This is a genomic window from Streptomyces sp. NPDC101225 (genome assembly GCF_044767585.1).
Classification (GTDB): Bacteria; Actinomycetota; Actinomycetes; order Streptomycetales; family Streptomycetaceae; genus Streptomyces.
The window spans coordinates 170,518-283,040 of record NZ_JBIWOE010000004.1 but is presented as its reverse complement, the minus strand read 5'-3'; the positions used below and the strand labels follow the sequence as shown (position 1 = coordinate 283,040).

Sequence of the window (112,523 nt, the reverse complement as noted above, 5' to 3'; positions counted from 1 at the left end):
TGCGCGTGCTTGACCCGGGTGTCCACCACCAGCAGCCGCAGGCCCTCGGCGGCCAGGTCGAACGGGATCTGCCGCTGCGTCAGGTCCCGGGTGTCGAGGAAGAGGGCGTGGCCCTGCTCGCAGCAGGCGGAGGCCGTCTGGTCCATGATCCCGGTGGGCGCGCCGACGTAGACGTTCTCGGCGCGCTGGCACAGGCGGGCCAGCTGCCCGCGCGGCAGCTCCAGGCCGAACAGGTCGCCCAGCGCCAGCGCGATCACGACCTCCAGGGCCGCCGAGGACGACAGGCCCGCGCCGGAGGGGACCGTCGAGGCGAGGTGGACGTCGGCGCCGGTGACCGGGTGACCGGCCTCGCGCAGGGCCCAGACGACACCCGCCGGGTACGCCGTCCAGTTCCGGTCGCTCCCCGGCGCGAGGTCGTCCAGGCGCAGTCGGACGACCCCGCCCTCGACATCCGCCGAGTGCAGGCGCAGCACGCCGTCCTCGCGCCGCGAGACGGCCGCGACCGCGGTGTGCGGCAGCGCGAAGGGCATCACGAAGCCGTCGTTGTAGTCGGTGTGCTCACCGATGAGGTTGACCCGGCCCGGTGCCGCCCAGACGCCCTCGGGGGCAGTCCCGTACAGCTCCTCGAAACCGTCCCGCACCTGCTGTGCCCCCACTAGCGCTCCCTTGCGATGCTCTGCGCGAACTCCCACGCGTCCGCGACGATTTCGGCGAGATCCGCACGGGAGGGGGTCCAGCCCAGCCTCTCGCGGGCGGTGGCGGCCGACGCCACCAGGACCGCCGGGTCGCCGCCCCGGCGCGGTGCGACGACCTCCGGGATCGGGTGGCCGGTGACCCGGCGGACGGTCTCGACGACCTCGCGGACCGAGAAGCCGTTGCCGTTGCCCAGGTTGCAGATGAGGTGCTCGCCCGGGGTGGCGGCCCGCAGCGCGAGCAGATGCGCCTCGGCGAGGTCCGCGACGTGGATGTAGTCGCGCACACAGGTGCCGTCCGGGGTCGGGTAGTCGTCGCCGAAGACGGAGATCGCCTCGCGTCGGCCCTGGGCCACCTGGAGCACCAGCGGGATCAGGTGCGACTCGGGGTCGTGCCGCTCGCCCTGCCTGCCGTACGCGCCCGCCACGTTGAAGTAGCGCAGCGAGACCGCGCCCAGGCCGTGGGCCGCCGCCTCGCCGGTGATCATGTGGTCCACGGCGAGCTTCGAGGCGCCGTAGGGGTTGGTCGGCGCGGTGGGCGCCGACTCGGTGATCGGGACCTCCTCCGGCTCGCCGTAGGTGGCCGCCGTGGAGGAGAAGACGAGGGTGCGCACGCCCGCGTCCCGCATCGCGCCGAGCAGCGCCAGGGTGCCGGCGACGTTGTTGTCCCAGTACTTCTCGGGCTGCGCGACCGACTCGCCGACCTGGGAGAAGGCGGCGAAGTGCAGGACCGCGTCGAAGGAGGGGTCCAGCCACTTGGCGGCGTCGCGGATGTCCCCCTCGATGAAGGCGGCACCGGCCGGGACGCCCTCCCGGAAGCCCGTGGAGAGGTTGTCGAGCACGACGACCTCGTGGCCCGCCTCCAGCAGATGCTGCGCGACCACACCGCCGACGTAGCCCGCTCCGCCCGTCACCAGGTACTTACCGCTCATCAACTCGCTACCTCTCGCAGTCGCTCGGCCGCGCGCTCCGGCGGCACGTCGTTGATGAACACACTCATGCCGGACTCGGAACCCGCGAGGAACTTCAGCTTGCCGGAGGTTCGGCGGATGGTGAAAAGCTCTAGGTGGAGGGCGAAGTCGTCGCGGTTGACGCCGTCGAACTCCTCCAGCCCGCCGAACGGGGCCTGGTGCCAGGCCGAGATGTAGGGCGTGGGCGGTTCACCGCCCCCTTCCTTTCCGTCCCGCCCGTCGAAGATCCGGTCGAAGCGCCTCAAGAGTTCCAGATAGACCTTGGGGAACTCTGTGCGCGCCGCCTCGTCCAGCGCGAGCAGGTCGGGCACCCGGCGCCGGGGGTACAGGTGCACCTCGTACGGCCAGTGCGCGGCGTACGGCACGAAGGCCACCCAGTGTTCACCCTCCAGGACGACCCGCTCACCGGCGCCCTCACGCTCCACGACGGCGTCGAAGAGGTTCTCGCCGCCGGTCGCCTCCTTGTGCGCGGCGAGCGAACGCAGCATCAGGGCGGTGCGGGGCGTGGTGAAGGGGTACGCGTAGATCTGGCCGTGCGGATGACCCAGCGTCACGCCGATCTCCGCGCCCCGGTTCTCGAAACAGAACACCTGCTCCACGGAGGGGAGATGCGACAGCTCGGACGTCCGGTCCGTCCACGCCTCCAGCACCAGGGCCGCCTGCTCCTCGGTCAGGTCGGCGAAGGAGGCGTCGTGGTCGGAGGTGAAGCAGACCACCTCGCAGCGGCCCGAGTCGCCGGCCAGGGAGGGGAAGCGGTTCTCGAAGACCACCACGTCGTAGGAGGAGTCCGGGATCTCGCTGAGCCTGCCGTTCCGGGACGGGCACAGGGGGCACTCGTCGGCCGGCGGATGGTACGTGCGGCCCTGCCGGTGCGAGGCCACGGCGACCGAGTCGCCGAGCAGGGGGTCGCGGCGGATCTCGGAGGTGGTCACGGTCCGCTCCAGCGGGCGCCGGTCCACCGCCTCGCGCACCTGGTCGTCGCGCAGGTCGTAGTAGATCAACTCGCGACCGTCGGCCAGGCGGGTCGAGGTCTTCTTCACTGCGGACTCCCTATCCGAGCCACCCACTCATCAAACATAAGCGAACACATTGGAACACGGGCACCCCCACCAGTCAACATCACAATCCAACAAAGAGCATCAACAGAAGTGTTCAATTTCTGAACACAGGGGCGTAGGTTCCGCCCTGGATCAGTTCACGCAACGAAGCGAGTCTTTATGCAAACCCCCACAAATCCAGCCGTGCAGCTGGCCGCCGAGCTACGACTCCCCACCAACGGGCTCGACTACACGATCCTCGGCATCTACTTCGCCGTGGTCCTGGGCATCGGCTTCGCGGCCCGCCGGTCCGTGCGGACGAGCCTCGACTTCTTCCTCTCGGGGCGCTCCCTGCCCGCGTGGATCACTGGTCTCGCCTTCATCTCGGCCAACCTGGCCGCGACCGAGATCCTGGGCATGGCCGCGAACAGCGCGCAGTACGGCGCCTACACCGTGCACTGGTACTGGATCGGCGCCATCCCGGCCATGGTCTTCCTGGGCCTGGTCATGATGCCCTTCTACTACGGAAGCAAGGTGCGCTCGGTCCCCGAGATGCTGCTGCTGCGCTTCGACAAGTGGGCACACCTGCTGAGTTCGATCCTGTTCGCCTTCGCCGCGATCCTGATCGCCGGTGTGAACCTGTACGCCCTCGCCATCGTGGTCGAGGCCCTGCTGGGCTGGCCGCAGTGGGTGGCGATCGTGGTCGCCGGCGCGTTCGTGCTGGCGTACATCACGCTCGGCGGCCTCTCCTCCGCGATCTACAACGAGGTCCTGCAGTTCTTCGTGATCCTCGCGGCGCTCATCCCGATCGTGGTGCTGGGCCTGAAGAAGGTCGGCGGCTGGGGCGGTCTGACCGACAAGCTCACCACCGCGCACGGGGCGAACTTCACCACCGCCTGGGGCGGCACCGGCATCGGCAGCACCAACCCGCTCGGCGCCAACTGGCTGACGATCGTGCTCGGCCTGGGCTTCGTGCTGTCCTTCGGCTACTGGACCACCAACTTCGCCGAGGTCCAGCGCGCCCTGTCCGCGAAGAACCTCTCCGCCGGCCGGCGCACGCCGCTGATCGCCGCGTACCCGAAGATCTTCATCGTCTTCCTGGTGATGATCCCGGGCCTGGTCGCCGCCGCGCTCGTGCCCAAGTTCGGCACCTCCGGCTCCGGCTACCAGTACAACGACGCCATCCCCTACCTGATGCAGGAACTGCTGCCCAACGGCGTCCTCGGCATCGCCGTGACCGGTCTGCTGGCCGCGTTCATGGCGGGCATGGCCGCCAACGTGTCGTCCTTCAACACGGTGTTCACCAACGACATCTGGGGCCGCTACATCGTCAAGGGCCGCGAGGACGGGTACTACGTCCGCTTCGGCCGCCTGATCACGGTGATCGGCGTCTGCGCCTCGGTCGGCACGGCCTTCCTGGCGTCGTCGTTCTCGAACATCATGAGCTACCTCCAGACGCTGTTCTCCTTCTTCAACGTGCCGATGTTCGTGGTCTTCATCGTCGGCATGTTCTGGAAGCGCGCGTCGGTGAAGTCCGGCTTCTGGGGTCTGCTGGCCGGCACGGTGGCCGCGATGGTGAACTACTTCGTGATCTACAAGCAGGGCATCATCGACATCCCCACCGACCAGGGCGCCAACTTCGTCTCCGCGATCGTCGGCTTCGTCGCCGGCGCGGTCGTGATGTTCGCCGTCTCCCTGTTCACCGCGCCGAAGCCGGCCGAGGAGCTCCAGGGCCTGGTCTACGGCACCCGCTCCCCCGGCATGGACGAGGCGCCCGCCGAGGGCGACGACGCCTGGTACCGCAAGCCGGCCCTGCTGGGCTGGGGTGCGATCGTCATCGCCGCCGCCTGCTACATCCCGTTCTCGATCTGACGGCATCCGACTGAGGAGTGCGAACCACCATGACCGATCAGTCCGGAAACCCCGGATCCTCCGGCTACTCCGACAAGGACGTCCAGCGCGAGGTCGGCGAACTGCAGGAGAAGTCCGCGACCGCGGCCCGCATCTTCGACCTCCGCCGCATCATCGGCGGCCTGTTCGTGCTGTACGGGGTCATCGTCACCATCACCGGCATCACCGACGACCAGGCCGCCATCGACAAGGCCCAGGGCGTCAACATCAACCTGTGGACCGGCATCGCCATGCTGGTCCTCGGCGTCTTCTTCCTCGTCTGGCTGAAGCTGCGGCCGACGCCGCCCCCGACGCCCGACATCGCGCCGGGACCGGACGACGAGCCGGCCGCGCCGGTGAAGTGACGGCCACCGGGGCCGGAGACCGGTGCCGCGGCGCTACGACGCGTGCGGCCCCGGTTCCGGCTCCGCCGGCGGCGAGTGCGGCACCGGGCCGGCTCTGTCCAGCAGGCCCGTCCGGGCCGCCAGGGCCGCCGCCTCCAGACGGGAGCCGACGCCCAGCTTCATCAGCACGCGCTGGACATGGGTGCGGGCGGTGGAGGGGGCGATGCCCATGCCGGCCGCGATCAGCCGGGTGTCCTCGCCGTCGGCGACCCGGACCAGGACCTCCACCTCACGCGGGGTGAGCATCTGGAGCAGGCGCTGGCCCTCGTCGTCGGGCTGCGCCGCGGGGTTGAGGAGTTCGCTGAAGGCCCCCTGCAGCAGCTGCGGAGCCACGGCCGCCTCCCCCGCCCGCGCCTTCATGATGGCCCGTTCGACCCCCTCTATGCGCTCGTCGTGGCGTACGTAGCCCGAGGCGCCCGAGGCGAAGGCGGCCGCGATGCCGCGCGGGCTCGGTACCGGGCCCAGTACCAGCACCGCCACCTGCGGCCGCTCCCGTTTGATCTTCACCACCGGGTCGAAGATGCCCGGCTCGGCCGGTGTCGCCGTACCCAGCAGGCACACCTCCGGCGCGCGCGTGATCACCAGCTCCGCCGCCCCCGCTGCGGGCGCGGCCGCGGCCAGTACCCGGTGCCCCCGTAGCTTCAGCGCCGAGGCCAGCGCCTCGGCGAGCAGTCGGTGGTCGTCGACCACCATGAGCCGCACTCCCATCGAGCAACCCCCCAGTCCCCCCAATGGATCCCCACGGAATGCGCCACTGTGGATTCCCACCGGTCCGCGCGGAGAGAAGCCCCCTCCCGGCTCCCCCGCTCTTCATGCCCCCGGAAGCTACACGCTTGTTCGACGAAGCGCTCCCCCTACTGGAGAGAAGTGCCCCGGATCGACGGAAATTCTGGCATTCGAGGACGATGCGCGGTACGCGCACGGCCCCGCCCCTGAGCAGGGACGGGGCCGTCGCGGCCGGGTGGCGCGAGGCGTCAGCCGGAGGTGCCGAAGGCGATCGCCAGGTACTCCTTGTCGCCCGTGCCGGACGGCTTGTCCGCGTAGACCCCGGCCATGTACAGGTGGCCCTGGCGGTAGAGAAGTTCGGAGTACTCCGGTGACATACGCGTCTCCGCGTCCCGCACCTGCTCCGTCGAGGGGTTCTCCAGCAGCTTGGTCTCCTTGAAGGAGCCGCCGTCGATGCTGACGATCTGGCCGCCCTTGTCGTACGGCGGGCGCTTGTAGGCGATCACGTTGGCGCCGTCCATGCGCAGTGGCGTGATCGTGTAACCGTCACCGGCGTCCGCGCGCTGTCCGGTCTGCTTGCCGGTGGACAGGTCGAAGGCGACGATCTCGTTGGTCTTGCTGTAGTCTCCGGTGCCGTCGTGCTCCTCGGTCGGGATGTACAGCCTGTCCTTGCCCACCGCGATGCCGGTGCACGCCTCGATCTTGGTGATGCCGTCGCACTTGGCCGCGAACTGGTCGCCCGGCGCGGAGATCCGGGTGATCAGCTTGCCGGTCTTGTTGTCGACGGAGAAGAAGTCCGAGATGCCGCTGCCGTCGCCCGCGGTGTCGCCCACGTCCGCGGCGACCACCAGCGGGTCGGTCGACACCACGGAGGCGTACTCGATGCCCGAGGTCATCTTGTACTCCGAGATCACCTTCCCGGACTTCGGGTCGATGGTCTGGATGTGCAGCTGACGCTGGTCGTAGGAACCGCACTTGCGCACCGCCACCAGCTTCGCGCCGCCGCCGTACCCGGCGTCGTAGCAGCTGTCCGTGGGCTTGGGCGCCCACAGCGACTTGCCGGAGGTGATGTCCCAGGCGGCGCCGCCGCTGGTGCTGCCGGCCGCGACGGTGTTCGCGCTGACCGTGACGTTGTCCAGACTGATGGGCCGGTCACCGGAGTTGACGGTCTTGGTCCACAGCATCTTGCCGGCGTCCAGGTCGATCGCGGAGACCTTGCTGCACCCGGCCGAACTGTTCTTCGCGGGCATCTTGGGCTGGTAGACGACGGCCGTCTTGCCGTCCGCCGTGGTGTGCGTGCTGGCCTCGCACACCGGGCCGGGCAGCGGGATCGTCCACAGCTTGGTGCCCTTGTCGGGGTCGTAGCCGTTGATCTCGGCGACGCCGGCCTTCACGTACGCCTTGCCGGTGAGCCACGAGCCGGAGACGACGGTGCTGTCGTCCACCTTGGGCTCGGGGACCTGGAACAGGACGTGGGAGGCGGGGTCGGACGGCACCTTCTCGTCGCCCGTGCCGGACGCGCCGCCGGTGCCGCCCTTGGCGTCCTTGCCGCCGGTGCCGCCGCTGGAGCCGGCGGTGTCGTCCTTCTTGCCGTCGCTCTTGCCGGACTTCGCGTACCAGACGCCGCCGCCCACGATCAGCGCGATCGCGACGACCGCGGCGACGATGATGGCCAGTTGCGCGTTGATCCCCTTGCGGCCGCCGGGCTGCCCGGCCTGCGGCTGGAGCGGCACGGTCGGCTGCGGGTAGCCGTAACCGGGCTGCCGGCCATAGGGGTTGGGGCTCTGGCCGTAGGGGTTGGGCTGCTGGCCGGGGTAGCCGTAGCCCGGCGGCGTCTGCGGGGGCTGGGGCGGCTGCTGGCCCTGCGGCGCCTGCGGATAGCCGTAGCCGGGCTGCTGACCGGGCGGCGGGGGCGGCTGCGGGGCCTGGGGCGGCTGCGGGGCGCCGAAGCCCGGCTGCTGCGGGGCCCCGAAGCCGGGCTGCTGCGGCGGCGTGGGCGGCTGCTGGGCCGGCTGCTGAGGCTTGTCCAGGGAGGGCGGCGGGTCCTGCGGCGGGCCGAAACCACCCTGCTGGGGAGGCTGGTTGGGCGGCGGGGGCGGGGGCTGGGTCATGACGTGGGTACCTCGGGGAGGGACGGCGGGGACGCTGCGGGCGGAGGAGGAGTCACTTGCCGTAGGCGAGCATCAACTTCTCCTTCGTGTCGTCATTGCCGTTCAGCCGGGTGGTCGAGAGGTAGAAGCGCCCGTCGACCCAGTCGAAGTCCTTGGAGAAGAAGCCGTTCTCGACCCGCGCGGCGCCGGAAGGGTTCTGCAGCAGCTTCACCGGCTTGTGGCCCGAACCGGTGGTCGCGATCGACACGATCTGGCCACCCGCGTCGTACGAGGGCTCCACGTAGGCGATGAGCTTGCCGCCCTCGGTCTTGACCGGCAGCATCGATGCGTCCGCCGGGGACTTCACCCGCCACTTCTCCTTGCCGGTGGCGAGGTTGATCGCGACGATCTCGTTCGCGCCGGTGGTCGCGTCGGTCGGCAGGTAGAGGGTGGTCGCGTCGGAGGCGACGCCCTTGCAGCCCTGGAGATCACGCTGGAGGATCGCCCAGCCGCACTCGGGGGCGAACTTCTCGTCGAAGCCGACCTGCGACTTGAAGGTGCCGTCGGAGTTGAAGGTGGAGATGTTCCACGCCTTCTTGTCCTGGTTGGTGCTGTAGACCACCAGCGGGTCGACGGAGTACGTCCGCGCGACCGTCCAGCCCTTGTCGAACTTCCGTGTCCAGGTGGCCTTGCCGGTCCTCGGGTCGAGCTCCTGCATCTCGTCGTGCTCCTTCGACCCGGTGGCGTCGCAGGAGGACACGGCGATCAGCTTGCTGCCGCCCGCGAAGGCGGTCGGGAAGCAGGCGTCGCCGTACTTCTGCTTGTCGAAGAGCTTCTTGCCGGAGTCGATGTCGTAGGCGACACCGGACTGCGAGCGGCCCACCATCAGCGTCCTGCCGGTGACGGACAGCGAGACGGTGATGGTGGTGTCGAACAGCGCGCCGTCGGTGAGCTGGGTCTTCCAGCCCTTCGCGCCGGTGTTCAGGTCGACCTGCTGGAGCTGGTTGCACTTCGCGCGGTCGCTGGTGCCGCTCTCGTAGGCCACCACGATCTTGTCGTCGGACGACTGCTGCGGGGTGACCGCGCAGATCTTCTGCGGGAAGGTGATCGGGTCCCATGTGGGGTTGCCGTTGCCGACGTTGTAGGCGACGAGCTCCTTGTACGCCGCCTTCACCGCCGCCTTGTCGGTGATCCACATGCCGGGGGCGTCGGCGCCCGAACCGGGCGCGTCCGGAGCCGTCTTGTACCAGAGCACCTTCGCCTCTCCGGGCCGGCGGCCGGAGTTGAGGTCCTCGGAGTCCGAACCGCCGTCGCCGCTGCCGTCACCGGGGTTGACCGGGGCGCCGGCGGTGGGCTTCGGGTCGTCGCTCTTGTGGGCGACCGGCTTCTTGTCGTCGTCCCCGCCGCCGCTGGTCACGGCGAAGACGGTGCCGCCGATGACGGCCAGCGCGGCGACGGCCGCACCGACGGCGAGGCCGGGCCGGCCCTTGAACGGGTTCTTGGAGCCGGAGCCGGGCGGCGGGGTGCCGGGCCCGCCCGGGAACTGCGGCTGCGGATAGCCGTAACCGGGCTGCCGGCCGTACGGACCGGGCTGCTGGGGCGAGCCGTAGGGACCGGCCGGCGAGCCGTAGGGGCCGGGCTGGGCGTACGGGCCCGCGGGCTGTCCGTACGGGCCCAGCTGCTGCGGCGCCTGAGGCGCCTGGGGGTAGCCGTAGCCGGGCTGGGGGGCACCGGGCGGCGGGGACTGCGGGGGCGGCGGCGTCTGGGGCGGACCCTGCGGCGGCGGTGGGGTCTGCGGAGCTCCGAAACCGCCCTGCGGCTGCGGCGGTTGCGGCGGCTGGTTGGGCGGCTGAGTCATCAGCGCGTCTCCCCCTCGTTCACTGATTTTTAGCCACGCCCTGAGGTACGCGATGACCCAGAGTCGTACTCAGAAAGTTCTCAGACGGCCCTTTCTATCACTCGGAACCGACACCGCACCGGGCCGTCCCACCCCCTGTTCCCAAGGGAGGACCGGCCTGTGACGCCGCTGTTATGCGCCTTCACGCACCCTTCACGCGTCCTCGGCCAGTTCCAGCCAGCGCAGCTCCAGTTCCTCCCGCTCGCCGGTCAACCCCCGCAGCTCCGCGTCCAGTTCGGCCACCTTCGCGAAGTCCGTGGCGTTCTCGGCGATCTGCGCGTGCAGCTTCGCCTCCCGCTCGGAGACCTTGTCGAGCTGCCGCTCGATCTTCTGCAGCTCCTTCTTGGCGGCACGCTGGCCGGCCGCGCTCCTCTCGGGGGCGGCCTTCTCCGCGGCCGGCGCGGTGGCCGCGGCCACCGCCTCCTCCATCCGCCGGCGCCGCTCCAGGTACTCGTCGATGCCGCGCGGCAGCATCCGCAGGGTGGCGTCGCCGAGCAGCGCGAACACCCGGTCGGTGGTGCGCTCGACGAAGAACCGGTCGTGGGAGATGACGATCATCGAGCCGGGCCAGCCGTCGAGGACGTCCTCGAGCTGGGTCAGCGTCTCGATGTCGAGGTCGTTGGTCGGCTCGTCGAGGAAGAGGACGTTGGGCTCGTCCATCAGCAGCCGCAGCAGCTGGAGCCTGCGCCGCTCACCGCCGGAGAGGTCCCCGACGGGCGTCCACTGCTTCTCCTTGTCGAAGCCGAACGTCTCGCACAGCTGACCGGCGGTCATCTCCCGGCCCTTGCCGAGGTCGACGCGCTCGCGCACCTGCTGGACGGCCTCCAGGACCCGCAGCTGCGGGCTGAGCTCGGCGACCTCCTGGGAGAGGTAGGCGAGCTTGACCGTCCTGCCGACGGCGATCCGGCCGCCCGCGGGCTGCGCCTCGCCCTCGGTGCGCGCGGCCTCCGCCATCGCCCGCAGCAGGGAGGTCTTGCCGGCGCCGTTGACCCCGACCAGGCCGATCCGGTCGCCGGGCCCGAGCTGCCAGGTGACGTGCTTGAGCAGCACCTTGGGGCCCGCCTGGACGGTGACGTCCTCGAGGTCGAAGACGGTCTTGCCGAGCCGCGAGGAGGCGAACCGCATCAGCTCGCTGCTGTCGCGGGGCGGCGGTACGTCCTTGATCAGCTCGTTGGCCGCCTCGACCCGGAAGCGCGGCTTGGACGTACGGGCGGGGGCGCCGCGCCGCAGCCAGGCGAGCTCCTTGCGCACCAGGTTGCGCCGCTTGGTCTCCTCGGTGGCGGCGATGCGCTCGCGCTCGGCGCGGGCGAAGACGTAGTCGGAGTAGCCGCCCTCGTACTCGTAGACGGCGCCGCGCTGCACGTCCCACATGCGCGTGCACACCTGGTCCAGGAACCACCGGTCGTGGGTGACGCACACCAGGGCCGAGCGCCGCTCGCGCAGGTGCCGGGCGAGCCAGGCGATGCCCTCGACGTCGAGGTGGTTGGTGGGCTCGTCGAGGACGAGCAGGTCCTGCTCCTCGATCAGCAGCTTGGCGAGGGCGATGCGGCGGCGCTCGCCGCCGGACAGCGGTCCGATGACGGTGTCCAGGCCCTGCGGGAAGCCGGGCAGGTCGAGGCCGCCGAACAGGCCGGTGAGCACGTCGCGGATCTTGGCGTTGCCCGCCCACTCGTGGTCGGCCAGGTCCCGGATGACCTCGTGGCGGACGGTGGCCCGCGGGTCGAGGGAGTCGTGCTGCGTGAGGACGCCCGCGCGCAGCCCGCCGGAGTGGGTGACCCGCCCGGTGTCGGCCTCCTCCAGCTTGGCCAGCATCCGGATGAGGGTCGTCTTGCCGTCTCCGTTGCGCCCCACGACCCCGATCCGGTCGCCTTCGGAGACGCCGAGGGAGACGCCGTCGAGGAGGGCACGCGTGCCGTACACCTTGCTGACGTTCTCGACATTGACCAGATTGACGGCCATTTCTCTCCTGCCCCGGGGGTCGATCGACCTTCCAGGGTAGTCGGCACGGGGCGCCGTCCCGCACGCGCGGCCGGTCGCCGCCGTCAGCCGCCCAGCACGGTCGCGCCCGGCGCCGGCCCCGCCGCCGTACGCACCGTCCGGCAGGTGCCGGACGTGGTCAGCGCCTGCGCCACCTTCGCCGCCGCCTCCCTGTCCCGGGCGAGGAACGCCGTGGTCGGGCCGGAGCCCGAGACCAGCGCGGCCAGCGCACCGGCGTCGCGGCCGGCCGCGAGGGTGTCGGCGAGCTCGGGGAAGAGGGAGAGGGCGGCGGGCTGCAGGTCGTTGGAGACGGCCGCGGCGAGCGCGTCCGCGTCGCCCTTGGCGAGCGCCTCGGCGATCTCCTGGGAGGCGACGGGCTCGGGGATGCGGGCTCCCTCCCCCAGCCGGTCGAACTCCCTGAAGACGGCCGGGGTGGACAGTCCGCGGCCGGCCATCGCGAAGACCCAGTGGAAGGTGCCGCCGACCTCGAGCGCGCGCAGCTTCTCGCCGCGCCCGGTGCCCAGCGCCGCCCCGCCGACCAGACCGAACGGCACATCGCTGCCCAACTCGGCGCAGATGGAGAGGAGTTCGGCCCGGGACGCGCCCGTCCGCCAGAGCGTGTCGCAGGCCAGCAGCGCGCCCGCGCCGTCCGCGCTGCCGCCGGCCATGCCGCCCGCGACCGGGATGTCCTTGGCGATGTGCAGGTGGACGTCGGGCTCGATGCCGCGCCGCTCGGCGAGCGCGAGAGCCGCGCGGGCCGCCAGGTTGGTGGTGTCCAGGGGCACCTGGGCGGCGTCGGGTCCCTCGCAGGTGACGCGCAGCCCGTCGGCGGGGGTCACGGTGACCTCGTCGTAGAGGCCGACGGCGAGGAAGATGTTGGCCAGGTCGTGGAAGCCGTCGGAGCGGGCGGCGCCCACCGCGAGCTGGACGTTGACCTTCGCGGGGACGCGGACGGTGACGCTCACTGCTGACCGGACTCCTTCTTCGGGGGTTCGGGGGCCGTCCCCCGCGATGACGCAGCCTCGGCGATGCGGGCGAACTCCTCGACGGTCAGGGCCTCTCCGCGAGCCTGCGGCGACACCCCGGCGGCGACCAGTGCCGCCTCCGCCGCCGCGGCCGAGCCGGCCCAGCCGGCGAGCGCGGCCCGCAGCGTCTTGCGCCGCTGCGCGAACGCGGCGTCGACGACGGCGAACACCTCGCGCCGCGACGCGGTCGTCTTGACCGGTTCGGCCCTGCGGACGAGCGAGACCAGGCCGCTGTCCACATTCGGCGCGGGCCAGAAGACGGTGCGCCCGATGGCGCCGGCCCGCTTGACCTCGGCGTACCAGCCGGCCTTCACGGACGGGACGCCGTACACCTTCGAACCGGGCGCCGCGGCGAGCCGGTCGGCGACCTCGGACTGGACCATGACCAGGGTGCGCTCGATGCTCGGGAAGGTTTCGAGCATGTGCAGCAGGACGGGCACGGCGACGTTGTACGGGAGGTTCGCCACCAGCGCGGTCGGGGCGGGCCCGGGCAGCTCGGTCACCCGCATCGCGTCGGAGTGGACCAGCGCGAACCGCTCCGCCCGCTCCGGCATCCGGGCCGCGACGGTGGCGGGCAGCGCCCCGGCCAGCACGTCGTCGATCTCGACGGCGGTGACGCGGTCGGCGGCCTCCAGCAGCGCGAGCGTGAGGGAGCCGAGCCCCGGCCCGACCTCCACCACCACGTCGTCCGGCCCGACATCCGCGGTGCGCACGATCCGCCGGACCGTGTTGGCGTCGATCACGAAGTTCTGGCCGCGCTGCTTGGTCGGCCGGACGCCGAGGGCCGCCGCGAGTTCACGGACGTCTGCGGGGCCCAGGAGGGCGTCGGGGGCGGGGCTGGTGCTCACGGCGACAAGGGTACGGGGCGGCGCCGGGGCGCCGCTCACCCGTGCAGCCGCGCCCCGCAGTGCGGCCAGGGGTTCGCCCCGCGGCGCACGTACAGCTTCTTGGCGCGCAGCGTCTGCTCCTGCTCGGAGGCGTCCTGCGGCCGCCCGCTGCCGCCGAGGCCGCGCCAGGTCGGGGAGTCGAGCTGGTAGAGCCCGCCGTAGGTGCCCGAGGGGTCCACGGCGTTCGTCCGCCCGCCGGACTCGCAGGCCGCGAGCGCGTGCCAGTTCAGGCCGTCGGTGCCGTGCACGGACGTCGGCAGCGGCCTGGTGCCCACCTTCACGACCTCGGACCGCGGCTCACGCACCACCTGCGCGTCGGTCCGGCGGGGCTTCTGCCGCACGCCGTTGACGGTGCGCAGGGCGTACGTGACCCGCCGCAGGCCCGGCCGCCCGGCCCGCTCGACGACCTCCGTGCCGCGAAACAGCGAGGAGTCCTCCACCCGCTGCACCTTGTACGGGATCGCCTCCTCGCGGACCTCCTTGCTGCCCCTGATGCGCAGCACGGTGACGGTCTGCCCGTCCCGCGGGAAGCTGTCCCCGGGGACGGAGGTGGTGTCCTGGCCGTGCAGGGTGATCCCGGCCTCCTCGACGGCCTCCCCCACGGTCGCCGCGTTGGTGCGGATCGTGCGGGCACGGCCGTCGGCCATGACCGTCACGGTGCGTTCGGTGCGCACGTCGAGGGAGAGCCCGTGCCGCCCGATGGGCAGGGAGCGCGAGGTGGACAGGTAGGCGCCCTCGGCCCGCACCCCGAACTCCCGCAGCGCCTCCTGCACCGTGTGGGCCGTCGTCCACACCTCGTGCCGGTGGCCGTCGAGGGTGAGCCGTAGGGGCCGGCCGTAGTGCACGGAGACCTCGTCGCCGCTGGCGAGCCTGGTCCCGGGGGCGGGCTCGACCACGTCGTGCGCTCCCAGCGCGACGCTCTCCTGCGCGAGCAGCTCGGTGACGTCGTCCGCGAAGGTGTGCAGGGTGCGCGGCTTGCCGTCGACGGTCAGCTCGACCGCCTTGTCCTTGGCGACGAACGCCGCGGTGCCGCCCGCCAGGAAGGCGACGACCAGCGCCTGGGGCAGCAGCCGGCGCACCGTGCCGTCCGCGCGCTCGCCGGAGCGCGGCCTGCGCCGGCGCGCACCCCGGCGACCCGTCGCGGCCCGCGTGCCGCCGGTCCCGGGCGCGTCCTCGCCCGCCCGGCTGCCCGGCTGCTGCGGAAGCGCCGCCGCGGGCGCCTGGGCGGATCCGGGCGCCTCGTGGGCGGGCCGGTCGGTGTCGCCGTACGCGCCGGGCATCCCGTAGGCCAGCGTCTGCGCGCTGTGCACGTCGAATCCGGCGTACTGCGGCGGCCGGTACGCCGGGCCGGGCCCGTGCGCCTCGAACGTCCCGTACGCCTCGTACGTCTCGTACTGCGACTTGCTCACGCCGACACGCTCCAGGGGCCGAGGGGTCCAGAGGGGTCCGGATCGGGCCACCAGAACCTAGCGGAGCCGGTGTCACTCTCCAAAGCGGCGCAACCGCACAGGGTGACGGCGGGGCCCGGAATCACGGCCGTCGGTGTGATCGGAAGGTTATGAACCATCCACCCTCAGTAGCCGAAGGCGCGGGCCGTGTTCGCCGCCAGGGCTGCCGCCAGCGCGTCCTCGCCGATGCCGCGCACGGCCGCCATGGCGCGCACCGTGACCGGAATGAGATACGGGGCGTTGGGCCGTCCGCGGTACGGGGCCGGTGTCAGGAAGGGCGCGTCGGTCTCCACCAGGACCAGCTCCAGCGGCGCCACCGCCAGCGCGTCCCGCAGGTTCTGGGCGTTCTTGAAGGTGACGTTGCCGGCGAAGGACATGAAGTATCCGGCGCGGGCGCAGATCTCCGCCATCTCGGCGTCGCCGGAGTAGCAGTGGAACACCGTCCGCTCCGGCGCGCCCTCCTCCTTGAGGATGCGCAGCACGTCGGCGTGGGCGTCGCGGTCGTGGATGACCAGGGCCTTGCCGTGCCGCTTGGCGATCTCGATGTGGGCGCGGAAGGAGGCCTCCTGCGCCTCCTTGCCCTCGGGCCCGGTGCGGAAGTGGTCCAGGCCGGTCTCGCCGACGCCCTTGACCTGCGGGAGCGCGGCCAGCCGCGCGATCTCGGCGAGTGCCTCGTCCAGTGCCGCCGTCCCACCCGGCTCACGCGCACCCTGCCGGGACCAGCCTCCCTCGGGTTCGCCGTGGACGATGCGGGGCGCCTCGTTCGGGTGCAGGGCCACGGTCGCGTGGACGGCGTCGTGCGCGGCCGCCGTCTCGGCGGCCCACCGCGAGCCCCGCACGTCGCAGCCGACCTGCACGACCGTCGTCACGCCCACCGAGGCGGCCTTCGCGAGCGCTTCCTCCACGGTGCCGGACTGCATGTCCAGGTGGGTGTGGGAGTCGGCGACGGCCACCCGGAGGGGGTCCGGGAGGGGCGGTGCCGCGTTCTTCTCACGGGGGCCGGAGCTGTTCGAAGGCATGCCCCGATCCTACGAAAGGGGCATGCCCGCCCCGGCGCCGGGAGCGGTCAGCCCGCCTTGCGCTGGAAGGGGTGCAGGAGATCGGACAGGTGCCAGTGGTGGTGCTGCGGCTCGGCCTCGGGCGCCTGCGCGGGCCCGGCCTCCGTCTGCGGCGTCTCGGCCTGCTCCGGCGTCTCGGCCGTCTTCGGCATCTTGACCGGGCCGGTCTGCGGCGGCGTGCGGTGGTACTGCCGCTGCTCCGCGTCGCGCGCCGCCGAGACCCGTCCCGGCCGCATGATGCGTACGGCGTGACCGTCGCAGTTCTGGCAGGTCGGCTTGGACAGCGGAGAGGGGACGACCTGGCCACCGGTCACGTACATCACGAACTCGTGGCCGTCCGTGTCGGTGTGGTGTTCTATCTCGTACGACTGCTCCCAGCCGTGCCCACAGCGCATGCAGGCGAAGGAATACGACTCGTGCACGACTGCGGTCGCCGTACCGCGGCGGCCGAACGGCCCTGCCATCTCACTCATGCCAGCTCCTCTTGTCCGCTGGACACAGGGACGGGTGCGTCCCTTCGACCAGTGGACGCTTCTACCGGCGCGAATGCATCAGACCTGTCGACTGTTGGAGCCGATTTGGACTTTCCTTGCCATACCGGCCTCGGTCACGAAGCCTGCGCTTTGCATTACACGATAGTCCTTTGCCTGCCCGCGGGGCGCGCGCTCAAGCGAGGTGCGCCCCGCTCAGGGGCCCTGCGCGCCACCTCACGCACCACTCCCGGCAGCCGCGTTCTTCGCAGCCACAACCGCGTCGAACACCACCCGCTTGGGCAGCCCGGCCTCGGTGGCGACGGCCGCGATCGCCTCCTTGCGCCGCTCGCCGGCCTCCTCGCGCACCCGTACCCGGCGCACCAGCTCGGCGGCGTCGAGCTCCTCCGGTCCCTTCTCGGGCGCCCCCTCCACGACCACGGTGATCTCGCCGCGCACGCCTTCGGCCGCCCACGCCGCCAGTTCGGCCAGACCGCCCCGTCTGACCTCCTCGTACGTCTTGGTCAGCTCACGGCAGACGGCGGCCCGCCGCTCGGCGCCGAACACCTCGGCCATGGCGGCGAGGGTGTCGTCGAGCCGGTGCGGAGCCTCGAAGTAGACGAGGGTGCGCCGCTCCCCGGCGGCCTCCCGCAGCCGGGTCAGCCGCTCCCCGGCCTTGCGCGGCAGGAAGCCCTCGAAGCAGAACCGGTCGACGGGCAGCCCGGACAGGGCGAGCGCGGTGAGCACGGCGGACGGGCCGGGGACGGCGGTGACCCGGACGTCCTTCTCGACGGCGGCGGCGACCAGCCGGTAGCCGGGGTCGGAGACCGAGGGCATCCCGGCGTCGGTGACGAGCAGCACGCGCGCGCCGTTCACCAGCTCCTCGACCAGCTCGGGCGTACGGGCCGACTCGTTGCCCTCGAAGTACGACACGATCCGCCCCCCGGGCACGACCCCCAGGGCCTGCGTCAGCCGCTTCAGCCGCCGGGTGTCCTCGGCCGCGACCACGTCGGCCCCGGCCAGCTCCTCGGCCAGCCGGGGCGGGGCGTCCGCGACGTCGCCGATGGGGGTGCCTGCCAGGACAAGGGTTCCAGTCACGCCCCCATCCTCCCAGGGCGCGGGCGGGGCGGACGCCCGCGGCCCCCCGCGCGGACCTTCACGAACCGGACGCGTACGGGCCCGTTACCGCCCATGCACGGGACTCACACAGCACGGTTCCCTACGATGGCGCGGTGACCAGTACCGCGTCCTCCCCGGACACCCGGCAAGGCCAGGCCCGTCAAGACCAGCGGCCGTCGTGGCAGCAGCGGCTGCGCCGTTTCGGATACACGGCGGGGCCCAGAAGCGACGTACGGGAGCGTCTGGTGCCGCCGTACGTCGAGGCGAGCCCGCGGCTGTGGCAGGTCCTGGGGGTGCCGCCGGCGCTCGCCGAGCGGATCACGCGCTGGTCGGGCTGGGGCGGGCCGCTGCTGGTCACGCTGATGGCGGGCGTGATGCGGTTCTGGCACCTGGGCAGCCCGAAGGCGGTGATATTCGACGAGACGTACTACGCCAAGGACTCCTGGGCGCTCGTCCACCGCGGCTTCGAGGTCAACTGGGACAAGAACGCCAACGACCTGATCCTCCAGACGCACGGGCACGTGAAGATCCCGACCGACGCGGCGTACGTCGTGCATCCGCCGGTCGGCAAGTACGTCATCGGACTCGGCGAGCTGATCTTCGGCTTCGACCCGTTCGGCTGGCGGTTCATGACCGCGCTGCTCGGCACGCTGTCGGTGCTGATGCTGTGCCGCATCGGGCGCCGCATCTTCCGCTCGACCTTCCTCGGCTGCGTGGCGGGCGCGCTGATGGCGGTCGACGGGCTGGCCTTCGTCATGGCCCGCACCTCGCTGCTCGACGGCGTGCTGATGTTCTTCGTGCTGGCCGCGTTCGGCTGCCTGGTCATCGACCGCGACCGGACCCGGGAGAAACTCGCCGCCGCGCTGCCGGCCGACGCGGACGGCCGGGTCCGCCCGGACGCGCACACGGCGCGGACGACCCGCTTCGGCCTGCGCCCCTGGCGCTGGGCGGCCGGCCTGCTGCTCGGCCTCGCCATCGGCACCAAGTGGAACGGGCTGTACATCCTGGTCGCGTTCTGCGTGATGGCGGTCCTGTGGGACGTCGGCTCGCGCAGGGTGGCCGGCGCGCGGCACCCGTACAGCACGGTCCTCATGCGGGACACGGGCCTCACGACGCTGGCCATGGTGCCGGTCGCGATCGCCACCTACCTGCTGTCCTGGATCGGCTGGATCCTCTCGCCCACGGACGGCTCCGGCGGCTACTTCCGCAACTGGGCCGCCACCGACGGCAAGGGCGGCATGTGGACCTGGCTCTTCCCGGACTGGTGGCGCAGCCTGTGGCACTACGAGCACGAGGTCTACAAGTTCCACGTCGGCCTCTCCTCGCCGCACACGTACATGTCCAACCCGTGGAGCTGGCTCATCGACGGCCGCCCCGTCTCGTACTTCTACGAGTCCCCCTCGCCCGGCACGGACGGCTGCCCGGCGGACGCGGGCGACAAGTGCGCCCGCGAGGTCCTGGCGATCGGCACGCCGCTGCTGTGGTGGGTGGCCTGCTTCGCGGTGCTGTACGTCCTGTGGCGCTGGTTCTTCCGCCGTGACTGGCGCGCGGGCGCGATCGCCTGCGGCATCGCGGCCGGCTACCTGCCCTGGTTCCACTACCAGGAGCGGACGATCTTCTTCTTCTACGCCGTCGTCTTCGTCCCGTTCCTGTGCCTCGCGGTGGCGATGCTCCTCGGCGCGATCATCGGCCCGCCCGGCTCCGGCGACACCCGCCGCGTGGCGGGGGCGACGGGCGCGGGCGTCCTGGTCCTGCTGATCGCCTGGAACTTCATCTACTTCTGGCCGATCTACACGGGCACGGCGATCCCGATCGACCAGTGGCGCTCGCGCATGTGGCTGGACACGTGGGTCTAGCGGGGGCACCGACGGCTTTGCGGGAAGGCGCTAACGATCGGGGAACACCTGCCCCATGCGCCACCTCCACCGCGTAGGGTGCCCGGTGCGGGACTCTTCTTGAACATGTTCAGAAAGAATCCCGCACATCACTGGGGAACGGGGAGGGGGCCCTTTCATGGGCAAGGGGGTAAAAGCCGCGGTCATCGGCAGTGTCTTCGCCGTGATGGTGGGAGGCGCCGGTTACGGCGCCTACAACATCGTCTCCGCGCTGAACGGCGACTCCGCGGGGCCGGGGGCGAGCGGGACGTCCGTGAAGACCGGGCCGCCGAGCGGCGGCGAGGTCAAGGAGACGTCCAGGAAGTTCTTCGCCGCCTGGGAGAAGGGGCGGGCCGCCGAGGCGGCGACGTACACGAACAACGGCGCGGCGGCCGAACCGCTGCTGACCGCCTACGGCCGGGACGCGCACATCAAGGGCGTGAAGATCACGCCCGGCACCGCACAGGGCGCGACCGTGCCTTTCACGGTCAGGGCAACGGTGTCGTACGACGGGAGGTCCAAGCCCCTGTCGTACGGCAGCGAGCTCACGGTGGTGCGCGGGCGGACCACCGGGCGGGCCCTGGTCGACTGGCAGCCGTCCGTCGTCCATCCCCGGCTCCAGAAGGGCGACTCCCTGGTCACGGGTGAGTCGGCGAGCCCCGAGATCGAGGCGGTGGACCGCGGCGGCGCCGTCCTGACCAAGGACGAGTACCCCTCGCTCGGCCCGATCCTCGACGAACTGCGCGCCAAGTACGGCGACGACGCGGGCGGCACCCCCGGCGTCGAGCTCGCCGTCCGGCACGACGCCGCGGACTCGGCCGACACCACGCTGCTGACGCTGGCCGCGGGCAGGCCGGGCAAGCTGCGCACCACGCTCAGCGCGAGCGCCCAGGCGGCGGCCGAGCAGGCGGTGCAGAAGTACGCCGAGTCGTCCGTGGTGGCCGTCAAGCCGAGCACCGGCGAGGTGCTGGCCGTCGCCAACCACCGTGACGACGGCTTCAACGCGGCCTTCCTGGGCAAGCTCGCGCCCGGCTCCACGATGAAGATCCTCAGCGCGGCCACGCTCATCGACAACGGCATCACCAGCATGAACGGCCCGGCGCCGTGCCCGAACGAGGCCGTGTGGCAGAGCCAGACCTTCCACAACCTCAAGAACATGGCCCCGAACGAGAAGGCCACCCTCGCCGACAGCTTCGCCCGCTCCTGCAACACGGCCTTCGTGAAGTACGCGGACGAGGTCAAGGTGGACTCCCTCACCCAGGAGGCCGAGAACCGCTTCGGCCTGGGCCGGGACAACTGGAAGACCGGCATTCCGTCCTTCGACGGCTCGGTCCCGGCCTCCGGCGGCCCCGACACGGCGGCCAACATGATCGGCCAGGGCCAGGTCCAGATGAGCCCGCTGAACATGGCGTCGGTCACGGCGACCGCGATGACGGGCCGCTTCCGCCAGCCGGTCCTGGTCCCGCCGAAGCTCGACGGCCGGGCGATCGCCACCGCCCGGGGCCTGTCCGCGGGGACGGTGGCCCAGCTGCGCGCCATGATGAACCGCACCGCGACCAGCGGCACCGCGGCCGGCGTGATGGCGGGCCTGAGCGGCAGCATCGGCGCGAAGACCGGTTCCGCCGAGGTCGACGGGCAGTCGAAGTCCAACAGCTGGTTCACGGGTTACCGGGGCGACGTCGCGGCCGCGGCCATGACCCAGGACGGCGGTCACGGCATCGACGCGGCGGGCCCGATTGTCGCAGCTGTGCTACGGAGTGGCGGCTGACGTCACCCGTACAGGACGGGACTCTAGGCTGTTGCCGTCGTTGGACGGGTGGACGAGGGCAACGGGGACCCTGGGGAAATTCGCGGAGGATCGAAGGCAGTGGGCAACAGACGGCGCGTCGTCGAGCGACGGAAGACCAAACCCGCCGTGGTCGGCGGGATGATCGCCGTGGTGGTCGTCGGCGCCGGCTTCGGCGCCTATGCCCTCTACGGCGGCGGTGCGGCGGCGGACGACGGGACGGGCTCGACGTCCGCGTCCGCCGACCACAAGCACGTCAAGACCGGACCGCTGTCCGCGGCCGAGGTCGACACGGCCGCTCACGGATTCCTCACGGCCTGGCAGCAGGGCAAGGTGCCGCAGGCGGCGGCCGTCACGAGCGACGTGAACGCGGCCACCGCCCTGCTGACCGGCTACACCAAGGACGCCCACATCACCGGTGTCACCCTCACCGAGGGCACCCGCACCGGCGACAAGGTCCCCTTCTCGGTCAAGGGCACGGTCTCCTACAAGGGCACCAGCAAGCCGCTGGCGTACCGGAGTTCACTGACGGTGGTGCGGAACAAGGCGACCGGCAAGCCGCAGGTCGACTGGCACTCCGCGGTCGTCCACCCCGACCTCAAGGACGGGGACACCCTGGTCACCGGGGAGTCGGGCACCCCGCCGGTCAAGGCCTACGACCGTGACGGCGGCGAGCTGACGACGGCCAAGTACCCCTCATTGGGCCCGGTGCTGGACGGACTGCGCGAGAAGTACGGCAAGATCGCCGGCGGCAAGGCGGGGGTCGAACTGCGCGTGGTGCGCGGCAAGGAGTCCGGCAAGGCCAAGCTCTCCGACAAGACGCTGCTGGCGCTGAGCGAGGGCACGCCCGGCAAGGTCAAAACCACGCTGAGCCCGACGCTCGAGGCGGCGGCCGAACAGCAGGTCGCCGGCAAGCCGAGGTCGTCCGTCGTCGTCATGCGCCCCTCGACGGGCGAGATCCTGGCCGTGGCGAACAACAGCCACGGCTTCAACGTCGCCTTCCAGGGGTCGCTCGCCCCCGGCTCCACGATGAAGGTCGTGACGTCGACGATGCTCTTCGAGAAGGACCTCGTCCACCCGAACGACTCGCACCCCTGCCCCAAGACGTACAAGCTCGCGGGCTGGACGTTCCACAACGACGCCGGGTCGGAGATCAAGAAGGGCACGTTCAAGCTGTCCTTCGGGGCCTCCTGCAACAACGCCTTCATCGACTTCTCGCCGAAGCTGTCCAACAGCGACCTCACCCGGGAGGCCCAGCAGGTCTACGGCCTCGGCCTGAACAACTGGGCCATCGGCGTCCCCAGCTTCGACGGCTCGGTCCCGGTGCAGAGCGGCGCGCAGATGGGCGCCTCGCTGATCGGCCAGGGCGGGGTGCGGATGAACCCGCTGAACATGGCGTCGGTCTCGTCGACGGTGGCCGCCGGCAGCTTCCACCAGCCGTACCTGGTCTCCCCGTCGGTGGACAACCGCACGCTGGCGAAGGCCGCGCGCACGATGTCGTCGACGACGCAGGCCGAGCTGAAGGACGTCATGTCCTACACGGCCCGGTACGGCACGGCGGCCAAGGCGATGGCGGGCCTGGGGTCGGGCTGCGGCGCCAAGACGGGGTCGGCCGAGGTCGACGGCCAGGAGAAGCCGAACGGCTGGTTCACCGCCTACTGCGGCGACCTCGCGGCGTCGGGCGTCGTCCAGGCGGGCGGCCACGGCGGCGACACGGCGGGGCCGATCGTGGCGGCGCTGCTGCGGATGGGCGGCTGACCAGCGGCCGTCAGCGGGTGACCGGCGCCGCGGCCATGTAGGTGCGGCGCAGGAACCGCAGCAGGGCCTTGCTCTCGAACTGCACCACCGACACGCCCTGCGGCGAGTGGAGTTCGACCACCGCCTGCACCCGTCCGCACGGCCAGACGCGGACGTCCCCGGCGCCGGCCGGGGCGCGCAGGCCCTGCTCCAGCAGCGAGCGCGAGAACGTCCACTCGTGTGTCCCGGGCAGGCCGACCCGTACCGAGCGGGGGTCCGCTTCCGGGTCGTAGCGCAGGACGACGGGGACGGACTGGTCATCCGGTATGACCGCGTCCGTGACGATGTGGGCGCGTGCGTACTGTTCGACTACAGACATCGTGAGCCCTCTCACGCTGCGTGACCTGTATGGAAGCTGTCCGTCCACCCCTTCCCAATGTCCCATATTTTCCCGATCACGCTCCCTGGCGGCGGTGCATCTCACACGCACACGCACACCATGCACGACCCCCTCGCTCTTGCAATTGGTTCGCAATAAGCATCTATCATCGAACGGTGCATGTGCCTGACGGATTCATCAACGCTCCCATCTCCGCCGTGACCGGCGTCGCCGCCGCGGGCGCGATCGCCGTGAGCCTGCGCGGCGCGCGCCGTGAACTCGACGAGCGGACGGCGCCGTTGGCCGGGCTCGTGGCCGCGTTCATCTTCGCCGTCCAGATGCTGAACTTCCCCGTCGCGGCGGGAACCAGCGGCCATCTGCTCGGCGGCGCGCTCGCGGCGATCCTCGTCGGCCCGTACACGGGCGTGCTGTGCGTGTCCGTGGTCCTGCTGATGCAGGGCATCCTCTTCGCGGACGGCGGCCTGACCGCACTCGGCGTGAACATCACGGACATGGCGCTCGTCACCACGGTCGTCGGGTACGCCGTCTTCCGCGGCCTGGTCAAGGTGCTCCCCCGTACGCGCCGCTCGGTGACCGTGGCGTCCTTCGCCGCCGCGCTGCTCTCCGTGCCCGCCGCCGCCGTGATGTTCACCTTCCTCTACGCGATCGGCGGCACCACCGACATCGCCGTCGGCAAGGTCGCCACCGCGATGATCGGGGTGCACGTCCTGATCGGCATCGGCGAGGCGGCCATCACCGCCCTCACCGTGGGCGCCGTCGTCGCCGTACGCCCCGACCTGGTGTACGGCGCGCGCGGACTGCAGCGACGGCTCAAGCTGCGGGTGAACGGCGAGCTGGTCGACGCGCCCACCGCGGCGGCGCCCGTGGCGGCCCGCGCCTCCCGCCGCGGACTGTGGGTCACCGGCCTGGTGGCCTCGCTGGTCCTCGCCGGGTTCGTCAGCTTCTACGCCTCCGCCAGCCCCGACGGCCTGGAGAAGGTCGCCCACGACCAGGGCATCGACAAGAAGGCGGGCAAGCACGCGTCGTCGGACTCCCCGCTCGCCGGCTACGGGGTCAAGGACGTCGCTGACGCCCGCCTGTCCGGGGGGCTGGCGGGCGTGATCGGCGTCGGCGTGACCGTCGTCGCGGGCAGCGGCGTGTTCTGGGCGGTGCGCAGGCGACGGAGCACGGACGCCTCGCCCACGGCCGTGGAGAAGGTCTGACATGGGCGCGGGGCACGCGCACCGGCTCTACCGGCACGGGCACTCGCCCGTGCACGCCCTGCCGCCGCACACCAAGCTGGCCGCGGCCTTCGCCTTCGTGGTGGTCGTGGTCTCGACGCCGCGCGAGGCGATGTGGGCGTTCGCGCTGTACGCCGTCCTGCTGGGCACCGTCGCACACCTCGCCCGCGTGCCCGCCGGATTCCTGCTCAAGCGGCTGCTGATCGAGGTGCCGTTCGTCGCGTTCGCCGTCCTGATGCCGTTCGTGGCCGAGGGCGAGCACGTCGACGTCCTGGGTCTGTCGCTGAGTGTGAACGGCCTGTGGGGCGCGTGGAACGTGCTGGCCAAGGGCACCCTGGGCGTCGCCGCGTCGGTGCTGCTGGCCGCCACCACGGAGCTGCGCGAACTCCTGCTGGGGCTGCAGCGGCTGAAGCTCCCGCCGCTGCTGGTGCAGATCGCGTCCTTCATGATCCGCTACGGCGACGTCATCACCGACGAGATGCGGCGGATGCGGATCGCGCGGGAATCGCGCGGGTTCGAGGCGCGCGGCGTCCGCCACTGGGGCGTGCTCGCGAAGTCGGCCGGCGCCCTGTTCATCCGCTCCTACGAACGCGGGGAGCGCGTCCACCTCGCCATGGTCAGCCGCGGATACGCCGGATCGATGCCGGTGATCGACGAGGTGACCGCCTCCCGGGCGCAGTGGTCGTACGCGCTCGCCCTCCCCTTCGCCGCCCTCGTCGTCTGCCTGCTGGGATGGACCCTGTGAGTACTCCTTCGCTCGAGGTCTCCGGCCTCGCCTTCGCCTACCCCGACGGTCATCAGGCGCTGTTCGGCGTGGACTTCGCCGTCGGCCGCGGTGAGCGGGTCGCGCTGCTCGGCCCGAACGGCGCCGGCAAGACGACCCTGGTGCTGCATCTCAACGGCATCCTCACGGGCGGCGCGGGCACGGTGCGGGTGGCCGGACTGCCCGTGGACAAGCGGCACATGGCCCGCATCCGGCGCCAGGTCGGCATCGTCTTCCAGGACCCGGACGACCAGCTGTTCATGCCGACCGTCCGCGAGGACGTGGCGTTCGGCCCGGCGGCGGCCGGGCTGAAGGGGCCCGAGCTGGAGGAGCGCGTCGACCGGGCGCTCGCGCGGGTCGGCATGGCCGGGTTCAAGGACCGGCCCCCGCACCACCTCTCCTTCGGGCAGCGGCGCCGGGTGGCGGTGGCGACCGTGCTCGCCATGGAGCCGGAGATCCTCGTCCTGGACGAGCCCTCCTCCAACCTCGACCCGGCCTCCCGCCGCGAACTGGCCGACATCCTGCGCTCGCTGGACGTCACGGTCCTCATGGTCACGCACGACCTGCCCTACGCCCTGGAACTGTGCCCCCGCTCCCTGATCCTGAGCGACGGCGTGATCGCGGCGGACGGGAAGACGGGCGAACTCCTCTGCGACGAGGAGCTGATGCGCGCCCACCGCCTGGAGCTGCCGTTCGGCTTCGACCCACGCTCCGTGACCATGGGTGCGTGACGCACAACACCGTCATGACGCCCCTGCCGGGCCGTCGGCGCCGGGGAATCGCAGGCCGTGTGCGGGCGTTGCCCCCACAGTCACAGGTGAACCGGAGGGATGTACGCGTGGACGTCAAGGGTGCGGTGGCCGAGGGCTTCGAGCCGGTCCGGGAAGCGTTCGCCCGCAACTTCGAGACACTGGGCGACCGCGGCGCGGCCGTGGCCGTCTACCGCGACGGGCACAAGGTCGTCGACCTGTGGGGCGGCACCAAGCACGTCGACGGCACGGGTGGTGCGCAGGCCTGGGAGCACGGCACCGCCCAGATCGTGCGCTCGGCGACCAAGGGCGTCGCCGCCGCCGCGCTCCTCCTGCTGCAGCAGCGCGGCGAACTGGACCTGGACGCGCCGGTCGGCACCTACTGGCCGGAGTTCAAGGCGGCGGGCAAGGAGCGCACGCGGGTGTGGCACCTCCTCGCGCACCGCGCCGGCGTCCCCGCGCTCGACCGTCCGCTGACGCCCGCCGAGGCCCTCGACCCCGTCCTCGGCGCCGAGGCCGTCGCGGCGCAGGCACCGGCGTGGGAGCCCGGCACGGACCACGGGTACCACGCGCAGACGTACAGCTGGCTGACGGGTGAGCTGGTGCGGCGGGTCACCGGCCGCGGGATCGGCGAGTGGATCGCGGACGAGATCGCCGCACCGGCCGGCGCGGACCTGTGGCTGGGGCTGCCCGCGTCCGAGGCGGCGCGGGCGGGCCGGGTGGGCAAGGTCGAGCCGCCCGCGGACCCGCACGGCCTCAGGACCCGCCCCAGGCGCGCCGTCGCCGAGGCCTACGCGGACCCGGACTCCCTGACCTGCCGGGCCTTCGCCGCGATCACCCCCCTGCCGGACGAGAACGACCCCGCCTACCGCGCCGCCGCCCTGCCGGCCTCCAACGGCATCGCCACGGCGCAGGGCCTGGCCCGCTTCTACGCCTCCCTGATCGGCGAGGTGGACGGCGGCAGGCGGCTGTTCACCCCGGAGACGGCCGAGCTGGCGCGCGGCGAGCGCAGCACGGGAGCGGACCGCGTGCTCGTCGTCCCCACCCGGTTCGGCCTCGGCTACATGCTGCACGGGGCGGCGTCCCCCCTGCTCTCCCCCACCTCCTTCGGCCACCCGGGCCGCGGCGGCGCCCTGGGCTTCGCCGACCCCGCCTCGGGCATCGCCTTCGGCTACGTCACCAACGGATTCCGCAAGAGCGTGACGGCGGACCCGCGGGCGCAGGCGCTGGTCCGCGCCGTGCACGCCGCGATATCCGCGTGAGCGGACCGGTGCAGGCGCGGCTCAGACGTTGATCGAGTGCGAGGTCCGCCCCGACGCCGAGTCGATCTCCCCGTGCGCCTTGGTCAGCAGCTGCATGGCGAGTTCGTTGAGCGCCCGCGCGCCCGCGATCTCCTCGCCCACCCGCGGCTGATTGGCATCGGAGTCGTGCCGGCTCGCGCGGCCGTGGGCCCGGATCTCGCTGCCGTCGGACAGGCGCACCATCGCGACCGCACGGGTGTGCTGGTCGTCCTCCTGGAATTCCAGCTCGACATGCCATCCCACTGCGGTGTGCATCATGACGATCACCTCCGGAAGACCTGCTTCCAGGGTGCTCCTCGGCGGCCCGCGGCGCCTACCCGGCGTGCAGCATCAGCCCGATCCCGGCGACCAGCAGCCCGGCCGCCGCGACCCTCGGCGCCCCGAACCGCTCCTTGAAGAAGACGGCGCCGATCGCCGCGCCGACGATGATCGAGGACTCGCGCAGGGCCGCGACCGGTGCCAGTTCGGCCCTGGTCTGGGCCCACAGGACGAGGCCGTAGGCGAGTACGGACAGGGCGGCGCCGAGCAGGCCGAGCGGCGCGAACGGCCTGAGCACCGCGGCGGCGTCGCCCCGCCACCGGTGCAGCGCGTACGCGGGGAGCGCGATCCCCTCCAGCGCCATCAGCCAGGCGATGTAGCCGAGCGAGGAGCCGGAGGCGCGGACGCCGAGGCCGTCCACGACCGTGTAGCCGGCGATGGTCAGGCCGGTGGCGAGGGCCGCGCCGACCGCGGCCCAGTCCGGCCGGCGCCCGCGCAGTCCCCACAGGGCCACGCCCGTCAGCCCGGTGCAGGACACGGCGATCCCCGCGGCCGCCCAGCCGTCCGGCACCTCGTGGGCGAACAGGGCGGCCAGGAGCGTGACCACGAGCGGCGCGGTGCCGCGCGCGATCGGGTACGCCTGCCCGAAGTCACCGAGCCGGAAGGACCGCATGAGCAGGACGTAGTAGGCGAGGTGGATGACGGCGGAGGCGCCGAGATACGGCCAGGCGCCGGACGCGGGGAACGCCGTGAACGGCACCAGCAGCAGCCCGATGAGCATGCCGCCGCCGGCGATCAGCGTGAACCCGACCAGCTTGTCGGTGATCCGATGGGCGATCGCGTTCCAGCCGGCGTGCGTGACCGCGGCGACCAGGACGGCCGTGGCCACCAGCGGCGTCACGAGGTGCGCTCACGCACGTCCACGAGGGTGGCGCCGGCGTGGGCGACCAGGTCCTTGGGCTCCATGGGGAACACGGCGTGCGGGTTCCCGGCGGCGGCCCACACGACGTCGTGCTCCAGCAGCGAACGGTCCGCGAGGACCCGCGTCCTCGTTCGGTGCCCGAAGGGCGGTACGCCGCCGATGGCGTACCCGGTCGCCTCCCGGACGACCTCCGCCTTGGCCCGCGTGACCTTCTCCGCGCCGAGTTCCTCGCGCACCCGCTCGACGTCCACCCGCGAGGCCCCGTCCATCAGCACCAGCACCGGGACCCCGTCCGCCGCGAAGATCAGCGACTTGCAGATCTCGCTCAGCTCGCACCCGACGGCGGCGGCCGCCTCCACGGCGGTGCGGGTCGCGTCCGGGAAGCGCCGGATCCTGCTGTGCAGCTCGTCGAGCCCCAGCTCGTGCAGGGCGGCGGTGAAACGCGGATGGGCTCCGGAACTGTCCAAGGCATCGACGCTCGTCATGCACGGCACGCTAGCGGTCGGTGCACGGGGCGGGCGACCGGGTTTCGGCCGCCCCGTGCACCGGTGGGGTCTCAGGCCCCGACCAGCTCCCGGTCCTCGTCCGGGTCCGGGTCCGCGTCCGTGTGCGGCTCCTGGTCGCGCAGGCCCTCGCCCTCCACGTCCACGTTGGGCAGCGCGCGGTCCAGCCACTTCGGCAGCCACCAGGCCCGCCTGCCGAGCAGGGCCAGGACCGCCGGGACGACGGCCATACGGACGACGAAGGCGTCGAAGAAGACGGCGATCGCGAGGCCGAAGCCGATCATCTTGATCATGGACTCGCTGGAGCCGATGAAGCCGGCGAAGACCGCCATCATGATCACCGCCGCGGCCGTGACCACCCGCGCACCGTGCCTGAAGCCGGTCACGACGGCCTGGCTCGGCCGCTCGCCGTGCACGTACGCCTCCCGCATCCGGGTCACGAGGAAGACCTCGTAGTCCATCGCGAGACCGAAGACCACGCCGACCATGAAGATCGGCATCATCGACATGACCGGGCCGGTCTCCTCCACACCCAGCAGGCCGGACAGCCAGCCCCACTGGAAGACGGCCACGACCGCGCCCAGCGCCGCCGTCACCGACAGCAGGAAGCCGAGGGCCGCCTTCAGCGGGACCAGGATCGAGCGGAAGACGACGATCAGCAGCAGGAAGGCCAGGCCGACCACCAGCACCAGGTACGGGATGAGGGCGTCGTTCAGCTTCTGCGAGACGTCGATGTTCATCGCCGTCGAGCCGGTGACCAGCACCGTCGCGTCCGTGTCGGCCTTGATCCCCGCGCCCGCGCCACGGATGGAGTGGACCAGGTCCTCGGTCGTCGCCGACGACGGCTTGGAGTCGGGGATCACGGTGATCGTCGCGGTGTCGCCGGCCTTGTTGTACGTCGCCGGCGTGACCGTCGCGACGTCCTTCAGGCCCTTGATGCCGTCGGTGACCCGGGCCACCGCGGCCTTGGGGCTGTCGCTGTCCTGTGCGTCGACCACGACCATCAGCGGGCCGTTGAAGCCGGGGCCGAAGCCCTCGGACAGCAGGTCGTAGGCCCGGCGCTGCGTCGTCGACGTGGGCTGCGAGCCGTCGTCGCCCAGGCCCAGCTCCAGCGAGGCCGCCGGGACCGCCGCGGTGCCCAGGCCGAGCACGCCCAGCAGCAGGACCGCCACGGGGCGGCGTACGACGAAGCCGGCCCAGCGGGTGCCCATGTTCGGCCTGCCCTCGGCCGCCTTGCGCGCCGCGCGCCCGCCGCCGAGCAGCCTGCTCTTCTGGCCGGCCGGCTTCACCTTGCGGCCCGCGTACCCGAGCAGCGCCGGGATCATGGTCAGCGCGATCAGCACCGCGATCGCCACCGTGCCGGCGGCCGCCACGCCCATCTTGGTCAGCATCGGGATGTCGACGACGGAGAGTCCGACCAGCGCGATCACGACCGTCAGGCCCGCGAAGACCACCGCGGAGCCCGCCGTGCCGGCGGCCCGGCCGGCCGCCTCCTCCCGCGCGCGGCCCTCGGCCAGTTCGGCGCGGTAGCGGGAGACGATGAACAGGGCGTAGTCGATGCCGACCGCGAGGCCGATCATCATGGCCAGGGTGGAGGTCGTCGAGCCGAGGTCCAGCGCGTTCGCCAGCGCCGTGATCGTCGAGACGCCGATGCCCACGCCGATGAGCGCCGTCAGCAGCGGCAGTCCGGCCGCGATCAGCGAGCCGAAGGTGATGACGAGGACGACGGCGGCGATCGCGATGCCGATGACCTCGGTGGCGCCGGTCTCGGGGGTGGTCTGGAGCGCGTCGCCGCCGATCTCGACGGTCAGCCCGGTGGACCGCGCGTCCTTTCCGGCCTGTTCGAGGGCGTCCCGTGAGGCGTCCTTCAGCTCCATGCCGGAGACCTTGTACTTCACCGACGTGTAGGCGATCGTGCCGTCCTTGCTGACGGCGTGCGCCCGGTAGGGGTCGCTGACGGAGACCACCTCGGAGCCGTCGGACAGCTCCTTCACCGTCTTCTCGACGGTGGCCTTGTTGCCGGCGTCGGTCATCTTCTCGCCCGCGGGCGCCTTGAAGACGACGCGTCCGGTCGCGCCGTCGGCGCTCATCCCGGGGAAGCGCTGTTCCAGCAGGTCGAAGGCCTTCTGGGCCTCCGTGCCCGGAATGGAGAAGGAGGAGGAGCCGGCGGCGGGGGCGCTGGCCGCGCCGACGCCGGCGAGCGTCAGCAGCGCCACCCAGAACAGGACGACGAAGTGCCGTCGCCTGAAGGCGAACCGGCCGAGTTTCTGGAGGAACGTGGCCACGTGGGCGTACTCCCGGTCAGGTCGTGGGGTCGATCAGGGCAGGGGTGATCAGCCCGGCGGGGAGGCAGGGATGACCGACCCGACGACTTGAGCGGTGACGTCAGGTACTCGGAAAGGTGGTGAGGGTGCGGGGAGTTGTCAGGCGCCGAGGGCGGGGAGCACCACGGCGTCGATGTACGAGAGCAGGAACTCCTGCGTCGGCGGCTGCTCGTCGATGAGGCTGCGCGCGGCGAACCCGCCGATCATCATGTGCATCACGTAGTCGATCGCGGGGTTGTCGGCGCGCACCTCGCCCCGGTCGATCGCCCGCTGCAGCACACGGCGGAACTCCGCCATCTCCGGCTCGATCAGATGCTCCTTGAACGCCTTCAGGAGATCAGGGCTGCCGTGCACCGCCATGGCCAGGCCCCGCATCAGCGCGGAGTTCTGCTCCATCTGGCAGTCGTCCGAGCGCAGCGTGAGGGCGTGCAGGTCGCCCTTGAGCGAGCCGGTGTCGATGTCGGCGAAGCCGCCGGGCTTGTTGTGCCGCACCGCCTTCGCGACCAGCTCGGCCTTGCCGCCCCACTGGCGGTAGAGCGTCGCCTTGCTGGACCGCGTACGGGCCGCCACGGCGTCCATGGTGAGGGCGTCGTAGCCGACTTCCCTGAGCAGGTCGAGCACGGCCTCGTACAGCTCGGCCTCTCGCTCGGGCGTGATGCGACTGCGACGCGTCGTCGCGACCTCAGTCATGCCACTCACCTTCCGGCTCGGGGTGCGTCGTGTTCGTACTGCATCGAAGATACCCCCAAAGATAGCGAAACGAAACCGTTTCGTACGTGCGGTGGGTCACGTAGGTGAAGGGCCCGTAAAGAACGGCCGCAAGAAAGACCCCGCAAGACCCGTCGCACGAGTTGCCCGGCCCCATCCGGCGGAAAAGCATGGGGAGGTGAGCTATCTGCGCCTGCCGCACCTGAGCGGCGACCTGTTGTGCTTCGTGGCCGAGGACGACCTCTGGCTGGCCCCCCTCGACGGTGAGGGCCGTGCCTGGCGCCTCACCGTCGACCGGACGAAGATCGGTCATCCGCGCTTCTCGCCGGACGGCCGCCACATCGCGTACACGAGCTGGCGGAGCCTGGTCCCCGAGATCCACCTGGTGCCCGTCGAGGGCGGACCGGGCCGGCAGCTCACCTACTGGGGATCGCCCGACACGCAGGTGTGCGGCTGGAGTCCCGGCGGCGCGGACCGCGGCGGCACCATCCTCGCCGTCGCCTCCCACGGCGAGCCCTTCTCCTACTTCACCTGGGCCTACAAGGTCTCCCCCGACGGCACTCCCGGCCGCAAGCTGCCCTGGGGCCCGGTCTCCGACATCCAGGTCGCCGGCCTCGAAGGGGAGCGCAGGACGCTGCTGCTCACCGGCACCCCGCCGCACGAGCCGGCCTCCTGGAAGCGCTACCGGGGCGGCGCCATGGGCCGCCTGTGGCTGCACGGCGAGCGTCTGCTGGCCGACCTGGAGGGCCATCTGTCCTCCCCCGTGTTCGCCGGCGGCCGGATCGCCTTCCTCTCCGACCACGAGGGCGTCGGCAACCTCTACTCCTGCGCCCACGACGGCTCCGGCCTGCGCCGGCACACCGACCACGACGCCTTCTACGCCCGGCACGCCTCCAGCGACGGCACCCGGGTGGTGTACCAGTGCGCCGGCGACCTGTGGATCGTGGACGACCTCGCGGCCGACTCCGCACCGCGCCGCCTGGACGTCCGGCTCGGCGGGCCGCGCGCGGGACGGCGCAGGTACCAGGTACCGGCCGCCGAGCACGTGGACGGCATCTCGGTGGACGAGACGGGCCGGGCGAGCGCCGTCGTGGTCCGCGGCAGCCTGTACTGGCTGACCCACCGCGACGGACCGGCCCGCACCCTCACCGACACCCCGGGCGTACGGGTCCGGCTGCCGGAGACGCTGGGCGCGTCGGGGCGGGTGGCGTACGTGACGGACGCGGAGGGCGAGGACGCGATCGAGATCGCCCAGCTGCCGCGGGCGACGGGTCACCGCGAGCCGCGCCGGCTGGCCTCCGGCAAGCTGGGCCGGGTCCTGGAGCTGGTCTCCGACCCCCAGGGCGAGCGCCTCGCGATCGCCTCCCACGACGGACGGCTGCTGCTGCTCTCCGTGTCCGCCGACGCGGACGCGACCGCCGCCGAGGGAACGCGGGAGACCGACACGGACGCCCACGAAGGCACCGGGCAGGCCGACACGACCGCCGCCGAGGGGTCACGAGCGACCGGCGCGGACACCACCGAACGAACACACCAGGCCCACACGGCGTCCGCCGAAGGAACACGCCAGGCCCACACGGACGCCGCCGAGGGAAGGCAGCAGGCCCACGCGGCGTCCGGCGAAGGGGCCCCGGACCCGGACGGCGAGGTGACCGAGCTGATCCGCTCGGCCAACGGTCCGGTGCGCGACCTCGCGTTCTCGCCGGACGGCGCCTGGCTGACCTGGTCGCACCCGGGGATCGGCCGCTCGCTCCGGCAGATCAAGATGGCCCGGATCCCGAACGCCGGCGAGCGGCTGGTCGTCGACGTCACCGACGGCCGCTTCGAGGACGAGAACCCGGTGTTCACCCGGGACGGCCGCTATCTCGCCTTCCTGTCCTGGCGCGGCTTCGACCCCGTCTACGACGTCCACACCGGCGACCTCTCCTTCCCGCTCGGCTGCCGCCCCTACCTGGTGCCGCTGAACTCGGCCACCCCCTCCCCCTTCGCGCTGAACCCGGAGGGCCGCCCGGCCGCCGGCGGCCTGGACCCGGTGGAGAACGAGTCGGGCGGCGACGGCGCGGTGACCGTCGAGGTCGAGGGCCTGGAGAGCCGGGTCACCCCCTTCCCGGTCACCGCCTCCAAGTACTCGGCCCTGCACCCGGTGGCGGGCGGCGGCCTGGTCTGGCTGCGCTGGCCGATCTCGGGCGCGCTCGGCGAGACCTTCGCCAACCCGGACGACACCACCGGGCGGCCGACCCTCGAACACTTCGGCATCAGCAAGGCGAAGAAGGCCGAACTCGTCGACCACCTGGACTGGTTCGCGGTCAGCGGCGACGGCAGCCGGCTGGTCGTGGTCGACGAGGGCGACCTGCGCGCCACCCCCTCCACCGAGTCCGGCGACGGCGACACGACGGTCTGGATCGACCTGCGCCGCATCCTGCACGAGGTCGACCCGCCCGCCGAGTGGCGCCAGTCGTACGAGGAGGCGGGCCGCCTCATCCGCGCCTACTTCTGGGAGCCGGGAATGGGCGGCGTCGACTGGGACGCGATCCTCGCCCAGTACCGGCCGCTGGTCGAACGGGTCGCCTCCCCCGACGACTTCGCCGACCTCCTGCGCGAGGTGCTCGGCGAACTGGGCACCTCGCACGCCTACGTCTCCGCCGCGCGCCGCAACGAGGGACCGCCGCACTACCAGCGCCGGCAGGGCCTGCTCGGCGCCAACCTCGTGCGGCGGGACGGAGGCTGGGTGGTCAGGCGGATCCTGCCGGGCGACTCGTCCGACTCCAAGGCGCGCTCGCCGCTGGCGGGCACGGGCATCCGGGAGGGCTCCGTGCTCACCCACGTCGACGGCCGCCCGGTGGACCCGGTGGCGGGCCCCTACCCGCTGCTGGCCGGCTCGGGCGGCACGACGGTGGAGCTCACGTTCCGGCCCGCGGAGGACGCCTCGGGCCGTGCGCGCCGCGTGGCCGTCGTCCCGCTCGTCGACGAACGGCCGCTGCGCTATCAGGACTGGGTGGCCAAACGCCGTGCGGTGGTACGCGAGTTGAGCGGCGGCCGGTGCGGCTATCTGCACATCCCGGACATGGGCGGCTCCGGCTGGGCCCAGTTCAACCGGGACCTGCGGATGGAGATGTCGCGGGCCGCCCTGATCGTCGACGTGCGCGGCAACGCGGGCGGCCACATCAGCGAGTTGGTGGTCGAGAAGCTGACCCGCAGGATCCTGGGCTGGGACCTGACGCGCAACGCCCAGCCGGTGTCGTACGCCTCCGACGCGCCACGCGGCCCGGTGGTCGCGCTCGCCGACGAGGCGACGTCCTCCGACGGCGACATGATCACCGCCGCCTTCAAACTCCTCGGCCTGGGACCGGTGATCGGCCAGCGCACCTGGGGCGGTGTCGTCGGCATGACCGGCCGCCACACCCTGGGCGACGGCACGGTGATCACCGTCCCGATGAACGCGGCCTGGTTCGACGCCTACGGCTGGGGCGTGGAGAACAAGGGCGTCACGCCGGACGTGGAGGTCCTGCGTGACCCGCTGGACTGGGCGGAGGGCCGTCACGTGGAGATGGACCACGCCGTCCAGCTCGCCGTCGACCTGCTGGAGTCGATCCCCCCGGCCACGCCCCCGGACCACAGCGACGTACCGGACCGGTCCCGCCCCAAACTGCCGCCGCGGAACGGTTCCTGACGGGGCGCGGGGAACCGCGCACGGAACGCGGGAACGGGGCGCCCCGGGAAACACGGGGCGCCCCGTCACCGTCGGCCGAGGCCGAGCGGAGCTACATGTCGTAGTCCTGGTCGAGGCGTTCCTGCTCCTCGTGGCGCGGGCGCTCCGGCTGCTCGTCACGCATGCGCTCGCGGCCCTGCTGACCGCGCTGCTGGTCCGGCCGGCCGTGGCCGTGCTCGCGGCCCTGCTCGCGGCCCTGCTCGCGACCGTGCTCGCGGCCCTGCTGGGCACGCTGCTTGGCCTGCTCCTGCATCCGCTCCGCCTTGTCCTGGAACTGGTCCTTCATACCCATGTGGGTTCACTCCCGTGGTGGGTGGGGGGTCAGGCCCTTGATCGGGCCCCGACCAGATTCACACGGGCGGACACACTCCGCATTTCGATCAACTACGGTGCGTAGCGCGGGACTCCTCGTCCGCCTCCCCGCCTGCGCCGACGAGTCCTGTGCGCATCCCCGTCAGCCGGTCCGCGAAGCGCTTCATCTCCCGCCGGCCGACCGTTCCGATGAGCCCGGGCAGATATCCGCGCACCCCCTGCATGCCGCGCAGCCACCACTGCCCGTACACATGGCTGGAGCGCCGCTCGATGCCGGCCACGATCCGGTCGACGGCCGGGCCCAGCGGATACGTCTTGTTCGACGGCCACGGCAGCCGCTGCCGCAGCTCCCGCATGACCTCGTCCTGGTCGGCGCCGCGCACCATGTCGGTGTCGGTCCAGGACAGGTAGCCGACCCCGACCCGCACGCCCTTGAAGCCGACCTCGGCCCTGAGGCTGTGCGCGTACGCCTCCACACCGGACTTGGAGGCGCAGTACGCGGTCATCATGGGCGCCGGCGTGATGGCCGCCAGCGACGCGATCTGCAGCAGATACCCCCGGCTCTCCATCAGCACCGGCAGGAAGGCACGGGCCGTCACCGCCGAGCCGACGAGGTTCACCTCGATCACCCGGCGCCAGGACTCCGGGTCGGAGTCCACGAAGGGCCCACCGGTCGCGACACCGGCGTTGGCGACGACGATGTCCACCTTCCCGAACCGGTCCTTGACCTCCCGCGCCACCCGGGCCATCGCCACATGGTCCGTCACGTCGGCGTGCCAGTGATCGCTCTCGCTGTGCAGCCGTTCGGAGACCTGCTTGAGGGCGTCCGGCTCCAGTCCGACCAGTGCCACCTTGGCGCCGCGCGCGGACAGCTTGCGGGCGAGCAGCTCCCCCACCCCGCGGGCCGCCCCGGTGACGACGGCGACCTGCCCCTCCAGGCTGACCTTGCTCATGCGCCCTCCTTGATCGTTGCGTACGTCACCACGAGCTCCCGGATCCGGCCCGTGACCAGCTCCGGCGCCTCGACGGGCGTCATGTGGCCGAGCCCCGGCAGCTCGGTGCTGTCCACGCAGTTCGGCAGCGCCGCCACCAGGGCCCGCGCCTGCACGGGCGGGGTGAGCCGGTCGGCGGTCCCGACGACGACGGCCGTCGGCACCCTCAACTCCCTTACTCCGTGGTCCAGATCGAGCAGGTCCAGCACCTGCGACCAGGCGTGCCGCACCCCGGCCGGGCACGCGTGCACGATCCGCGCGCACGCCTCCACCATGTGCGGCGCCGAACCCGGCCCCATCGTCCCGTACTTGAGGACGCGGCGCGCGACGGGCGTGACCGGCCCGAGCGGCGCCCGGACGCCGAGGATGTGCTTGGTCAGCCAGGTCCGCAGCCGGCCCGCCCTGATCGGTACGACGGTCGACTCCGCGACCAGCCGCGACGATCCGGTGCTGCACAGCAGGACGGCCGCCGCGTGCTCGCGGAAGACGGCCCGTTCGGCCGCCGCCATCACCGTCATGCCGCCCATCGAGTGGCCGGCGATCACGACCCGCTCGCCCGGCGCCAGGGTGGCCTTCAGGACGGCTTCGAGGTCGTCCGCGAGCGCGTCGGTGCTGCAGGTCCGGGCCGCCGGGCTGCGCCCGTGGCCGCGCTGGTCGTAGGCGATGACGCGGTGGTCGGTGGCGAGGTCCCGGATCTGAGCCGCCCAGAAGGCGGTGGAGCAGGTCCAGCCGTGGGCGAGGACGACGGCGGGTGCGCCCTCGGGTCCGTGCACCTCGACGTGGATCCGGGACCCGTCGGCGGAGTCCACCGTCAGTTCGCGGGCGGGGACGGGCGGGGCGTACGGGCCGGAGGCGACGTGCATCAGACGGTTCACGCGTCCACCCCCGCGGCCTTCTTGGCGCCCTTGGCGCCCTTGGCCGCCGTCTTCTTCGCGGGCGCGTCCTCGTCGGGCGCGTCCCCGGCCGGCGGTGCGGGCGCGCGCAGGAGTTCGTACTCCGCGAGGTCCACCTTCCGCGTGGCCCGCCTGAACTCGGTCGTCGTACCGGGCCAGATGGTGGTGTTGCGGCCGCTCGCGTCGAGGTACCAGCTGGTGCAGCCGCCCGTGTTCCACACGGTGCGCCTCATCCGCTCCTGCACCCGGCGGTTCCACGCGGAGACCGCGCTCGGGCGGGCGTCCAGCGCGGCACGGCCGCCGAGGACGTCCAACTGCCGCAGGTAGTCGGCCATGTAGTTGAGCTGGGACTCGATCATCAGGATCATCGACGAGTTCCCGAGGCCGGTGTTGGGCCCGATGATCGTCATCCAGTTGGGGAAGCCGGCCGCGGAGGCGCCGCGCAGGGCCTCCATGCCGCCCTTCCAGACCTCGGTGAGCGTCCTGCCCTCGGCGCCCACCACCCGCTCGGCGATCGGCATGTCCGTGACGTGGAAGCCGGTGCCGAAGACGATCGCGTCGACCTCGGTCTCGGTGCCGTCGGCGGCGACCACGGTCGACCCGCGGACCTCGCTCAGCCCGCCGGCCACGACGTCGACGTTGGGCCGGGCGAGCGCCGGGTAGTACGTGCTGCTCAGCAGGATCCGCTTGCAGCCGATGCGGTAGTCGGGGGTGAGCTTGGCGCGCAGGGCCGGGTCCTTGATCGACCGCGCGATGTTCGCCTTCGCCAGCCTCTCCACGAAACCGAGCTCGTCGGGGTGCTTGGTGAACGCCTGGACCTGCAGCTCCCGGATGCCCCACAGCAGTCCGCGCCGGGCCTGCGTGGTGAAGGGCAGCGCCCGGTGCAGGGCCCGCTCGGCGCCGCTGATGGCGCGGTCGACGCGGGGCATGACCCAGGCCGGGGTGCGCTGGAAGAGGGTGAGGCTCGCGACCTCGGGCTGGATGGCGGGCACGATCTGGATCGCCGACGCGCCGGTCCCGATCATCGCCACGCGCTTGCCGCGCAGGTCGTAGTCGTGGTCCCAGCGGGCGGAGTGGAAGACCTTGCCGGGGAAGGAGTCCAGGCCCGGGATGCCGGGGATCTTCGGGTCGGACAGCGGGCCGGTGGCGGAGACGACGACGTCCGCGGACAGCCGCCCGCCGCTGGTCTCGATGTCCCACCGCAGCTGCTCCGCGTCCCAGGTCATCCGCTTCACCTCGGAGTCGAAGCGGATGTGCGGGCGCAGGTGGAAGACGTCCGTGACGTGCTCCAGGTAGGCGCGAATGTGCTCCTGCCCGGAGAAGGTGCGCGGCCAGTCGGGGTTGGGTGCGAAGGAGAACGAGTAGAGATGCGAGGGCACGTCGCAGGCGCACCCGGGATAGCTGTTGTCGCGCCAGGTGCCGCCCACACTGCCGGCCCGCTCCAGCACGACGAAGTCGGTGATCCCTTCGCGCCGCAGCCGCACCGCGGCCCCCAGCCCTCCGAACCCGGACCCGATCACCGCCACCCGCACATGCTCGTGTTCGGCCATGCCGATGCCCTTTCCCGCGCGACTCTGCCAGTGAACACTGGCGCAATGGGGAGAGTAGAACAGCGGCGTACTCATGGGTAGGGGGTGAGCCGGGAAAGTTACCGGCGGTACAACATAGGGTGCGGTCGTGACCGAGAAGCGTGAGTACCGCATGGAGGAACTGGCCAGGGAGGCCGGCATCACGGTGCGCACCCTGCGCTTCTACCGCGAACGCAAGCTGATCCCGCCGCCCCGCCGCGAGGGCCGCATCGCCTGGTACGACGAGCACCACCTGGCCCGCCTGCGCACGATCGCGGCCCTGCTGGAACGCGGTCACACCCTCACCGGCATCGCGGAGCTCGCGGAGGCCCTCGACCACGGCCGGGACGTGGCCGACCTGGTGGGCATCACCCCCACCGAGGAGGAGCCGGTCCGCCTCACCCCCGAGGAACTCGCCGCCCGCTTCGAGGGCGAGGTCACCCCGGACAACCTCGCCGCCGCCCTGGACCTCGGCTACCTCGGCACCGACGGCGAGGAGATCGTCCACATCAGCCGCCGTCTCCTGGACGTCTCCTCGGCCCTGGTCCGCGAGGGCATCCCCCTGGCGGAGGTCCTGGCGGCCGGCGCCCGCGTACGGGAGCACGTGGACGAACTGGCGGAGATGTTCGCCGACCTGGTCCTGCGCCACGCCGAGGAGAAGGACCTCCAGCGCCTGCGCCCCCTGGCCCGGAGCGTGGTGGAGGCGGAGATGTCCCTGGCGCTGGACCGGCAGCTGCGGAAGCGGGCCGGACAGGCGGACCGGGCCCGGGAGCCGTGAGGACCGCCGCGACCGCCCCCGGGAACCCTCAGAGGTCGTAGACCACGGTCACCGGCGCGTGGTCCGACCAGCGCTCCTCGTGACTGGCCGCCCGCTCCACGACCGCCTTGACGGCACGGGCGGCCAGGCCGGGGGTCGCGACGGCGAGGTCGATGCGCCATCCGGTGTCGTTGTCGAAGGCCCGCCCCCGGTACGACCACCATGTGTACGGCCCCTCGGCATCGGGATGCAGCGACCGCACGACGTCGACGTAGCCGCCGTCCGCCGCGTCGAAGACCCGCCCCAGCCAGTCCCGTTCCTCCGGCAGGAAGCCGGAGTTCTTGGTGTTGCCGCGCCAGTTCTTGAGGTCGGCGCGCTGGTGGGCGATGTTCCAGTCGCCGCAGACGACGACCTCACGGCCGTCGGCGGCGGCGCGCACGCGCAGGGACTTCAGGTGGGCGAGGAACTCGTCCATGAAGCGCAGCTTCTCGTCCTGGCGCTCGGTGCCGACCTCGCCGGAGGGGAGGTAGAGGGAGGCGACCGTGACGCCCGGCAGGTCGACCTCCACGTAGCGGCCGCTGGTGTCGAACTCCTCGGAGGCGAAGCCGACCTGGATGCGTTCGGGCTCGCGGCGGGTGTAGAGGGAGACGCCGGCGCGGCCCTTGGCGGCGGCCGGCGCGTGCACCACGTGCCAGCCGTCGGGCGTGCGCACGTGCTCGGGCAGCTGCTGCGGCTCGGCGCGCACCTCCTGCAGGCAGAGCACATCGGCGGAGGTGCCGGCGAGCCACTCCACGAAGCCCTTCTTCGCGGCGGCGCGCAGGCCATTGACGTTGACGGAGGTCACAGTGAGCACCCGGGAACGATACCGGCACACTGGACGGGGTCCAGATACCGAGAATGCATAGGTGTACGGTAAGCCGAATGAACATACGTCGCGTCGCCTTCGACCACCCCGACGCCGTGAAACTGAACGACGAGGTACAGGCCGAGTACCACGTCCGCTACGGCGACGGCGGAGACGCCACCCCCCTGGACCCGGCGGACTTCGACCCGCCGAACGGCGTGTACCTCATCGTCTACGACGAGAACGACGGCCCGGTCGCCACCGGCGGCTGGCGCGCCCAGGACTCCAACGGCGAGGGCAATCTCGACGGCGACGCCGAACTCAAGCGGATGTTCGTGGTGGAAAGGGCGCGCGGCCGCGGCCTCGCCCGGCGCGTCCTGACCGCCCTGGAGGACGACGCCCGCGCGGCCGGCCGCCTGCGCATGGTCCTGGAGACGGGCACCAGGCAACCGGAGGCCATCGCCCTGTACACCTCCAGCGGCTACGAGCCCTGCGGGAAGTTCGGCTACTACCGCTTCCACCAGGAGAGCCGCTGCTTCGCCAAGCCGCTCGGAACGCCGTAGCCGGCTCCCGAGGCCCGCCGGTCACTGACGGGGCATCAGCACAACAAAGATCCCGCCCGATCTTCCGATCGGACGGGATCTCATCAACTGCCCCAGGTTTCCCTGAGGAGTTGTTGCGGTGGACCTGAGGGGATTTGAACCCCTGGCCCCCTCGATGCGAACGAGGTGCGCTACCGGACTGCGCCACAGGCCCTTGCAACGAGTGAAACTCTAGCATCCCGATCCGGGTGCTTGAAAATCCGTTCCCGGCCGCCCGGCGGCTGCGGCACAGGTCGGGCGGGTGGTCTACTCGTTGGCTGCCTTCGGCCGCTCGCCGTCCTCGTACTGGTCGAACAGCGGCGTGCGCCCCCGCTCGCGTGCCCGCCGCGCGGAAGCCGCGCGGCGGGCGTCACTGCGCCCGTCGTCGTCGGCCCTCTCCTCCGCGGCGGCCGGCTCCGCGGCGGCCTCGCGTCCGGCTGCGGCGTCGGCCCGCGCCTCCTGGTCCCGGGCGACCGGGCCCGACCGCGCCGAGCTCCAGGCGTCCGGCGCCCCGAGGTCCACGTCCGAGGTGGCCCGCGGCGCGACCGGCGCGGTCACGTACGTCGGCAGCGGCACCGGCACCGGGTCCCAGCTGTCGCCGTGACCGGGCCGCCGCTGCCGCTCACGCTGCTGGTCCACCCACTCGGCGTGGTCGGTCTGCTCGACCAGGGCCCGCCGGTCGGCGGCGAGCGCGGACAGCCCGGGGTCGGCCTCGTGCTCCGGTCCGTCCTCGGGTTCATCGGAGTCGGTCTCGGTGCCGGCCGGGCGGCGGCGCGGCTGCCGGGCGCGCTCATGGAGCCGCTGGGCCGCGACCTCGGCGCGGCGCCGGTCCATCTGGTAGGCGAAGCGCCGCCGTTCCTGCGAGCGCAGGTAGGCGATGTAGGCGCTGAGCAGCACGGCCGGCACGCCGGGCGCCCAGAGGAACGCGAGCCCGCCGACCGCCGCGACGACCGCGCCGAGCGTGAACGCGACGAAGAGCATCACGGTGGTGCGACGCCGGCGCGCGAGCACCTTCGAACGCCGGGCGCGCGCCGCGGCCGCCTCCTCCGAGGGCGTACGCCGGGCCGGAGGGGCGCCTTTGCGCGTCCGGGCCGGGGGCTTGGCGGTGGCCGGGCCCTTGGCGGGGGCCTTGGCCTTGGCGGGGGCCTTGGCCTTGGCGGGGGCCTTGGCCGGGGCCGGGCTCGGTGCGGGCGCGGGCACTTCGGCGCGCACCTGCTGACGGGCCGGAGGCATGGCGAAGGCCCGGACGTCCACCGAGTCGGTGACCGCGCCCGGAGCTTCGGCGCTGGGCTCCCCCTCCTCGGTGGAGCGCGCCCGCAGGTCCTTGGCGTACCGGCGCTCCATACCCGCCCGTCCGGACAGCAGCCGGATGGCGGTGCTGAAGCGTTCCGTCGGACGGGCCTCGTTCAGCTCGTCCTGCCTACGGAGCCACATCGGCACCAAGTAGGCGGCCCAGGCCCCGACAATGACTGCGTAGATGAGGCCGCTGCTGCTCACGCCTCACACGGTAGAGGGGTTTGCGTGAGGCCATCTGCCAATTGAGCCGGTGTGTCGCACGATCTGGCTGATATTTCGAACTTTTTTTGTGACCGATGCGATCAGCACGCCACCGCGGCCGTGAATTTAATGCCTCGAGGTGGTCGCCGTCCGATCAATTTCGAACATTTATTCAATTTCTCGGGCCTGTGCGGGATTCTGCCGTGTACGTGCCCGCTGCCAGCGGTTGAGCAACCCGTCGGGCACCTCTTCCGCGGTGAGCGCGAAGACGAGGTGGTCACGCCAGGCGCCGTCGATGTGGAGATAACGCGGCCTCAGGCCCTCCTCGCGGAATCCGAGTTTCTCCACGACCCGGCGGCTGGGCCCGTTCTCGGGGCGAATGCAGACCTCGATGCGGTGCAGTCCGACGGTGCGGAAACAGTGGTCCACGGCCAGTGCCACGGACGTCGGCATCACTCCGCGGCCCGCCACCGACTCGTCCACCCAGTAGCCGATATGCCCCGAGCACATGGAGCCCCAGGTGATTCCGGCAACCGTCAACTGCCCGACCAGACGGCCCTGATACTCGATGACGAAGGGCAGCATCCGGCCCGCGTTGGCCTCGGAGCGAAGGTGGCGGACCATCTGCCGGTAGGTCGGCCGGTGCGCGATCGGACCGCTCGGCGTGGGCGGCGGAATCGTCGCCTCCCAGGGCCGCAGCCAGTCCCGGTTGCGCCGGTTGACCTCGCGCCAGGCCCGCTGGTCGCGCAGCTTTATCGGCCGGAGGACGATGTCGCCGTCCACCAGCACGACGGGCCAGGAGGGGCTGTTCAGCTCGCACCCCCACCGGTGGCCGCGGGTCTGGGGTGGTCGCCGCCGCGGATCTGGTCGACGGCGTGCACCAGCAGGGGCTCCAGCACGGCCAGGCCGTCCTTCACCCCGCCGGTGGAACCCGGCAGATTGACGATCAGCGTGCCGCCCGCCACTCCGGCCAGGCCCCGGGAGAGCGCGGCGGTCGGCACCTTCTCCCGTCCGAACGCCCGGATGGCCTCCGCGATGCCCGGCACCTCGTGGTCGATCACGCCGCGGGTCGCCTCGGGGGTGCGGTCGGTGGGCGAGATGCCGGTGCCGCCGGTGGTGACGATCACGTCGTAACCGGCCTCGACGCCGGCCCGCAGCGCGGCCCGCACGGGGTCGCCGTCGGGGACGACCTCCGGCCCGTCGACGGCGAATCCGAAGCCCTTGAGGCCGGCCGCGACCGCGGGGCCGCCCTTGTCCTCGTAGACCCCGGCGGCGGCCCGGTTGGACGCGGTGACGACGAGTGCGCTGTAGGGCGCGCGGAGCGCGCCGCCGGCCGACGGGTCCCGTGTCATGTCCGGCTCCAGTCACCCGACTTGCCGCCCGTTTTCTCCTCCACGCGCACGTCCGTGATGACCGCTCCCTTGTCGACCGCCTTGACCATGTCGATCACGGTGAGCGCGGCGACGGAGACGGCGGTGAGCGCCTCCATCTCCACGCCGGTGCGGTCCGTGGTCCGCACGGTGGCCAGGATCTCCACGGCGTCGTCCGCGACCGACAGATCCAGTTTCACACCGGACAGCGCCAGCGGGTGGCACAGCGGGACGAGGTCCGGGGTGCGCTTGGCACCCATGATGCCCGCGATGCGCGCGGTGGCGAGGGCGTCCCCCTTGGGCATCCCCTCGCCGCGCAGCAGCTCGATCACGCGGGGGGAGACGAGGACCCGTCCGCTCGCGCGGGCGGTGCGCGCGGTCACGTCCTTCTCGGACACGTCGACCATACGGGCGGCACCCGCCTCGTCGATGTGTGTCAGTCGGTCCTGCGTACTCATGGTCTCTGGCGCTCCCGGTCACGGCCCGGGCGCGGTGCGGCGCGCGGGCCTGTCGTGCGCGACACGGTACCGCCAACCAGGGGCGCTCAGCCGATCAGGACCACCTGGACCTCGGTGCCGGGCTCGACGGACTCGACGTCCTCAGGGACGACGATCAGCGCGTCGGCGTGCGCGAGGGCCGCGACCAGGTGGGATCCGGCGCCGCCGACCGGGGTCACCGAGCCGTCGGCGTACCTCGCCCGCAGGAACTGTCTGCGGCCCTTCGGCGAGGTCAGCGCCTTGCCGGCGGTCAGGGTCGCGCGGGTGGTCGGCCGGTGGACGTCGGTGAGACCCATGAGCGTGCGGATCGCCGGGCGCACGAACAGCTCGAAGGAGACGTACGACGACACGGGGTTGCCCGGCAGGGCGAGCAGCGGGGTGTGGTCGGGGCCGACGGAGCCGAAGCCCTGGGGCTTGCCGGGTTGCATGGCGATCTTGCGGAAGTCGATGCCGCTGCCCGCCTCGTCCTCGTCGCCGACGTGCGACAGCGCCTCCTTGACGACGTCGTACGCCCCGACGCTCACCCCGCCCGTGGTGACCATGAGGTCGGCGCGCACCAGCTGGTCCTCGACGGTGGCGCGGAGGGTGTCGGCGTCGTCGGCGACGGCGCCCACGCGGTAGGCGATGGCGCCCGCGTCGGTGGCCGCGGCGGTGAGGGCGAAGCTGTTGGAGTCGTAGATCTGGCCGCCGGCCAGCTGCTCGCCGGGCTGGACGAGTTCGCTGCCGGTGGAGACGACGACCACGCGCGGGCGCGGGCGCACGCGCACCGTGCCGCGGCCGATCGCGGCGAGCAGGGCGATCTGCGGCGGCCCGAGGACCGTGCCGGCCTCCAGGGCGCGGTCGCCCGCCTTCACGTCGCTGCCCTGGGCGCGGACGTGCGCGCGTGCCTCGGCGGGCCGGTACACGTGCACCTGGCCCTCGGCTCCTTCGGGGGCCAGGCTGCGGGCGCGCATCCCGCTGGCCGGTCCCTCGCCGAGGCCTCCGTCGGTCCACTCCACGGGGACGACGGTCTCGGCGCCGGGCGGCAGCGGGGCGCCGGTCATGATGCGGGCGGCCTGGCCGGGGCCGACCCGGACCAGGTCGGCCTGGCCCGCCGCGACGTCCCCGACGACGTCCAGCACGGCGGGGAACTCCTCGCTCACGCCCGCCACGTCGGCGACCCGCACCGCGTACCCGTCCATGGAGCTGTTGTCGAACGGCGGCAGCGAGACCGGCACCATGACGTCCTCGACCAGGACGCAGCCCTGCGCGTCCAGGAGCTGCAGATCGATCGGTTCCAGAGGACGGACGGCGGTGAGGATGTCCTCCAGGTGCTCGTCCACCGACCAGAGGTGGTCCTGGCCGGTGGTGCGGGGCGCGGCGCTGCTCAACGTGCTACATCTCCTCGGCTACGTAACTGCGAAGCCAGGTCCGGAAGTCCGGGCCCAGGTCTTCACGTTCGCACGCGAGTCTGACAATGGCACGCAGATAGTCGCCCCGGTCGCCGGTGTCGTAGCGGCGGCCCTTGAAGACGACGCCGTGCACGGGACCGCCGGCCTTCTCGTCCTGCGAGAGCTGCTGCAGCGCGTCGGTCAGCTGGATCTCTCCGCCGCGGCCCGGCTCGGTCTTGCGCAGTATGTCGAAGACGGCGGGGTCGAGGACGTAGCGGCCGATGATCGCGTAGTTGGACGGGGCGTCCGCCGCGGCGGGCTTCTCGACCAGGTCGTGGACCTTGACGACGTCGCCCTCCTCGGTGGGGTCGACGGCCGCGCAGCCGTAGAGGTGGATCTGCTCGGGCGCGACCTCCATGAGCGCGACGACGCTGCCGCCGCGCTGCTCCTGCACCTCGACCATCCGCTTGAGCAGCGGGTCGCGCGGGTCGATCAGGTCGTCGCCGAGCAGTACGGCGAAGGGCTCCTGGCCGACGTGCGGGGCCGCGCACAGCACGGCGTGACCGAGTCCCCTGGGGTCGCCCTGCCGCACGTAGTGCATCGTCGCGAGGTCGCTGGACTCCTGGACCTTGGCGAGCCGGCCCGCGTCACCCTTCTTCTGGAGGGCGGACTCGAGCTCGTAGTTGCGGTCGAAGTGGTCCTCGAGAGGACGCTTGTTGCGGCCCGTGATCATGAGGACGTCGTCGAGGCCCGCGGACACGGCCTCCTCGACCACGTACTGGATCGCCGGCTTGTCGACGACCGGCAGCATCTCCTTGGGAGTGGCTTTGGTGGCCGGCAGGAACCGGGTGCCGAGGCCTGCTGCGGGGATGACAGCCTTGCTGATCCTGGGGTGCGACTGGGTCATACCGGCACCCTATCCGGTGCCTTTGCTCGGAATTCGAGGCTCCGGTCAATTGGCTCTCATATGAGCGCATTAGGAAGGGTACGGGTGCTGCCAATGAGCCACCGCGGACGTGCGGCCGAGCCTGACAAGCGAATGTTGCGGCGAGAGCTCCTCGCGGTGAGAGGCAGGTTGACGGCGGATGACGTCCGTGAGGCCGCGGCCGCGCTGGCCGCGCGCGCGCTGGAGCTGCCCGAACTGGCGGGCGCCCGCACGGTGGCGGCGTACGTCTCCGTCGGCGGCGAGCCGGGCACGCTCGCGCTGCTGGACGCGCTGCGCGCGCGGGATGTGCGGGTGCTGCTGCCCGCGCTGCTCCCGGACAACGACCTCGACTGGGGCGCCTACGCCGGCGAGGGCTCCCTCACGCAGGTCCGGCACGGCGGGAAGATGGCCCTCTTCGAGCCCTCCGGCGAGCGCCTGGGGCCGGACGCCGTGACCGGCGCGGACGTCGTGCTGCTGCCCGGACTCGCGGTCGACGCGCGCGGGATGCGGCTGGGGCGGGGCGGCGGCTCGTACGACCGCGTGCTCGCGCGGCTGGAGCGCGCGGGTGCCCGTCCCGCGCTGGTGGTGCTGCTGTACGGCTCCGAGGTGGTCGAGCGCGTCCCCGAGGAGGAGCACGACCGGCCGGTGCACGCGGTGGTGACGCCGTCGGGGGTGCGCCGCTTCCACGGCGGCGCATGACGCGAACGGCGCATGACGGACGGCGGTTGACGGAAAAAGGCCCTCCCGCGCGCGGGAGGGCCTTCGTTCAGGCGCTCACGGTTTCAGCACCAGGCTGTCGCTCGTGTCCTTGGCGACGGCCCGGGACGTGAAGTCCCAGTCGAGCAGTTCGCCCTCGGCCCACTTGCCCGTCTGGTCGACGTAGTGGGCGCTGTAGGCGTGCCCCGAGGCGCCGGTGAGGTTGATCCACTTCGACTTGTCGAGGTCGCCCAGGTTGACCACCATGCGCATCGACGGAACCCATACGACGCCGTAGCCGCCGGCGGCGTTCCAGCCGGAGGCGTTGACCGCCGCCTCGCCGCCGCTGAGCTTCCAGGGGCCGCGGTTGAGGATGTACTGGAGGAAGCCCGGGCCGTCGGTGCCCAGGGTCTGGTTCTTCAGGAACAGGCGGTGCAGCCGGCCCCAGCTCCAGGTGTCGATGTCCTTGCCGAGCTTGGCGGTCAGCTCCCAGCGGGCGTCGATCATCGCGCGCTTGAACAGGTCGTCGCGGTTGTCCATCGCGCCCGGCCGGGTGCCCGACTTCGGCGTGGTCCACCAGGCGCTCTTCGGGTCGTTCATGAGCTTGCGGACCACTTCGAACCAGCGGTCGCCGCCGTCCGGCTGGGCCTGGTCGGCGTCGCGCTGGCCGCACTCGCGGACCTTCTGCGTGTCGTCGGCGGGCCCGGTGGTGCTGGCGGGCTCGACCCACAGGCACTGGCCCTTGACCCGCAGCTCCTTGGGCAGCTTGTTGCCGAAGGCGAGTTTGAGGATGTTGCGCCAGACCGCGTTGAAGTAGGCGGCCGCCGCCGAGTCGGCGTCCTGGGTGTAGTCCCAGCCCTCCAGCAGCTCCTGCGCGTCCTGGACGTCCTTGTCCCCGGTGTCGATCTTCAGCAGCGTCGGCACGAGCAGCTTGGCGATCTCGCTGCTGTTGTCGAGCTGCATCTGGCGCATGTCGTCGGTGGACATCTTGCCGCCGCCCTTGATCTTCGACTCGATCAGGTCGGTGATGCGCTGGCTGCGGGTGCCGTAGCCCCAGTCCGTGGTCAGGGTGTAGGGGTACTTGTCCCGGTCGATCACGGCCTGGTTGGCGGTGACGATGTAGCCGCGCTCCGGGTTGTACTCGTACGGCAGCGCGCTCCTGGGGATGTAGCCGGTCCACTTGTACCCGGAGTCCCAGCCCGGCGCGGGGACCGAGCCGTCGTCCTTCTTCGCGCGCGTGGGGATCTTTCCGGGCAGCGTGTAGCCGATGTTGTCCTTGTCGGCGTAGATCAGGTTCTGCGAGGGCACGTCGAACTTGGCGGCCGCGGAGCGGAATTCGCTCCAGTCGGACGCCTTGTCCATGGCGAAGACGGCGTCCATGGTGGTGCCCGGGTCGAGCGCGGTCCAGCGCAGCGCGACGCCGTAGCCGTCGCTGCGGTCGGGCGCCGCGGTGTCGACGGTGGCCTTCTTGCCGACCTTCACCAGCTCGTCGTCGCGGTCGGAGAGCAGGGGCATCCCGTCGGCGGTCTGGCGCACCACGATCGTCTTGGACTTGCCGCCCGCGACCTTGATGGTCTCCTCGCGGGTCTTGAAGGCCTTCGTGGCGCCGTCGTAGAGGTAGCCGTCGCCGGTCAGCTTCTCCAGGTACAGGTCGGTGACGTCGACACCGGAGTTGGTCATGCCCCAGGCGATGTCCTGGTTGTGGCCGATGACCACGCCGGGCATGCCGGCGAAGGTGTAACCGGTGACGTCGTACTGGCACTTGCTGGAGACGCTGCGGCAGTGCAGGCCCATCTGGTACCAGACGGACGGCAGCGAGGCGGACAGGTGCGGGTCGTTGGCGAGCAGCGGGTGACCGGTGATGGTGTGGCTGCCGGCCACCACCCAGGAATTGGAGCCGATGCCGTGGCCGTTCACCCCGACGGCCGTGGGCACGTTGTCCAGGACCTTGTAGAGGCCCGCCAGCTGGCTGTCGAGGGCCGAGCCCGACGACGTCGTGGCGGACGAGGCGGACGTTCCCGTCGTGCCGCTCGTGGAGGTGCCCGTCGTGCCGCTCGTGGACGTGCCGCCGGCGGACGAGGAGCCGTTCTGCTGGAAGGCCCCGGCGATCTCGCTGTACTGGCCCTCCTGGACGATCGCCTTGTTGCGGCTGTAGGGGTAGGCCGGATACAGCTGGGCGATCTGCTTGGCGTCGAGCCGGCTGGTCATCAGGGCGCGGTCGATCTCGTCCTGCATGTTGCCGCGCAGGTCCCAGGCCATCGCCTTCAGCCAGGAGACCGAGTCGACGGGGGTCCACTTCGCGGGCTTGTAGTCGTTGGTGAAGCCCAGCGCCGCGTACTCCAGGGAGATGTCCCTGCCGTCCTTGCCCTGCAGATAGGCGTTGACGCCCGCCGCGTAGGCCTGGAGGTACTTCTTGGTGGAGGCCGACAGCTCGGTGTCGTACTCCTTCTGCGCCACCCGGTCCCAGCCCAGGGTGCGCAGGAACTCGTCGTTCTTGACCTGGCTCTTGCCGAACATCTCCGACAGGCGCCCGGCGGTCATGTGCCGGCGCACGTCCATCTCGTAGAACCGGTCCTGCGCCTGGACGTAGCCCTGCGCCATGAAGAGGTCCGCGTCGGAGGAGGCGTAGATCTGCGGGATGCCGTAGCCGTCGCGCTTGACGTCGACGGGGCCGGACAGACCGTGCAGCGTGAGCGAGCCCTTCGTCTGCGGGAACGACGCGCGGACGGTACTGATGGACCAGTACGCCCCGTAGGCGACGCCGGCGATCAGCGCCAGGACCAGGACCAGCACGACCAATCGGGCTTTGCGCCCCTTCTTCCTGCCGGACTTGCCGGGCTTGTCACCCGTTGTGGCGGTGGTGTTCGGGGGCATCGCTGTCCTTGCTGTCCTAACGCGAGCGGCAGACGGGCTGTGACGTCGAGTGGGCGCTGGAGCAACCATAGGCGCAGGGCCTTGGGGCCCTTGACGCGGAGTGGGGAACTCCGGTGCGCGGGCGTTCGATCCCGCCAACCGGAGCGTCAAGAAATCGTCAAGAGTTAGGTAAGGTAACGAAGTACTTGGATGCGGAGTCCCCTCGCTTCGTGTCCTATGAACATGAGCCCGCGCGCGGGATGCCCGCGGGCCAGGGAAGGGAACGGCCGCTGACAGTCCACCATCTCAACCAGCTACTGCTCGTCTGCTCGCTCGTCCTGCTCGTCGCCGTGGCAGCGGTCCGGATCTCCTCGCGCAGCGGGCTCCCCAGCCTGCTCGTGTACCTGGGGATAGGTGTCGCCATGGGCCAGGACGGCATCGGTGACATCCGCTTCGACAACGCCGAACTCACCCAGGTCATCGGCTACGCGGCCCTCGTGGTGATCCTCGCCGAGGGCGGCCTCGGCACGAAGTGGAAAGAGGTCGGGCCCGCCCTGCCCGCCGCCTCCACCCTGGCACTCGCCGGCGTCGCGGTGAGCGTCGGGATCACGGCGACGGGCGCGCACTACCTGGTCGGGCTGGAATGGCGGCAGGCGCTCATCATCGGGGCGGTCGTCTCCTCGACGGACGCGGCGGCGGTCTTCTCGGTGCTGCGCCGCATCCCGCTCCCCGCGCGCGTGGCGGGCACGCTGGAGGCGGAGTCCGGCTTCAACGACGCCCCGGTCGTCATCCTGGTGGTCTCCTTGTCCACGGCGGGCCCGGTGTCCCACTGGTGGGTTCTGCTCGGCGAGATCGCACTGGAACTGGCCATCGGCGCGGCCATCGGGCTCGCGGCGGGCTGGCTCGGCGCCTGGGGCCTGCGGCACGTGGCGCTGCCCGCCTCCGGCCTCTACCCCATCGCCGTCATGGCGATCGCCGTCACGGCGTACGCGGGCGGCGCACTGGCGCACGGCAGCGGCTTCCTGGCGGTCTACCTCGCCTCGATGGTGCTGGGCAACGCCAAGCTTCCGCACTGGCCCGCCACCCGCGGGTTCGCCGAGGGGCTCGGCTGGATCGCCCAGATCGGCATGTTCGTCCTGCTCGGCCTGCTGGTCTCCCCGCACGAGCTCGGCGACGACATCGTGCCCGCGCTCGTCATCGGCCTGGTGCTGACCATGGTGGCGCGCCCGTTGAGCGTGGTGCTGTGCCTGGTGCCCTTCCGGGTGCCGTGGCAGGAGCAGACCCTGATGTCCTGGGCCGGGCTGCGCGGCGCGGTCCCCATCATCCTGGCGACCATCCCGATGGTGGAGGGCGTCGACGCCAGCCACCGTATCTTCAACATCGTCTTCGTCCTGGTCGTCGCCTACACCCTGGTCCAGGGGCCGACCCTGCCGTGGCTCGCGCGCGTGCTGCGCCTGGGCGAGAGCGGCGAGGCCGCCGACCTCGGCATCGAGTCCGCCCCGCTGGAGCGGCTGCGCGGGCATCTGCTGTCCGTCGCGATCCCCGAGGGATCGCGGATGCACGGCGTCGAGGTGGGCGAGCTGCGGCTGCCCGCCGGGTCCGCCGTGACCCTCGTCGTGCGCGAGGGCACGTCCTTCGTCCCCGGCCCCACGACGGTGCTGCGGCGCGGCGACGAACTGCTCGTGGTCGCCACCGACCCCGTACGGGACGCCGCGGAGCGCCGGCTGCGCTCTGTCGGGCACGGGGGCAAGCTGGCCGGCTGGCTGGGAACGAACGGGACACACGGCCGACAGGCCGGTCACTGAGTCCCTGTACGATGAAGGCACACCCCTGATCGAACGACTCTGCCTGATGCAGAGCTGACGCGACCGTATGGCGGCCGTGGCGCCCACACTCCGGGCGGCCTCCGGTATCTACCGCAGTCCGCACCAGAGGACAGCTCTCGGCGCCCCCGCACGGGCGTGCCACCAGGCGGCAGAAAGGCACGGGCCGTGGCATCCACGGTCACCCGACGGCCTGGCTACGGACAGCTGCTGCGCACCCGCGGCGCCTGGACGTTCCTGGTCCCCGGCTTCGCGGCGCGCCAGCCGTTCGCGATGCTCACCCTCTCGATCGTGCTGCTCGTGCAGCACACCACCGGCTCCTACGGCGCCGCGGGAGCCGCCGCGGCCGTCACAGGCGTCTCCATGGCCCTGTGCGCGCCCTACGGCGGCCGTCTCGCCGACCGCTACGGACAGCGCGCCGTACTCCTCCCCGGCGTCCTGCTGCACGCGCTGTCGGGCCTGACGCTGACGGCGCTCGCGCTGAGCCACGCACCCCTGTGGGCGCTGTTCGCGGCCGCCGTGCCGACCGGTGCCTCGGTGCCGCAGATCGGCCCCATGGTGCGCGCCCGCTGGGGCGTGAAGCTCCAGGACTCGCCCCTGATGCACACCGCGGCAGCCTTCGAGTCCGTCACGGACGAGCTGACCTTCGTCCTCGGCCCCCTGCTGGCCACCGCGCTGTGCACCACCGTCGCCCCCGCCGCGGGCCTGGTGACGGAGGCCTCGCTCACGCTGATCGGCGGACTGCTGTTCGCCGCGCGGAAGAGCACGCAGCCCCCCACCGCCACCGCCCGGCACGCGCGCGTAGAGCACGTCTCCGCGCTGCGCGCCCCCGGTGTGCGCGTGCTGGTCGTGGCCTTCCTCGGTATCGGCGCCGTCTTCGGCGGCATGCAGGTCTCACTGGCCGCCTTCACCGAGTCGATCGGCGAGCCCGGCCTGAACGGCGTCCTGTACGGCGTCTTCGCCGCGGGCAACATGCTCTCCGGCATCGTCTGCGGCGCCGTCGCCTGGAGGGCGGCCCCGCAGCGGCGGCTCGTCGTCGGCTACGGCGCCCTCGCGCTGGCCGCCTCCGGGCTGTGGACCGCGCACTCGGTACCGCTGCTGGCCGGGCTCGGCCTGCTCGTCGGCATGTGCATCGCGCCTGCGCTGATCACCGGCTACACGCTGGTCGAGGGCCTGGTCCCGGCCGGCGGCCGCACCGAGGCCTTCACCTGGCTGACCGGTGCCGTGGCACTCGGCCAGGCGGTGGCCGTCACCGTGGCCGGGCAGCTGGAGGACCGGCTCTGGGCCGGCGCCGGATTCCTGGTGCCGGCGGGCGGTACCGTGCTCGCCTTCGCGACCCTCGCCGCTCTGCGGTCCCGGCTGACACCGCGCCCGCGCAGCCTGACCGTCGCACGTGGCGTCGGTCACCGCGCGCCGGTGACGGTGGACTGAATCCCAGGAATACGTCACTATGGACCATCGTTAGCACTCACTGAGTAAGAGTGCCAGGAGGAAGACAGTGCCGACCTACCAGTACCAGTGCACCGAGTGCGGCGAGGGCCTCGAGGCGGTGCAGAAGTTCACCGACGACGCTCTCACCGAGTGCCCCAACTGCGGTGGCCGCCTGAAGAAGGTGTTCTCCGCCGTCGGCATCGTCTTCAAGGGCTCCGGCTTCTACCGCAACGACAGCCGCGGCTCCTCGTCGAGCAGCTCGCCGGCGTCGAAGTCGTCGAAGTCCACCGAGTCGTCGTCCTCCTCGGAGTCCTCGTCCTCCTCGTCTTCCTCGTCCTCCTCGACGGCTTCCTCCTCGTCCTCGGACGCGAAGTCGAAGCAGTCGAGCACCAGCGCCTCGTCCGGCAGCAGCGCCGCCTAGGACCCACCTGACACGTCCCACGGGACCCCGCCGTCGTACGACGGCGGGGTCTTCGGTGTTTCCGGTGCGGCCACCGGTGCTCCCGGTACTCCCGGTGCTTCCGGTGCTTCCGGTGCGGCGGCCTCCGGTGTTTCCGACGCCCCTCTGTGCGCGCCGACGGGGCCGGATACTGTTCGGACCATGGCGAACGCAGAGATCGGTGTAATCGGCGGCTCGGGCTTCTACTCGTTCCTGGACGACGTGACCGAGGTCCAGGTGGACACCCCGTACGGACCGCCCAGCGACTCCCTCTTCCTCGGTGAGGTCGCCGGCCGACGGGTCGCGTTCCTGCCCCGCCACGGCCGCGGCCACCATCTGCCCCCGCACCGCATCAACTACCGGGCCAACCTGTGGGCGTTGCGGTCGGTCGGCGTGCGGCAGGTGCTCGGCCCGTGCGCGGTGGGCGGACTGCGGGCCGAGTACGGGCCGGGCACGCTGCTCGTGCCGGACCAGCTGGTCGACCGGACGAAGTCCCGCGCGGGGTCGTACTTCGACGGGCTGCCGCTGCCCGGCGGCACCCTGCCGAACGTGGTGCACGTGTCCCTGGCCGACCCCTACTGCCCCGTCGGGCGTACGGCCGCCCTCAAGGCCGCACGCGGACGGGACTGGGAGCCGGTGGACGGCGGCACGCTGGTCGTCGTCGAGGGCCCGCGCTTCTCGACCCGGGCGGAGTCGCTGTGGCACCAGGCGCAGGGCTGGTCGGTGGTGGGCATGACCGGCCACCCCGAGGCGGCGCTGGCCCGCGAACTGGAGCTCTGCTACACGTCGATGACCCTGGTCACCGACCTCGACGCGGGCGCCGAGACCGGTGAGGGCGTCTCCCACGACGAGGTGCTGCAGGTGTTCGCCGCCAACGTGGACCGGCTGCGGGGTGTGCTCTTCGACGCGGTGGCCGCGCTGCCGGCGAACGAGGACCGGGACTGTCTGTGCACGTCGGCGCTGGGCGGGATGGACCCCGGGTTCACGCTGCCGTGAAGCGGGGACGCCCTGACGCCCTGACGCCGTGACGCCGTGAAGCGGGGACGCCGTGACGCCCTGACGGGCTCCGGGCGGGCCGTGGGGACCGGCGGGACGAGGAGCCGGAACTTGCCGTTCGGGTGAGGGAGTTGTCCACAGTCTGCCGGTGGTCCACCGGTCCCGGCAGAGATCGGCGCGACGCCTCATCGTGGGTCTGCAGGCCCGTTCCCGATGCAGGTGGTGATCCGCATGCCGCTCTCCCCGCTGCCTCCGCAGTCTCCGCTGTCTCCGTCCCTCTCCCCCGTCGCTCCGCTCCCCCCGCCCCTCTCCCCCGTCGCTCCGCGGCCCGGCTCCGACACCCCCGCCACGTGCGAGGTCCCGCACTTCGCGCCCGTGCGGGTGCGCGGCGGGCGGTACGGGCTACGAGGGCTGTTGCGGCACCGCAGGCGGGCGGTGGCCGCCGGGCTCGCGGTGACCGCGGCCGCGCTGGTGGCGGCGGGGCCACGGGACACCGAGGGAGCGCGCGGCCATCCGGTCGCCGATCCCGTACGAAGGCACCGGACCGTCGAGACGGTGTCCGCACCGGTGCGGATCGCCGACGGCGCCACGGTCGCGCTGCTGCGGCCCGGCGACCGGGTCGACGTGGTGGCCGCCCCGGAGACGGCGGCGGGCGGCGACGCCCGTGTGGTCGCGCGCGGGGCACGGGTGGCCAAGGTGCCGAAGCCCCTGGACGAGGCGGCCGGCAGCGGGGCGCTGGTCGTGCTCTCGGTGCCGCGTGCGACCGCCGCGCGCCTTGCCGGGGCTGCGGCGACGGCACGATTGGCGGTGATCGTGTGTTGATCCTGTCAAGTCCCTCGTTCCAGCTACGCGATTGGACACAGTGGCCGCAAGTTGACGTAGGTTGCGGAACTGTTTGTTCCCCGACATGCGTGTGCAAGGAGAGGCCCCGAAGTGAGCGAGAAGAAGGAACCGAGCGTCTGGCAGGGCTTCAAGGCCTTCCTGATGCGCGGCAACGTCGTCGACCTGGCAGTCGCGGTGGTCATCGGCGCTGCCTTCACCAACATCGTGAACTCGCTGGTGAAGGGGATCATCAACCCACTCGTCGGGACGATCGGCACCAAGAACCTGGACAACTACAGCTCGTGCCTGAGCGGGACGTGCAAGGGCGACGAGGGCATCCGGCTGCTGTGGGGCTCGGTCCTCGGCGCCACCCTGACCTTCGTGATCACGGCGGCGGTCGTCTACTTCCTGATGGTGCTGCCGATGTCCAAGTACCTGGCCCGCCAGGAGGCCCGCAAGAAGGCGCGGGAGAGCACGCACGAGGTGATCGAGGTGACGGAGCTGGAGGTGCTCAAGGAGATCCGGGACGCGCTGGTCGCCCAGCGTGGGTCCGGGCACGACGAGCGTTAGCCGTATCGGCCTGGAGCCTTGTCCGCGCGGCTGATCGGTGGGTGGCCGCCCGCACGGGTCAGATGTGGTGGGGCGGCTTCTCGTCGAGGAAGCGCTTCAGCTCCGCCGCGGCGTCGCCGTCCGAGCCGGGCCGCTCGCCCCAGCCACGGTCGGTGTCGTCCGAGGACTGCTGGTCCAGCGGGTCGTCGAAGATCAGCGCGGGCTTCGGGGCGCGCGGCTCGGGGGCAGGGGCGGACGTCATGCCTCCAGGGTACGGGGCGCGGCGGGACCCATGGGAGGATGCGCCGGCACGCCCCTTCCCACCCGGGCCTTCGCGTGACGTCTCCGGCCGCGCCCCACATGCGGCCCCTTCACAGGAATTTCCGCCGCCCATCTGGTGTGCTGGAACGCATGACGAGCAGTTCCCCTCCGCCGCCGGCGCCCTCCGGCCCGTCGGCGGCCCACAGACCACTGCGCAGGCTGACGGCACGCGGGCGCGACGAGGCGCACCGCGTCGCCTCCTCCCTGGAGCTCTTCTTCGACCTGTGCTTCGTCGTGGCCATCGCCCAGGCCGGTGCCCAGCTGGTGCACGCCCTGGCCGGGGGGCACGCGGCCGAGGGCATCCTGAACTACGTGATGATCTTCTTCGCCATCTGGTGGGCGTGGATGAACTTCACCTGGTTCGCCTCGGCGTACGACAACGACGACGCGCTCTACCGGGTCGTCACACTGGTCCAGATCGCCGGCGTGCTCGTCCTGGCCGCGGGCATCTCCCGCGCCTTCGACCAGCACGAGTTCCTGGGCGTGTGGCTGGGCTATGTGGTCATGCGGCTGGCCATGTCGGCGCAGTGGCTGCGCGTGGCGCGGTCGAGCCGGGGCGCCGAGCGGACGATGGCGCTGCGCTACGCCGCCGGCGTGCTGCTGTGCCAGGTCGGCTGGCTGGGGCTGCTGGTCCTGCCCGAGGGCGCCCGGCCATGGGTCTTCCTGGTGATGGCCCCGCTGGAGATGCTCGTGCCGCTGTACGCGGAGAAGATCCACCCCACGTCCTGGCACCCGCACCACATCGCCGAGCGGTACGGCCTGTTCACGATCATCGTGCTCGGCGAGACCATCGCGGCGGCCACCGTCGCCGTGAAGTCGGGACTGGACGAACACGACGCGCTGGGCGAGCTGCTGCCGATCGCCGCGGGCGGACTGCTGATCATCTTCGCGGCCTGGTGGATCTACTTCGTGGTTCCCATCCACGGTCACCTGCGCTCCAACCGGCAGTCCTTCGTCTGGGGTTACGGCCACTACCTGATCTTCGCGTCGGGGGCCGCCATCGGCGCCGGCCTGGAGGTGGCCATCGAGCAGGCGGTCGGCGAGGCGCACATCTCCACGCTGTCCGCGTCGGCGGCCGTGACCCTCCCGACCGCGCTGTTCCTGCTCACCGTCTGGGCGCTGCACTCCCGCTTCTACAAGGTCGGTATCGCGCAGCAGCTGGTGCTGCCGACCGCGTCGCTGCTGGTCATCGTCTGCACCTTCCTCGGCGAGTGGGCGGTCCTCGCGGCGGGGCTGGTGTGCGGGCTGGCGGTGGCGACGGGCGTGACGCTGACGGCGCGCATGGTCGCCCGGCAGCACGGCGCGCGCGGGACCGGCGGGGACCGCGCCCGGACGCCGGTCGCCTGAGCGGACCCTCACCGGCCGTCCGAGCGGTCGCGGCAGGCCCTCCCGGCGGTCGTGGCAGTCCCTCCCGGCGATCGGGCAGGCCCTCCCGGCGATCGCGGCAGGCCGTCGGTGCGGCCCTGACCCGCCCGGGGCGGGCCAGACTGAGAGCATGACAATTGACGCTCTGACGGACGTGGCCGGGGTGCGGGTGGGCCATGCGACGCGCACCGGCGACGGCTGGCTCACCGGCACCACGGTCGTACTCGCCCCGGAAGGAGGCGCCGTCGCCGCCGTGGACGTACGCGGCGGCGGCCCCGGCACCAAGGAGACCGACGCGCTCGACCCGCGCAACCTCGTGAGCAGGGTCGAGGCGGTCGTGCTGACCGGCGGCAGCGCCTACGGGCTCGACGCGGCCTCCGGCGTGATGGCCTGGCTGGAGGAGCGGGGGCGCGGGGTGCGGGTCGGGCCGGACCCGGCGCACGTCGTGCCCGTGGTGCCGGCCGCCTGCGTCTTCGACCTGGGCCGGGGCGGCAGCTTCTCGGCCCGTCCCGACGCGGCCACCGGACGGGCGGCGGTCCAGGCGGCGGCGAGCGCGGCCGGCGCGGTCGTGGAGCAGGGGTGCGTGGGCGCCGGCACGGGTGCCGCCGTAGGGGCGCTGAAGGGCGGGGTCGGCAGCGCGAGCGTGCGGCTGGACCCGGGGATCACGGTGGCCGCGCTGGTGGTGGCCAACGCGGCGGGTTCGGCGATGGACCCGGAGACGGGCGCGCTGTACGGGGAGCTGCTGCAGGGACGGCTGGACCACCCGCGGGCGCATGTGCACGAGGCCGCGCGCAGGCGCCTGGCGAAGAGCGCGGCGCGGAACGGCCGCCCCCCGATGAACACCACGCTCGCCGTCGTCGCCACCGACGCCGACCTGACGAAGGCACAGGCGCAGAAGCTGGCCGGTACGGCACACGACGGCATCGCGCGCGCCGTCCGCCCGGTGCACCTGCTCAACGACGGCGACACGGTGTTCACGCTGGCGACGGGGGCCCACCCGCTCGACGCCGGGAACCCCTTGGCGCTGAACGAAGTCCTCGCGGCCGGCGCGGACGTGGTGACCCGCGCGATCGTGCGCGCCGTGCGCGCCGCCGAGTCGGTGGACGGCGCGGGCGGAGTGTGGCCGTCGTACGAGGAGTTGTACGGGAGCGGGTGAGTGGTGGCGGGGCGCGAGCCCCGCGATTGTCCGGGTTTTGTCACGTGATGGCGTGCGCGGGGAACGGCGGGAACCTCACCGGCCCGCCGTTCCCTCTTTCTCCACGCACTGGAACGGATCACGCACACCACACGAACCTGGAGCAGCCCGTGACAACGCCGGACATAGCAGCGCGGCGCGTACTGGGGGCCTGTGCCGCCCTGATGGTCGGCGCCCTCGCCCTCACCGGCTGCGGCGGCAACGCCAGCGCCGACACCAACACCTCGAACGGCAAGGGGAGCACGTCGAAGACCTCGACGGCGAAGATCGTCATCTCGGCGAAGGACGGCTCGGACAGCGCCTCGATCAACACGACCGGCGTGAAGGTCAGCGACGGCAGGCTGACCGCCGTGAAGATGACGGTGGCCGGCTCGGGCCGGACCGTGCCGGGCTCGCTCTCCGCGAACGGCGCGGCCTGGAAGCCGGACGCACAGCTGGAGCGCGGGACCAAGTACCAGATCTCGGCGACCGCCAAGGACGCGAGCGGGCGGACGGCCGCGGCCAACTCCATCTTCACGACGGTCGCTTCGGCGAACAGCTTCATCGGGACGTACACCCCGGACGACGGCACCACGGTCGGCGTCGGGATGCCGGTGTCGTTCGGCTTCGACAAGGCGATCACCGACAAGAAGGCCGTGCAGTCGCACATCACGGTCACCTCCAGCAGCGGGCAGCAGGTGGTCGGGCACTGGTTCGGGTCGCAGCGCCTCGACTTCCGGCCCGAGGAGTACTGGAAGGCCGGCTCCAAGGTCACGATGAGGATCGACCTGGACGGCGTGCAGGGCGCGAGCGGCCTGTACGGCGTGCAGAAGAAGACCGTCACCTTCACCGTCGGCCGTTCGCAGGTCTCCACGGTCGACGTGAACACCCAGACGATGACGGTGGTGCGCGACGGCAAGCTCCTCAGGACGGTGCCGATCTCGTCGGGCAGCCCGGAGCACACCACGTACAACGGGCAGATGGTGATCTCCGAGAAGTTCCGGCAGACGCGGATGAACAGCCGGACCGTGGGTCTCGGCGGCGAGTACGACATCGCGGACGTGCCGGACGCGATGCGGCTGACGACCTCGGGGACGTTCATCCACGGCAACTACTGGTACAACAAGGGCAATCCGCCCTTCGGCCGGGAGGGAACCAGCCACGGCTGCGTCGGACTCGCGGACGCACAGGGCGCGCAGAGCGCCACACCCGCCAAGTGGTTCTACGACCATTCGCTCATCGGGGACGTGGTGATCGTCCAGCACTCCCCCGACAAGACCGTCGCGCCCGACAACGGGCTCAACGGATGGAACATGCCGTGGAGCGCGTGGGTCGCGGGCAGCGCCGCCTGAGCTGCGGTTCCTCCGGGATCGCGGGGCCGTGCGGGAACCGCCCGCACGGCTCCGGCGTTTTCCGTGCGTACGTTTTCTCGGTTCCCGGACATGATGTCCGACCGAGGGGCTACGGTATGCACCCACAAGGTGACATGCAGCAACGCCGGGAGAAGCCTTGAGCGTTCCGTACGAGACGGCAGCGTACGAACCACCCGAGTCGCCCGAGTCTCCGGAGGAGCAGCTCGCGCGGCTCCTCGGCCGTGCGCTGAACAGCTTCGAGCTGCCGGACGAGACCATACGGCGACTCGACTGCGCCCTGGCGCACGACGGTTCACTGCACTCCGCGCACCACAGCGCGGGACTGCACCGCGAGACCTACCGCCACACCTGGCTGCTCGCCGACGGCTCGGCGCTCACGCTGTGGGAGCTCGCGCACAACACCACGCCGGACGGCCCCGCCCAGCACGAGGTGTACGTCGACGAGGAGGAGCTGCGCACCGCGACGGCGCGGCTGCCGCTGCCGCCGGACACGGTGGACTTCGAACTGCCGGTGACGGTGCAGCTGTCGCCGATCCCCACGCCCCGGCACGCGTACGCGCCGGACGACTCGGAGGATCACGCGCGCCGGCTGCTGCGCCGCGCGGAGAATCCGGACCGGCCGGGCGCGGAGACCTCCGCGCTGCTGACCACCGCGTTCGCGCACCAGATCACGCAGGCCTTCGGGCGCCCGTGCCGGGCGGGCCGCGCCGGGCTCTGCTTCTCGCTCTACGAGCACGCCTTCCTGCTGCGGGACGGCGAAGAGGTCTCGCTGTGGGAGGTCGAGCACACGGCGACGCCCGACGGGCGGCACATGTGCGAGGTCTACGTCAGCGAGGAGGCGGCCCGGGACGCGATGGAGCGGCGGGCGGCCCAGGTTCCCTGAGAGCCGGGCGCCCCGCCGCCGTGCGGCCGGTCAGCGCCCGTCGCTGAGCTGTCGTACGAGACCGGCGAAGGCGGCCTGCTCCGCCGCCGTCAGCTCGGTGTACTCCAGCGGCGGGGGCGACCGGCGCTGCAGCGGAAGGGCGCGCAGGCTGCCGACGAGGGGGCGGGGGACCGCACCGAAGTGGCCGCGGCGCGCGAGGCTGATCAGGCCGAAGATCCAGACGGCGGCGGCCAGGGCGAGGATCACGACGCCCATCGACTGGAGGACCGATACGTGCTCATCAGGCATAGGCTCCAGTAGACACCACGGTCCGGGACTTTGGTCCCGGACCGTGACGTATCTCGCAGGCCGTACAGGTGCCGCACTTGCCTCGTTGCCGCCTTGATCAACTCACAGGGCGCCAAAGGGACATGCGGGGATCTTGCCGGTCAGGCGGCCACCGGCTGCTTGGCCCCGGCGGCCGGCGCCGCCGTGCCGGCCGCAGCGTCGGCGCCCGGCGCCCCCGGTGCGGGCCTGCGCATGCCCTTCAGGACGACCACCAGCGCCGTGGTCACACAGGTGCCGACCGCGATGGCGATCAGGTAGAGGAAGGGGTTGCCGATCAGCGGGACCACGAAGATGCCGCCGTGCGGGGCGCGCAGGGTGGCGCCGAAGGCCATCGACAGGGCACCGGTGATCGCGCCGCCCACCATCGAGGCGGGGATGACGCGCAGCGGGTCGGCGGCGGCGAAGGGGATGGCGCCTTCGGAGATGAAGGAGGCACCGAGGACCCAGGCCGCCTTGCCGTTCTCGCGCTCGGTCTGCGTGAACAGCTTGCCGCGGACCGTGGTGGCCAGCGCCATCGCGAGCGGCGGGACCATGCCGGCGGCCATGACCGCGGCCATGATCTTCATCGCCGAGTCGCTGGGGTTGGAGACCGCGATGCCCGCGGTGGCGAAGGTGTACGCGACCTTGTTGACGGGACCGCCGAGGTCGAAGCACATCATCAGGCCGAGCAGGGCGCCGAGCAGGATGGCGTTGGCTCCGGAGAGGCCGTTGAGCCAGTCGGTCATGCCCTTCTGCGCCGAGGCGATCGGCTTGCCGATCACGACGAACATCAGGAACCCGACGATCGCCGAGGAGATCAGCGGGATCACCACCACCGGCATGATGCCGCGCACCGGCGCCGGGATCCTGACCTTCTGGATCGCCATCACCACGCCGCCGGCGATCAGACCGGCGGCCAGGCCGCCGAGGAAGCCGGCGTTGATGGTGAGGGCGATGGAGCCGCCGACGAAGCCGGGGACGAGACCGGGCCGGTCGGCCATGCCGTAGGCGATGTAGCCGGCCAGGACCGGGACCAGGAAGGCGAAGGCGACGCCGCCGATCTGGAAGAGCAGCGCGGCCCAGCTGTCGCCCTGGGTCCACACGAAGTGGTCCATGACCGACGGTGCCTTGTTGATCTTGTAGCCGCCGATCGCGAAGCCGAGGGCGATCAGCAGACCGCCGGCCGCGACGAACGGAACCATGTAACTCACGCCGGACATCAGCCACTTGCGCAGCTTGGTGCCGTAGCCCTCGCCCGCCTCGCCGGCCCGCTCCACCGGCGTGGAGGGCGCGGAGCCGGAGGTGATCTCGCCGCGTTCCGCCTTCGCGCGGACCTCGGAGACGAGCTCGCCGGGACGGTTGATGCCGGCCTTGACGCCGACGTCGACGGTCGGCTTGCCGGCGAAGCGGTCCTTGTCGCGTACGGGGACGTCGTGCGCGAAGATCACGCCGTCCGCCGCCGCGATGACGGCCGGGTCGAGCCGGGTGAAGCCGGCCGAGCCCTGGGTCTCGACGGTGACCTCGACGCCCGCCTCGCGGCCGGCGTTCTCCAGCGACTCCGCCGCCATGTACGTGTGGGCGATGCCGGTCGGGCAGGAGGTGACCGCGACGATGCGGAAGGGCTGCTCGTCGGCGGCCGGGGCGCCCGGCACCGGGGCGGCCGCGTCCTCGACGCCCGCACCCGGCGCCGGGGCCGCGCCGCCCGCTGCGGTTTCGGAGGAGGCCGCCTCCGAAACCGCAGCGGAGTCTTCGGAGCCGGCCGCGGCCGGTGCCTCGTCCCCGCGGATCAGCGCGGCGGCCGCCGCCGGGTCGTCCACCGCGCGCAGCGCGCCGGTGAACTCGGCGTTCATCAGCTGCCGGGCCAGCGACGACAGGATCGTCAGATGGGCGTCGTCGGCACCGGCGGGCGCGGCGATCAGGAAGATCAGGTCGGCGGGGCCGTCCGCGGCACCGAAGTCGATACCGGCGGCGCTGCGCCCGAAGCCGAGCGTGGGCTCGGTGACGTGCTCGCTGCGGCAGTGCGGGATGCCGATGCCGCCGTCCAGGCCGGTGGGCATCTGCGCCTCGCGGGCGGCGACGTCGGCGAGGAAGCCGTCGAGGTCGGTCACCCGGCCCAGGGCCACCATGCGCTCGGCGAGGGCGCGCGCCGCCGCTTGTTTGGTGTCGGCGGACAGGTCGAGGTCGACCAGGTCCGCGGTGATCATGTCGCTCATCGCGGGCTCCTTAGCACGCGTATCGCCCGGTCATGCGGGTGGGCGGGAACGGGGACGGGGACGGGGATGCGGCGGGGGGGTTCGGGGGGTGGTGGCGCGGGGGCCGGCGGGGAGGGGCGCCGCGCGCGGGGCGGGCTCGGGGCCCGTACGAAGGGTCATGACACCGGCTCCTCCAGCACGCGGTCGACGGGCACGTCGGACGTGACGGTCACCGCCGCGGGATCCAGATCGGCCGGGGTCGGCATCACGCTGCCCGGCAGCTGGACGGCCGCCGCGCCGTGCGCCACCGCGGAGGCGAGGGCCTCCGGGCCGCTGCCGCCCGCGATCAGGAAGCCGGCCAGCGAGGAGTCGCCGGCGCCGACGTTGCTGCGGACGGCGCACACACGGGCGTCGCCGAACCAGACGCCCGCGTCGTCCACGAGCAGCTGCCCGTCGGCGCCCAGGCTGGCGAGGACGGCGCGCGCGCCCATCTCCCGCAGCTCCTCGGCCGCCTTCACCGCGTCGCCCACGGTGAACAGGGGGCGCCCGACGGCCTCCGCGAGCTCCTCGGCGTTGGGTTTGACGACGTCGGGCCGCTCGCGCAGCGCCTCCTGGAGTGCGGGCCCCGAGGTGTCCAGCGCGATGCGGACACCCGCGGAGTGCGCCCGTGCGACCAGGTCGGCGTACCAGGCCGGGGCGAGACCGCGCGGCAGGCTCCCGCAGCAGGCGATCCAGTCCGCGCCGCCGGACTGGGCGCGCACCGTCTCCAGCAGCAGCTCCTGCTCCTCGGCGGACAGTTCCGGGCCCGGCGCGTTGATCTTCGTCAGGACGCCGTCGGCCTCCGCGAGCGCGATGTTGGACCGGGTCGCGCCGTCGATCGGCACCGGCGCGACCTCGATGCCCTGCGCGTCGAGCAGGTCGGCCACCAGGGCGCCCGGGGCACCGCCCAGCGGCAGGACCGCGACCGTGCGCCGCCCGGCGGCCGTGACGGCCCGCGAGACGTTGACGCCCTTGCCGCCGGGGTCGACCCGCTCGCCGGTGGCGCGGACGACCTCGCCGCGCTCCAGCGAGGGGACCTCGTACGTACGGTCCAGGGACGGGTTGGGGGTGACGGTGAGGATCATGCGCGCACTACTTCCGTGCCGCCGCGCTCGATGGCGGTGGCGTCTTCCGGGCTCAGCCCGCTGTCGGTGATCAGCAGGTCGACGTCGCTCAGGTCGCCGAAGCGGGCGAAGTGCTCCTGGCCGTGCTTGGAGGAGTCGGCGAGCAGCACGACGCGGCGGGCCGCGGCGACCGCCGCGCGCTTCACCGCGGCCTCGGCGAGGTCGGGGGTGGTCAGGCCGTGGTCGGCGGAGTAGCCGTTGGCGGCCACGAACAGCACGTCCGCGCGGATCTCGCCGTACGCCCGCAGCGCCCAGGCGTCCACGGCGGCGCGCGTGCGGTGCCGTACCCGGCCGCCCACGAGATGCAGCTGGATGCCGGGGTGGTCCGCGAGGCGGGCCGCGATGGGCAGGCTGTGGGTGACGACGGTGAGCGAGGACTCCAGCGGAATGGCGGCCGCCAGGCGCGCCACGGTGGTGCCGGCGTCCAGGATCACCGTGCCCTCGACGGGCAGTTCCGCGACGGCGCCCTTGGCGATCCGGTCCTTCTCGTCCGCCGCCGTGCCCTCGCGCTCGGCGAGGTCCGGCTCGAAGTCGAGGCGCCCGACCGGTATGGCACCGCCGTGCACCCTGCGGACGAGTCCCGCGCGGTCGAGGGCCTTCAGGTCCCGGCGGATCGTCTCCGCGGTCACCTGGAACTCCTCGGCCAGCGACACGACGTCCACCCTGCCGCCGTCACGGGCGAGCCGGAGGATCTCCTGCTGCCGCTCCGGTGCGTACATGTCCGTTCGCCTCCGACCTGTGCCCGAACGTGTGGTTTCAAGCGGAGACTACGCCCGGATTTCCGAGATGTAAACGGGTTCGGGCACGATGCAGACACAATCGGGCATCTGTAAGGCGGCAAACGACGGCCCGCCTCCCGTATGTCGCACGGGAGGCGGGCCGGGAACTCCTGCTCAGCCGACCAGTTCGGGCTCCCCGGCGCGCTCGCCGGACCCGGCGGCCGAGGCGGTGGCCGATCCGGCGGCCGAAGCGCCGGACGCCGGTCCGTCCTCGCCGTCCTCCGCCTGCTGCGCCGACCGCTTCGGCAGGGCGAACATCAGCAGGAAGATCGCGCCCATGACGCCCGCGACCCAGCCCAGCGCGTGCTGGAAGGCGTGCACGAAGGACGGCCCCACCTGGTCCGGCGTCAGGCGGTCGCCGATCTCACCGAAGAACACCACCGACACGAGCCCGAGTCCGAGCGCGTTGCCCATCTGCTGCACGGTGTTGATGAGTCCCGACGCCGACCCGGCGTGCTCGCGGGGGACCTCCGAGAGCACCGCGTCCGTCAGCGGCGCGACGATCAGGCCCATGCCGACGCCCATCACGACCAGCGGCAGCACCATCTGCCAGGAGGCGATCCCGGTGCCGTAGCGGCCGGACTCCCCGATGTAGAGCAGGACGCCCGCGGCCATCAGCAGCGCGCCGGCCTGCAGGACCCGGCGGCCGAAACGCGGCACCAGCTGCTGCACGGACAGGCCCGCCGCCGTGGAGACCGCGATCGAGAACGGCACCCCGGTCAGCCCTGCCCGCAGCGGGCTCCAGCCCAGGCCGATCTGCATGTACAGCGTCCACACCAGGAAGAACACACCGAGCGCGACCCCGAAGACGGTCTGGACGGCGATGCCGGCCGCGAAGCTCTTCACCCGGAACAAGGAGAGTTCGACCAGCGGGGAGCCGTCCCGGGCCGACTTGCGCCGCTCGTACATCACCAGCGCCGCGAAGACCACGAGCGCACCGGCCATCGAGACGTGGCCCCACAGCGGCCAGCCCAGCTCGCGGCCGCGGGTGAGGGGGTAGAGCAGCATCGTCAGGCCCAGGGTGACCAGCGCGACGCCGACCAGGTCCAGCTTGAGCGCCCGTGGGGCCCTGGACTCGGTGATGTAGCGGCTGCCCAGCACGAGGGCCGCGACCCCGACCGGAAGGTTGATGAGGAAGATCGGCCGCCACTCCAGGCCGAACAGGTTCCACTCCGTCAGCAGTGCGCCGAGCAGCGGACCGGAGACGGCCCCCAGCCCCACGATCGCGCCGAACAGGCCGAACACCTTGCCCCGTTCGTGCGCCGGGAAGGTGGCGTGCACGATCGACAGGACCTGCGGCACCATCATCGCCGCCATCGCGCCCTGCAGGATGCGGGAGGCGACCAGCATCTCCGGGTTCGCGGCGAAGCCGCACAGCGCCGACGCGAGCGTGAAGCCGCCGATCCCTATGAGGAAGAGCCGCTTGCGGCCGTGGATGTCGCCGAGCCGCCCACCGGTGATCAGACCGGCGGCGAAGGCGAGCGCGTAGCCGGCGGTGATCCACTGGATCTGGCTGACGGACGCCCCGGCGTCGCGCTGGATGGACGGGATCGCGATGTTGACGATCGTGACGTCGACCAGGTCCATGAAGGCCGCGGTCATCACGATGGCGAGAGCGAACCACCGGCGGCGGTCCGTCGTGGCGGCGGGGCTTTCCCCAAGGGTTTCGGTGGAGGTCATGCGTCGACGGTAGGACCCCAGTAGGACAGATCATGTCCTACTGGTCGGGCATCCTCGAATACGACACGGCAGCGTTGACGACGCGGGAGAACCCATGACGACCGACACCCCGGCCCGGCTCCTCCAGCTCCTCTCCCTTCTCCAGACCCCGCGCGAATGGCCCGGCGGCGAGCTCGCCGACCGGCTCGGGGTGTCCCGGCGCACCGTGCGGCGCGACATCGACCGGCTGCGTGAGCTGGGCTATCCGGTGCAGGCGACCATGGGCTCCGACGGCGGCTACCGGCTGGTCGCGGGCAAGGCGATGCCGCCGCTGGTGCTCGACGACGAGGAGGCGGTGGCGATCGCGGTCGGGCTGCGGGCGGGCGCCGGGCACGCGCTGGAGGGCGTGGACGAGGCGTCCGTCAGGGCCCTGGCCAAGCTGGAGCAGGTGCTGCCCTCGCGCCTGCGCCACCGCGTGTCCACCCTGCAGGCCGCGACCACCCCGCTGACCAGCGGGGACGGCGCGAGCATCGCACCGGAGACACTGACCGTGATGGCGTCCACGGTCGCCGGCCGGGAGCGGCTGCGGTTCGCCTACCGCGCCGGCGACGGCAGCGAGTCGCGCCGGCTGACCGAGCCCCACCGCCTCGTCTCGACCGGGCGCCGCTGGTACCTCGTCGCCTACGACCTCGACCGTGCCGACTGGCGCACGTTCCGCGTCGACCGGGTGAGCGAGCCCTTCGCGACCGGCGCGCGGTTCGCCCCGCGGGAGCTGCCGACCGGCGACGCGGCGGAGTACCTGCGGCGCTCGATGCAGCGCCACCAGGAGTCGTACGACTTCGAGGTGACGTTCGCCGCGAGCGCGGAGGCGGTCGCGGCCCGGGTCCCGTCGTGGCTGGGCGTGCCGGAGCCCCTCGGCGACGGCACCTGCCGGCTGCACGGGCGGACCGGCGACGCGGTGGAGTGGCTGGCGGCCCGGCTCGCCCTGCTCGGCTTCGATTTCACGGTCCACCGGCCCGCGGAACTGGTCCGTTCCGTGCGGGAGTTGGGCAATCGCCTGACCCACGCGGCGAACAGGTGAACCGCCCGCACGACCCCGGGTCAGTACCCCTGACGGCCCACCAGCTCCCGCCACGGGAACTCCCGCAGGGCCGCCAGGTTGCGCAGAGCCAGGGTCGCCGGTCCCTGCGGGCCGCTCGCCGGGGCCGTGCCGGCCGCCCAGCTCTCGACGGCGACGCGCACGGCCGCGCCGGCGACGGCCGCGGCGAACCTCAGCGGGGAGGACGTGGCGGCCGGCTCCCCGCCGGCGTCGTCGGTCCCGGCCCGCGCGACCCGCTCCGTCAGCGCCTCGGCGAGCCCCGCCTCCGCGTCGTGGCAGACCTCCGCCCACACCTTGCCCAGGGCGGGGCTGGTGTCGGTCAGGCGGATCAGGGTGCGGACCAGTTCCCAGGAGGCCGCGGAGACTCCCGCGCCCGGCGTCAGGGTGTGGCGTGCCGCGTGCTCCAGGACCTGCGGGAGGGGCAGCCCGTCCGGGGCCGCCGCGACCGCCTCCGTCCAGCGCCGGGCGCCCGCCGCGTAGAGGGGCGCGATGGCCTCCTCCTTCGACGCGAAGTAGCGGTAGAAGGTGCGCGGGGCGATCCCCGCGGCCTGAGCGATGTCCTCGGCGCGGGTCGCGCGCAGCCCCCGTCTGACGAACAGTCCCGCGGCCGCCCGGGCGATCTCCATCCGGGTCGCGGCCTTGCGCCGCTCGGTGAGGGAGGTCTGCGCCGCCGGGGCGGCACGGGAGTTCGGCGCGGGGGTGGGGCTGCTCACACCGGCAGGCTATGCCGCTGTGGCACAATCTGCCATCCGGCGGGCCACCCCGGGGTTCAGGTCCGGGGTGCCCCGCCCATCGGCGTGCCCGCGCAAAAGGAGCCGGGCCTCGGCACCTGGGGGGAAGGCGCCGAAGCCCGGCTCTGGGAAAGTCCCGGCGCCGGGGGGGTTGTGCGTCGGGACGTGGTTCAGGGGGTGGGTCCGGGCCGAACTCCTGTGCCCAGAAGTCTTTTTCCCTTGGTTACTACACTTGAAGCGGCGTTACAGAGCCATGTTTGCGCGGTCTTCCGCCACCGGGCGTGCGCGGCGCCGGGCGTTGCACGCCGCCCGGCGCTCCGAAAGCCGCACGCACCCCCGCATGGACTCAGGCCACCGCTTCGAAGCCGGTGTCGCGCGCCAGCTTCTTCAGCTCCAGCAGGGCGTGCTTCTCGATCTGGCGGATCCGCTCACGGGTGAGGCCGTGCTCCTTGCCGACCTCCGTCAGCGTCCGCTCGCGGCCGTCGTCGATGCCGTAGCGCATCTTGATGATGGACGCCGTGCGCGGGTCGAGGCGGCCGATGAGGTGGTCGAGTTCCTCGCTGCGCAGCAGCGTCAGCACCGACTGCTCGGGCGAGACCGCCGAGCTGTCCTCGAGCAGGTCGCCGAACTGGGTCTCGCCCTCGTCGTCCACCGGCATGTTGAGCGAGACCGGGTCGCGGGCCCAGTCCAGGACGTCGGTCACCCGGTCCGCGTTGGAACCGAGCTCGGCGGCGATCTCCGCGTGCTCCGGGTCGCGGCCGTGCTCGCGGTTGAACTCGCGCTGCACACGGCGGATGCGGCCCAGCTCCTCCACCAGGTGGACGGGCAGGCGGATGGTGCGCGACTGGTCCGCTATCGAGCGGGTGATGGCCTGACGGATCCACCACGTCGCGTACGTCGAGAACTTGAAGCCCTTGCGGTAGTCGAACTTCTCGACGGCGCGCACCAGGCCGGCGTTGCCCTCCTGGATCAGGTCGAGCAGGGGCAGGCCGCTACGGGGGTAACGGCGGGCCACGGCCACGACCAGGCGGAGGTTGGAGCGGATGAAGATGTCCTTGGCCCGCTCCCCCTCGGCGACCAGCGCCTCGAGCTCCTCGCGGGTGGCCTCGGCCTTGGACTCCTCGAACCCGTCGAGAACCTGTCGCGCGAACACACCCGCCTCGATGACCTGGGACAGCTCGACCTCCTTGGCGGCGTCGAGCAGCGGTGTGCGCGCGATCTCGTCGAGATACATCCCGACCAGGTCACGGTCGGCGATCTCGCCGGCGCGGGCGCGAACACTGCTTGCCGCGCCAGTCTCGCCGGTGGCGGACTGACGACGGGCGACGGCACGGGTTGCCATGCGTGCTCCCTTGCGATGGTGGGCTGGCGGGTGGTCCTTCGGACGCCGGGCACTCGCCGTCGAGTACCTCCAAGCACCTTTCTCGGGTGCCCTGCATCCGTAGGAAACAACGACTGGAATCCGGACAGAATTCCCAGCCAGGCCCCTCATTTTTCTGATCATGCAGTACCCTGTCCGGCCACAGGAGGAGGACCGGTGGCGTCGAAGCGTTCAGAGGTCCAGGTCAGACCGGGAGTCGAGGCGGACCTCGAACCCCTCACCGACATCTACAACCACTACGTGCGTGAGACGCCCATCACGTTCGACACCGCCGTCTTCACTTCCGAGGAGCGCCGCCCGTGGCTGCTCTCCCACCCTGAAGACGGCCCGTACCGCCTGATGGTTGCCACGGACGGTGACACACAGGAAATTCTGGGCTACGCCACATCCAGCCCTTATCGCGCCAAGCCGGCCTACCGGACCTCGGTGGAGGTCACCGTCTACGTCGCCCCGCACGCGGGCCGCCGCGGCATCGGCACGCTGCTGTACAAGGCGCTCTTCGAGGCCCTGGCGGACGAGGACCTGCACCGCGCCTACGCGGGCATCGCGCAGCCCAACGAAGCCTCCACGCGGCTGCACGAACGCTTCGGGTTCCGTCATCTCGGCACCTACCGCGAGGTGGGCCGCAAGTTCGGCCGGTACTGGGACGTGGCCTGGTACGAGAAGGAGCTCTAGGACCCGCCGGCGGCCTCAGCCGAACTGCACCGACCGCTTCGCGAGCCCCATCCAGAACCCGTCGATCACCGACTTCCGCGCATCCAGCTCCCCGGCCGCGTCCGCGGCGCCCATCGTCACGAAGAGCGGGGCGAAGTGCTCGGTGCGCGGGTGGGCGAGCCGCCCGGCCGGCGACTTGTGCAGGAAGTCGAGCAGCGCGTCCACGTCGCCGTCGTCCAGCATCCGCTGGCCCCAGTCGTCGAACTCGGCCGACCAGCCCGGCACCCCGGCGCCCGCATGGCGCAGCGCGGCCAGGTTGTGGGTGAAGAAGCCGGAGCCGACGATCAGCACGCCCTCGTCGCGCAGCGGCGCGAGCCGGCGGCCGATCTCCATCAGCCGCACCGGGTCGAGGGTCGGCATGGAGATCTGCAGGACCGGGATGTCGGCGTCCGGGAACATCTCGACGAGGGGGACGTAGGCACCGTGGTCCAGGCCCCGGTCCGGGATGTCCTGCACGGGCATGCCGGGGGCGCGCAGCAGCTTGCGTACGGACGCGGCGAGCTCGGGGGCGCCGGGCGCCCCGTACGTCACCCGGTAGTAGTGCTCGGGGAAGCCCCAGAAGTCGTGGACCAGCGGGACCGTCTCCACCGCGCCCAGCGCGAGGGGTGCCTCCTCCCAGTGGGCGGAGACCATCAGGATCGCCTTGGGGCGGGGCAGTCCCGCGGACCAGGCGGCCAGCTCGCCGGGCCAGACCGGGTCGTCCGCGAGCGGTGGGGCGCCGTGGCTGAGATAGAGGGCGGGCATGCGCTCCTGAGCGGCGGCGGACATGACGGCGACTCCCTCCGGAACGATTGCTTGAATTCTAAAACTTTCTGCGGCAGAGCCTACGCCGCGTTTGTTTAAGTTTCAAGGAGAGCCTGGTTACAGTGGACGCATGAACACGGCACCCGCATCCGAGCCGGCCCAGGAAGCGCCGTCCGGCACGTCCCGCTGGCTCACCGACGACGAGCAGCGCATCTGGCGTTCGTACCTGCACGCCACCACGCTCCTCGAGGACCACCTCGACCGCCAGCTGCAGCGGGACGCGGGCATGCCGCACATCTACTACGGGCTGCTGGTCGGGCTCGCCGAGGCCCCGGAGCGGCGGCTGCGGATGACCGAGCTGGCGATGAAGTCGAAGATCACCCGTTCCCGGCTCTCGCACGCGATCGCGCGTCTGGAGAAGAACGGCTGGGTGCGGCGCGAGGACTGCCCCTCCGACAAGCGGGGCCAGTTCGCGGTGCTGACGGACGCGGGCGCCGAGGTCCTGGCCCGCACCGCGCCGGGCCATGTGGCGGCCGTACGGCAGGCGGTGTTCGAGCGGCTCACCCCCGAGCAGCTGAGAACCCTCGGCGAGATCATGCAGATCGTCGCCGAGGGTCTCCAGCCCGGCGATGCGGGCGCGGATCTGCCCTGGCTCCGCTGAGCCGCTCACTCAGCAGACCAGGGCAGATCCTGGGGCCGTACGCGGGAGGCGTCCCCTTCCTCTCGCGTACGGGTGGTTCCGAAGGGGTACGGCCGGCCTGGGTCAGTGGGCGACCACCGGCACGGCCAGATCGTCCTCGGCCTCGTCCGCCGAACCGGTCACCGTGCTCGAACCCGGGGTGCCGGCGTTGACGAGGGTCAGGACGATCGCGGCGGCGAGCACCAGCATGCCGACCGCGATCCAGATCGCGTTGGTGTAGCCGTGCACCGCGCCCTGCATCTGGACCAGCTGCGCCTGCGACTTGGAGGTCGCGCCGGCGATGTGGTCCTTGATGTACGCCGTCGTCGCGGAGGCGGCGATGGTGTTCAGCAGTGCGGTACCGATCGCGCCGCCGACCTGCTGCGAGGTGTTGACCATCGCGGAGGCGACACCGGCGTCACGGGGCTCGACGCCCAGCGTGGCCAGGGACATGGCCGGCATGAACGCCGTACCCATGCCGAGACCGAGCAGCAGCATCGAGGGCAGGATCGTCGAGGCGTACGACGAGCCGATCTCCAGCTGCGTCATCAGCAGCATGCCGACCGCGGCGACCAGGAAGCCCGGGCCCATCAGCACGCGGGCCGGGACGCGGGTCATCAGCCGGGCGCCGATCTGGGTCGAGCCGACCATCATGCCCGCGATCATCGGCAGGAAGGCGAAGCCCGTCTTGATCGGCGAGTAGCCGTTGATGACCTGCAGGTAGTAGGTGAGGAAGAGGAAGGTGCCGAACATCGCGATGATGGCGATGCCGAGCGAGAGGTAGATGCCGCCGCGGTTGCGGTCGGTGACCACGCGCAGGGGCAGCAGCGGGGCCTTGACCCGGGACTCGGTGACGACGAACGCCAGCAGGAGCACCGCGGAGGCGATGAACAGGCCGACCGTCAGGGAGTCGCCCCAGCCGTCGGACTCGGCGCGGGTGAAGCCGTAGACGAGCGAGACCAGACCGGCGGTGGAGAGCAGGACGCCGGGGATGTCGAGCGGGTTGCGGTTGCGGCCGCCCTCCGGCTCACGGATGACGAAGTACGCGCCGAGCGCGGCGATGACGGCGAACGGGATGTTCACGAAGAACGTCCAGCGCCAGTCCAGGTACTCGGTGAGCACACCGCCGAGGATGAAGCCGACGGCGCCGCCGCCACCGGCGATCGCGCCGTAGATGCCGAACGCCTTGGCGCGCTCCTTGGCGTCCGTGAACATCACGGCGAGCAGGGAGAGCGCGGCGGGCGCGAGCATGGCGCCGAAGACGCCCTGCAGGGCGCGGGCGCCGAACATCATGGCGCCGCTCTGGGCCGCTCCGCCCAGCGCGGAGGCGGCGGCGAAGCCGGTCAGGCCGATGACGAAGGCGCGCTTGCGGCCCCACAGGTCGGCGATCCGGCCGCCGAACAGGAGCAGGCCGCCGAAGGCGAGGGCGTAGGCCGTGACGACCCACTGCCGGTTGCCGTCCGAGATGCCCAGGTCGGCCTGGGCGGACGGCAGGGCGATGTTCACGATGGTCGCGTCGAGCACGACCATCAGCTGTGCGAGCGCTATGAAGACGAGCGCTTTCCAGCGGTTGGCGTCACCGGTCTGCTCGACCGGTCCGCGAGCCTTTGAGGCTGTATCAGACATGGGGGTACCCACTTCGGGACTTCGTGACGGAAAAAGATGTCTTACGGGGACGGCTCGCCTACCGAGACGGCCGGTGAGTTGTGTGAGTGTCGACTCGCTTGGAGTCCTGAACTAATCGGTGCAGGGCCGGCGGAGATCCTCCACGGTGACGGCTGCGCCCGGCAGCACGGACGGGGCCGGGGCCCGCAGTCCGTCCAGGAACAGCTGCAGATGACGGTGTACGAAGCGGTCGTTGACGACGCAGTCGGTGCCGGCCGGGGGCCTGCTCAGCTGCGCCACGACGATCATCAGGTCGCCGACGCCGACGTCGGGGCGCAGCTGGCCGGCCCGCACGGCGCGGTCCATGAGCTCCGCCACGAGCTGCTCGCAGCGCTGACGCGCCGCTTCCAGGTCGGGGTGGTTCTGGTCGAAGGTGGTCTGGATCATCGGGCACAGGGCGCTGATCCGCTCGTCGGCGGCGGTGTGCACGAAGCGCTCCAGTGCCCCGAAGGCGTCCCCGGTCTCCGCGAGCGCGAACTCGGCCGCCTCGGACGTGCGGTCCATGACGGAGCAGACGACCTCGCGGACGAGGGCGTCACGATCGGGGAAGTTGCGGTACACCGTGGCGTTGCCGACGCCGGCCCGGCGCGCGATCTCGTCGAGCGGCACGTCGGGGCCGAACTCGGTGAACATCTCGCGGGCGGCGGCGACGATCCGCTCCCGGTTGCGCAGGGCGTCGGCACGCGGCCGGGCCACCTTCCGCTGCACGGGGGTCGCGGTCTGCACGGCGTACTCCTCGGTTCGGTGGATGTGGCGATCCGGGGAGACAGTCCCCGTTTCGCTCGTACGCACGGTTAAACGGGGAAGGGTTCCCCGGTTATTTCCCGACCCCACCGAGAATTCCTGTGACCTGCGCCACATCTTCGTGCCCGGGCCCTCCCACGCCCGCGGCGCGCCCGGCCCCCGTCCCGTGACCCACGTTCGGCCCATCCAGCGAGCGCCCGCGCGCACCCCGAACCAGGGTGATCGAAAGGGCGCAGCCTGAGACCGGCGGCTGCCAGGACGAAGGGCCCGCGCATGCAGCTCAGCCGTCGGATACGGCCCCGCCGCGCGGCCGCCCTGGTGTCCGTGGCCGCCCTGATCCTCGCGGTCGTCACCTCGGCGGGCGGCGGGAGCACGACGGCGCGCTCCACATCGGCGGGAGCGGGACCGATCGCGCCGGCCCGCTCCACGAAGCTCGGCCCCTGCATGATCGACGGCGGCAGCACCGTCCAGCTCTCGGAGGGCGTCCCGACCGGTGCCGGCTACGCCCGCTCCACCGGAACCGTCCACGCCCTGACCCTGATGGTCGACTTCTCCGACGCACCCGGCCCGGGCAAGGCCCTCGACCGCTTCCACGAGTTCTTCCCCCAGTCCGAGCGGTGGTTCCGCACCGCCTCCTACGGCCGCCTCGACTACCGCCCCGAGACCCCGATCCCGCACTGGCTGCGCATGCCCAAGCCGTTCAAGGCGTACGGGATAGAGCGCGGCGCCCCCTTCGACGAGGGCTACCGCCGGCTCGTCCAGGACATCGTGAGCGCCGCCGACCCGCAGGTGGACTTCCGGGCGTACGACTTCCTGAACGTGCTGGTGACGCCGAACGCCGGCCCGTCCGCCCTGGACACGGTCCTGTCGGTGACCTTCGCGGGCAACGCGGACGCCCCGGTCGCCGACGGCGTCCCCGTCGCCAACGTCTCCTTCGTCTACTCCCGCCAGGACGACGGCTCCGGCAACTACGCGAGGACCGGCTACCGGGTGCTGCCGCACGAGAACGGCCATGTCTTCGGCCTGCCCGACCTCTACACCCAGGAGGGCGGGGGCGCGGTCGGGCACTGGGACATCATGAGCGAGGACTGGGGGGCCGACAACGATCTGCTCGGCTGGCACAAGTGGAAGCTCGGCTGGCTGGACGCGTCCCAGGTCAGCTGCGCGGCCACCGGCACGACGGAGTACACGCTGACGCCGCTGGAACGGGCCGGCGGCCCGAAGCTGGTCTTCGTCCCCGTCGACTCCCGTACGGTCTACGCCGTCGAGGTACGCGTCCGCGCGGGCAACGACGAGGCCGTGTGCCGGCCGGGCGTGCTGGTCTACCGGGTCGACTCCGGGGTGGACACCGGCATGGGCCCGGTCAAGGTGTTCGACGCCCGGCGCGACAGCGGCGGCTGCACCCGCAGCCCCAACGTCCAGGCCGAGCTCTCGGACGCCCCCTTCACCCCCGGCGAGACCTTCAAGGACCCCAGGCGGCACATCCGGATCACGGTCATGGGCGAGAGCACCCCCGGGAGCTACCGGGTGCGGGTCGTGCGGGGATGAGAGGGTGAGCGGGCAGGTCCGGCGCATTACCGTGGGCGTGCCCCGACCGCCGTACCGGAGATCCGATGCCCGCCAAGCCCACGACGGACGCCGACGCGGTGTCTCGCGCCGTACCGGCCGACTCGTCCGCCGCCGTGCCGGCCGAGGCGGTCACCCCCCTCGTCCGCGGGATCGCCGTGCTGCTGCGGCTGACCGAGGCGGGCGGGACGCTGAGCCCGAGCGGGCTCGAACGGGCCACCGGGCTCGCCCGCTCCACCGTCGACCGGATCGCCGCCACCCTCGCCCGCATGGGCTACGTCCGCCTCGACGGCCGGGACGTGGTGCTGGCTCCCCGCCTGATGGAACTGGGCAACGCCTACCTCTCCGCGCTGCGGCTGCCCGCGCTGCTCGACGCGCGCGCCGACGCCCTGGCCGACGAACTGGACGAGTCGGTGTCCCTGGCGGTCGCCGACCGCGACGGCATCCGCTTCATCCACCAGGCCACCCGCCGCCGCGCGATGTCCCTCAGCTTCCGCATCGGCGACCTGCTCCCGGCCGAACGCACCGCGCCGGGCCCGCTGTTCGCCACCGAGTGGACGACGCAGGAGTGGCGGGCATGGCGGGCGCACCGGGCCGCGGACCCGGAGAACGGGGACTTCCCCGCCGTACCACCCCGTCGGCACGCCCTCCCGGCAGGCGAGTTCGAGCAGCGGACCGCCGCGGCGGCCGCGGACGGCTGGGCGCTGGACGACCAGCTGATCGAACCGGGGCTGGTCGCCGTGTCGGTGCCGGTACGGGATCCGCGCACGGACCGGATCGTGTGCGCGGCGACCGTGGTGAGCCACACCAGCCGGCACACGGCGGCGGGCCTGCGCGACACCCTGCTGCCGCGGCTGCGCGCGGCGGTGCGGGCCATGCAGGACGACCTGCGCGAGATGCCGCCCGTGCGGCCGGCCGCCGCGCCGACGGGGCTCGCGGCCTGGACCGGGGCGTCGAAGCAGGAACTGGGCCGGGAGTTCGTGGAGTCCCTGGCCCGCGGCCTGACCGTGCTGACGTCGTTCGGCGAGGGGCGTGCCGAACTGACCCTGACGGAGGTCGCGCAGGCGACGGGCCTGGCGCGGGCGACGGCCCGCAGGGCGCTGATCACCTACGAGCACCTGGGGCTGGTGCGCGCGAGCGGCCGCGTCTTCGCACCGACCCCGCGCGTCCTCGCGCTCGGCTTCCCACCCCTGTCCCGTCTCTCCCTGCCCGAGATCGCCGCCCCGCACATGGCCGAACTGGCCGGCCGCGTCCACGAGTCGACCTCGCTTGCGGTGCTGTCGGGGCCGGACATCCAGTACACGGCGCGGGTCGCCACGAGCCGCGTGATGAGCGTGAACATCACCCTGGGCACGCGGCTGCCGGCGTACGCGACGTCGATGGGGCGCGTCCTGCTGGCGGACCTGCCTGCGGCGGGCCGTCCCCTCCCGCTCCCCCTCCGCGCCTTCACCCCGCACACCGTGACCGACCCCGACGCGCTCGCCCGCCTCCTCGACGGCGTCCGCGCACGGGGCCATGCCCTCGTCGACGAGGAGCTGGAGGAGGGACTGCGCTCGATCGCGGTCCCGGTCCACGACCGCACGGGCCGCGTGGTCGCCGCCCTCAACGTGGCGCTGCACGCGGCCCGCCGCACCGTCGGGGAGTGCGAGCGCGACATCCTGCCCGCGCTGCGCGCCACGGCGGACCGGATCGAGGGGGATCTGCGGGTGGCGGGGCGCTTCACCCGGGTGCCGGCGTCCTGACCGGCGGCGGGGCTACGCCGCCGCCAGCGGCACCACCGCCGCGAGGATCTCCCGCACCCGGTCGGCGATGTCCGCGCGGTCGTCGAGGACCCAGGAGATGTGCTGGGCGCCGAAGAAGGCGGAGACCAGGACGCGGGCCGTGGCCTCGGGCGAGGTGCCGGTGGGCAGGTGGCCCTCGGCGCGCGCCTGGCGGAGCCAGACGGTGAGGGACTCGGTGTAGCCGAGGTAGGGCATGGGCATCTCGGCGCCGATCAGGGAGCGTTCGATCTGCAGGCGGGCGCCGGCCTGGACCATGATGTCGTCGCGGAAGGCGACGGCGGTGCGCTCCAGCAGCTCCGACACCGCCCGCAGCGGCGTCAGTTCGGCCTCCTCCACCTCCCGCCCGATGACGCCGAGCAGGTGGTAGAACTCCTCGGCGACCGCCTGGGCGAGCGCCTCCTTGTTGGCGAAGTGGAAGTAGACCGCGCCCTTGGTCACGCCCGCCAGTTCGGCCACGTCCTGCACGGTCACCGCGGGAAAGCCCTTGGTGGCGAACGCCCGTGCCGCCGCGTCGAGCACCTGCCCACGGGTGCGTACGGCGCGCTCCTGCTTCAGGCCCGTGTCCCGGTGGCGGGGGGCGGTGTCCCGGGCGGGCCGGGACCTGGAGGCGCTGCGTTCCACGGCCATGGCGTCCCTCCTCTGTTCCTTGAAATATACCTTCGGGAATGTATTGTAAGTCGCGGCTCGATGAGCGGAAGCCTCGTGCCGATGTTGCTGTCTGCGTGAATGCATTCACTGGGGGTTCAGACCATGCATCAGCCTGCCGTCATACCTGTCGCCACGGCCGCTTCCGGCGGCTCCGCCCTGCCCGGGCGGCCGCACCTCAGCTATCTCCAGGCCGTCCCGCGGCACATGGTGCACCGCGCCGCGATCGCCGAGGTCTTCCTCACCGACGCCGTCCGCACCGGCGAGCACAGCTTCCTGGTCGCCGCCCAGTGGCCGCGCGACCACGCCCTCTACTCCCCCGGCAGGGACGGCACCAGCGACCCGCTGCTGTTCATGGAGACGATCCGCCAGGCGCTGGTCTACCTGGCACACGCCCACTACGACGTGCCGCTCACCCACCGCTTCATCGGCTTCGGCTCGCAGTTCGAGATCACCGACCCGTCCGCGCTGCGCGTCGGCGGCGAGCCCGCGCCCCTGGTCCTGGAAGCGCGGTGGGTCTGGGTCGGCAATCGCCCGCCGAACCGCTTCGGCATGCGCCTGGAGGTCGTGCTCACGGTCGGCGGCCGGGCCTGCGGCCACGGCGCGCTGCACGTCGTCGCGGTGGACGACAAGCGGTACGCGATGCTGCGCGGCCGGGGCGCCAGACCGCGCGGCGCCGCGGTCACCGGCCCGGCTCCCCGTGCGCTCCAGCGGGTGCACGCCTCCGCGGTGGGCCGGCTGCGCGCCAAGGACAGCGTGCTGGTGCGTGAACGCACCGAGGGGCCCTGGCAGTTGCTCGTCGACGTGGAGCACCCGATCTTCTTCGACCACCCCAGCGACCACGTGCCGCTGATGGTCACCCTGGAGGGCTTCCGCCAGCTCGGTCACCTGCTGCTGCACCCCGGCGGCTCGGGGCCCGGCACCGATCACACCCTGCTCGCCATGGAGGCCGACTGCCTGGCCTTCGGCGAGCTGGACCAGCCCATCGACCTGCTGGTCCGCGAGCGCGTCCCGGACCCGGGCACCGGCGGGACCCGCCTCGTCCTGGACGCCGTGCAGGGGGGCGTCCCGCTCGCCACCTGCCGCAGCATGTGGGCCGCCGTGGCTCCTCACCGCGCGGCCGTCCCGTTGACGGCCTGAGCTCCCTCCCCCACCGAAGCCGCGTCCCACAGGGCGCGCACCCGCTCGGCCAGACCTCGCCGCTCCAGATCGGGCGCCGTGCAGTAGGCGCCCACCAGGATCACCGTGGCGAGGTCGGCCAGAGCGGCCACGGTCGGCTCCTCGCCCAGGGCGCGCAGGTCCGCCAGCAGCCCGGGGGCTTCGGGTGCCGCGGGCGCCTCGTCCAGCACCAGCCGCAGCGCCGCGTTGAAGCGCACGTCCGACTCGACACGTCCGGCCAGTTCGCCGCAGAGAGCGCGCAGCCGCTCGCGCACCGGCAGGTCCGCGTCCGCGTGCCGGGCGAGGATCTCGGCCGCCACCTCGTCGAGGTGCTCGGTCAGCGCCCGGGCGAGGTGCTCCTTCGAGGCGAAATGGCCGTACAGCGCGCCCTTGGTCAGTCCGGTGCGCGCGGCCACGTGCTGGAGGTTGGCGCGCGGATAGCCGTGGCGGACGAACTCGGCCGCAGCGGCGTCGAGGACCAGTTCATGAGTGCGGAGCGAGCGCGCCTGCTTCGCCATCGTGCGTCCCTTCGGTCGTCGCGGGAGGTGGGGGCGGCCAGGTTCTCAAAACAATACCTTCTTGAACGCACTTTTTTGGTACCGGATTCCGACAAGGAGCAAAGCCATGCCCTCGACCTCCGCTCTGCGCACCGTCGCCGAACACGCCCGGAGGGCCGACGCGGACCGCGCGCTGGCCACAGCGGTCGTGTCCGAACTGACCTTCGCCGGCCTGCCCCGCCATTTCGTGCCGCGCCGATGGGGCGGTGGCCAGGGCGAGTTCACCTCCCTGCTCGACGAGGTGGCGGCCCTCGCCGGAGCCTGCACCTCCGCCGCATGGGTCGGCATGCTCTGGGCCGCGCACGGGCGCTTCGCCGCCCTGCTGCCCGAACAGGGGCAGCGCGAGGTGTGGGGTGCCTCGCCCGACGTGCGCATCTCGGCGGCGCTGATGCCGCCGGCCGGACGGGCCGAACCCGTCGAAGGCGGCCGGCGGGTGACGGGGAGCTGGGGCTGCGTCAGCGGGATCGCCGGCGCGCAGTGGGTGCTCGTGGCTGCCCCGGACGCGCACGGGGCGCGCGTCTTCGCCGTACCGGCCGAGGAGGTGGAGGTGGTCGACAGCTGGGACGCCACCGGGCTGCGCGGCACCGGCAGTCACACCGCCGTGGTGCGGGACGCCTTCGTCCCGCACCACCGCTCCTTCCCGCTGGCCGCGTTGCTGCGCGGCGGCGACGCACCGGGCCTGGCCCGCTGCCACTCCGTCCCCGCCCAGCTGGCCGGCGGCCTGCTGTTCTGCGCGCCGGCCCTGGGCGCCGCCCGCCGGGCGCTGGCGCTGTGGTCCGAGTGGGCCGCGGCGAAGGCGCCTGGCGGCGGGCGCCCGCACCACGACAGCGCGGCGGTGCGCGAGACGCTCGCCGTCGCCTCGGCGCACATCGACGCGGCCCATCTGCTGCTGCGGCGGGCGGCCCGCCGCGCCGACACCGAGACGGTCGACGCGGCCCTGGTCGCCGGCAACCAGCGGGACGCCGCCGTGGCCGCCGGACTGCTCGCCGACGCGGTCGACCGCCTCTTCCGTACCGGCGGCGCCCACCTCCGCGACGGCGGCGGCGACCTCAACCGGCTGTGGCGCGACGTCCACACGGTGGCCTCGCACGGCGTGCTGCGCCTGGAACCGGTGGCCGCCGCCTACGCCTCGGCCACACTCGCCGAGGACGCGCCGGCCCGCACCAGCGCCGCCTCCCGCTCCAGGTAGAAGCCGATCTTCCAGTCGAGGTAGCGCAGCGTGGCGGCGAAGTCCGCGGACCGGGCGCGCAGCACCTCCCGGTGGTCCTGCAGCAGTTCGCGGCGGGCGGCGATCGTCGAGTCGCCCGCCCGGTACAGCTCGACGTAGTGGTTCATGGCGGCCGGCGGCATCCCGGTGCTGCGCAGGTGGTTGAGGAACTCCAGCCAGCGCAGGTGCACCGGGCTGTAGGCGCGTACGCCGTAGGGGTCCTCGGCGGCGCCCTCGATCAGCCCCTGGTCCTCGTACCAGCGCAGGGTCCCGGCGTCGAGGCCGCTGATGCGGACGACCTCCTCCAGCGAGTAGGTCTCTGCGTGCGGGGCGGCATACGCGGTGGGGCGGTCGTCATGGGTGGGGGCTTCGGTCGTGGACATGGTGGTCCTCCCGTTCAGTGGCGCCAGGACGAGGCGGCGCGGTGCGTGGTCAGGTCGGGGCGGTGCCAGGTGGCTAGGGACCGGACGGGCGCGGGCTCCTCCGCGGCAGGCGTCCGCCGGGCCCGTTCCATCAGGACGGCGGTGGCCGCGGCGAGTTCCTCCGCGGTCGGCTCGCCACGCAGAACGCGCACGACGAACTCCCCGGTGCCGTCGGCGTCGTCGCTCATACCGGCTGGTTCCCGTGCTTGCGGGAGGGCACCTTCGTGCGCGAGCTCGCGTATGAGCTCCAGTTCGGCGAGGCGGGAGCGGGCGGTTGCGGGTGGGGGCGGGGGCGGGTGCTGTGGGAGTGCGTGTTCTTCCATGACGGTCATGGGATCCATCATGGAGTATTTAAATTCCTTCGTGAAGGTTTTTTAACGGGGCTTTGCCCGGCGCCCACCGGACCTGCGGAAGCCCCGCACCCCGGAAGGGGCGCGGGGAACCGCGCGACCGGCCACGACACACGCGCGGCCCGGGACCGGCGGGCGGCACAGCACCTACGCCCCGGCACCGGCCCGCCTGGTCACCCGCCGCAGCAGCAGCCCCGTGGCCGCCGCCGTGGTCAGCAGCATCACCACACTGATCACGAAGCTGGTGTCGAACCCCTGCTGGAAGTGCGAGGTGTCCGCGATGAGCGCACCGAACGCCGCCACCGCGATGCAACTGCCCACCTGACGGAAGGTGTTGAGCACCGCGGCCGCCGTGCCCGCCCGCTCGCCGTCGATGTTCTCCAGGATCGCCGCCGTCAGCGACGGCACCGCGAGCCCGCCACCCAGGCCGATCGGGACCAGCAGCAGCACGGGGACCAGGTACGACGTGTGGGAGGTGACCGTCAGCATCAGCAGCGCCCCCGCGGTCATGACCAGCTGGCCGATCGTCATCGGCACCCACGCGCCCTTGCGCGCCGCCAGCTTGACGCCCGCCATGTTGACGATGGAGATCAGCGCGCACATCGGGATGAACATCGCGCCGGTGCTGACCGGAGAGGCCCCGCGCACCTGCTGGAAGTACATGCCGAGCAGGAAGATCGCGCCGTAGAACACCGCGTTGATGGTGAAGCCGGCCGCCAGGCAGACCACCACCGTGCGGGACTTGAAGATGCTCAGCGGCACCATCGGGCGCTCCCGCCGCGACTGCGTCCGCACGAACACCGCGGTCGCCACGGCGGCCAGCGCCAGGGTGCCCAGCACGTCCGGGCTGCCCCAGCCCGCGCGACCGCCTTCGATCACGGCGTACGTCAGACCGGCCAGGGAGGCCACGACGGAGAGCTGGCCGACCAGGTCCACCGGGGCCTCGCGGCGCGGTGAGGCCTGGATGCGGGTCAGCAGGGCGAGGCCGAGGGCGCCCACCGGAAGGTTCAGGTAGAACACCGCCCGCCAGCTCAGCCCGCTGGTGAGCATGCCGCCGACGACCGGGCCGACGGCGACCGCGACGGAGCCGGCGGCCGTCCAGATCGCGATGGCCCGCGCCCGCTTGCCCGGGTCGGAGTAGGTCTGCCGGATCAGCGCGAGCGAGGCCGGCACCATCAGCGCGGCCGCACCGCCCTGCACCATGCGGGCGCCGATCAGCGTGCCCAGGTTGGGTGCGACGCCGCAGGCCAGGGAGGCCGCGGTGAAGGCGGCCAGGCCCCAGGCGTAGGCGCGGGTGGCGCCGATCCGGTCCGAGAAGGTTCCGGCCGACAGCATGAACGCGGCGAACATCAGTGTGTAGCCGTCAACGATCCACTGCAGGTCGGCCATGGAGCCGCGCAGGCTGCGGGAGATGGCCGGCAGCGCCACGTTGACGACCGAGCCGTCGAGGGAGATGACGAAGAAGGCGAGCAGCGCCGCCGCGAGGACGGTGGTGGTGGAGGACCGCTGCGGGGCGGACGGTTCACCGGCCGGTACGACCGGGGTCCGGTCGGTCCGGTCGGTCCGCGCGGACCGGGTCAGGATGGCCATGGGAACTCTCCTTGGAAAAGGCCGGGTTGGCGGGGGGTGGGGGGATGTGCCGGGGGGGAGGTGCCAGGGGGGTGCCCGGGGGGGGTGCCGGGGGGGTGCCAGGGGGGATGTGCCGGGGGGAGGAGGGGCGGAGCTGGGGTAAGGGTGGAGCGGGGGTAAGGGTGGAGCGGGGGTGGCGTAAGGGTGGAGCGGGGGTGGCGTAAGGGTGGGGCGGGGGTGGAGTAAGGGTGGGGCGGGGGTGGAGTAAGGGTGGGGCGGGGGTGGAGGTGGAGCGCGGTCAGGCGTCGGCCGGCGCGGCGCGGCGGCGGCTGAGCTCGGCGAACTCGGGGTTCGTGCCGAGCACTCCGCCTTCGCCCCAGCGGTTCTGCGGGATCTCCTGGATGTAGACGGTGATCTTGTCGAGGGGTGCGCCGATGACGCGGTGCACCGTGGCGGTGAGCTCCTCGACGAGCTCCTGGCACTTCTCGTCGGTCTGGTTGGGCCAGGTGGTCACGGAGAGAATGGGCATGGCGAAGCTCCTTCGGGCGTAGGGGAGTCGGGGAGCGGGAGTCGGGGAGCGGGAGTCGGGGAGCGGGAATCGAGGGGCGGGAATCGGGGGGGCGGGAATCGGGGGGGCGGGAATCGGGGGCGCGCGAGTCGGACGTACGGGTGCGGGGGCACGGGTGCCGGGAGGATCGGTGCCGGGAGGACGGGCGGCGGGAGAACCGGTGGCGGGCGCATGGCGCTCCGCGGATGTGCGGACTCCACGGACGTGCAGGGCTCCACGGACGTGCAGGGCTCCGCGGACGTGCAGGGTGTCCGGGCGTACGACGTTCGGGTCCGCGTCTGGTGACGTGCGGCGCGCGGAGCGCCGAGGGGTGAGCCGGAACGCCGGGCGGGCGGTTACAGGCCGGCCGACGCCCCGCCGTCCAGGGTGAGCGCGGCGCCCGCGATATGACGGGCGGCCGGCGAGAGGAGGAAGGCGGTCAGCCGGGCGACGTCGGCCGGCTCCGCGAGCGTGCCGAGCGGGGTCCCGGCGGCGACCTGGGCGCTGACCTCCTCGGCGGTGGCACCGGTGCGGTCGCCGATCGCCTTGGCGATCTCGTCCCACAGCGGGGTGCGCACGGCGCCTGGGTCGAGCACGTTGACCCGGACGCCCTTGCGGCCGAGGTCCTTGGAGACGGCCTTAGCGAAGGCCGCGAGGGCGGCGTTGACCGCGCTGTTCACCGGGAAGAGCGGGTCGGGGTCCTTGCGGAAGACTCCGCTGACCAGCACGACCGAGCCGCCGCCGGCCGCGGCCAGCGGGCCTGCCAGCGCCCGGGTGAGCCGGACCGCGCCCATGAGCTTGCCGTTGAGGGTGGCCTGCCACATGGCGTCGGTGGCCTCCTCCAGCGGGGCCAGCGGGCCGTCGCCGGCGGTGTGCACCAGCCCGTCCACCCGGCCGAGCTCGGCGACCAGGGCGACGGCCATGGCGTCCACGGAGGCGGCGGAGTTGATGTCGGTCTCGTACGGCACGAGCCGGCCGGCGCCGCCGGTACGGGCGTCGATCTCGGTCCGGGCCCGCTCCAGGCGGTCCGCGTCCCGGCCGAGCAGCACGACGGTGGCGTCGGACCGGGCCAGCTCCTCGACCACGGCCGATCCCATGCCGCCGGTGGCGCCGCTGACGACGATGACAGGAGCGGTGGTGTCCACGGGTCCCTCAATTTCCGGGGCTACGCCCCTGTTTGACGTTGCGTCAGTTCCCACCGGCGCCCTGGGTGGAGCGGGCGCGGCCTGGTGATGAAGAAGGTAGCCGGGTTCGGGAGCCAGTGCAACCATCTAGTTGGTTTTCCTGAACCATCCAGTTGGTTTCGCGCCCCTGACCAGCAAAAAAGGGAGCCCGGATCATTCCGAACTCCCTTGCCCCACCGCGCGGAAGAACTCCACCCGACGACCGGCCGCCCCGAAGACCAGCACCGTCAAAGCAGCGCCGTCAGACCAGCGCCTCCGGCCGGCCCCACCAGACCAGCACCTCCGGCCAGCCCCACCAGACCAGCACCTTCAGCCGACCCCATCAGACCAGCCCAGTCAGACCAGCCCAGTCGGACCGACCCCGCCAGACCGGTCCCCCCAGACCGGTCCCCCCAGACCGCCCCCCTCAGACCGCCCCCCTCAGACCGACCCCTGCAGAACGTTGTCGATGATCGAGTGCCCGTGCGCGACGACGCTGGCCCGCAGCAGCGCCCATCCCGACTCGGTGTCGCCGTCCGGCCCCAGCATCAGCCGGCGCTGCTGCGGCACGATGAACGGCCAGGACGCCACGCCGATCAGGGCGATGAGCGCCCGGGCCGCCGCCGTGGGGTCGTCGATACCGAGGGCGAGACTGAGCGCGGCCGTCTTGTGGACGTAGTACGCCTCGCGCTCCTTCTCGTCCGGGATCGGCTTGTCCCGGTAGTGCAGGCCCTCCCAGGCCAGCAGCCGGACCAGGTCGGACTTGCGGTGATAGTCGAAGACCTCGCCGACGTAGGAGCGCAGCCCCTCCTCCGTGGTGGGGATGGGCACGGCCTCGGACATGTGCGCGTAGACCTTGGCCATCACGGCGGCGAACAGGGCTTCCTTGTTGCCGAAGTAGGCATAGATCCGCTGCTTGTTGACACCGGAGCGCTCCGCGATCCGGTCCACGCGCGCACCCGCGAGACCGTACTCGGAGAACTCCGCCTCGGCGGCCTCCAGAAGCTTGGCGCGGGTCTGCTGTCCCTTGGGTGTCTCAGCCATGGGACGAGCGTAGTCCACCGGGAAACCAACTGGATAGTTCCAAAAAACCAACTAGATGGTTGCACTCACGTCCAAGGTGCTCTACGTTCTTCACATCGGCCCCGCCACCCCGGACGAACCGGCGCGGAAGAGGCGGCAGGCCCCGCACATCTCGCACCTCCCGCACATCCCGTACGTCAGCTGTACCTGTTTCGACGCTCCTCCCGTCCGCGGCCGCCCGTCGGGCACGGCCGCCCCATCAAGGAGAAACGCATGTCAGCCACAGCCACTCCCCGGACCCTGCTGCTGGTCGGTGACCGATTCGCCGGATTCGCCGCACACGAGGACGTGCTCACGGTCACGCAGTTCACCGACGAGATGCGCCTCGGGGTGTACTCCTGGGACACCCTCCCGATCACGGTCCGCGCCGGGCAGGGCGTCAGCCGCCACGAGTGGGAGCTCGTCCGCGAGCAGGCCCTGCTCCTGGGACTCGCCGAGCGGCTGGACTTCGCCTTCCGGGAGCCGGCGCTGGCCGGCCGCGGCGAGGCCCACAAACACCGAAGCTGCAACACCCTGATAGCCGACCTGAGGCGGGACGGCGAGGACCTGTTCTCCGCGACCCTGCGCGTCCACAACGACAACGAGCTGCTCATCGACCACCAGACCGGCGAGCACGTCCAGGGCATGGTCGCCGTCGAAGCCGCCCGGCAGATGTTCCTCGCGGTCAGCGAGCGCTACCACGCCTCGCGCCACCTCGACCGGTCGTACTACTACGTCATCGAGTCGCTGAACACCGACTTCGAGAACTTCCTCTTCCCGCTCGACGCCACGATCGTCTACCACACGCTCCGCGCCGAACTCGACGACCCCGGCCGGCTCTCCTTCGCCGCCGAGATCTCCCTGCACCAGGCGGGCCGCCGCGCCTCGATCACGACCGTGACCTACACGGCCTTCGACGCGCCGGTCATCGAGGCCAAGGAGCACCGCAGGGCGCAGTACGCGGTGGAGCACACCGTACGCACCACGCAGCAGGCGGCGGCGGGGGCCGCGGCCACCGGACGGCCGGTGCTGATCGGCGCCTGAGCCGGCGCCCGCTCAACTCCTCGCGCCCGCCCACCACTCCCAGATCAGCGCACCCCTTTCACGACGTCCCTTCACGACGTCTCTTCACCACTTCGCTTCACCACTTCGCTTCACGACGTCTTTCACGACGTCGCTTCACGTAGCGACGCCCACATCCAAGGAGAACCGTCATGTCCGCTTCCGCCGCCCTCATCACCGCCACCGAGCTGTTCGCCAAGCCCGAGCAGATCGACGCCGTAGCCGAGGCCTGGCAGCGCCACAACGACGCGTCCGGCTTCGAGGGCCGCATCCTCTACCGGGGCCTGGAGAGCAACTCGGTCCTCGAACTCGCCCCGCTGGACGGCTTCGCGCGCATGGAGGAGCTGCGGGCCGACTGGTGGAAGCTGTGGGAGGCCGTCGGCCCGCTGGGCGAGGGCGACTTCCGCCGCCAGTTCCTGCAGTTCGTCGAGGCGCCCAAGCCGGCCGTGGGCGCCCTGCCCGACACCCGGTACGTGCAGATGCGGCACGTCGAGGTCGTGCCGCGGGTCTACCGGCAGTACCGCGCCTGGCGCGAGGAGACCATCTTCGACGTCGTGCGCACCTCGGACGAGGTCAAGAGCTTCCAGGCCTTCCATTCGCTGGCCAGCACCGAGCCCGGCGTGATGTTCGTGTCCGGCTTCGACGCGGACCCCGCCCGGTACATGGAGGCCTTCACCTCCCCGCGCTACCAGCAGATCGTCCGCGAGGCCGGCGACACCTACATCACCGGCGGCGACAACGGCCTCTACACCCGCATCTACGAGCGCGTCACCGCCGCCTGACCCCGATCGCTTCTCCCCTCGGCACCATCGACCCCATTGGACCGATCGGCCCCATCAATCGCCCCCATCAACCCCATCGAACCCATCGATCGCCCCCATCAACCCCATCGGCCCCACTCGGCCCATTCCCCCTCCCCCGGCCGGCCGCGTGACCCTGCTGCAAGGCGTTGCGCGGCCGGCCGGCCGTTTCCGCCTCGCGCCGGCGAAGGAGCACCCGACATGACCATCGCACCCGAGGCCGCGGCACCCCTCGCGGCCGCCCCCATGACCCGGACCTACGACCTGAGCGTCACCACACAGGGCCCGCTCTACCCGCCGAGCGAGATCGTTGACGAGAACGGCGACTTCGTCGTCATCGGCCGCGTGAACCGCCCCGGCCCCGCCGGCACCACCGCGTCCGAGTGGGGCGGCGCCGTGGTCTCCCCCGACAGCCCGCTGCCGCCGCTCGGCCGGAACCTGCCGTACGACATCGTCCGCGAGCTCGACCTCGCCGACCCCACCGGCCCGGACGCCCAGGTCCAGCTCTACACGCTGCCCCTCCCCCTGCCCTGCAACAACTACCCGATGCTCTTCGCCCCCGAGCAGCGCCCCGACGCGCACGACGTGCGGCGCCCCAGCTACCCGCTGCACGGCGCACCGATCCCGGACCTGCGCGAGGAGGACGGACCGAAGGTGCGCGAGCCGATCACCCTCGGCCAATGGGCCAAGGCGCGCGGCCAGCTGGAGGTCCATGTGCCGGCGCACCGGCACAGGGCCGACTTCTCCTTCGCCTTCACCGGCCTGATCCCGGACAGCCTCTACACGGTCATGTCGCTGCGCGAGCACGACCTCGACCCGGCGGGCCCGACCCGCCCCGGACCGCTCGGCGTGCCGAACGCGTTCATCAGCGACAGCAACGGCATGGCCCACTACCGCGCGACACTGCCCAACCCCTTCCCCGAACCGGGCACCCCCGGCGCGAACCGGGTGATCAACGTGGTCGTGCTCTGGATGAGCTACCAGCAGAACTACGGCGGCGCCATCGGCCACTTCGGCCTCGGCGGCGACATCCACGCCCAGCTGAAGCTGCGGGGCCCGAGCTTCGGCGAGTTCACCACCGCACCGGCCAACTGACCAGTCCACGCACACCGTTCGAAGGAGAGACCGACCATGGACCACCACCCGATCGGCGTCATCGCGACCGGCTCCCACCTGCCCGCCACCGTCGTCGACAACGACGAGGTCGGCGCGGCGGCGGGGGTGACCGCGGAGTGGATCGAGCGCAAGACGGGCATACGGCGACGCCACCGCGCCGCGGCGCACGAAGCGACCTCGGACCTGGCGGCGCACGCGGCCCGGCAGGCGCTCGCCCAGGCGGGCCTGGACGCGGAACAGATCACGTACGTCGTGGTCGCCACCTCCACCCCGGACCACCCCCAGCCGGCCACGGCGGCGATCGTGACCGACCTGATCGGGGCCCGCCGGGCCGCGGCCTTCGACGTCAACTCCGTGTGCAGCGGCTTCATGTTCGCGCTGACGGCCGCCGAGCGCATGCTGCGCGCCGAACCGGCGGGTGCCGGGCAGGGGCCGTACGCCCTCGTCATCGGCGCGGACGTCTACTCCCGCATCCTGGACCCGGCGGACCGCAAGACGGCCATCCTGTTCGGGGACGGGGCGGGGGCGGTGGTGCTCGGCCCGGTGCCGGCGGCCACCGGCGGCATCACCACCAGCCTGACCACGCGCGGCGACCAGCACCGGCTGATCAGCGTGCCGGCGGGCGGCAGCAGGCGGCCGGCGTCGGCGGACACGCTGGCGGAGGGTGCGCACTGGTTCACGATGGACGGGCGCGGGGTGCGCGGTTTCGTGCACGAGAACCTGCCCGGCGCCGTCCACGCGCTGCTGGCCAAGGCGGACGTACCGGCCCGCGCGGTCCGCCACTTCGTGCCGCACCAGGCCAACGGCGTGATGCTGGCCGAGGTCTGGCCCGCTCTCGGCCTGGACTCCGCCCGTATGCACCTGGCCCTGGCCCTGCACGGCAACACGGGTGCCGCCTCGGTCCCGATCACCCTCGATCTGGCGCACCGCCGCGGCCTGTTCACGGAGGGCGACCTGACCGTCCTGTCCGCTTTCGGCGGCGGCATGTCGGTGGGCTCGGCCCTGCTGCGCTGGGCCCCGACCCGGCACGCCCGCCCGGCACGGATCCCCCGGCGGACGACCGCCGCCCCGACGGCGGCGCTGCCGGAGCCCGCACTGGCGGGGGCGAGGTAGCGCGGCGGTACGGCCGCACGCCCGAAGCATTCATGCCGAGCAGCGGAGACAAGAACGAGGACGCCCGAGCCACAAGGAGCAACGACGATGGCAGCACCGCAGGCAAGACCGAAGCCGGCACCGATCACCACGCCCTTCACCCCGCCGCCCACGAAGCCGCCCACGACACCGCGTACGACACCGCGTACGAACCCGGTCACGACACAGATCACGACGCCGCGTACGAAGCCGCCCACGACACCGCTCACCCCGCCCGTCACGACACCGCGGACGACACCGCGCACGACACAGCGGACGATGCCGAGGGCGTCCCTCCCCCGCCGCCACGTCCCGTCCGACGCCTCGCCGGCCTCCGCCCACCACGACGGCGGCCGACGCCTGGTGAGTACCGGGCCGGAGCCGAGGAGGCCCGTGCTACGGCTGGCGGGCGACGCCGACGACGCCGGCCTGGAACCCCACATCTGCCGGAGCATCGACTGAGCACGGACGAGTTCGGGGACGGGGGCCTGGGCCCGACCGTCCCCGAACTGACCGTTCAGCCAAGCTGTTCAGCCCCCGGCCTTCACCGGGCGCGCCTCAGCCCAGCGGCAGGGCGCACTCCCCCGCGCAGGCTTCGGAGAGCTCGTCCCGGCCCATGGACCAGCAGGCGAGCGCGCATCCGGAGGCGGCGGCCGCGACCGCGACCGGCTCGGCACGCCGGGCGAGATACTCCCGTACGGCGGGAGCGTCACCGACTCCCCGGGGGTGCCCGACGCAGTCGAGCATGGGGAAGTCGGAGGGATGGTCACCGTAGGCGTAGCAGTCGCGCGGGTTGACGCCCGGGTACTCGGCGAGCAGGCGCAGCACGGCCGCACGCTTGCCCTCGCCGATCACGGGTTCGGTCACCTCACCGGTGTAGCGGCCGCCGAGCACGCGGGGCGAGGTGCACAGGACGTAGCGGGCGCCGACCTGTTCGGCGACCGGGTCGAGGCACGGCGCGAAGGACCCCGAGACGAGCACGATCTCGGCACCGGCGGCGCGGTGCCGGTCCAGTTCGGCGGCGGTGGACGCGATGAAGAACCCCGGGTCGGCCGACGCGAGCGAGAACCACTCCCGCCCGAGCGCGGTCATCTCCGCCGCGCTCTCCCCGGCGTACGAGCGGTAGTAGGAGCGGTTGATCCCCTCCCGGGGCACCCCCTCGGCGGACAGCCGCCGCAGTTCGCCCGCGATACGCCGGTAGCGCTCCTCCCCCTCCTCCCCGTACCGCCGCACCAGCCGGAACCGGAGAAACTCGAACATGCTCTTGCAGTCGATCAACGTCTCGTCGACGTCGCAGAACACCAGATAGGCGGGCCGATGCCCATCGCCTGCCGGCGCGCCCGTGCCGATACCTGCCACCACCGTCATCCCGACGACCTCCCCCTCGGGGCCCGGCGCGACACCGGACCCAAAAACATTCCTTCGAGAAGGTATCACCAAGGCCCGACCCCTGGGGCGCATTCGACGCCGGAACGGCCGCCCGCCCACCGGGGGCAGGCCAGTGGGTCCCACCGCCCCCAACCCGACCAACCCCCCGGCCACCACCGCGCCAACCGCTACACTGTCGTCGGTGGCCCAGCTGCAGCTCAGCGTTGCCACCGCAGCACTGCCTTCGTAGCTCAGGGGATAGAGCACCGCTCTCCTAAAGCGGGTGTCGCAGGTTCGAATCCTGCCGGGGGCACAGCGCGTTATCGCTCTGACCTGGGGTTTCTTCCCCAGGGAGGGCTCTTACTCGGCCTCGGACTCCTCGTCCGGGGCCGTTTGCGTGAGCGACAGGGACCGCTCGGCCTGCAGCTGGTCCGTATGCGCGGGTCCGGACGTCGGGCCTCTTTCCGGCTCGGGCCGGACCGAACTTCTCGGCGTGCACCTGCCACACCGAACTCGCGAGTCCCGTAGACCGGCAAGCACGGCTCTGGTCATGGTGGGCGGGCCGCAGACGTACACATCGCGTTCGGTGTACGGTCCCTCGACGAAGGCGCGGCTGCCGACCGGGACGTTCCGCAGGCCGACGCTGGGTCCTCCCTTGTCGTGGGATCGCTGGTCGGATGCTTACCGACGGGGAGGGGGAGCGAGATCAGCATGCCGGACGGACACCAGACAGTACGCTGAATTCAGCGGGGTCGGGCCCGCGGCACAGTGTCCGGGAGGTGCTTCGTGACAGCCGAGATGATGGCCCCGGCGTGGATGCATGAGCAGATCACGGTGGAGGAGTACGAGTCCTGGTCCGAGGAGCAGTGCGCTGGCATCGAAATCGTGGACGGGATGGTCGTCGTGAGTCCGAGCGCGTCCAAGCGCCACAACCGGCCGGCCCGGATTCTGGCGAACGCCCTGGATGCCGCGGCGGGCCCGGAGTGGAACGCCGACACGGACTTCGACGTCCGGCTTCAGGACGTCCCGCTCACCAATCGCCGCCCGGACGTCGTCGTGTACCGCGCAGACACGATCGACATCAGCCCCACCCGCCCCGAGCACGTACTGCTGGTCGCGGAGGTGGTGTCTCCGGGCTCGGAGACCACCGACCGGATCGTGAAGGTCGACCAGTACGCCAAGGCGGGCATCGGCTTCTACTGGAGGATCGAGCAGGCCGCGACCGGCGTTCCTCTCGTGTACACCTACGTCCTCGACCCCGCGACGAAGACCTACCGGGACGCAGACGTGTTCACCGGCGTCCTCAAGGCAGCGGCGCCCTTCGCCGTGGAGATCGACCTCGGCCAGATCTGACTCACGCGCTGCTTCAGCAGCCGACAGCGCGTGAGCGATGCGTGAGCGGACAGCCCGATACAGGGCGGCAGGAGCCGGATCACGTGGCTCGCCGAGCGGTCCTGACCAGGGGAAACTGCACCGCTCGGCAGTGCCGGGCACCTCCCGGCAGGAGGCCCCGGACCGATCGTGGTCCGGGGCCTTTGGCCTGTGCGCCCTGTCCTCGGAAGGGCCTTCACGTGACTGCCCGGGTCCGTGTCCCGGGCAGTCGCGTCAAAACGGAATCGGATACCTGAGGCTGGTCAGGCCAGGGAAACGCGTACCGGCTGTCGCCGCCGCGGCTCAGCCGTGCGAAACGTAGGAGTTCACGGACGATGCCCGAGTTGCCCATCGCCCAGCCGGTGCACGGTTCGAGGTCGCCCTCGGCAGCCCGGTGCTCGAAGTTGGACCAGCGAGCGCCGTCCCGGTCCCGGATCGCACGGGCGGCGAGGTCCGCGACGAGGACGTGGGCGAAGTCGTACGGGTCCTGCTGTTCGGCGATCCGATCGCAGGCCAGGGCGAGGACGCCCGCAGTGCCGCAGCAGCGGCCGCTGTTGTCCCAGAAACCCGGGCGCAGCCGCTGCGGCAGACCGGAATGGGTGACCGTGTACCAGCAGCGGTCGGCGAGGGACGACCAGACGCGGTCGGCGGTGATGTCTCGCAGCAGCCGGAAGACCTGGGCGTCGCCGGCCGGGCCGTGACACCAGCCGTAGCTGATGGGCTCGATCACATCGGGGCGGTACTGAGGAGTGGAGTGCGGCACCAGGAAGCCTTTCGGCCCCGCTGCGTCACGGGCCACGACGTCCGCAGCACCGGCCAACGCCAGCTCGACCAGATCCGCACGGCCGCTGGCACGGCCGACCCGGGCCAGCGCCAGCACGATGCCCAGTGTGCCGTGTGAAATGTGATGCAGCCGGGAATCGACACCTGCACGGTGGGGCCAGTGGACACCCGTCGCGGTCTTCTCCGCCGTCCGCAGATAGGGCTCCAGGGCGAGGACGGCCAGTTCGGCGTCGCCGGCCAGACATGCGCCGAGGCCGATTCCCGCGTTGCCGCCCATCAGCTCGAACAGCTCGCCCCATCGGGTGCCGTCGAAACGTGACCGCACGACTTTCAGGGCACGGTCAGCGGCGGCACCGGCGCCCGTGTCACCAAGCTCGTCGTGAACGGCCCGCAGCGCCAGGGCCATTCCGGTGCGGCCGACGTAGAGGGAGTCGTCGTCGAAGTCCTCGACAGATTCCGCAAGGCCGCGGGCCCCGCGCAGGGCGGTGTCGGCGTAGGAGTCGTCGCCGAAGTGCCGCCACGCCTCCAGGAGCACGAGGACGTTCCCGGCCGTACCGCTGTAGAGCGTCGGGTTGAGTTCGTCGTCCGAGGGCCTGGTCGTCCAGGCGAGGCCCCCTCCTGAGGTTTCCCGCGCCGCCGTGGTCAGCCAGCGCAGCCCGTCCACCGCGAGTCCCTCGACCTCGCCGACCGCAACAACGGTGGCTCCTGGTGCCGTCATGCCCACACTCTCGCATGAGCTACCGCCCCCGCCCAGAGGGCGACGGCGCTGCACAGGACCCTGCACCGCTGCACCGCAACCGCACCCGACGGGACAGAGAACAACCGGGAATCACGGCGAACGCAGCCGAGCCGCCCAGAGGCCGCAACGGTTCATCAGCCCAGGCCAACTCCAGACCCGCTCCTCAACGAGCGCAGCTTCCCAGGCTCAGGGCTTCGGCCAACAGATACGCGATGGTCATCGAACACGTCGTTCTGTACGTTGCCCCCATGACCGACTACCGAAGGGGCAATGCCGCGTAGGCGCCCGTCAGCCCTGCGTGGCGACCTTCCCATCCATCGGCCGAGGCAGCGACGGTACCCGTTCATTGACCGCCTCTCAGGGTCTTGCACGGCCGAACTGCGTCGACTTGAGCGGACCCGCTTCTGGCCCGAAGCCACCGAAGAAGCGTTCTGGCACTGGAAGGCCCTGGCCCACGGCCCTCTCAGACAACTCGCGGACCCACTCGTGGGTCCCGACTGCGGAATCCTCGAGTGCGGTTGCTACGGCGTCGACTTCCGCGGCCACCTCGAAGCCGTGCTTCACGCCCTGCCGAGGAAGAGCGCTCGTGAGCTACGCGCCCTCGTATGGGCCCTCGACAGGAAGATCCTGGCCAGAACCAAGGCGCTCCCGGCTGGCAACCTGGACGCGCCATGGTGGCGAGGTTAGGTCCAGGACCATGGGCGGCCGCCTCAGTTCCCGTCTCATTCAGCACGGTTTCACGGCCGTGCAGGCGGGACCCACAGCCCTCCCAGCACCGGCGGCCAACCGCCCATGAACGCAGGTGAACGCCCCTGTACACAACCCATCGCTCCACCACCACAGTTGGCAAGCGTGTTGGTCTCGCACGGCCGAGCGGTGAGGCGTTGCGGCCTCCTGTCGACAACGGTTGTCGTCCTGACGATGATTGGCCGATGCCCGAGTTCAGTTGGCCGGACCGCTCCCTGCTGCCGGCCTCGGATGTCATAGACCAGAGCTGGCCAGCAACAGTCTCCACGCTACCCCTTGGATCTCACGTCAGCGGACGGGTCATCGGCCGACGGCCGTTCGGCGTCTTCCTCCTCCTCGATGGCGTGCCGAATGCAGTCGGCTTTGCCGAGATCACCGCCATGCCTCACCACATGGAACTGCCTGCCTTGGGCGCCACCGTCGCCGGCGAGGTCATCTGGCATGCGGACCACAACCGTCAGGTGAAGATCCGCCTCGACGCATGGCAGGTGCCCGGCTGATCACCCCCTGGTCGCCGCAGCTCCGCACCACCACCGCACCGGAACGAGCGGGGAGCAGCGGGGAACCACGGTGAAAGGCGCCAACCCCAGAAGGAGCGCGGGCCGAGCGTTCGCCCAGGTCAGCACCCCAGCCGACCCCAATGCCCGCAGCTTCCAAGCTGATGGTCTACCGGCCGCCTTGTGCTCGTAGGTAGGACCTGATCGGCTAATCCCATGGCCACCAACCCGAGTGCGTACGACAAGGCCATGCCCATGGTGGCCGCTCATCTGGCGAAGGTGGAGCGGGCCGTCGGCCGGACCCGTTCCTCTCACGCCGGACAGCCGTACGTGAAGGTCCGGCAAGCCCTCCTCGAAGCACTCGAGCATGAAGACGCCCAACGGGTCGTACCGCAGGTCGTCGACGAGTTCGCCCGGCGGATCTCTGAGGAGCCGGAGGAACTGCCGTTCTAACAGGTCATCGGTGGCCCCAAGCGGCCGACGACGGCCTCCCATCCCGCGATTCCGAGTCCAGATGGGGGCGTGCTGGAACGCCCTGTTCGGGCCTGCCTTCAGCAGGGCCCGCCGCTTCAGGTGGAGGCGTCGTCGCGCTGCCCTGACCGGGTCGTCTACGGCGTCGTTCCGACCTCCACGCCGGGCGCCCACGCAGGCCCCGGTACTTCCTGTCCGGCCCGTACCGGAACAGCTGGGACGCTCACCCGAGCCGGCGGTCGAGGTTGTAGGCGGCGCTGATCAGCGCCAGATGCGTGAATGCCTGGGGGAAGTTGCCGAGTTGTTCGCCCGTCGGGCCGATCTCCTCCGAGTACAGCCCTACGTGGTTCGCGTAGGTGAGCATCTTCTCGAAGGCCAGCCGTGCCTCGTCGAGGCGGCCTGCCCGGGCGAGTGCCTCCACCCACCAGAAGGAGCACATCGAGAAGGTCGCCTCCGTGCCGGCGAGCCCGTCGGGGGACGCTTCCGCGTTGTAGCGGTAGACGAGGCTGTCGGAGACCAGTTCCGCGGTGACGGCGTCGAGCGTGGAGATCCAGCGCGGGTCGGTGGGCGCGACGAACTTGCACAGGGGCATGAGCAGCAGGGAGGCGCCGAGCACGTCGGTGTCGTAGTGCTGGACGAACGCCCGGCGGGCAGGGTTCCAGCCTCGCAGCATGATCTGGTTGTAGATGTCGTCCCGGACAGCCGTCCAGCGGGGGAGGTCGGCGGGCAGGCCGCGCTGGCGGGCGATTCGCATCGCGCGCTCGACCGCGACCCAGCTCATCAGCCGGGAGTACGTGAAGTCGCGGCGGCTGCCGCGCGTTTCCCAGATTCCCTGGTCGGGCTGGTCCCAGTGGTTCATCAGCCACTCGAGGTTGCGGGTGAGTTCCATCCAGCCGTCGTGGTAGAGGGGTCGTCCGTACTGGTTGCAGAGGTAGACGGAATCGATCAGCTCGCCGTAGATGTCGAGCTGGAGCTGGGTCGCCGCCTGGTTGCCGATCCGCACCGGCGTCGAGCCCATGTACCCCTCCAGATGGGAGAGTTCCTCCTCGGGCAGGTCCTCGCGCCCGTCTATTCCGTACATGATCTGCAAGGGGCCCGACTCGCCGCAGTCGGCCGTGCGCCGGAAGCGCTGCTCCAGCCACTCCATGAACGCCCCGGCTTCGTCGGAGAACCCGAGCCTGAGCAGGGCGTAGAGCGAGAAGGCGGCGTCGCGCATCCACGTGTAGCGGTAATCCCAGTTGCGTGCGCCGCCGAGCTCCTCCGGCAGGCTGGTGGTGGGGGCGGCCACGATCGCACCGGTGGGCGCGTACGTGAGCAGCTTGAGTGTGAGTGCCGAGCGGTGCACCGTCTCGCGCCAGCGCCCGGCGTAGCGCGAGCGGCGCAGCCATCGCCGCCAGAACGCCACGGTGGCGTCGAACTCTGCGGCGATGCCGGCATCGGAGTACGGCACCTGCGGCTCGCCGGCCTGGACGCGATCGAGCACGAAGGTGGCCGTCTCCCCGGCCCGTACGGCGACACGCGCGTGAACGTCGCCCTCGCCCACGATCTCGAGCGGGCAGCGGGTCGAGAGGCCGAGCTGCAGTTCGGGAGAGCGGAACAGCGCGCCCTGCGGGGTGAGTTCGACGTCGTGGCGGCTGCGCGCGTAGTCGAAGCGCGGGGCGACGTCGACGACGAACCGCATCTGGCCGCGCACAGCGAGCACCCGGCGGATCATGCGGTGCCGGTGCGCCGCCTCGCCGGTACGCGGCGGGGGCATGAAGTCCTGCACCTCCCCCACTCCGCCGGGCATAGGAAGCGCGTGATGAGGATGGTGGTGTCGGGGAGGTAGAGCTGTCTGGAAGTACCAGTCGATCGTACCGTCGGTGCCCACGAGAGCGACGGTGTGCAGGTCGCCGATCAGGCCGTGCTCGGCGATGGGCAGGTAGCGCGCCCGCCGTGCCTGCCGAACTTCGCCGGTCACGGCCTCCTCCACTCGATCAGCGGGGCCGTCGCCAACCATCAGCGAGCGTCCTCCTCCGTCTCTGCCTCGGCCGCCTCGGCTTATGGCACGAGCACGAGCTTTCCCTTCGCCGCCGAGCGCTCGAGCATCTCGTGCGCTCGACGAGCCTCGGACAGCGGCAGGCGTTCGGCCACGGCCGGGTGGATCCTGTGTTCACGGAGCAGGGCGAGCAGCGCACGGAAGTCCTCCCGGAACTGCTCCGGGTCCCGGGGACCTCCACCCACGGGAAGCGCCGGATGGCTACCCGCCACGGGAAGCACTTGGCGGTGCCGGCCGTGCACTTTCTGGATTCGGTAGGCGAGCGCCCGCCGATGGGGCGAGAGCAGGCTCCAGAGCCAGACGGCTCCGGTCGACGCGTACCACTCCGCCCACGCTCTCCTGTTCTTCTGCCCATGCTCGAGCGTGGCGTAGTGGCCGTACACGACCAGGCGTCCGCCGGGCCGCAACGCGCGGAAGGAGCGTAGCGAGAGCGCGCCGCCGAGCCCGTCGAGCACGACGTCCACGCCTCTTCCGGGGAGCGTGCGCACCCGCTCCAGGAAGTCCTCGTTGCGGTAGTCGATCGCCACCGCGCCGAGCCGTTCGACCGCGGTTCGGTCGCGAGCCGACGCGGTTCCGTAGAGCTGAAGCCCGGCGACCGCTCCGAGTTCGAGGACCGCCGTGCCCACCCGGCCGGCCGCACCATGCACGAGCACCGCCTCGCCGGTCTTCACCCTCGCCACGCGGTGCAGTAGCTGGTAGGCGGTCATGTAGGTGAAGACGAGGTTCAGGATTTCCGCCGGGTCGAGGTCCTCAGGCACCTCGACCGCCTCCGCCTCCGGCACACAGACGCGCTCCGCGTCCGCACCCCACACCGTCAGCGCACCGACGCGGTCTCCCACTCTCAGTCTCGAACAGCCGTGGCTGACCTCTTCGACAACTCCGACGAGCTCGTAGCCCGGCGTGAACGGGGGCTTCGGTACGCCGAGGTATGTGCCGGCGCGCAGTTGGGCGTCGGTGAACGACACGCCTGCCGCCAGCACCCTGACGCACACCTCGCCAGGTCCCGGCCGGGGATCGTCGTCCTCCACGACCCGCAAGACTTCGGGACCGCCGAAATGATCAACGACGACGCGTTTCATGCCACCAGCCTAGGAAGGGCGTACAGTCCTCGCATCTTCTCCGCATCGTGCGGCGGAGCACCGTTGGCAATCGTCCGCCAGTACATCGAACAGCAAAAACGTCCGCTCTAACGTGCACGTCAGAGCAGTCTTGAGATGCAGTCATCCCCGGCGTGAACGCCGGGGCTTTCTGCAAGAGTCCCGGTAAGGGCCGTAAGGTGCCGGCATGTTCGAGACGATCCGATGGCGCTGCCACGTGCGCGCGGGTGACCGCCGTGGTGCCGGGCGAGTGGTCGGCCGCGTCGAGAAACTGCTGCCGTGCCCCATCGAGATCGTCGGATATGAGCGGTACTGGAAGTTCCCCGAGCTCGCCGAACTGCGGCTGACCTCCCCGCTCGCCTGCTCCACCCCGGAGCACGCACTATTCACCACGCTCCAGTGGGCCTGGAAGATCGCCACACCGTGGAGTCTCGTTGGCTCCGAAGCGGGCACACCTCATCAGTTCGAAGGCACCGCGTCCGCCAACGTCGGCGCCAGATTCAGTGTCGTCGGTATTGAGTGGATGGAGTTCGCCATCGCTGCTCGTCATGAGGACACGACAGCGGAGACTCCCGCCTGACACTCGACCGTAGAGGAGCAGCCGCCCAGGCACGGCAGCGAACAGTGGACAGCGGATTTTCGAATCAGTTTCCTTCTCATTCAGCCTGGTTCACCGCCGTCCATGGCCGACCCAGAGCCGGTGCCGCGTGGGCGGGCGGCCTCGCAAGGATGCGGGCGAGTGAGTTCAGGAGCAATTGCAGGACCAGGCGTAGGCGACGAACAGGGCTGCCACGGCAAACGTGGCGGCGGCCACGCCTGCCAGTCGCCCGCGCCGCCCTGGCCGGGCGGGACGACGCAACTCCCAGCCGCCATAGCCGAGGAAGGCCAGCAAGGCACCACCCAGACCGCCGGTGACGAGCGGGCTGCGCCCCCATCCCCAGACGAACGCCAGAGCCAGACCGGCCAGGGCGATACAGGCGATGACGGACAGCACCACTTCCCCGACGATTTCCGCCAGGAGTTCCTTCAGGAACGAGCCCACGCCCCGGATGACGCGCAGGGCACGACTCCGAACCACCGGAACAGCCACACACTCCCCCAGAGTCAGTCTCGAATGATCGGACCCTATGGAATCGCGCCCCGTCGAGGAAGAGTGATCAAGGCCATCTGTTCGGCACCGTAGCGGCGCGCCTCAACCGGTCCACCACGAAGGGCAGGGACCGCGAGCGTCCAGTAGTCGACTTCGACGACTGCGTTCAGGGTCCACACTGAGCTGCGAATCCGGAGTGCTCCGACCTCCACGGCTGACATCAACGACACCGACCGGGGACGTACAGCAGCGACTCTGCCCGGCCGTCGCATCCTGCCGAGGCTCGACCGCGTCGCGTTCCCCCGTGGTTGCGCGCCGTTCGTTACAGCAGATGACCGCGACGCGAAACACGGTCTGGCTACCTTCACGGCCGACGCGTCCGTGCTCGGTCTCCGGGCACCGCACACAGGTCTTGAAAGGGGACGCCTCATGTCCGACGCGACTGATGCGGCATCTGCCGAGCTGAAGCAGGCCGGTGCCAGCTACGCCCACGCGGGCGAGGAGTACTTCGAGAAGCGCAAGCTCAAGCGCTCCGCCGGTTTCTGGGGGGTGTGGGGCATAGGGGTCGGCGCGGTGATCTCCGGTGAGTTCTCCGGCTGGAACTTCGGCATCGGGCAGGCCGGTTTCGTCGGGTTCGGCATCGCCGCCGCCGTCATCACGTTCATGTACTTCTGCATGCTGTTCTCCATCGGCGAGATGGCGGCGGCGATGCCTCACACCGGTGGCGCGTACTCGTTCGCGAGGTCCGCGATGGGTCCGCTCGGCGGGTTCCTCACCGGACTGGCCGAGACCATCGAGTACGTCTTCACCACGGCCGTCGTCGTGTACTTCGCGGCGCAGTACGCCGCCGGCGTCTTCGGCGACGGCCTGCCCCAGTGGCTGTGGTGGGTCATCCTCTACGCGATCTTCGTCGGGCTGAACTCCTGGGGCGCGGAGGCGTCGTTCAAGTTCGCGCTCGTCGTGGCGGTCCTGTCCTGCGCCATCCTCGCGTTCTTCGTGATCCTCGCCCTCGCCCACGGCGCCGTCGACTTCGGCAGCCTCAACGACATCAAGCCGACCGGTGGCCACGGCGAGGCGTTCCCCTTCGGCCTCAAGGGGCTGCTGTACGCGCTGCCCTTCGCCATGTGGTTCTACCTCGGCATCGAGGAACTCCCCCTGGCCTCGGAGGAGGCGCACAACCCGCAGCGCGACGTGCCCCGGGCCGGGGTCCTCGGCATGGTGACGCTGCTGGTCTTCGCGGCTCTGGTCTACGTCTTCAACACCGCCGTTCTCGGCTCCAGGACGACGGGCTCCTCGGGCCAGCCCCTCCTCGACGGCTTCGCGTCGTTCCTGCCCGACAGCTGGGCGCGGATACTCGCGGGTTTCGCGCTGATCGGGCTCCTGGCGAGTCTGCAGGGCATCATGTTCGCCTACGGCCGCAACCTCTACTCGCTGTCCCGGTCGGGCTACTACCCGCGGATCCTGTCGCTCACCGGCAAGCGGCAGACGCCGTACCTCGCCCTCGTGGTCGGTGCGGTCATCGGCTTCGTCGCGCTGCTCATCGCGGACAACGCCGGCGGGACCGCGTCGAGCATCGTGCTGAACATCTCCGTGTGGGGCGCGGTACTGGCGTACATGTCGCAGATGGCCTCGTTCGTCATCCTGCGCCGCAAGTACCCCAACGCGGTGCGGCCCTACGTCAGCCCCACCGGGAACTGGGGCGCGGTGGTCGCGTTCGTGATCGCGGCGATCACCTTCGTGGGCATCCTGATCAACAGCGACTACCACAGCGCCGTGATCGCGATCGCCGTCCTGTACGCCATCGGACTCGTCCTCTACTACGTCTTCGCGCGTCACCGCCTGGTGCTCGCGCCGGAGGAGGAGTACGCGATGAGCGGCGGGCTGCACCGTGACCCGGCGGTCGAGCACTACGGCAGCGAACTGGAGACGGAACTCCCGGCGGAGGACTTCCGCTGAACCGGCCGGAAAGCCGGACCGGTGGTCCACCGCCGACGGCGGTGGACCATCGGTCCTTCCGGCGAACGGCCGAGTCGGCCGCGCGGGAGCGGAGCGTGTCGCCGCGTTACGGCCACGGCCCCGGTCGACGTCCCCCTGCGCCCTGCGCAGCGGGGCACCCGTTCGTGCCGCGTCGCGCATCCGCATCCCCGGACCCGTACGGTCACCCGGCCGGGGCCGCGCCGGGTGGGAGCGCCGGTCCCCCGCCCGGATTCAGGCGAGGCCGAACTTCTCGGCGTGCACCTGCCGCGAGGGGACCCGCAGGTGTCGTAGGCCGGCCAGCACGGCCCTGGTCATGGCGGGCGGGCCGCAGACGTACACGTCGCGTTCGGTGATGTCGGGGACCAGCCGGTGCAGGCTGTCGCCGCCGAACGGCGGGGTGCCGCCCTCACCGGTCCTGCCGGTGAGCAGGTGCAACCGTCCGCCCCGGAGCCCGACCAGGTGGCGCACCTCGTTCAGCAGCACCGCGTCGGCCTCGCTGCGCACCCGGTACAGCACGACGACATCGCCGGTGGCCTCCTCCAGCATGGCCCGCACCGGAGTGATCCCCACGCCCCCGGCGATCAGCAGGGTGGCGGGCCGGGTCCGGTGCAGCGAGGTGAACGCCCCGTACGGTCCCTCGACGAAGGCGCTGCTGCCGACCGGGAGGTTTCGCAGGCCGGCGCTGGCGTTGCCGGCCGCCTTCGCCGTGAGGCGCAGCCCCCGTCCGTCAGGCGCCGCCGACAGGGAGAAGGGGTTGGCCGTCCACCAGTGGTTGTGCCCGGGGAACCGCCAGATGCAGAACTGGCCGGCCCTGGCCGGGAGTTTGTCGATGTGCCGGCCGGTGACGTACACGGAGACCACGTCGTCCGACTCCGGCACCACGGCCGCGACGCGGAACCGGTGGTAGGCGTTGCGCCACAGCGGCATGACGACCCGTCCGGCCAGCAGGGCGCCGAAGGCGAACAGCCACAGGAACCACCAGTAGGCCGTGGCGAACGCGGAGGAGGTGAAGGTCGTGGTCTCCAGCAGCTGGTGGACGAACGACAGGCCCAGGGCCACGTAGAGCAGCAGGTGCAGGCCGTGCCAGACCTCGTAGCGCAGCCGCCGCCGCAGGGACCGGGTGGAGATCACGGCCACCACGAGCACGGTGCCCGCGGCCAACATGCCCAGGAGGGAGGCCGGTACGCCGCTCAGCGCGACGAACGTCTTCCCCATGGACGTGTCGTCGAGGGTCGCGTAGCCGAGCACCACCAGCGTGGCGTGCGTGAGCACCGTCCAGAGCAGGGTGAAGCCGACCCAGCGGTGCCACACCGTGAGCCGGTCCATCCCGATACGGCGGTCCAGCCACGGCAGCCGGGCCACCAGCAGCAGTTGGAACAGCATCAGCAGGGCCGCGTGCAGTCCGAAGAACTTCGCGACCGTCAGCACCCCGTTCTTGCCCGAACCGGCGCTGAGGAACAGCGCCTCGACGATCACCGTGTTGACGAGGACGAACGTCCACATCGCCCAGCGCGCCGCGTCAACCGGAAGCACGGTGCCCCCGCGCACCGTGTCACTTGCCATCGCCATGCTTTCCCCGCATCCCCCGTGGCCGCCGCACTGGCGGTCCCTGCGAACCGATCCCCATGAAGATCGAGCGACTCGTCCGGATACGCGCCCGATCGGACATGCATACGGACCGCGTGCCCGATCCGTTCACACCAGAGCCGTCGAATCCGTCCGGTCCCCCGGCGACGCGTCGGTCCCCCGTCCCGGCTCCTCACTCGCCGCGGTCCCGCTGTCCGGGCGGGTGCGTCCTCGCTCAGGAGCCGCCCCGGTTGATCGGAGGCAGCTTCCGGGGCTTTTGGCCGCCGCGAGCGTTCCAGGACGTGTCCCGGCCACGGACCACCATGATGAAGCCGGCCACGCTGACCACCGAGAAACAGATGACGAGAACGGCACCGAGCGGCTGGTGGTCGTCGGTCAGAGATCCTACGGCGCGTAGGAACTGCCCCACTCCGACGGCCACTGCGCCCCAGCCCGCCAGAGTGCCGGCGTGCCGGCGTCGTTGCCGCAGGACGAACCACATGCCAAGGACCAGGCAGATGGCACCCCCGGCGCCGAAAACCACTGCATCGAACATTCCCGCCTCCGGCCGAAGCGTACCGATCGGGAGGTGTGGGGGCCGCCCAGGCCGCGAAACGCATGCGACAGGCCACGAGGAGGGACGGAGGTCAGCCGGATGATGTGCTCGCGCGCTGACGGAGCACGTCGTAGCCCACGAACTCGAACAGCCGGGTGCCGGCGCACAGGGGGCGCGGGGTGCCGGTGAACCGGTGCGCACCGACACCGAAGCCGGCATCCGGCTCCGACAGCCACGTCAGGTCGAAACCCCGCTCGGAGAACCGCTCGCAGATCATGGGTACTCGGTCGGGGGCGGCACGGTTGCGGGTCCAGATGACGGTGCCGCCGGTCCTGCACAACTGGTCGCAGGCGTCGACGGTGCGTTCGATGTCGCTGTCGGTGATGTTCCCGAAGACACCGCAGACCAGCACGAGGTCCGCAGGAGTCATGTCCCGGTACTGGTCGACGAGCGAGGCGTCGCCCGTCACCACCTCGACCTGGTCCAGTTTCGCCAGGCGGGCCGTCTCCGAGGCCGAGGCGGTGTTGCGGGCGTCCCTCTCGACAAGCCGCACCCGCACCTCGTGGCGGCGGGGATGACCGGACAGGACGGGAAGGAGGTCGCGGCCGTCCCCGGCGCACAGGCTGATCACCTTCAACGGCCCGGCCGGGGCCTCGTCCAGGACCGCCCCGATCCGCGCTCGAACGGTCCGCAGCCTCCGTGCCATCCAGGAGTCCGCCACGTCGTACTTGTCATGCCAGGCGCGCCAGTCCATCGCCGCACCCTACGGCCGGCCACGGCCGCGGACGATCCGGTTTCCCCCGCCGACAACCCACTGGACCCGCCTTCCGGCCAAGTCGGCGCCGGGCGGAGGGTGGAGGGCGGAGCAGAGGTGTGTTCGGTGCGGGACCGTCGGTGTGATCGTCATCGGGAGTCGTCGGCCTGGTGGCGGGTGGGGTGGTTACGGACGGTGCGCCAGCGGGACCGGGTCTGTTCGACGATGGAGTCCCACTGGCGGCGGACCTCGTCCTGGGACGGGCGCCGGCCCTGGCGAATCCGGGTCAGCTCGTCCCGCACCTCGCGACCCAGCGCCGCCGACGCGACGACGACGAGCATGACGCCGAAGAGGGTCGTGGCCATCCCGAAGACCGCACCGGCGGCGCCGTAGCTGGAGGCGTAGGAGTTGAACAAGCGCGGGAGGTACACGGTCGCCACCACCGAATAGGCCGCCGTCAGGACCGCCGCGGCGACCGCGAAGGGGAGCAGGACCGGCCAGGTGAGCCGCTTCGCGGACAGGATCCAGCCGCTCCAGGTGAGGAAGGCGGTGGACACCGGCACCTCGCACACCGCGGCCGCCACGCCCAGGCGTCCTCCGCCCAGGGCGACGTAGATCCAGCCGATCACCGCCGAATAGAAGGTGAGCGAGCAGATCCACCACAGGCCGTTACGGGTGTTGCGTACGCCGAGCGGCTTCAGTTCCCAGGTCTGCTCGAACAGGCGCTGCACGGCGCGGGAGAAGCTCAGCACCGAGACCGCCAGGAACAGCATCCCGAAGACCCCGACGCCGGCACTCGCGGACTCCGCGGAGAACACCGCTCTGACGGCCTCCGCGCCGCCACCGGTGAGGCCGTAGCGGTTGATGATCCGCTCCGCGGCCTCCTCTCGGAACAGGACCCCGCTCAGGACCGCGAGCGGGATCAGCGCGGTCAGCGCACCTGAGGCGAGAGCCATCGCGCGGTCGAAGCCGGCGATCTTCTGGAACCGGCTGACGACGCCCAGCACGAAGGCAGGACGCAGCCAGAATGTCAGCGTTCTGATGAGGCGCTCGCGGTTGGTTCCCGGCGTCCTGTCCTCCGCTGATTCAGGACCAATTGTGGCGAACCGAGCCTAGGCGACGGCCGCCCGTGCGGCGAGGGGCGACACACGACAGGACCGCTTTTCCGCTCGCCTGGGGTGCCTCACGCGACAGCCGCGATCAGGGCCACCCGCAGGCCGCCGCCCCCGCGTGCTCCTCGTCGTCCTCGTAGGAGCCGTCCGTGTCCTGGCGGCGGGCGTGGTCGACCGCGTGGGGCAGGGCCGTGCGGATGACGTCGGGGAGGGGGCTGCCGCCGGCGGGCCACTGGACGAGGCAGCGGGCGATCTCGCGGAGCTTGACGTTGGTGTGCTGGGAGATGTGCTTCAGCACGGCCCAGCCCTGGTCGGGGCGCAGGCCCGCGACGGTGATGACCACGCCGATCGCCTGGTCGACGAGGGCGTGGGAGTCCACGGCGTGGCGCAGCTGCTGCACTTCCTCCTGCAGGGCCGTCACATCGCCCGTGGCCGCGTCCTCGTCTTCTCCGATCATGTTCGGAAGCCTCCGCGCCTTGGGGCCGCGAGCGACAGCCCCAGGGCGAAGTCCGTGGCCGTACGCTGTGCAGAAAGCGAAAAGCACCTGTTCAGGGCGTACATGCCGGAGCTGATGGCGGGAATCTGTCAGCCATGGAGACGCTGACGTTCGAGAGCGACGATCTGGGCGTGACCGAAGATTTCCTCAGTCGCGCCTACGCCAGGTTGCGTATCGGCAGCACCACACCGGAGGCCGGCCGCGTCCGCGTCACCCGTACCGGGGTCGACGCGGTGAGCATCGACGAGATCGACCTGTCCTTCGAGATGAGCTACTCCGTCACCCCGCTCGGCAGGATCTGTCTGTGCGTCATGTACGACGGCACCGTGCGGGACCACGGTTTCCAGGGGGTGCGGGACGACTTCGGCCCCGGCGACGTGGTGATGTTCGCGCCGCCCGAACTGCCGTACTCGGGGCGGATCTGCAACGCGCGCTACAACATCACGATGCTCGACCCCGGCCTGCTGTCGCAGGTGGCCGGTGAGCAGGGCGGGCCGCCGGTCCGGCTGACCGGGCACCGGCCGCGCTCGTCCGCGGTCGCACGGCAGTTGGGCCGCACCATCGCCTATCTGCGGGACCAGGTGCTCGCCGACCCGGCCGTGGCCGAGCAGCCGCTGGTGGCGTCCACCGCCGCGCAGCATCTGGCGGCGAGCGTGCTGTCCGCCTTCCCCAGCACCGCGCTCGCCGGCGACACGTCCACCGCCGCGCGCGACGAGCGGGACACGCACCCGGTGATCCTGCGCCGCGCCCTCGCCTACATCGACGACCACGCCGACCAGCCCGTCACCGTGGCGGAGATCGCCGGGGCCGCGCATGTCACCCCCCGGGCGCTGCAGTACGCCTTCCGCCGCCATCTGGACACCACCCCGCTCGCGCACCTCCGTCAGGTGCGGCTCGCGCAGGCGCACCGGGACCTGATGGCGGGCGATCCCACCGAGGGGGCCACGGTCACGGAGATCGCCGCCCGCTGGGGCTTCCACCACCCGGGCCGCTTCGCGTCCCTCTACCGCGACGCCTACGACCGCGCTCCCCACCGGACGCTCAACGGCGGTTGAGGCGGCGGGCGCCTCCAGGTCCTACCCGGCGGGCGCCTCCGGGTACCGGCCCTACACGGCCCCGCACGGGCGCGTACAACCCCGCACGGCCTCGCGCGGGCACCGCGTCCGCGGATCCAGCGTCACCCGTCCCGGCCCTCCCCCGCCCGGCGGATCGGCAGCATCGTCGCGACGGGGTCCTTGGTGAGGAAGTCGAGGATCAGCGTGTTGACCAGGGCCGGTCTCTCCATCGGTACGGCGTGCGACGTGCCGGGGACGACCGCGAGCTGGGAGGCGGGGATCGCCCGGTACAGGTCGATCGTGTGCTCCAGCGTCATCATGTCGTCGTCGCCGGTGAGGATCAGGGTGGGCGCGGTGATCCGGGACAGTTCGGCCGTCGTCAGGGCCGGCTCCACGGCGAACATGTCGGCCAGCTTGCTCATGACCACCGGCCAGTGGTCGGCGCCGTCGGGTGACACGGCGGCGTACAGGTCGCGCAGTTGCGCCATGGCGGGGTGGTCGTCCGCCATGTGCTCCAGCATCTCCGGCTCCGCGGCGATCTCCGGCGTGGGGCGGAAGTTGGCCCCGATGGCCACGACCTTGCGGACCAGGTCGGGGCGGGCCAGCGCCACCAGCAGGGCCACGATCCCGCCGTCGCTCCAGCCGACGAGATGGGCGGGGCCCTGCACGACCGCCTCGATGAAGTCGACGGTGTCGTCGGCCATGTCCCCGTACGACAGGGGGCCCTCGACGTCGGGGGTGTGACCGTGGGCGCGGCGCTCCGGCAGGAACAGGCGGTAGGCCGCCGCGAGGTCCGCGCGCTGCGCGCCCCACGTCTCGTTCGTGCTCAGGCCCCCGTGCAGCAGGAGCAGCGGTTCGGCGTCCTCGGCGCCGTCGGTCTCGTACCACGTCCTGACGCCGGGCAGTTCCACGTAGTCGCCCATCGGTCCCCGCCTCCCGGACAGTCGCTCCGACTCGACGTTAATCCAGATGAGGCGGTGGCGCCCGCGGTGATGAGATGGCCCGATGAACGATGCTGCGGACGTCGACCGCGGGCGGTACCCGGAGGTCGTGACGCCCTGGGAGCGGGCGGAGTGGCGGGCCGCCGCCCTCGGCTGGGTGGGCGGTGTGCTCGGCGCCCACGGGCTGCGCGAGACCGGGCCCCGGTGGGTGCGGCTGCGGCCCTGGTCGGTGCTGGTGCGGCTGTCGGTGGACGGCACCGGCCCCTTGTGGTTCAAAGCCTGCCCGCCCGCCGCCCGCTTCGAGGCGGGGCTCGCCGAGGCGCTGTCCGCATGGGTTCCGGAGCAGGTGCTGACGCCGCTGGCCGTCGACGCCGACCGGGGCTGGTCGCTGCTCCCCGACGGGGGGCCGCGGCTGGCCGACGTACTGAAGGACGGGGCGGACGGTCCCCGGACGTGGGAGGCCCTGCTGCGCCGGTACGCCGAACTGCAGCGCTCCCTGCTGCCGTACACCTCGAAGATCGAGGCCCTCGGCGTGCCCGACGCCCGTACGGCCACGCTGCCGCACGTCTTCGACCGGCTGGTGGCGGACAACGGCGCCCTGACGGCGGCCGACCGCGCCGTGCTGGGCGGTCTGCGGCCCCGCGTCGCGGAGTGGTGCGAGGAGCTCGCCGGGCTCGGCGTCGCGGACGGCCTCGACCACGCGGACGTGCACGAGGGGCAGGTCTTCGTGCCGGGCCCGGGGCGGTTCACCTTCTTCGACTGGGGGGACGCCGCTCTCTCGCACCCGTTCTGCAGTTTCGTGGTGCCCGCCGGGCACGCCGCCGAACGCTACGGCCCGGACGTGGTGCCCCGCCTGCGCGACGCCTACCTCGAACCCTGGACCGGCGGCGGCCGCACCACCCGGGACCTGCGCCGCGCCCTGAGCCTGGCCTGGCGGCTCGGGACGATCGGGCGGGCCGCCGCCTGGGGGCGGCTGTTCCCGGGAGCGGCGGACGCCACGGACCTGGCCGGCGACGCCCAGGCGGTCGGCTCACTGCTGCGGCTGCGGGACGAGCCGGCCGTGTAGCGGCCGGCTCACCGCAGCCGGCTCACCGCAGCCGGCTCACCGCAGCCGACTCACCGCCGCCGACTCACCGCAGCCGACTCACCGCAGCCGACTCACCGCCGCCGGCTCACCGCAGCCGACTCACCGCGGCCGGCTCACCGCGTGCGACCCGGCGTCGGCGTTCGCTGCTCGGTGCGGGGCCGGTAGCGCGGCGGCGAGCGGGCCGGTTCTCCACTCCCGTACGGCGGCGGGCGGCGTCCTGACCGGGGCACGGAACCGGCCCGACACCTACCGGAGTTAGCATCCGCTCATGACGACTGCAGACAGCAACGGTGCCACACCCCTCGACGTGGAGATCGGCGCCCTCCAGGGCGGCTCCGCCGGCCTCTCCCAGTACGCGGGCAAGGCCGTCCTCATCGTGAACGTGGCCTCCAAGTGCGGGCTGACCCCGCAGTACACCGGGCTGGAGCGCCTCCACGGGCGCTACGCCGACCAGGGCTTCACCGTCCTCGGCGTGCCCTGCAACCAGTTCATGGGCCAGGAGCCGGGCAG

Annotated in this window: 103 protein-coding genes, 2 tRNA genes and 2 pseudogenes (2 of these 107 only partly in view); 45 read left to right on the top strand and 62 right to left on the bottom strand. The window is 71.8% G+C overall.

Annotated elements, in window-relative coordinates; all coding sequences use genetic code 11:
- The 3 genes in view from galK to galT are tightly spaced (each overlapping or abutting the next) and all read right to left on the bottom strand, a layout consistent with a single transcriptional unit that may run on beyond the window.
- Positions 1-656: the 5' portion of a galactokinase gene (gene galK / locus ACIRPX_RS08105; protein ID WP_404189929.1), read on the bottom strand. 499 nt of this gene lie to the left of the window's left edge; only the first 656 of its 1,155 coding nucleotides appear in the window; the start codon lies at positions 654-656; the stop codon falls past the left edge of the window.
- On the bottom strand, positions 656-1,624 hold the full coding sequence (galE, locus tag ACIRPX_RS08100) for a UDP-glucose 4-epimerase GalE (RefSeq protein WP_404189926.1): 969 nt from the start codon (positions 1,622-1,624) through the stop codon (positions 656-658). Before galE ends, galK begins: the two co-directional genes overlap by 1 nt.
- Positions 1,624-2,703 carry a galactose-1-phosphate uridylyltransferase gene (gene galT, locus ACIRPX_RS08095; protein ID WP_404189923.1) on the bottom strand — a complete coding sequence of 360 codons (1,080 nt, stop codon included), beginning with the start codon at positions 2,701-2,703 and terminating at the stop codon, positions 1,624-1,626. The genes galE and galT overlap by 1 nt, the downstream gene beginning before the upstream one ends.
- Positions 2,704-2,880: 177 nt before the next feature.
- On the opposite strand from galT, the gene ACIRPX_RS08090 reads away from it, so the two are divergent.
- Positions 2,881-4,572, top strand: coding sequence for a sodium:solute symporter family protein (locus ACIRPX_RS08090; RefSeq protein ID WP_404189921.1), 1,692 nt, complete (start codon positions 2,881-2,883; stop codon positions 4,570-4,572).
- A gap of 29 nt (positions 4,573-4,601) precedes the next feature.
- Positions 4,602-4,955 carry a hypothetical protein gene (locus ACIRPX_RS08085; RefSeq protein ID WP_404189918.1) on the top strand — a complete coding sequence of 118 codons (354 nt, stop codon included), beginning with the start codon at positions 4,602-4,604 and terminating at the stop codon, positions 4,953-4,955.
- Between the two features lie 33 nt (positions 4,956-4,988).
- Here ACIRPX_RS08085 and ACIRPX_RS08080 read toward each other — a convergent pair whose 3' ends face one another.
- From ACIRPX_RS08080 to rsmI, 10 genes are all read right to left on the bottom strand, one after another.
- Complete coding sequence (locus ACIRPX_RS08080; RefSeq protein ID WP_404189915.1) at positions 4,989-5,702, bottom strand: LuxR C-terminal-related transcriptional regulator; 714 nt, start codon at positions 5,700-5,702, stop codon at positions 4,989-4,991.
- Positions 5,703-5,968: 266 nt separating this feature from the next.
- Positions 5,969-7,831, bottom strand: coding sequence for a PQQ-binding-like beta-propeller repeat protein (locus ACIRPX_RS08075; RefSeq protein ID WP_404189912.1), 1,863 nt, complete (start codon positions 7,829-7,831; stop codon positions 5,969-5,971).
- A 52-nt stretch (positions 7,832-7,883) separates the two neighbouring features.
- Entirely contained in the window at positions 7,884-9,668 is a 1,785-nt protein-coding gene (locus ACIRPX_RS08070; protein WP_404189909.1) for a PQQ-binding-like beta-propeller repeat protein, read from the bottom strand.
- Between the two features lie 192 nt (positions 9,669-9,860).
- A complete protein-coding gene (locus ACIRPX_RS08065) occupies positions 9,861-11,666 on the bottom strand; it encodes an ABC-F family ATP-binding cassette domain-containing protein (RefSeq protein ID WP_404189906.1) in 1,806 nt (601 codons plus the stop codon).
- Between the two features lie 83 nt (positions 11,667-11,749).
- On the bottom strand, positions 11,750-12,649 hold the full coding sequence (locus ACIRPX_RS08060; protein ID WP_404189903.1) for a 4-(cytidine 5'-diphospho)-2-C-methyl-D-erythritol kinase: 900 nt from the start codon (positions 12,647-12,649) through the stop codon (positions 11,750-11,752).
- On the bottom strand, positions 12,646-13,557 hold the full coding sequence (gene rsmA, locus ACIRPX_RS08055) for a 16S rRNA (adenine(1518)-N(6)/adenine(1519)-N(6))-dimethyltransferase RsmA (protein WP_404189900.1): 912 nt from the start codon (positions 13,555-13,557) through the stop codon (positions 12,646-12,648). The genes ACIRPX_RS08060 and rsmA overlap by 4 nt, the downstream gene beginning before the upstream one ends.
- 35 nt (positions 13,558-13,592) lie before the next feature.
- On the bottom strand, positions 13,593-15,005 hold the full coding sequence (locus tag ACIRPX_RS08050; protein WP_404189897.1) for a ubiquitin-like domain-containing protein: 1,413 nt from the start codon (positions 15,003-15,005) through the stop codon (positions 13,593-13,595).
- A gap of 164 nt (positions 15,006-15,169) precedes the next feature.
- Positions 15,170-16,063: a TatD family hydrolase gene (locus ACIRPX_RS08045; RefSeq protein WP_404189894.1), complete on the bottom strand. Its 894-nt coding sequence runs from the start codon at positions 16,061-16,063 to the stop codon at positions 15,170-15,172.
- A 47-nt stretch (positions 16,064-16,110) separates the two neighbouring features.
- Positions 16,111-16,575, bottom strand: coding sequence for a hypothetical protein (locus ACIRPX_RS08040; protein WP_404189891.1), 465 nt, complete (start codon positions 16,573-16,575; stop codon positions 16,111-16,113).
- Positions 16,576-16,809: 234 nt separating this feature from the next.
- Positions 16,810-17,670: a 16S rRNA (cytidine(1402)-2'-O)-methyltransferase gene (rsmI, locus tag ACIRPX_RS08035; protein WP_404189889.1), complete on the bottom strand. Its 861-nt coding sequence runs from the start codon at positions 17,668-17,670 to the stop codon at positions 16,810-16,812.
- 134 nt (positions 17,671-17,804) lie between these two features.
- Between rsmI and ACIRPX_RS08030 the strand changes: the two genes are divergently transcribed.
- The 3 genes from ACIRPX_RS08030 (at position 17,805) to ACIRPX_RS08020 (ending at position 23,109) form a co-directional block, all read left to right on the top strand.
- Complete coding sequence (locus ACIRPX_RS08030) at positions 17,805-19,547, top strand: dolichyl-phosphate-mannose--protein mannosyltransferase (RefSeq protein ID WP_404189887.1); 1,743 nt, start codon at positions 17,805-17,807, stop codon at positions 19,545-19,547.
- A gap of 157 nt (positions 19,548-19,704) precedes the next feature.
- On the top strand, positions 19,705-21,333 hold the full coding sequence (locus tag ACIRPX_RS08025) for a penicillin-binding transpeptidase domain-containing protein (protein ID WP_404189884.1): 1,629 nt from the start codon (positions 19,705-19,707) through the stop codon (positions 21,331-21,333).
- 99 nt (positions 21,334-21,432) lie between these two features.
- Complete coding sequence (locus ACIRPX_RS08020; protein WP_404189882.1) at positions 21,433-23,109, top strand: penicillin-binding transpeptidase domain-containing protein; 1,677 nt, start codon at positions 21,433-21,435, stop codon at positions 23,107-23,109.
- A 10-nt stretch (positions 23,110-23,119) separates the two neighbouring features.
- On the opposite strand, the gene ACIRPX_RS08015 is transcribed toward ACIRPX_RS08020, so the two are convergent.
- The gene (locus tag ACIRPX_RS08015) at positions 23,120-23,467 is read right to left on the bottom strand and encodes an SsgA family sporulation/cell division regulator (RefSeq protein WP_404189879.1); all 348 of its coding nucleotides are present in this window, start codon (positions 23,465-23,467) and stop codon (positions 23,120-23,122) included.
- A gap of 176 nt (positions 23,468-23,643) precedes the next feature.
- Here ACIRPX_RS08015 and ACIRPX_RS08010 point away from each other — a divergent pair, with 176 nt between their 5' ends.
- From ACIRPX_RS08010 to ACIRPX_RS07995, 4 genes are all read left to right on the top strand, one after another.
- Complete coding sequence (locus tag ACIRPX_RS08010) at positions 23,644-24,690, top strand: energy-coupling factor ABC transporter permease (RefSeq protein ID WP_404189877.1); 1,047 nt, start codon at positions 23,644-23,646, stop codon at positions 24,688-24,690.
- Position 24,691: 1 nt separating this feature from the next.
- Positions 24,692-25,453 carry a cobalt ECF transporter T component CbiQ gene (cbiQ, locus tag ACIRPX_RS08005; RefSeq protein ID WP_404189874.1) on the top strand — a complete coding sequence of 254 codons (762 nt, stop codon included), beginning with the start codon at positions 24,692-24,694 and terminating at the stop codon, positions 25,451-25,453.
- Complete coding sequence (locus ACIRPX_RS08000; RefSeq protein WP_404189872.1) at positions 25,441-26,202, top strand: energy-coupling factor ABC transporter ATP-binding protein; 762 nt, start codon at positions 25,441-25,443, stop codon at positions 26,200-26,202. The genes cbiQ and ACIRPX_RS08000 overlap by 13 nt, the downstream gene beginning before the upstream one ends.
- A gap of 107 nt (positions 26,203-26,309) precedes the next feature.
- Positions 26,310-27,482 carry a serine hydrolase domain-containing protein gene (locus ACIRPX_RS07995; protein ID WP_404189869.1) on the top strand — a complete coding sequence of 391 codons (1,173 nt, stop codon included), beginning with the start codon at positions 26,310-26,312 and terminating at the stop codon, positions 27,480-27,482.
- A 21-nt stretch (positions 27,483-27,503) separates the two neighbouring features.
- Here the strand turns inward: ACIRPX_RS07995 and ACIRPX_RS07990 are convergent, their stop codons facing one another.
- The 5 genes from ACIRPX_RS07990 to ACIRPX_RS07970 all read right to left on the bottom strand — a co-directional run bounded on the left by ACIRPX_RS07990 (position 27,504) and on the right by ACIRPX_RS07970 (position 32,218).
- Positions 27,504-27,779, bottom strand: a complete 276-nt coding sequence (locus tag ACIRPX_RS07990) for a DUF1876 domain-containing protein (protein WP_404189866.1) — start codon at positions 27,777-27,779, stop codon at positions 27,504-27,506.
- Positions 27,780-27,834: 55 nt separating this feature from the next.
- Positions 27,835-28,680 (bottom strand): EamA family transporter, encoded by an 846-nt coding sequence (locus tag ACIRPX_RS07985; protein ID WP_404189863.1) that lies wholly within the window; start codon positions 28,678-28,680, stop codon positions 27,835-27,837.
- Positions 28,677-29,186 (bottom strand): YbaK/EbsC family protein, encoded by a 510-nt coding sequence (locus ACIRPX_RS07980; protein WP_404189860.1) that lies wholly within the window; start codon positions 29,184-29,186, stop codon positions 28,677-28,679. Before ACIRPX_RS07980 ends, ACIRPX_RS07985 begins: the two co-directional genes overlap by 4 nt.
- 71 nt (positions 29,187-29,257) lie before the next feature.
- A complete protein-coding gene (locus ACIRPX_RS07975; protein ID WP_404189858.1) occupies positions 29,258-31,489 on the bottom strand; it encodes an MMPL family transporter in 2,232 nt (743 codons plus the stop codon).
- A gap of 138 nt (positions 31,490-31,627) precedes the next feature.
- The gene (locus ACIRPX_RS07970) at positions 31,628-32,218 is read right to left on the bottom strand and encodes a TetR/AcrR family transcriptional regulator (RefSeq protein WP_404189855.1); all 591 of its coding nucleotides are present in this window, start codon (positions 32,216-32,218) and stop codon (positions 31,628-31,630) included.
- Between the two features lie 196 nt (positions 32,219-32,414).
- On the opposite strand from ACIRPX_RS07970, the gene ACIRPX_RS07965 reads away from it, so the two are divergent.
- Positions 32,415-35,906, top strand: a complete 3,492-nt coding sequence (locus ACIRPX_RS07965; protein ID WP_404189852.1) for a S41 family peptidase — start codon at positions 32,415-32,417, stop codon at positions 35,904-35,906.
- A gap of 91 nt (positions 35,907-35,997) precedes the next feature.
- Here the strand turns inward: ACIRPX_RS07965 and ACIRPX_RS07960 are convergent, their stop codons facing one another.
- The 4 genes from ACIRPX_RS07960 to ACIRPX_RS07945 form a co-directional block, all read right to left on the bottom strand.
- Positions 35,998-36,237: a hypothetical protein gene (locus ACIRPX_RS07960; RefSeq protein ID WP_404189849.1), complete on the bottom strand. Its 240-nt coding sequence runs from the start codon at positions 36,235-36,237 to the stop codon at positions 35,998-36,000.
- A gap of 88 nt (positions 36,238-36,325) precedes the next feature.
- Positions 36,326-37,210, bottom strand: a complete 885-nt coding sequence (locus ACIRPX_RS07955) for an SDR family oxidoreductase (RefSeq protein ID WP_404189846.1) — start codon at positions 37,208-37,210, stop codon at positions 36,326-36,328.
- Positions 37,207-38,124, bottom strand: a complete 918-nt coding sequence (locus ACIRPX_RS07950) for an alpha/beta fold hydrolase (protein WP_404189844.1) — start codon at positions 38,122-38,124, stop codon at positions 37,207-37,209. The genes ACIRPX_RS07955 and ACIRPX_RS07950 overlap by 4 nt, the downstream gene beginning before the upstream one ends.
- On the bottom strand, positions 38,121-39,692 hold the full coding sequence (locus tag ACIRPX_RS07945) for a flavin-containing monooxygenase (protein ID WP_404189841.1): 1,572 nt from the start codon (positions 39,690-39,692) through the stop codon (positions 38,121-38,123). The genes ACIRPX_RS07950 and ACIRPX_RS07945 overlap by 4 nt, the downstream gene beginning before the upstream one ends.
- Positions 39,693-39,819: 127 nt before the next feature.
- Between ACIRPX_RS07945 and ACIRPX_RS07940 the strand changes: the two genes are divergently transcribed.
- The gene (locus ACIRPX_RS07940; RefSeq protein ID WP_404189838.1) at positions 39,820-40,488 is read left to right on the top strand and encodes a MerR family transcriptional regulator; all 669 of its coding nucleotides are present in this window, start codon (positions 39,820-39,822) and stop codon (positions 40,486-40,488) included.
- A gap of 28 nt (positions 40,489-40,516) precedes the next feature.
- On the opposite strand, the gene ACIRPX_RS07935 is transcribed toward ACIRPX_RS07940, so the two are convergent.
- Positions 40,517-41,341: an exodeoxyribonuclease III gene (locus ACIRPX_RS07935; protein WP_404189836.1), complete on the bottom strand. Its 825-nt coding sequence runs from the start codon at positions 41,339-41,341 to the stop codon at positions 40,517-40,519.
- 47 nt (positions 41,342-41,388) lie between these two features.
- On the opposite strand from ACIRPX_RS07935, the gene ACIRPX_RS07930 reads away from it, so the two are divergent.
- Positions 41,389-41,874: a GNAT family N-acetyltransferase gene (locus tag ACIRPX_RS07930; RefSeq protein ID WP_404189834.1), complete on the top strand. Its 486-nt coding sequence runs from the start codon at positions 41,389-41,391 to the stop codon at positions 41,872-41,874.
- 119 nt (positions 41,875-41,993) lie between these two features.
- Here ACIRPX_RS07930 and ACIRPX_RS07925 read toward each other — a convergent pair.
- The 7 genes from ACIRPX_RS07925 to galU all read right to left on the bottom strand — a co-directional run bounded on the left by ACIRPX_RS07925 (position 41,994) and on the right by galU (position 47,533).
- Positions 41,994-42,067 (bottom strand) — tRNA-Ala (locus ACIRPX_RS07925).
- A 92-nt stretch (positions 42,068-42,159) separates the two neighbouring features.
- Positions 42,160-43,389: a gephyrin-like molybdotransferase receptor GlpR gene (glpR, locus tag ACIRPX_RS07920; RefSeq protein ID WP_404189832.1), complete on the bottom strand. Its 1,230-nt coding sequence runs from the start codon at positions 43,387-43,389 to the stop codon at positions 42,160-42,162.
- 168 nt (positions 43,390-43,557) lie between these two features.
- A complete protein-coding gene (locus ACIRPX_RS07915; protein ID WP_404189830.1) occupies positions 43,558-44,178 on the bottom strand; it encodes a GNAT family N-acetyltransferase in 621 nt (206 codons plus the stop codon).
- Positions 44,179-44,198: 20 nt separating this feature from the next.
- Positions 44,199-44,741 (bottom strand): molybdenum cofactor biosynthesis protein B, encoded by a 543-nt coding sequence (locus tag ACIRPX_RS07910; protein WP_404189826.1) that lies wholly within the window; start codon positions 44,739-44,741, stop codon positions 44,199-44,201.
- Positions 44,738-45,217: a cyclic pyranopterin monophosphate synthase MoaC gene (moaC, locus tag ACIRPX_RS07905; protein WP_393868498.1), complete on the bottom strand. Its 480-nt coding sequence runs from the start codon at positions 45,215-45,217 to the stop codon at positions 44,738-44,740. Before moaC ends, ACIRPX_RS07910 begins: the two co-directional genes overlap by 4 nt.
- Before the next feature lie 86 nt (positions 45,218-45,303).
- Positions 45,304-46,626 (bottom strand): gephyrin-like molybdotransferase Glp, encoded by a 1,323-nt coding sequence (glp, locus tag ACIRPX_RS07900; protein WP_404189824.1) that lies wholly within the window; start codon positions 46,624-46,626, stop codon positions 45,304-45,306.
- 4 nt (positions 46,627-46,630) lie between these two features.
- Entirely contained in the window at positions 46,631-47,533 is a 903-nt protein-coding gene (galU, locus tag ACIRPX_RS07895) for a UTP--glucose-1-phosphate uridylyltransferase GalU (protein ID WP_404189821.1), read from the bottom strand.
- Between the two features lie 93 nt (positions 47,534-47,626).
- On the opposite strand from galU, the gene ACIRPX_RS07890 reads away from it, so the two are divergent.
- The gene (locus tag ACIRPX_RS07890) at positions 47,627-48,250 is read left to right on the top strand and encodes a 5-formyltetrahydrofolate cyclo-ligase (protein ID WP_404189818.1); all 624 of its coding nucleotides are present in this window, start codon (positions 47,627-47,629) and stop codon (positions 48,248-48,250) included.
- 75 nt (positions 48,251-48,325) lie between these two features.
- Here ACIRPX_RS07890 and ACIRPX_RS07885 read toward each other — a convergent pair whose 3' ends face one another.
- Positions 48,326-51,121, bottom strand: a complete 2,796-nt coding sequence (locus tag ACIRPX_RS07885; RefSeq protein WP_404189815.1) for a penicillin acylase family protein — start codon at positions 51,119-51,121, stop codon at positions 48,326-48,328.
- Positions 51,122-51,360: 239 nt separating this feature from the next.
- On the opposite strand from ACIRPX_RS07885, the gene ACIRPX_RS07880 reads away from it, so the two are divergent.
- The 6 genes from ACIRPX_RS07880 to mscL all read left to right on the top strand — a co-directional run bounded on the left by ACIRPX_RS07880 (position 51,361) and on the right by mscL (position 57,181).
- Positions 51,361-52,905 (top strand): potassium/proton antiporter, encoded by a 1,545-nt coding sequence (locus ACIRPX_RS07880; RefSeq protein ID WP_404190259.1) that lies wholly within the window; start codon positions 51,361-51,363, stop codon positions 52,903-52,905.
- Between the two features lie 186 nt (positions 52,906-53,091).
- Positions 53,092-54,354, top strand: coding sequence for an MFS transporter (locus ACIRPX_RS07875; RefSeq protein ID WP_404189812.1), 1,263 nt, complete (start codon positions 53,092-53,094; stop codon positions 54,352-54,354).
- A 67-nt stretch (positions 54,355-54,421) separates the two neighbouring features.
- Positions 54,422-54,775, top strand: a complete 354-nt coding sequence (locus ACIRPX_RS07870; RefSeq protein WP_404189809.1) for an FmdB family zinc ribbon protein — start codon at positions 54,422-54,424, stop codon at positions 54,773-54,775.
- Positions 54,776-54,955: 180 nt separating this feature from the next.
- The gene (locus tag ACIRPX_RS07865) at positions 54,956-55,789 is read left to right on the top strand and encodes an S-methyl-5'-thioadenosine phosphorylase (RefSeq protein ID WP_404189807.1); all 834 of its coding nucleotides are present in this window, start codon (positions 54,956-54,958) and stop codon (positions 55,787-55,789) included.
- Between the two features lie 231 nt (positions 55,790-56,020).
- A complete protein-coding gene (locus ACIRPX_RS07860; RefSeq protein WP_404189805.1) occupies positions 56,021-56,611 on the top strand; it encodes a hypothetical protein in 591 nt (196 codons plus the stop codon).
- Positions 56,612-56,722: 111 nt separating this feature from the next.
- Complete coding sequence (gene mscL, locus ACIRPX_RS07855) at positions 56,723-57,181, top strand: large conductance mechanosensitive channel protein MscL (RefSeq protein WP_404189802.1); 459 nt, start codon at positions 56,723-56,725, stop codon at positions 57,179-57,181.
- Between the two features lie 58 nt (positions 57,182-57,239).
- Here mscL and ACIRPX_RS07850 read toward each other — a convergent pair whose 3' ends face one another.
- A complete protein-coding gene (locus ACIRPX_RS07850) occupies positions 57,240-57,422 on the bottom strand; it encodes a hypothetical protein (RefSeq protein ID WP_404189799.1) in 183 nt (60 codons plus the stop codon).
- A 149-nt stretch (positions 57,423-57,571) separates the two neighbouring features.
- Here ACIRPX_RS07850 and ACIRPX_RS07845 point away from each other — a divergent pair, with 149 nt between their 5' ends.
- The 4 genes from ACIRPX_RS07845 (at position 57,572) to ACIRPX_RS07830 (ending at position 62,276) form a co-directional block, all read left to right on the top strand.
- Positions 57,572-58,828, top strand: coding sequence for a low temperature requirement protein A (locus ACIRPX_RS07845; protein WP_404189796.1), 1,257 nt, complete (start codon positions 57,572-57,574; stop codon positions 58,826-58,828).
- A 148-nt stretch (positions 58,829-58,976) separates the two neighbouring features.
- Positions 58,977-60,002: a P1 family peptidase gene (locus tag ACIRPX_RS07840; protein WP_404189793.1), complete on the top strand. Its 1,026-nt coding sequence runs from the start codon at positions 58,977-58,979 to the stop codon at positions 60,000-60,002.
- A 149-nt stretch (positions 60,003-60,151) separates the two neighbouring features.
- Positions 60,152-61,372, top strand: coding sequence for an Ig-like domain-containing protein (locus tag ACIRPX_RS07835; RefSeq protein WP_404189790.1), 1,221 nt, complete (start codon positions 60,152-60,154; stop codon positions 61,370-61,372).
- 157 nt (positions 61,373-61,529) lie between these two features.
- Positions 61,530-62,276 carry a DUF6227 family protein gene (locus tag ACIRPX_RS07830; RefSeq protein ID WP_404189787.1) on the top strand — a complete coding sequence of 249 codons (747 nt, stop codon included), beginning with the start codon at positions 61,530-61,532 and terminating at the stop codon, positions 62,274-62,276.
- 30 nt (positions 62,277-62,306) lie between these two features.
- On the opposite strand, the gene ACIRPX_RS07825 is transcribed toward ACIRPX_RS07830, so the two are convergent.
- From ACIRPX_RS07825 to ACIRPX_RS07805, 5 genes are all read right to left on the bottom strand, one after another.
- Positions 62,307-62,564 carry a hypothetical protein gene (locus ACIRPX_RS07825; RefSeq protein ID WP_404189785.1) on the bottom strand — a complete coding sequence of 86 codons (258 nt, stop codon included), beginning with the start codon at positions 62,562-62,564 and terminating at the stop codon, positions 62,307-62,309.
- A gap of 140 nt (positions 62,565-62,704) precedes the next feature.
- Positions 62,705-64,795, bottom strand: coding sequence for a fructose-specific PTS transporter subunit EIIC (locus ACIRPX_RS07820; protein WP_404189783.1), 2,091 nt, complete (start codon positions 64,793-64,795; stop codon positions 62,705-62,707).
- A gap of 155 nt (positions 64,796-64,950) precedes the next feature.
- Positions 64,951-65,898, bottom strand: a complete 948-nt coding sequence (pfkB, locus tag ACIRPX_RS07815) for a 1-phosphofructokinase (protein ID WP_404189780.1) — start codon at positions 65,896-65,898, stop codon at positions 64,951-64,953.
- A complete protein-coding gene (locus tag ACIRPX_RS07810; RefSeq protein ID WP_404189778.1) occupies positions 65,895-66,656 on the bottom strand; it encodes a DeoR/GlpR family DNA-binding transcription regulator in 762 nt (253 codons plus the stop codon). Before ACIRPX_RS07810 ends, pfkB begins: the two co-directional genes overlap by 4 nt.
- Before the next feature lie 174 nt (positions 66,657-66,830).
- Positions 66,831-68,396, bottom strand: coding sequence for an MFS transporter (locus ACIRPX_RS07805; RefSeq protein ID WP_404189775.1), 1,566 nt, complete (start codon positions 68,394-68,396; stop codon positions 66,831-66,833).
- A 94-nt stretch (positions 68,397-68,490) separates the two neighbouring features.
- On the opposite strand from ACIRPX_RS07805, the gene ACIRPX_RS07800 reads away from it, so the two are divergent.
- On the top strand, positions 68,491-69,456 hold the full coding sequence (locus tag ACIRPX_RS07800; RefSeq protein WP_404189772.1) for a helix-turn-helix transcriptional regulator: 966 nt from the start codon (positions 68,491-68,493) through the stop codon (positions 69,454-69,456).
- A gap of 20 nt (positions 69,457-69,476) precedes the next feature.
- Here ACIRPX_RS07800 and ACIRPX_RS07795 read toward each other — a convergent pair whose 3' ends face one another.
- Both ACIRPX_RS07795 and ACIRPX_RS07790 read right to left on the bottom strand, forming a co-directional pair.
- The gene (locus ACIRPX_RS07795; protein ID WP_404189770.1) at positions 69,477-70,187 is read right to left on the bottom strand and encodes a TetR/AcrR family transcriptional regulator; all 711 of its coding nucleotides are present in this window, start codon (positions 70,185-70,187) and stop codon (positions 69,477-69,479) included.
- A 364-nt stretch (positions 70,188-70,551) separates the two neighbouring features.
- Positions 70,552-71,547, bottom strand: coding sequence for an RNA polymerase sigma factor RpoD/SigA (locus ACIRPX_RS07790; RefSeq protein ID WP_384251968.1), 996 nt, complete (start codon positions 71,545-71,547; stop codon positions 70,552-70,554).
- Between the two features lie 195 nt (positions 71,548-71,742).
- Here ACIRPX_RS07790 and ACIRPX_RS07785 point away from each other — a divergent pair, with 195 nt between their 5' ends.
- On the top strand, positions 71,743-72,261 hold the full coding sequence (locus ACIRPX_RS07785; RefSeq protein WP_404189766.1) for a GNAT family N-acetyltransferase: 519 nt from the start codon (positions 71,743-71,745) through the stop codon (positions 72,259-72,261).
- A gap of 15 nt (positions 72,262-72,276) precedes the next feature.
- Here the strand turns inward: ACIRPX_RS07785 and ACIRPX_RS07780 are convergent, their stop codons facing one another.
- Positions 72,277-73,068, bottom strand: coding sequence for a dioxygenase (locus ACIRPX_RS07780; RefSeq protein WP_404189764.1), 792 nt, complete (start codon positions 73,066-73,068; stop codon positions 72,277-72,279).
- A gap of 106 nt (positions 73,069-73,174) precedes the next feature.
- Here ACIRPX_RS07780 and ACIRPX_RS07775 point away from each other — a divergent pair, with 106 nt between their 5' ends.
- Positions 73,175-73,705: a MarR family winged helix-turn-helix transcriptional regulator gene (locus tag ACIRPX_RS07775; RefSeq protein WP_384251961.1), complete on the top strand. Its 531-nt coding sequence runs from the start codon at positions 73,175-73,177 to the stop codon at positions 73,703-73,705.
- A gap of 102 nt (positions 73,706-73,807) precedes the next feature.
- Here ACIRPX_RS07775 and ACIRPX_RS07770 read toward each other — a convergent pair whose 3' ends face one another.
- Together ACIRPX_RS07770 and ACIRPX_RS07765 are read right to left on the bottom strand one after the other, a co-directional pair.
- Positions 73,808-75,349 (bottom strand): MFS transporter, encoded by a 1,542-nt coding sequence (locus ACIRPX_RS07770; RefSeq protein WP_404189761.1) that lies wholly within the window; start codon positions 75,347-75,349, stop codon positions 73,808-73,810.
- 111 nt (positions 75,350-75,460) lie between these two features.
- On the bottom strand, positions 75,461-76,114 hold the full coding sequence (locus ACIRPX_RS07765; RefSeq protein WP_404189758.1) for a TetR/AcrR family transcriptional regulator: 654 nt from the start codon (positions 76,112-76,114) through the stop codon (positions 75,461-75,463).
- 291 nt (positions 76,115-76,405) lie between these two features.
- Between ACIRPX_RS07765 and ACIRPX_RS07760 the strand changes: the two genes are divergently transcribed.
- Positions 76,406-77,680, top strand: coding sequence for a M6 family metalloprotease domain-containing protein (locus tag ACIRPX_RS07760; protein ID WP_404189756.1), 1,275 nt, complete (start codon positions 76,406-76,408; stop codon positions 77,678-77,680).
- Between the two features lie 65 nt (positions 77,681-77,745).
- Positions 77,746-79,440, top strand: a complete 1,695-nt coding sequence (locus ACIRPX_RS07755) for an IclR family transcriptional regulator C-terminal domain-containing protein (protein WP_404189753.1) — start codon at positions 77,746-77,748, stop codon at positions 79,438-79,440.
- Positions 79,441-79,452: 12 nt separating this feature from the next.
- Here the strand turns inward: ACIRPX_RS07755 and ACIRPX_RS07750 are convergent, their stop codons facing one another.
- Complete coding sequence (locus ACIRPX_RS07750; protein ID WP_404189751.1) at positions 79,453-80,106, bottom strand: ScbR family autoregulator-binding transcription factor; 654 nt, start codon at positions 80,104-80,106, stop codon at positions 79,453-79,455.
- Between the two features lie 123 nt (positions 80,107-80,229).
- On the opposite strand from ACIRPX_RS07750, the gene ACIRPX_RS07745 reads away from it, so the two are divergent.
- Positions 80,230-81,264, top strand: a complete 1,035-nt coding sequence (locus ACIRPX_RS07745; protein ID WP_404189748.1) for a ScbA/BarX family gamma-butyrolactone biosynthesis protein — start codon at positions 80,230-80,232, stop codon at positions 81,262-81,264.
- Here the strand turns inward: ACIRPX_RS07745 and ACIRPX_RS07740 are convergent.
- A complete protein-coding gene (locus tag ACIRPX_RS07740) occupies positions 81,234-81,800 on the bottom strand; it encodes a TetR family transcriptional regulator (protein ID WP_404189746.1) in 567 nt (188 codons plus the stop codon). The genes ACIRPX_RS07745 and ACIRPX_RS07740 overlap by 31 nt on opposite strands.
- A gap of 106 nt (positions 81,801-81,906) precedes the next feature.
- On the opposite strand from ACIRPX_RS07740, the gene ACIRPX_RS07735 reads away from it, so the two are divergent.
- Positions 81,907-83,028 (top strand): acyl-CoA dehydrogenase family protein, encoded by a 1,122-nt coding sequence (locus ACIRPX_RS07735; RefSeq protein ID WP_404189743.1) that lies wholly within the window; start codon positions 81,907-81,909, stop codon positions 83,026-83,028.
- Here the strand turns inward: ACIRPX_RS07735 and ACIRPX_RS07730 are convergent.
- From ACIRPX_RS07730 to ACIRPX_RS07705, 6 genes are all read right to left on the bottom strand, one after another.
- Positions 82,962-83,429 carry a MerR family transcriptional regulator gene (locus ACIRPX_RS07730; protein WP_404189740.1) on the bottom strand — a complete coding sequence of 156 codons (468 nt, stop codon included), beginning with the start codon at positions 83,427-83,429 and terminating at the stop codon, positions 82,962-82,964. The genes ACIRPX_RS07735 and ACIRPX_RS07730 overlap by 67 nt on opposite strands.
- 14 nt (positions 83,430-83,443) lie before the next feature.
- A complete protein-coding gene (locus ACIRPX_RS07725; protein WP_404189737.1) occupies positions 83,444-83,800 on the bottom strand; it encodes an acyl-CoA carboxylase epsilon subunit in 357 nt (118 codons plus the stop codon).
- A gap of 165 nt (positions 83,801-83,965) precedes the next feature.
- A complete protein-coding gene (locus ACIRPX_RS07720) occupies positions 83,966-85,408 on the bottom strand; it encodes an MFS transporter (RefSeq protein ID WP_404189734.1) in 1,443 nt (480 codons plus the stop codon).
- A 277-nt stretch (positions 85,409-85,685) separates the two neighbouring features.
- Positions 85,686-85,916 carry a 4-oxalocrotonate tautomerase family protein gene (locus ACIRPX_RS07715; protein ID WP_404189731.1) on the bottom strand — a complete coding sequence of 77 codons (231 nt, stop codon included), beginning with the start codon at positions 85,914-85,916 and terminating at the stop codon, positions 85,686-85,688.
- A 374-nt stretch (positions 85,917-86,290) separates the two neighbouring features.
- Entirely contained in the window at positions 86,291-87,079 is a 789-nt protein-coding gene (locus ACIRPX_RS07710) for an SDR family NAD(P)-dependent oxidoreductase (protein ID WP_404189728.1), read from the bottom strand.
- Between the two features lie 459 nt (positions 87,080-87,538).
- Positions 87,539-88,141, bottom strand: a complete 603-nt coding sequence (locus tag ACIRPX_RS07705; RefSeq protein WP_404189725.1) for a TetR family transcriptional regulator — start codon at positions 88,139-88,141, stop codon at positions 87,539-87,541.
- A 252-nt stretch (positions 88,142-88,393) separates the two neighbouring features.
- On the opposite strand from ACIRPX_RS07705, the gene ACIRPX_RS07700 reads away from it, so the two are divergent.
- From ACIRPX_RS07700 to ACIRPX_RS07680, 5 genes are all read left to right on the top strand, one after another.
- Complete coding sequence (locus ACIRPX_RS07700; protein ID WP_404189723.1) at positions 88,394-89,203, top strand: AfsA-related hotdog domain-containing protein; 810 nt, start codon at positions 88,394-88,396, stop codon at positions 89,201-89,203.
- 170 nt (positions 89,204-89,373) lie between these two features.
- On the top strand, positions 89,374-90,003 hold the full coding sequence (locus ACIRPX_RS07695; protein ID WP_404189720.1) for a hypothetical protein: 630 nt from the start codon (positions 89,374-89,376) through the stop codon (positions 90,001-90,003).
- 219 nt (positions 90,004-90,222) lie between these two features.
- Positions 90,223-91,116 carry a hypothetical protein gene (locus ACIRPX_RS07690; RefSeq protein WP_404189717.1) on the top strand — a complete coding sequence of 298 codons (894 nt, stop codon included), beginning with the start codon at positions 90,223-90,225 and terminating at the stop codon, positions 91,114-91,116.
- Between the two features lie 36 nt (positions 91,117-91,152).
- Positions 91,153-92,250, top strand: coding sequence for a 3-oxoacyl-ACP synthase III family protein (locus ACIRPX_RS07685; protein WP_404189714.1), 1,098 nt, complete (start codon positions 91,153-91,155; stop codon positions 92,248-92,250).
- A gap of 87 nt (positions 92,251-92,337) precedes the next feature.
- Positions 92,338-92,730, top strand: coding sequence for a hypothetical protein (locus ACIRPX_RS07680; protein WP_404189712.1), 393 nt, complete (start codon positions 92,338-92,340; stop codon positions 92,728-92,730).
- A 96-nt stretch (positions 92,731-92,826) separates the two neighbouring features.
- Here ACIRPX_RS07680 and ACIRPX_RS07675 read toward each other — a convergent pair whose 3' ends face one another.
- Positions 92,827-93,636, bottom strand: coding sequence for an HAD family hydrolase (locus ACIRPX_RS07675; protein ID WP_404189710.1), 810 nt, complete (start codon positions 93,634-93,636; stop codon positions 92,827-92,829).
- Positions 93,637-93,876: 240 nt separating this feature from the next.
- On the opposite strand from ACIRPX_RS07675, the gene ACIRPX_RS07670 reads away from it, so the two are divergent.
- Together ACIRPX_RS07670 and ACIRPX_RS07665 are read left to right on the top strand one after the other, a co-directional pair.
- A tRNA-Arg gene (locus tag ACIRPX_RS07670) sits at positions 93,877-93,949 on the top strand.
- A 473-nt stretch (positions 93,950-94,422) separates the two neighbouring features.
- Positions 94,423-94,989: a Uma2 family endonuclease gene (locus ACIRPX_RS07665; protein WP_404189708.1), complete on the top strand. Its 567-nt coding sequence runs from the start codon at positions 94,423-94,425 to the stop codon at positions 94,987-94,989.
- A 214-nt stretch (positions 94,990-95,203) separates the two neighbouring features.
- Here the strand turns inward: ACIRPX_RS07665 and ACIRPX_RS07660 are convergent, their stop codons facing one another.
- A complete protein-coding gene (locus ACIRPX_RS07660) occupies positions 95,204-96,508 on the bottom strand; it encodes a lanthionine synthetase LanC family protein (protein ID WP_404189705.1) in 1,305 nt (434 codons plus the stop codon).
- A 953-nt stretch (positions 96,509-97,461) separates the two neighbouring features.
- On the opposite strand from ACIRPX_RS07660, the gene ACIRPX_RS07655 reads away from it, so the two are divergent.
- Both ACIRPX_RS07655 and ACIRPX_RS07650 read left to right on the top strand, forming a co-directional pair.
- A complete protein-coding gene (locus ACIRPX_RS07655) occupies positions 97,462-97,776 on the top strand; it encodes a hypothetical protein (RefSeq protein ID WP_404189702.1) in 315 nt (104 codons plus the stop codon).
- Positions 97,777-97,989: 213 nt separating this feature from the next.
- Complete coding sequence (locus ACIRPX_RS07650; RefSeq protein ID WP_404189699.1) at positions 97,990-98,226, top strand: hypothetical protein; 237 nt, start codon at positions 97,990-97,992, stop codon at positions 98,224-98,226.
- Between the two features lie 241 nt (positions 98,227-98,467).
- Here ACIRPX_RS07650 and ACIRPX_RS07645 read toward each other — a convergent pair.
- Positions 98,468-100,243: pseudogene (locus tag ACIRPX_RS07645) on the bottom strand (glycoside hydrolase family 15 protein).
- 41 nt (positions 100,244-100,284) lie between these two features.
- On the bottom strand, positions 100,285-101,361 hold the full coding sequence (locus tag ACIRPX_RS07640) for a medium chain dehydrogenase/reductase family protein (RefSeq protein WP_404189696.1): 1,077 nt from the start codon (positions 101,359-101,361) through the stop codon (positions 100,285-100,287).
- A gap of 12 nt (positions 101,362-101,373) precedes the next feature.
- On the opposite strand from ACIRPX_RS07640, the pseudogene ACIRPX_RS07635 reads away from it, so the two are divergent.
- Both ACIRPX_RS07635 and ACIRPX_RS07630 read left to right on the top strand, forming a co-directional pair.
- A pseudogene (locus ACIRPX_RS07635) lies at positions 101,374-101,472 on the top strand (IS200/IS605 family transposase); the annotation flags it as partial.
- A 94-nt stretch (positions 101,473-101,566) separates the two neighbouring features.
- Positions 101,567-101,959, top strand: a complete 393-nt coding sequence (locus ACIRPX_RS07630) for a hypothetical protein (protein WP_404189693.1) — start codon at positions 101,567-101,569, stop codon at positions 101,957-101,959.
- Positions 101,960-102,124: 165 nt separating this feature from the next.
- Here the strand turns inward: ACIRPX_RS07630 and ACIRPX_RS07625 are convergent, their stop codons facing one another.
- Positions 102,125-102,421 carry a hypothetical protein gene (locus ACIRPX_RS07625; RefSeq protein ID WP_404189691.1) on the bottom strand — a complete coding sequence of 99 codons (297 nt, stop codon included), beginning with the start codon at positions 102,419-102,421 and terminating at the stop codon, positions 102,125-102,127.
- Between the two features lie 477 nt (positions 102,422-102,898).
- Here ACIRPX_RS07625 and ACIRPX_RS07620 point away from each other — a divergent pair, with 477 nt between their 5' ends.
- Entirely contained in the window at positions 102,899-104,425 is a 1,527-nt protein-coding gene (locus ACIRPX_RS07620) for an amino acid permease (RefSeq protein ID WP_404189688.1), read from the top strand.
- Between the two features lie 252 nt (positions 104,426-104,677).
- On the opposite strand, the gene ACIRPX_RS07615 is transcribed toward ACIRPX_RS07620, so the two are convergent.
- From ACIRPX_RS07615 to ACIRPX_RS07595, 5 genes are all read right to left on the bottom strand, one after another.
- Positions 104,678-106,009, bottom strand: coding sequence for a ferric reductase-like transmembrane domain-containing protein (locus ACIRPX_RS07615; RefSeq protein WP_404190256.1), 1,332 nt, complete (start codon positions 106,007-106,009; stop codon positions 104,678-104,680).
- Between the two features lie 238 nt (positions 106,010-106,247).
- Entirely contained in the window at positions 106,248-106,568 is a 321-nt protein-coding gene (locus ACIRPX_RS07610) for a hypothetical protein (protein ID WP_404189685.1), read from the bottom strand.
- A 91-nt stretch (positions 106,569-106,659) separates the two neighbouring features.
- A complete protein-coding gene (locus ACIRPX_RS07605) occupies positions 106,660-107,322 on the bottom strand; it encodes a class I SAM-dependent methyltransferase (protein ID WP_404189683.1) in 663 nt (220 codons plus the stop codon).
- A 149-nt stretch (positions 107,323-107,471) separates the two neighbouring features.
- A complete protein-coding gene (locus ACIRPX_RS07600) occupies positions 107,472-108,329 on the bottom strand; it encodes a hypothetical protein (RefSeq protein ID WP_404189680.1) in 858 nt (285 codons plus the stop codon).
- 193 nt (positions 108,330-108,522) lie between these two features.
- Positions 108,523-108,891 carry an ANTAR domain-containing protein gene (locus tag ACIRPX_RS07595; protein ID WP_404189678.1) on the bottom strand — a complete coding sequence of 123 codons (369 nt, stop codon included), beginning with the start codon at positions 108,889-108,891 and terminating at the stop codon, positions 108,523-108,525.
- A gap of 134 nt (positions 108,892-109,025) precedes the next feature.
- On the opposite strand from ACIRPX_RS07595, the gene ACIRPX_RS07590 reads away from it, so the two are divergent.
- On the top strand, positions 109,026-109,985 hold the full coding sequence (locus tag ACIRPX_RS07590; RefSeq protein WP_404189676.1) for a helix-turn-helix transcriptional regulator: 960 nt from the start codon (positions 109,026-109,028) through the stop codon (positions 109,983-109,985).
- A 122-nt stretch (positions 109,986-110,107) separates the two neighbouring features.
- Here the strand turns inward: ACIRPX_RS07590 and ACIRPX_RS07585 are convergent, their stop codons facing one another.
- Complete coding sequence (locus tag ACIRPX_RS07585) at positions 110,108-110,908, bottom strand: alpha/beta fold hydrolase (RefSeq protein ID WP_404189674.1); 801 nt, start codon at positions 110,906-110,908, stop codon at positions 110,108-110,110.
- Positions 110,909-110,990: 82 nt separating this feature from the next.
- Between ACIRPX_RS07585 and ACIRPX_RS07580 the strand changes: the two genes are divergently transcribed.
- Complete coding sequence (locus tag ACIRPX_RS07580; protein ID WP_404189671.1) at positions 110,991-111,992, top strand: phosphotransferase; 1,002 nt, start codon at positions 110,991-110,993, stop codon at positions 111,990-111,992.
- A 289-nt stretch (positions 111,993-112,281) separates the two neighbouring features.
- Positions 112,282-112,523, top strand: partial view of a glutathione peroxidase gene (locus ACIRPX_RS07575; RefSeq protein WP_404189668.1) — the 5' end (the start) only. It continues 268 nt past the right edge of the window; only the first 242 of its 510 coding nucleotides appear in the window; the start codon lies at positions 112,282-112,284; its stop codon lies beyond the right edge, outside the window.

Bases quoted from the DNA above. Each gene is read 5' to 3' on its own strand.
- galE (WP_404189926.1), bottom strand. From the start codon at position 1,624: ATGAGCGGTAAGTACCTGGTGACGGGCGGAGCGGGCTACGTCGGCGGT.
- ACIRPX_RS08090 (WP_404189921.1), top strand. From the start codon at position 2,881: ATGCAAACCCCCACAAATCCAGCCGTGCAGCTGGCCGCCGAGCTACGA.
- ACIRPX_RS08085 (WP_404189918.1), top strand. From the start codon at position 4,602: ATGACCGATCAGTCCGGAAACCCCGGATCCTCCGGCTACTCCGACAAG.
- ACIRPX_RS08080 (WP_404189915.1), bottom strand. From the start codon at position 5,702: ATGGGAGTGCGGCTCATGGTGGTCGACGACCACCGACTGCTCGCCGAG.
- ACIRPX_RS08075 (WP_404189912.1), bottom strand. From the start codon at position 7,831: ATGACCCAGCCCCCGCCCCCGCCGCCCAACCAGCCTCCCCAGCAGGGT.
- ACIRPX_RS08070 (WP_404189909.1), bottom strand. From the start codon at position 9,668: ATGACTCAGCCGCCCAACCAGCCGCCGCAACCGCCGCAGCCGCAGGGC.
- ACIRPX_RS08065 (WP_404189906.1), bottom strand. From the start codon at position 11,666: ATGGCCGTCAATCTGGTCAATGTCGAGAACGTCAGCAAGGTGTACGGC.
- ACIRPX_RS08045 (WP_404189894.1), bottom strand. From the start codon at position 16,063: ATGCCTTCGAACAGCTCCGGCCCCCGTGAGAAGAACGCGGCACCGCCC.
- ACIRPX_RS08040 (WP_404189891.1), bottom strand. From the start codon at position 16,575: ATGAGTGAGATGGCAGGGCCGTTCGGCCGCCGCGGTACGGCGACCGCA.
- ACIRPX_RS08025 (WP_404189884.1), top strand. From the start codon at position 19,705: ATGGGCAAGGGGGTAAAAGCCGCGGTCATCGGCAGTGTCTTCGCCGTG.
- ACIRPX_RS08015 (WP_404189879.1), bottom strand. From the start codon at position 23,467: ATGTCTGTAGTCGAACAGTACGCACGCGCCCACATCGTCACGGACGCG.
- cbiQ (WP_404189874.1), top strand. From the start codon at position 24,692: ATGGGCGCGGGGCACGCGCACCGGCTCTACCGGCACGGGCACTCGCCC.
- ACIRPX_RS08000 (WP_404189872.1), top strand. From the start codon at position 25,441: ATGGACCCTGTGAGTACTCCTTCGCTCGAGGTCTCCGGCCTCGCCTTC.
- ACIRPX_RS07990 (WP_404189866.1), bottom strand. From the start codon at position 27,779: ATGATGCACACCGCAGTGGGATGGCATGTCGAGCTGGAATTCCAGGAG.
- ACIRPX_RS07980 (WP_404189860.1), bottom strand. From the start codon at position 29,186: ATGACGAGCGTCGATGCCTTGGACAGTTCCGGAGCCCATCCGCGTTTC.
- ACIRPX_RS07970 (WP_404189855.1), bottom strand. From the start codon at position 32,218: ATGACTGAGGTCGCGACGACGCGTCGCAGTCGCATCACGCCCGAGCGA.
- ACIRPX_RS07960 (WP_404189849.1), bottom strand. From the start codon at position 36,237: ATGGGTATGAAGGACCAGTTCCAGGACAAGGCGGAGCGGATGCAGGAG.
- ACIRPX_RS07955 (WP_404189846.1), bottom strand. From the start codon at position 37,210: ATGAGCAAGGTCAGCCTGGAGGGGCAGGTCGCCGTCGTCACCGGGGCG.
- ACIRPX_RS07945 (WP_404189841.1), bottom strand. From the start codon at position 39,692: ATGGCCGAACACGAGCATGTGCGGGTGGCGGTGATCGGGTCCGGGTTC.
- ACIRPX_RS07930 (WP_404189834.1), top strand. From the start codon at position 41,389: ATGAACATACGTCGCGTCGCCTTCGACCACCCCGACGCCGTGAAACTG.
- ACIRPX_RS07910 (WP_404189826.1), bottom strand. From the start codon at position 44,741: ATGACACGGGACCCGTCGGCCGGCGGCGCGCTCCGCGCGCCCTACAGC.
- moaC (WP_393868498.1), bottom strand. From the start codon at position 45,217: ATGAGTACGCAGGACCGACTGACACACATCGACGAGGCGGGTGCCGCC.
- galU (WP_404189821.1), bottom strand. From the start codon at position 47,533: ATGACCCAGTCGCACCCCAGGATCAGCAAGGCTGTCATCCCCGCAGCA.
- ACIRPX_RS07890 (WP_404189818.1), top strand. From the start codon at position 47,627: ATGAGCCACCGCGGACGTGCGGCCGAGCCTGACAAGCGAATGTTGCGG.
- ACIRPX_RS07885 (WP_404189815.1), bottom strand. From the start codon at position 51,121: ATGCCCCCGAACACCACCGCCACAACGGGTGACAAGCCCGGCAAGTCC.
- ACIRPX_RS07880 (WP_404190259.1), top strand. From the start codon at position 51,361: ATGCCCGCGGGCCAGGGAAGGGAACGGCCGCTGACAGTCCACCATCTC.
- ACIRPX_RS07865 (WP_404189807.1), top strand. From the start codon at position 54,956: ATGGCGAACGCAGAGATCGGTGTAATCGGCGGCTCGGGCTTCTACTCG.
- ACIRPX_RS07860 (WP_404189805.1), top strand. From the start codon at position 56,021: ATGCCGCTCTCCCCGCTGCCTCCGCAGTCTCCGCTGTCTCCGTCCCTC.
- ACIRPX_RS07850 (WP_404189799.1), bottom strand. From the start codon at position 57,422: ATGACGTCCGCCCCTGCCCCCGAGCCGCGCGCCCCGAAGCCCGCGCTG.
- ACIRPX_RS07845 (WP_404189796.1), top strand. From the start codon at position 57,572: ATGACGAGCAGTTCCCCTCCGCCGCCGGCGCCCTCCGGCCCGTCGGCG.
- ACIRPX_RS07840 (WP_404189793.1), top strand. From the start codon at position 58,977: ATGACAATTGACGCTCTGACGGACGTGGCCGGGGTGCGGGTGGGCCAT.
- ACIRPX_RS07825 (WP_404189785.1), bottom strand. From the start codon at position 62,564: ATGCCTGATGAGCACGTATCGGTCCTCCAGTCGATGGGCGTCGTGATC.
- ACIRPX_RS07820 (WP_404189783.1), bottom strand. From the start codon at position 64,795: ATGAGCGACATGATCACCGCGGACCTGGTCGACCTCGACCTGTCCGCC.
- pfkB (WP_404189780.1), bottom strand. From the start codon at position 65,898: ATGATCCTCACCGTCACCCCCAACCCGTCCCTGGACCGTACGTACGAG.
- ACIRPX_RS07810 (WP_404189778.1), bottom strand. From the start codon at position 66,656: ATGTACGCACCGGAGCGGCAGCAGGAGATCCTCCGGCTCGCCCGTGAC.
- ACIRPX_RS07805 (WP_404189775.1), bottom strand. From the start codon at position 68,396: ATGACCTCCACCGAAACCCTTGGGGAAAGCCCCGCCGCCACGACGGAC.
- ACIRPX_RS07800 (WP_404189772.1), top strand. From the start codon at position 68,491: ATGACGACCGACACCCCGGCCCGGCTCCTCCAGCTCCTCTCCCTTCTC.
- ACIRPX_RS07790 (WP_384251968.1), bottom strand. From the start codon at position 71,547: ATGGCAACCCGTGCCGTCGCCCGTCGTCAGTCCGCCACCGGCGAGACT.
- ACIRPX_RS07780 (WP_404189764.1), bottom strand. From the start codon at position 73,068: ATGTCCGCCGCCGCTCAGGAGCGCATGCCCGCCCTCTATCTCAGCCAC.
- ACIRPX_RS07775 (WP_384251961.1), top strand. From the start codon at position 73,175: ATGAACACGGCACCCGCATCCGAGCCGGCCCAGGAAGCGCCGTCCGGC.
- ACIRPX_RS07770 (WP_404189761.1), bottom strand. From the start codon at position 75,349: ATGTCTGATACAGCCTCAAAGGCTCGCGGACCGGTCGAGCAGACCGGT.
- ACIRPX_RS07760 (WP_404189756.1), top strand. From the start codon at position 76,406: ATGCAGCTCAGCCGTCGGATACGGCCCCGCCGCGCGGCCGCCCTGGTG.
- ACIRPX_RS07755 (WP_404189753.1), top strand. From the start codon at position 77,746: ATGCCCGCCAAGCCCACGACGGACGCCGACGCGGTGTCTCGCGCCGTA.
- ACIRPX_RS07750 (WP_404189751.1), bottom strand. From the start codon at position 80,106: ATGGCCGTGGAACGCAGCGCCTCCAGGTCCCGGCCCGCCCGGGACACC.
- ACIRPX_RS07745 (WP_404189748.1), top strand. From the start codon at position 80,230: ATGCATCAGCCTGCCGTCATACCTGTCGCCACGGCCGCTTCCGGCGGC.
- ACIRPX_RS07740 (WP_404189746.1), bottom strand. From the start codon at position 81,800: ATGGCGAAGCAGGCGCGCTCGCTCCGCACTCATGAACTGGTCCTCGAC.
- ACIRPX_RS07735 (WP_404189743.1), top strand. From the start codon at position 81,907: ATGCCCTCGACCTCCGCTCTGCGCACCGTCGCCGAACACGCCCGGAGG.
- ACIRPX_RS07730 (WP_404189740.1), bottom strand. From the start codon at position 83,429: ATGTCCACGACCGAAGCCCCCACCCATGACGACCGCCCCACCGCGTAT.
- ACIRPX_RS07725 (WP_404189737.1), bottom strand. From the start codon at position 83,800: ATGACCGTCATGGAAGAACACGCACTCCCACAGCACCCGCCCCCGCCC.
- ACIRPX_RS07720 (WP_404189734.1), bottom strand. From the start codon at position 85,408: ATGGCCATCCTGACCCGGTCCGCGCGGACCGACCGGACCGACCGGACC.
- ACIRPX_RS07715 (WP_404189731.1), bottom strand. From the start codon at position 85,916: ATGCCCATTCTCTCCGTGACCACCTGGCCCAACCAGACCGACGAGAAG.
- ACIRPX_RS07705 (WP_404189725.1), bottom strand. From the start codon at position 88,141: ATGGCTGAGACACCCAAGGGACAGCAGACCCGCGCCAAGCTTCTGGAG.
- ACIRPX_RS07700 (WP_404189723.1), top strand. From the start codon at position 88,394: ATGTCAGCCACAGCCACTCCCCGGACCCTGCTGCTGGTCGGTGACCGA.
- ACIRPX_RS07695 (WP_404189720.1), top strand. From the start codon at position 89,374: ATGTCCGCTTCCGCCGCCCTCATCACCGCCACCGAGCTGTTCGCCAAG.
- ACIRPX_RS07690 (WP_404189717.1), top strand. From the start codon at position 90,223: ATGACCATCGCACCCGAGGCCGCGGCACCCCTCGCGGCCGCCCCCATG.
- ACIRPX_RS07685 (WP_404189714.1), top strand. From the start codon at position 91,153: ATGGACCACCACCCGATCGGCGTCATCGCGACCGGCTCCCACCTGCCC.
- ACIRPX_RS07680 (WP_404189712.1), top strand. From the start codon at position 92,338: ATGGCAGCACCGCAGGCAAGACCGAAGCCGGCACCGATCACCACGCCC.
- ACIRPX_RS07675 (WP_404189710.1), bottom strand. From the start codon at position 93,636: ATGACGGTGGTGGCAGGTATCGGCACGGGCGCGCCGGCAGGCGATGGG.
- ACIRPX_RS07660 (WP_404189705.1), bottom strand. From the start codon at position 96,508: ATGACGGCACCAGGAGCCACCGTTGTTGCGGTCGGCGAGGTCGAGGGA.
- ACIRPX_RS07655 (WP_404189702.1), top strand. From the start codon at position 97,462: ATGCCCGAGTTCAGTTGGCCGGACCGCTCCCTGCTGCCGGCCTCGGAT.
- ACIRPX_RS07650 (WP_404189699.1), top strand. From the start codon at position 97,990: ATGGCCACCAACCCGAGTGCGTACGACAAGGCCATGCCCATGGTGGCC.
- ACIRPX_RS07640 (WP_404189696.1), bottom strand. From the start codon at position 101,361: ATGAAACGCGTCGTCGTTGATCATTTCGGCGGTCCCGAAGTCTTGCGG.
- ACIRPX_RS07630 (WP_404189693.1), top strand. From the start codon at position 101,567: ATGTTCGAGACGATCCGATGGCGCTGCCACGTGCGCGCGGGTGACCGC.
- ACIRPX_RS07620 (WP_404189688.1), top strand. From the start codon at position 102,899: ATGTCCGACGCGACTGATGCGGCATCTGCCGAGCTGAAGCAGGCCGGT.
- ACIRPX_RS07615 (WP_404190256.1), bottom strand. From the start codon at position 106,009: ATGGCAAGTGACACGGTGCGCGGGGGCACCGTGCTTCCGGTTGACGCG.
- ACIRPX_RS07610 (WP_404189685.1), bottom strand. From the start codon at position 106,568: ATGTTCGATGCAGTGGTTTTCGGCGCCGGGGGTGCCATCTGCCTGGTC.
- ACIRPX_RS07605 (WP_404189683.1), bottom strand. From the start codon at position 107,322: ATGGACTGGCGCGCCTGGCATGACAAGTACGACGTGGCGGACTCCTGG.
- ACIRPX_RS07595 (WP_404189678.1), bottom strand. From the start codon at position 108,891: ATGATCGGAGAAGACGAGGACGCGGCCACGGGCGATGTGACGGCCCTG.
- ACIRPX_RS07590 (WP_404189676.1), top strand. From the start codon at position 109,026: ATGGAGACGCTGACGTTCGAGAGCGACGATCTGGGCGTGACCGAAGAT.
- ACIRPX_RS07585 (WP_404189674.1), bottom strand. From the start codon at position 110,908: ATGGGCGACTACGTGGAACTGCCCGGCGTCAGGACGTGGTACGAGACC.
- ACIRPX_RS07580 (WP_404189671.1), top strand. From the start codon at position 110,991: ATGAACGATGCTGCGGACGTCGACCGCGGGCGGTACCCGGAGGTCGTG.